This is a genomic window from Achromobacter sp. ES-001 (assembly GCF_019448355.1).
Classification (GTDB): Bacteria; Pseudomonadota; Gammaproteobacteria; order Burkholderiales; family Burkholderiaceae_B; genus Achromobacter; species Achromobacter spanius_B.
On record NZ_CP079940.1, the window covers coordinates 4237559 to 4348734 of the forward strand.

Annotated in this window: 108 protein-coding genes and 4 tRNA genes (2 of these 112 running past the window's edge); 60 read left to right on the forward strand and 52 right to left on the reverse strand. The window is 65.5% G+C overall.

The window, feature by feature from the left end; genetic code table 11:
- On the forward strand, positions 1–519 hold the 3' end of the coding sequence (locus KYT87_RS18980; protein WP_219990585.1) for an AMP-binding protein. Its footprint begins 1179 nt before the window's first position; the window shows 519 of its 1698 coding nt (coding positions 1180–1698); the start codon falls outside the window, past its left edge; its stop codon occupies positions 517–519.
- Between the two features lie 192 nt (positions 520–711).
- Here KYT87_RS18980 and KYT87_RS18985 read toward each other — a convergent pair whose 3' ends face one another.
- Together KYT87_RS18985 and KYT87_RS18990 are read right to left on the reverse strand one after the other, a co-directional pair.
- Positions 712–2280, reverse strand: coding sequence for a sulfatase-like hydrolase/transferase (locus KYT87_RS18985; protein WP_219990586.1), 1569 nt, complete (start codon positions 2278–2280; stop codon positions 712–714).
- A 9-nt stretch (positions 2281–2289) separates the two neighbouring features.
- Entirely contained in the window at positions 2290–3264 is a 975-nt protein-coding gene (locus KYT87_RS18990; RefSeq protein WP_046804135.1) for a Bug family tripartite tricarboxylate transporter substrate binding protein, read from the reverse strand.
- Positions 3265–3444: 180 nt separating this feature from the next.
- On the opposite strand from KYT87_RS18990, the gene KYT87_RS18995 reads away from it, so the two are divergent.
- The 6 genes from KYT87_RS18995 to KYT87_RS19020 all read left to right on the forward strand — a co-directional run bounded on the left by KYT87_RS18995 (position 3445) and on the right by KYT87_RS19020 (position 10858).
- Positions 3445–3969, forward strand: a complete 525-nt coding sequence (locus tag KYT87_RS18995) for a MarR family winged helix-turn-helix transcriptional regulator (RefSeq protein WP_219990587.1) — start codon at positions 3445–3447, stop codon at positions 3967–3969.
- A 257-nt stretch (positions 3970–4226) separates the two neighbouring features.
- Entirely contained in the window at positions 4227–6365 is a 2139-nt protein-coding gene (locus KYT87_RS19000) for a TonB-dependent siderophore receptor (protein WP_370638720.1), read from the forward strand.
- Positions 6366–6601: 236 nt separating this feature from the next.
- Positions 6602–7591: a 2-keto-3-deoxygluconate permease gene (locus KYT87_RS19005; RefSeq protein ID WP_104144249.1), complete on the forward strand. Its 990-nt coding sequence runs from the start codon at positions 6602–6604 to the stop codon at positions 7589–7591.
- Entirely contained in the window at positions 7588–8805 is a 1218-nt protein-coding gene (dtnK, locus tag KYT87_RS19010; RefSeq protein ID WP_219990588.1) for a D-threonate kinase, read from the forward strand. Before KYT87_RS19005 ends, dtnK begins: the two co-directional genes overlap by 4 nt.
- Positions 8802–9854, forward strand: coding sequence for a 4-hydroxythreonine-4-phosphate dehydrogenase PdxA (pdxA, locus tag KYT87_RS19015; RefSeq protein WP_046804139.1), 1053 nt, complete (start codon positions 8802–8804; stop codon positions 9852–9854). The genes dtnK and pdxA overlap by 4 nt, the downstream gene beginning before the upstream one ends.
- Before the next feature lie 5 nt (positions 9855–9859).
- Positions 9860–10858, forward strand: a complete 999-nt coding sequence (locus KYT87_RS19020) for a GntR family transcriptional regulator (RefSeq protein WP_219990589.1) — start codon at positions 9860–9862, stop codon at positions 10856–10858.
- Between the two features lie 8 nt (positions 10859–10866).
- On the opposite strand, the gene KYT87_RS19025 is transcribed toward KYT87_RS19020, so the two are convergent.
- Positions 10867–11469 carry a TetR/AcrR family transcriptional regulator gene (locus KYT87_RS19025; RefSeq protein WP_046804140.1) on the reverse strand — a complete coding sequence of 201 codons (603 nt, stop codon included), beginning with the start codon at positions 11467–11469 and terminating at the stop codon, positions 10867–10869.
- A gap of 199 nt (positions 11470–11668) precedes the next feature.
- Between KYT87_RS19025 and KYT87_RS19030 the strand changes: the two genes are divergently transcribed.
- From KYT87_RS19030 to KYT87_RS19045, 4 genes are read left to right on the forward strand one after another with little or no spacing between them, the layout of a single operon-like run.
- On the forward strand, positions 11669–13153 hold the full coding sequence (locus KYT87_RS19030; RefSeq protein ID WP_219990590.1) for an efflux transporter outer membrane subunit: 1485 nt from the start codon (positions 11669–11671) through the stop codon (positions 13151–13153).
- Positions 13154–13169: 16 nt separating this feature from the next.
- Entirely contained in the window at positions 13170–14237 is a 1068-nt protein-coding gene (locus KYT87_RS19035; protein ID WP_046804142.1) for an HlyD family secretion protein, read from the forward strand.
- On the forward strand, positions 14237–17056 hold the full coding sequence (gene rbbA, locus KYT87_RS19040) for a ribosome-associated ATPase/putative transporter RbbA (RefSeq protein WP_185975365.1): 2820 nt from the start codon (positions 14237–14239) through the stop codon (positions 17054–17056). Before KYT87_RS19035 ends, rbbA begins: the two co-directional genes overlap by 1 nt.
- Positions 17057–17058: 2 nt before the next feature.
- The gene (locus KYT87_RS19045) at positions 17059–18186 is read left to right on the forward strand and encodes an ABC transporter permease (protein WP_046804143.1); all 1128 of its coding nucleotides are present in this window, start codon (positions 17059–17061) and stop codon (positions 18184–18186) included.
- Positions 18187–18269: 83 nt separating this feature from the next.
- Here the strand turns inward: KYT87_RS19045 and KYT87_RS19050 are convergent, their stop codons facing one another.
- Genes KYT87_RS19050 through KYT87_RS19070 form a run of 5 tightly spaced genes read right to left on the reverse strand, consistent with a single transcriptional unit; the run spans position 18270 to position 23408 of the window.
- The gene (locus KYT87_RS19050; RefSeq protein ID WP_219990591.1) at positions 18270–19916 is read right to left on the reverse strand and encodes a class I adenylate-forming enzyme family protein; all 1647 of its coding nucleotides are present in this window, start codon (positions 19914–19916) and stop codon (positions 18270–18272) included.
- A gap of 10 nt (positions 19917–19926) precedes the next feature.
- Positions 19927–20661 (reverse strand): CoA-transferase subunit beta, encoded by a 735-nt coding sequence (locus KYT87_RS19055; RefSeq protein WP_104144243.1) that lies wholly within the window; start codon positions 20659–20661, stop codon positions 19927–19929.
- On the reverse strand, positions 20654–21487 hold the full coding sequence (locus KYT87_RS19060; protein WP_104144242.1) for a CoA transferase subunit A: 834 nt from the start codon (positions 21485–21487) through the stop codon (positions 20654–20656). Before KYT87_RS19060 ends, KYT87_RS19055 begins: the two co-directional genes overlap by 8 nt.
- 32 nt (positions 21488–21519) lie before the next feature.
- Positions 21520–22242, reverse strand: coding sequence for an enoyl-CoA hydratase/isomerase family protein (locus KYT87_RS19065; protein WP_219990592.1), 723 nt, complete (start codon positions 22240–22242; stop codon positions 21520–21522).
- A complete protein-coding gene (locus KYT87_RS19070; protein ID WP_219990593.1) occupies positions 22239–23408 on the reverse strand; it encodes a CaiB/BaiF CoA-transferase family protein in 1170 nt (389 codons plus the stop codon). The genes KYT87_RS19065 and KYT87_RS19070 overlap by 4 nt, the downstream gene beginning before the upstream one ends.
- Before the next feature lie 312 nt (positions 23409–23720).
- Between KYT87_RS19070 and KYT87_RS19075 the strand changes: the two genes are divergently transcribed.
- Positions 23721–24686 (forward strand): tripartite tricarboxylate transporter substrate binding protein, encoded by a 966-nt coding sequence (locus KYT87_RS19075; RefSeq protein WP_046804149.1) that lies wholly within the window; start codon positions 23721–23723, stop codon positions 24684–24686.
- A complete protein-coding gene (locus KYT87_RS19080) occupies positions 24683–26386 on the forward strand; it encodes an FAD/NAD(P)-binding protein (protein ID WP_255593304.1) in 1704 nt (567 codons plus the stop codon). Before KYT87_RS19075 ends, KYT87_RS19080 begins: the two co-directional genes overlap by 4 nt.
- On the opposite strand, the gene KYT87_RS19085 is transcribed toward KYT87_RS19080, so the two are convergent.
- On the reverse strand, positions 26286–27050 hold the full coding sequence (locus KYT87_RS19085; RefSeq protein ID WP_120156392.1) for an IclR family transcriptional regulator: 765 nt from the start codon (positions 27048–27050) through the stop codon (positions 26286–26288). The two genes, KYT87_RS19080 and KYT87_RS19085, sit on opposite strands and share 101 nt — an antisense overlap.
- A 79-nt stretch (positions 27051–27129) precedes the next feature.
- The gene (locus KYT87_RS19090; protein WP_219990594.1) at positions 27130–27756 is read right to left on the reverse strand and encodes a cysteine dioxygenase; all 627 of its coding nucleotides are present in this window, start codon (positions 27754–27756) and stop codon (positions 27130–27132) included.
- 211 nt (positions 27757–27967) lie between these two features.
- On the opposite strand from KYT87_RS19090, the gene KYT87_RS19095 reads away from it, so the two are divergent.
- The 3 genes from KYT87_RS19095 (at position 27968) to KYT87_RS19105 (ending at position 29963) form a co-directional block, all read left to right on the forward strand.
- On the forward strand, positions 27968–28894 hold the full coding sequence (locus tag KYT87_RS19095) for an NAD-dependent deacylase (protein WP_219990595.1): 927 nt from the start codon (positions 27968–27970) through the stop codon (positions 28892–28894).
- A 121-nt stretch (positions 28895–29015) separates the two neighbouring features.
- Positions 29016–29615: a helix-turn-helix domain-containing protein gene (locus tag KYT87_RS19100; protein ID WP_219990596.1), complete on the forward strand. Its 600-nt coding sequence runs from the start codon at positions 29016–29018 to the stop codon at positions 29613–29615.
- Positions 29616–29711: 96 nt separating this feature from the next.
- Positions 29712–29963, forward strand: coding sequence for a hypothetical protein (locus KYT87_RS19105; protein ID WP_185975366.1), 252 nt, complete (start codon positions 29712–29714; stop codon positions 29961–29963).
- A 49-nt stretch (positions 29964–30012) separates the two neighbouring features.
- Here the strand turns inward: KYT87_RS19105 and KYT87_RS19110 are convergent, their stop codons facing one another.
- Positions 30013–30897, reverse strand: a complete 885-nt coding sequence (locus KYT87_RS19110) for a LysR family transcriptional regulator (protein WP_104144237.1) — start codon at positions 30895–30897, stop codon at positions 30013–30015.
- 145 nt (positions 30898–31042) lie between these two features.
- Between KYT87_RS19110 and KYT87_RS19115 the strand changes: the two genes are divergently transcribed.
- On the forward strand, positions 31043–31639 hold the full coding sequence (locus KYT87_RS19115; protein ID WP_104144236.1) for a short chain dehydrogenase: 597 nt from the start codon (positions 31043–31045) through the stop codon (positions 31637–31639).
- Positions 31640–31822: 183 nt separating this feature from the next.
- Here the strand turns inward: KYT87_RS19115 and KYT87_RS19120 are convergent.
- Positions 31823–31899 (reverse strand) — tRNA-Arg (locus tag KYT87_RS19120).
- A 39-nt stretch (positions 31900–31938) separates the two neighbouring features.
- On the opposite strand from KYT87_RS19120, the gene KYT87_RS19125 reads away from it, so the two are divergent.
- Entirely contained in the window at positions 31939–32412 is a 474-nt protein-coding gene (locus KYT87_RS19125; protein ID WP_219990597.1) for a DUF3079 domain-containing protein, read from the forward strand.
- Positions 32413–32463: 51 nt separating this feature from the next.
- Here the strand turns inward: KYT87_RS19125 and KYT87_RS19130 are convergent.
- Positions 32464–32540 (reverse strand) — tRNA-Arg (locus KYT87_RS19130).
- Between the two features lie 182 nt (positions 32541–32722).
- A tRNA-Arg gene (locus KYT87_RS19135) sits at positions 32723–32799 on the reverse strand.
- Between the two features lie 184 nt (positions 32800–32983).
- Here KYT87_RS19135 and mnmH point away from each other — a divergent pair.
- The gene (mnmH, locus tag KYT87_RS19140) at positions 32984–34042 is read left to right on the forward strand and encodes a tRNA 2-selenouridine(34) synthase MnmH (protein ID WP_219990598.1); all 1059 of its coding nucleotides are present in this window, start codon (positions 32984–32986) and stop codon (positions 34040–34042) included.
- A gap of 141 nt (positions 34043–34183) precedes the next feature.
- On the opposite strand, the gene KYT87_RS19145 is transcribed toward mnmH, so the two are convergent.
- The 6 genes from KYT87_RS19145 to cysS all read right to left on the reverse strand — a co-directional run bounded on the left by KYT87_RS19145 (position 34184) and on the right by cysS (position 40162).
- A tRNA-Ser gene (locus KYT87_RS19145) sits at positions 34184–34276 on the reverse strand.
- A gap of 89 nt (positions 34277–34365) precedes the next feature.
- Positions 34366–35631, reverse strand: coding sequence for an aspartate kinase (locus KYT87_RS19150; RefSeq protein WP_104144234.1), 1266 nt, complete (start codon positions 35629–35631; stop codon positions 34366–34368).
- 145 nt (positions 35632–35776) lie between these two features.
- Positions 35777–36979, reverse strand: coding sequence for a tRNA lysidine(34) synthetase TilS (gene tilS, locus KYT87_RS19155; RefSeq protein ID WP_255593306.1), 1203 nt, complete (start codon positions 36977–36979; stop codon positions 35777–35779).
- Between the two features lie 61 nt (positions 36980–37040).
- Positions 37041–38006, reverse strand: coding sequence for an acetyl-CoA carboxylase carboxyltransferase subunit alpha (locus KYT87_RS19160; protein ID WP_046804158.1), 966 nt, complete (start codon positions 38004–38006; stop codon positions 37041–37043).
- A gap of 36 nt (positions 38007–38042) precedes the next feature.
- A complete protein-coding gene (locus KYT87_RS19165) occupies positions 38043–38687 on the reverse strand; it encodes a DNA-3-methyladenine glycosylase (protein ID WP_104144233.1) in 645 nt (214 codons plus the stop codon).
- 20 nt (positions 38688–38707) lie between these two features.
- Positions 38708–40162 carry a cysteine--tRNA ligase gene (cysS, locus tag KYT87_RS19170; RefSeq protein WP_219990599.1) on the reverse strand — a complete coding sequence of 485 codons (1455 nt, stop codon included), beginning with the start codon at positions 40160–40162 and terminating at the stop codon, positions 38708–38710.
- A gap of 332 nt (positions 40163–40494) precedes the next feature.
- On the opposite strand from cysS, the gene KYT87_RS19175 reads away from it, so the two are divergent.
- The 3 genes from KYT87_RS19175 to KYT87_RS19185 all read left to right on the forward strand — a co-directional run bounded on the left by KYT87_RS19175 (position 40495) and on the right by KYT87_RS19185 (position 42588).
- Positions 40495–41178 carry a tetratricopeptide repeat protein gene (locus KYT87_RS19175; RefSeq protein ID WP_046804161.1) on the forward strand — a complete coding sequence of 228 codons (684 nt, stop codon included), beginning with the start codon at positions 40495–40497 and terminating at the stop codon, positions 41176–41178.
- 134 nt (positions 41179–41312) lie between these two features.
- Positions 41313–41822, forward strand: coding sequence for a peptidylprolyl isomerase (locus tag KYT87_RS19180; RefSeq protein ID WP_006225507.1), 510 nt, complete (start codon positions 41313–41315; stop codon positions 41820–41822).
- Positions 41815–42588 carry a UDP-2,3-diacylglucosamine diphosphatase gene (locus tag KYT87_RS19185; RefSeq protein WP_219990600.1) on the forward strand — a complete coding sequence of 258 codons (774 nt, stop codon included), beginning with the start codon at positions 41815–41817 and terminating at the stop codon, positions 42586–42588. Before KYT87_RS19180 ends, KYT87_RS19185 begins: the two co-directional genes overlap by 8 nt.
- Before the next feature lie 107 nt (positions 42589–42695).
- On the opposite strand, the gene KYT87_RS19190 is transcribed toward KYT87_RS19185, so the two are convergent.
- The 3 genes from KYT87_RS19190 to KYT87_RS19200 form a co-directional block, all read right to left on the reverse strand.
- The gene (locus tag KYT87_RS19190; protein WP_046804164.1) at positions 42696–43559 is read right to left on the reverse strand and encodes an undecaprenyl-diphosphate phosphatase; all 864 of its coding nucleotides are present in this window, start codon (positions 43557–43559) and stop codon (positions 42696–42698) included.
- An 18-nt stretch (positions 43560–43577) separates the two neighbouring features.
- A complete protein-coding gene (locus tag KYT87_RS19195) occupies positions 43578–45164 on the reverse strand; it encodes a TerC family protein (protein ID WP_046804165.1) in 1587 nt (528 codons plus the stop codon).
- 191 nt (positions 45165–45355) lie between these two features.
- Complete coding sequence (locus KYT87_RS19200; RefSeq protein ID WP_046804166.1) at positions 45356–46141, reverse strand: inositol monophosphatase family protein; 786 nt, start codon at positions 46139–46141, stop codon at positions 45356–45358.
- 131 nt (positions 46142–46272) lie between these two features.
- Between KYT87_RS19200 and KYT87_RS19205 the strand changes: the two genes are divergently transcribed.
- Positions 46273–47064: an RNA methyltransferase gene (locus KYT87_RS19205; protein ID WP_120156397.1), complete on the forward strand. Its 792-nt coding sequence runs from the start codon at positions 46273–46275 to the stop codon at positions 47062–47064.
- Positions 47065–47137: 73 nt separating this feature from the next.
- Here the strand turns inward: KYT87_RS19205 and KYT87_RS19210 are convergent, their stop codons facing one another.
- Positions 47138–48127: a tripartite tricarboxylate transporter substrate binding protein gene (locus KYT87_RS19210; RefSeq protein WP_046804168.1), complete on the reverse strand. Its 990-nt coding sequence runs from the start codon at positions 48125–48127 to the stop codon at positions 47138–47140.
- Positions 48128–48287: 160 nt separating this feature from the next.
- Between KYT87_RS19210 and KYT87_RS19215 the strand changes: the two genes are divergently transcribed.
- Positions 48288–49049, forward strand: a complete 762-nt coding sequence (locus KYT87_RS19215; protein ID WP_046804169.1) for an IclR family transcriptional regulator — start codon at positions 48288–48290, stop codon at positions 49047–49049.
- A gap of 102 nt (positions 49050–49151) precedes the next feature.
- Here the strand turns inward: KYT87_RS19215 and KYT87_RS19220 are convergent, their stop codons facing one another.
- The 5 genes from KYT87_RS19220 to KYT87_RS19240 all read right to left on the reverse strand — a co-directional run bounded on the left by KYT87_RS19220 (position 49152) and on the right by KYT87_RS19240 (position 55315).
- A complete protein-coding gene (locus KYT87_RS19220; protein WP_046804170.1) occupies positions 49152–49997 on the reverse strand; it encodes a mechanosensitive ion channel family protein in 846 nt (281 codons plus the stop codon).
- Positions 49998–50105: 108 nt separating this feature from the next.
- Positions 50106–51218, reverse strand: a complete 1113-nt coding sequence (locus KYT87_RS19225; RefSeq protein WP_219992725.1) for a DUF1513 domain-containing protein — start codon at positions 51216–51218, stop codon at positions 50106–50108.
- Positions 51208–52152 carry an imelysin family protein gene (locus KYT87_RS19230; RefSeq protein WP_370638780.1) on the reverse strand — a complete coding sequence of 315 codons (945 nt, stop codon included), beginning with the start codon at positions 52150–52152 and terminating at the stop codon, positions 51208–51210. Before KYT87_RS19230 ends, KYT87_RS19225 begins: the two co-directional genes overlap by 11 nt.
- 350 nt (positions 52153–52502) lie before the next feature.
- Positions 52503–54020 carry a di-heme oxidoredictase family protein gene (locus KYT87_RS19235; RefSeq protein ID WP_219990601.1) on the reverse strand — a complete coding sequence of 506 codons (1518 nt, stop codon included), beginning with the start codon at positions 54018–54020 and terminating at the stop codon, positions 52503–52505.
- Positions 54017–55315 (reverse strand): imelysin family protein, encoded by a 1299-nt coding sequence (locus KYT87_RS19240; protein WP_104144227.1) that lies wholly within the window; start codon positions 55313–55315, stop codon positions 54017–54019. Before KYT87_RS19240 ends, KYT87_RS19235 begins: the two co-directional genes overlap by 4 nt.
- A gap of 210 nt (positions 55316–55525) precedes the next feature.
- Here KYT87_RS19240 and KYT87_RS19245 point away from each other — a divergent pair, with 210 nt between their 5' ends.
- The 10 genes from KYT87_RS19245 (at position 55526) to KYT87_RS19290 (ending at position 64965) form a co-directional block, all read left to right on the forward strand.
- Positions 55526–56452 carry a LysR family transcriptional regulator gene (locus KYT87_RS19245; protein WP_046804208.1) on the forward strand — a complete coding sequence of 309 codons (927 nt, stop codon included), beginning with the start codon at positions 55526–55528 and terminating at the stop codon, positions 56450–56452.
- Between the two features lie 105 nt (positions 56453–56557).
- The gene (locus KYT87_RS19250; RefSeq protein ID WP_046804173.1) at positions 56558–57358 is read left to right on the forward strand and encodes a class II aldolase/adducin family protein; all 801 of its coding nucleotides are present in this window, start codon (positions 56558–56560) and stop codon (positions 57356–57358) included.
- A 130-nt stretch (positions 57359–57488) separates the two neighbouring features.
- Positions 57489–58448 (forward strand): tripartite tricarboxylate transporter substrate binding protein, encoded by a 960-nt coding sequence (locus KYT87_RS19255; RefSeq protein ID WP_219990602.1) that lies wholly within the window; start codon positions 57489–57491, stop codon positions 58446–58448.
- A 117-nt stretch (positions 58449–58565) separates the two neighbouring features.
- Positions 58566–59555, forward strand: coding sequence for an NAD(P)-dependent oxidoreductase (locus KYT87_RS19260; RefSeq protein ID WP_219990603.1), 990 nt, complete (start codon positions 58566–58568; stop codon positions 59553–59555).
- A gap of 240 nt (positions 59556–59795) precedes the next feature.
- Positions 59796–60803, forward strand: a complete 1008-nt coding sequence (locus KYT87_RS19265) for an ABC transporter substrate-binding protein (protein WP_046804176.1) — start codon at positions 59796–59798, stop codon at positions 60801–60803.
- Between the two features lie 90 nt (positions 60804–60893).
- Positions 60894–61688, forward strand: a complete 795-nt coding sequence (locus tag KYT87_RS19270) for an ABC transporter permease (RefSeq protein WP_046804177.1) — start codon at positions 60894–60896, stop codon at positions 61686–61688.
- Positions 61689–62510: an ABC transporter ATP-binding protein gene (locus KYT87_RS19275; RefSeq protein WP_046804178.1), complete on the forward strand. Its 822-nt coding sequence runs from the start codon at positions 61689–61691 to the stop codon at positions 62508–62510. It abuts the gene before it with no gap.
- A 115-nt stretch (positions 62511–62625) separates the two neighbouring features.
- Positions 62626–62808 carry a DUF4089 domain-containing protein gene (locus tag KYT87_RS19280; RefSeq protein WP_046804179.1) on the forward strand — a complete coding sequence of 61 codons (183 nt, stop codon included), beginning with the start codon at positions 62626–62628 and terminating at the stop codon, positions 62806–62808.
- Positions 62805–64193: an AtzE family amidohydrolase gene (locus tag KYT87_RS19285; protein WP_219990604.1), complete on the forward strand. Its 1389-nt coding sequence runs from the start codon at positions 62805–62807 to the stop codon at positions 64191–64193. The genes KYT87_RS19280 and KYT87_RS19285 overlap by 4 nt, the downstream gene beginning before the upstream one ends.
- 64 nt (positions 64194–64257) lie before the next feature.
- Positions 64258–64965 (forward strand): GntR family transcriptional regulator, encoded by a 708-nt coding sequence (locus KYT87_RS19290; RefSeq protein ID WP_104144223.1) that lies wholly within the window; start codon positions 64258–64260, stop codon positions 64963–64965.
- A gap of 13 nt (positions 64966–64978) precedes the next feature.
- Here KYT87_RS19290 and KYT87_RS19295 read toward each other — a convergent pair whose 3' ends face one another.
- The gene (locus tag KYT87_RS19295; RefSeq protein WP_219990605.1) at positions 64979–65521 is read right to left on the reverse strand and encodes an antibiotic biosynthesis monooxygenase; all 543 of its coding nucleotides are present in this window, start codon (positions 65519–65521) and stop codon (positions 64979–64981) included.
- Positions 65522–65720: 199 nt separating this feature from the next.
- Here KYT87_RS19295 and hpxZ point away from each other — a divergent pair, with 199 nt between their 5' ends.
- The 3 genes from hpxZ (at position 65721) to KYT87_RS19310 (ending at position 68085) form a co-directional block, all read left to right on the forward strand.
- Positions 65721–66095: an oxalurate catabolism protein HpxZ gene (gene hpxZ, locus KYT87_RS19300; RefSeq protein ID WP_120156407.1), complete on the forward strand. Its 375-nt coding sequence runs from the start codon at positions 65721–65723 to the stop codon at positions 66093–66095.
- 180 nt (positions 66096–66275) lie between these two features.
- Entirely contained in the window at positions 66276–66830 is a 555-nt protein-coding gene (locus tag KYT87_RS19305; protein WP_046804184.1) for an NADPH-dependent FMN reductase, read from the forward strand.
- Between the two features lie 541 nt (positions 66831–67371).
- On the forward strand, positions 67372–68085 hold the full coding sequence (locus tag KYT87_RS19310; RefSeq protein ID WP_255593309.1) for a DUF6708 domain-containing protein: 714 nt from the start codon (positions 67372–67374) through the stop codon (positions 68083–68085).
- A 652-nt stretch (positions 68086–68737) separates the two neighbouring features.
- On the opposite strand, the gene KYT87_RS19315 is transcribed toward KYT87_RS19310, so the two are convergent.
- Positions 68738–68953, reverse strand: coding sequence for a dodecin (locus tag KYT87_RS19315; RefSeq protein ID WP_050449258.1), 216 nt, complete (start codon positions 68951–68953; stop codon positions 68738–68740).
- Positions 68954–69139: 186 nt separating this feature from the next.
- On the opposite strand from KYT87_RS19315, the gene KYT87_RS19320 reads away from it, so the two are divergent.
- Positions 69140–69661 (forward strand): DUF6496 domain-containing protein, encoded by a 522-nt coding sequence (locus KYT87_RS19320; RefSeq protein ID WP_104145949.1) that lies wholly within the window; start codon positions 69140–69142, stop codon positions 69659–69661.
- A 33-nt stretch (positions 69662–69694) separates the two neighbouring features.
- Here KYT87_RS19320 and KYT87_RS19325 read toward each other — a convergent pair whose 3' ends face one another.
- Positions 69695–70597: a LysR family transcriptional regulator gene (locus KYT87_RS19325; protein WP_219990606.1), complete on the reverse strand. Its 903-nt coding sequence runs from the start codon at positions 70595–70597 to the stop codon at positions 69695–69697.
- A gap of 123 nt (positions 70598–70720) precedes the next feature.
- On the opposite strand from KYT87_RS19325, the gene KYT87_RS19330 reads away from it, so the two are divergent.
- The 3 genes from KYT87_RS19330 (at position 70721) to KYT87_RS19340 (ending at position 73721) form a co-directional block, all read left to right on the forward strand.
- The gene (locus KYT87_RS19330; RefSeq protein WP_046805939.1) at positions 70721–71515 is read left to right on the forward strand and encodes an SDR family NAD(P)-dependent oxidoreductase; all 795 of its coding nucleotides are present in this window, start codon (positions 70721–70723) and stop codon (positions 71513–71515) included.
- A gap of 36 nt (positions 71516–71551) precedes the next feature.
- Positions 71552–72565, forward strand: coding sequence for a zinc-binding alcohol dehydrogenase family protein (locus tag KYT87_RS19335; protein WP_219990607.1), 1014 nt, complete (start codon positions 71552–71554; stop codon positions 72563–72565).
- Between the two features lie 193 nt (positions 72566–72758).
- Complete coding sequence (locus KYT87_RS19340; protein ID WP_104145945.1) at positions 72759–73721, forward strand: tripartite tricarboxylate transporter substrate binding protein; 963 nt, start codon at positions 72759–72761, stop codon at positions 73719–73721.
- A gap of 100 nt (positions 73722–73821) precedes the next feature.
- Here the strand turns inward: KYT87_RS19340 and KYT87_RS19345 are convergent, their stop codons facing one another.
- Entirely contained in the window at positions 73822–74619 is a 798-nt protein-coding gene (locus tag KYT87_RS19345; RefSeq protein ID WP_046805942.1) for a flavin reductase family protein, read from the reverse strand.
- Between the two features lie 11 nt (positions 74620–74630).
- Positions 74631–75695: an LLM class flavin-dependent oxidoreductase gene (locus KYT87_RS19350; RefSeq protein ID WP_104145943.1), complete on the reverse strand. Its 1065-nt coding sequence runs from the start codon at positions 75693–75695 to the stop codon at positions 74631–74633.
- Positions 75696–75803: 108 nt separating this feature from the next.
- On the opposite strand from KYT87_RS19350, the gene KYT87_RS19355 reads away from it, so the two are divergent.
- A complete protein-coding gene (locus tag KYT87_RS19355; protein ID WP_120157569.1) occupies positions 75804–76751 on the forward strand; it encodes a LysR family transcriptional regulator in 948 nt (315 codons plus the stop codon).
- A gap of 99 nt (positions 76752–76850) precedes the next feature.
- Here the strand turns inward: KYT87_RS19355 and KYT87_RS19360 are convergent, their stop codons facing one another.
- Positions 76851–77729, reverse strand: a complete 879-nt coding sequence (locus tag KYT87_RS19360; protein ID WP_219990608.1) for an SMP-30/gluconolactonase/LRE family protein — start codon at positions 77727–77729, stop codon at positions 76851–76853.
- A gap of 277 nt (positions 77730–78006) precedes the next feature.
- On the opposite strand from KYT87_RS19360, the gene KYT87_RS19365 reads away from it, so the two are divergent.
- The 7 genes from KYT87_RS19365 to KYT87_RS19400 are packed head-to-tail and all read left to right on the forward strand — an operon-like array spanning position 78007 to position 86139.
- Positions 78007–78777 (forward strand): enoyl-CoA hydratase/isomerase family protein, encoded by a 771-nt coding sequence (locus tag KYT87_RS19365; protein WP_046805945.1) that lies wholly within the window; start codon positions 78007–78009, stop codon positions 78775–78777.
- Position 78778: 1 nt separating this feature from the next.
- Positions 78779–81097 (forward strand): acetate--CoA ligase family protein, encoded by a 2319-nt coding sequence (locus KYT87_RS19370; protein ID WP_370638721.1) that lies wholly within the window; start codon positions 78779–78781, stop codon positions 81095–81097.
- Positions 81076–82281: an acyl-CoA dehydrogenase family protein gene (locus tag KYT87_RS19375; protein ID WP_219990609.1), complete on the forward strand. Its 1206-nt coding sequence runs from the start codon at positions 81076–81078 to the stop codon at positions 82279–82281. The genes KYT87_RS19370 and KYT87_RS19375 overlap by 22 nt, the downstream gene beginning before the upstream one ends.
- Positions 82278–83222 (forward strand): acyl-CoA dehydrogenase family protein, encoded by a 945-nt coding sequence (locus KYT87_RS19380; protein WP_219990610.1) that lies wholly within the window; start codon positions 82278–82280, stop codon positions 83220–83222. Before KYT87_RS19375 ends, KYT87_RS19380 begins: the two co-directional genes overlap by 4 nt.
- A 9-nt stretch (positions 83223–83231) precedes the next feature.
- Positions 83232–83990, forward strand: a complete 759-nt coding sequence (locus KYT87_RS19385; protein WP_219990611.1) for an SDR family NAD(P)-dependent oxidoreductase — start codon at positions 83232–83234, stop codon at positions 83988–83990.
- On the forward strand, positions 83990–85390 hold the full coding sequence (locus KYT87_RS19395; protein ID WP_255593311.1) for an SDR family NAD(P)-dependent oxidoreductase: 1401 nt from the start codon (positions 83990–83992) through the stop codon (positions 85388–85390). The genes KYT87_RS19385 and KYT87_RS19395 overlap by 1 nt, the downstream gene beginning before the upstream one ends.
- Entirely contained in the window at positions 85378–86139 is a 762-nt protein-coding gene (locus KYT87_RS19400; RefSeq protein WP_219990612.1) for a carboxymuconolactone decarboxylase family protein, read from the forward strand. The genes KYT87_RS19395 and KYT87_RS19400 overlap by 13 nt, the downstream gene beginning before the upstream one ends.
- Before the next feature lie 19 nt (positions 86140–86158).
- Here KYT87_RS19400 and KYT87_RS19405 read toward each other — a convergent pair whose 3' ends face one another.
- Together KYT87_RS19405 and KYT87_RS19410 are read right to left on the reverse strand one after the other, a co-directional pair.
- Entirely contained in the window at positions 86159–86515 is a 357-nt protein-coding gene (locus tag KYT87_RS19405) for a hypothetical protein (protein WP_219990613.1), read from the reverse strand.
- Between the two features lie 68 nt (positions 86516–86583).
- On the reverse strand, positions 86584–87489 hold the full coding sequence (locus KYT87_RS19410) for an aldose 1-epimerase (RefSeq protein ID WP_219992730.1): 906 nt from the start codon (positions 87487–87489) through the stop codon (positions 86584–86586).
- 195 nt (positions 87490–87684) lie between these two features.
- On the opposite strand from KYT87_RS19410, the gene mutS reads away from it, so the two are divergent.
- The 3 genes from mutS to KYT87_RS19425 all read left to right on the forward strand — a co-directional run bounded on the left by mutS (position 87685) and on the right by KYT87_RS19425 (position 91968).
- Complete coding sequence (gene mutS, locus KYT87_RS19415) at positions 87685–90339, forward strand: DNA mismatch repair protein MutS (RefSeq protein WP_255593312.1); 2655 nt, start codon at positions 87685–87687, stop codon at positions 90337–90339.
- Positions 90336–91529, forward strand: a complete 1194-nt coding sequence (locus tag KYT87_RS19420) for a cupin domain-containing protein (protein WP_219990614.1) — start codon at positions 90336–90338, stop codon at positions 91527–91529. The genes mutS and KYT87_RS19420 overlap by 4 nt, the downstream gene beginning before the upstream one ends.
- 217 nt (positions 91530–91746) lie before the next feature.
- A complete protein-coding gene (locus tag KYT87_RS19425) occupies positions 91747–91968 on the forward strand; it encodes an endopeptidase (protein WP_082134552.1) in 222 nt (73 codons plus the stop codon).
- Between the two features lie 251 nt (positions 91969–92219).
- On the opposite strand, the gene bamC is transcribed toward KYT87_RS19425, so the two are convergent.
- From bamC to KYT87_RS19445, 4 genes are all read right to left on the reverse strand, one after another.
- Complete coding sequence (bamC, locus tag KYT87_RS19430) at positions 92220–93344, reverse strand: outer membrane protein assembly factor BamC (protein ID WP_046805955.1); 1125 nt, start codon at positions 93342–93344, stop codon at positions 92220–92222.
- 17 nt (positions 93345–93361) lie between these two features.
- Positions 93362–94267: a 4-hydroxy-tetrahydrodipicolinate synthase gene (dapA, locus tag KYT87_RS19435; RefSeq protein ID WP_046805956.1), complete on the reverse strand. Its 906-nt coding sequence runs from the start codon at positions 94265–94267 to the stop codon at positions 93362–93364.
- 87 nt (positions 94268–94354) lie between these two features.
- A complete protein-coding gene (locus tag KYT87_RS19440) occupies positions 94355–95002 on the reverse strand; it encodes a site-2 protease family protein (RefSeq protein ID WP_046805957.1) in 648 nt (215 codons plus the stop codon).
- A gap of 72 nt (positions 95003–95074) precedes the next feature.
- Positions 95075–95701, reverse strand: a complete 627-nt coding sequence (locus tag KYT87_RS19445; protein ID WP_046805958.1) for an L-threonylcarbamoyladenylate synthase — start codon at positions 95699–95701, stop codon at positions 95075–95077.
- An 86-nt stretch (positions 95702–95787) separates the two neighbouring features.
- On the opposite strand from KYT87_RS19445, the gene KYT87_RS19450 reads away from it, so the two are divergent.
- The 3 genes from KYT87_RS19450 (at position 95788) to KYT87_RS19460 (ending at position 98124) form a co-directional block, all read left to right on the forward strand.
- Positions 95788–96639: a neutral zinc metallopeptidase gene (locus tag KYT87_RS19450; RefSeq protein WP_046805959.1), complete on the forward strand. Its 852-nt coding sequence runs from the start codon at positions 95788–95790 to the stop codon at positions 96637–96639.
- A gap of 187 nt (positions 96640–96826) precedes the next feature.
- Complete coding sequence (locus KYT87_RS19455; RefSeq protein WP_046805960.1) at positions 96827–97363, forward strand: hypothetical protein; 537 nt, start codon at positions 96827–96829, stop codon at positions 97361–97363.
- Positions 97360–98124 (forward strand): hypothetical protein, encoded by a 765-nt coding sequence (locus KYT87_RS19460; protein ID WP_046805961.1) that lies wholly within the window; start codon positions 97360–97362, stop codon positions 98122–98124. Before KYT87_RS19455 ends, KYT87_RS19460 begins: the two co-directional genes overlap by 4 nt.
- On the opposite strand, the gene KYT87_RS19465 is transcribed toward KYT87_RS19460, so the two are convergent.
- From KYT87_RS19465 to KYT87_RS19475, 3 genes are all read right to left on the reverse strand, one after another.
- Entirely contained in the window at positions 98121–98393 is a 273-nt protein-coding gene (locus KYT87_RS19465; protein WP_219990615.1) for a hypothetical protein, read from the reverse strand. The genes KYT87_RS19460 and KYT87_RS19465 overlap by 4 nt on opposite strands.
- Before the next feature lie 230 nt (positions 98394–98623).
- The gene (locus tag KYT87_RS19470; protein ID WP_219990616.1) at positions 98624–99280 is read right to left on the reverse strand and encodes an N-acetyltransferase; all 657 of its coding nucleotides are present in this window, start codon (positions 99278–99280) and stop codon (positions 98624–98626) included.
- Between the two features lie 269 nt (positions 99281–99549).
- A complete protein-coding gene (locus tag KYT87_RS19475; protein WP_219990617.1) occupies positions 99550–100287 on the reverse strand; it encodes a helix-turn-helix transcriptional regulator in 738 nt (245 codons plus the stop codon).
- 87 nt (positions 100288–100374) lie between these two features.
- On the opposite strand from KYT87_RS19475, the gene KYT87_RS19480 reads away from it, so the two are divergent.
- Positions 100375–101670, forward strand: a complete 1296-nt coding sequence (locus tag KYT87_RS19480) for an MFS transporter (RefSeq protein ID WP_219990618.1) — start codon at positions 100375–100377, stop codon at positions 101668–101670.
- Here the strand turns inward: KYT87_RS19480 and KYT87_RS19485 are convergent.
- Together KYT87_RS19485 and KYT87_RS19490 are read right to left on the reverse strand one after the other, a co-directional pair.
- A complete protein-coding gene (locus KYT87_RS19485; protein ID WP_219992731.1) occupies positions 101630–102262 on the reverse strand; it encodes an FMN-binding negative transcriptional regulator in 633 nt (210 codons plus the stop codon). The two genes, KYT87_RS19480 and KYT87_RS19485, sit on opposite strands and share 41 nt — an antisense overlap.
- A 126-nt stretch (positions 102263–102388) precedes the next feature.
- Entirely contained in the window at positions 102389–102583 is a 195-nt protein-coding gene (locus KYT87_RS19490; protein WP_046805965.1) for a hypothetical protein, read from the reverse strand.
- Between the two features lie 554 nt (positions 102584–103137).
- Here KYT87_RS19490 and KYT87_RS19495 point away from each other — a divergent pair.
- The 3 genes from KYT87_RS19495 (at position 103138) to KYT87_RS19505 (ending at position 106267) form a co-directional block, all read left to right on the forward strand.
- A complete protein-coding gene (locus KYT87_RS19495) occupies positions 103138–103305 on the forward strand; it encodes a hypothetical protein (RefSeq protein ID WP_162941244.1) in 168 nt (55 codons plus the stop codon).
- Positions 103306–103468: 163 nt separating this feature from the next.
- Positions 103469–104458, forward strand: a complete 990-nt coding sequence (locus KYT87_RS19500) for a DUF4105 domain-containing protein (protein WP_219990619.1) — start codon at positions 103469–103471, stop codon at positions 104456–104458.
- An 18-nt stretch (positions 104459–104476) separates the two neighbouring features.
- A complete protein-coding gene (locus KYT87_RS19505) occupies positions 104477–106267 on the forward strand; it encodes a hypothetical protein (protein ID WP_219990620.1) in 1791 nt (596 codons plus the stop codon).
- Positions 106268–106285: 18 nt separating this feature from the next.
- Here the strand turns inward: KYT87_RS19505 and KYT87_RS19510 are convergent, their stop codons facing one another.
- From KYT87_RS19510 to KYT87_RS19525, 4 genes are all read right to left on the reverse strand, one after another.
- Positions 106286–106756, reverse strand: coding sequence for a carboxymuconolactone decarboxylase family protein (locus tag KYT87_RS19510; protein ID WP_046805967.1), 471 nt, complete (start codon positions 106754–106756; stop codon positions 106286–106288).
- 223 nt (positions 106757–106979) lie between these two features.
- A complete protein-coding gene (locus tag KYT87_RS19515) occupies positions 106980–107246 on the reverse strand; it encodes a hypothetical protein (RefSeq protein WP_046805968.1) in 267 nt (88 codons plus the stop codon).
- The gene (locus KYT87_RS19520) at positions 107230–107724 is read right to left on the reverse strand and encodes a hypothetical protein (RefSeq protein ID WP_219990621.1); all 495 of its coding nucleotides are present in this window, start codon (positions 107722–107724) and stop codon (positions 107230–107232) included. Before KYT87_RS19520 ends, KYT87_RS19515 begins: the two co-directional genes overlap by 17 nt.
- Entirely contained in the window at positions 107714–108169 is a 456-nt protein-coding gene (locus tag KYT87_RS19525; RefSeq protein WP_046805970.1) for a hypothetical protein, read from the reverse strand. The genes KYT87_RS19520 and KYT87_RS19525 overlap by 11 nt, the downstream gene beginning before the upstream one ends.
- Positions 108170–108297: 128 nt before the next feature.
- Between KYT87_RS19525 and KYT87_RS19530 the strand changes: the two genes are divergently transcribed.
- Positions 108298–109320: a tyrosine-type recombinase/integrase gene (locus tag KYT87_RS19530; RefSeq protein WP_219990622.1), complete on the forward strand. Its 1023-nt coding sequence runs from the start codon at positions 108298–108300 to the stop codon at positions 109318–109320.
- A 3-nt stretch (positions 109321–109323) separates the two neighbouring features.
- Here KYT87_RS19530 and KYT87_RS19535 read toward each other — a convergent pair whose 3' ends face one another.
- On the reverse strand, positions 109324–109680 hold the full coding sequence (locus KYT87_RS19535; RefSeq protein ID WP_219990623.1) for a phage tail protein: 357 nt from the start codon (positions 109678–109680) through the stop codon (positions 109324–109326).
- Positions 109681–109922: 242 nt separating this feature from the next.
- A protein-coding gene (locus tag KYT87_RS19540) for a hypothetical protein (protein WP_219990624.1) crosses the window boundary here: on the reverse strand, positions 109923–111176 show its 3' portion. The gene runs 822 nt beyond the window's last position; the window shows 1254 of its 2076 coding nt (coding positions 823–2076); the start codon falls outside the window, past its right edge — the gene reads right to left on this strand; the stop codon is at positions 109923–109925.

The window sequence follows — 111176 nt, forward strand, 5'->3', positions numbered from 1 at the left end:
GACGGCGAAGAACTGGGCGTGGGCGAACCCGGCGAAATCTGCGTGCGCGGGCCACAGGTCACGCAGGGCTATTGGAATCGCCCCGACGAAACGGCGCTGGTGATGTACCCGGACGGCTTTCTGCGCACGGGCGACATCGGCTACGTCGATGAGGACGGCTACGTGTTCCTGATCGACCGCAAGAAGGACATGATCCTGGTGTCGGGCTTTAACGTGTACCCGAACGAAGTCGAGGACGCCGCCGCGTTGCATCCGGGCGTGCGCGAGGTGGCGGCCGTGGGCGTGCCGGATGAACGGTCGGGCGAAGCGGTCAAGTTGTTCGTGATCCGCAAGGATCCCGGGCTGGACGCCGACACGCTGATTGCGCATTGCCGCACGCAGCTGACCGGCTACAAGGTGCCGCGCTATGTGGAATTTCGCGATGACCTGCCGCGCTCGAATGTGGGCAAGATCCTGCGGCGGGAACTGAAACCCGAGACCGCCGCGCCGACGCAAACGCAAAGCGCGGGGCACGCCTGAGGGGGCACGCCTGAGGGGGCACGCCTGAGGGGGCACGCCTGAGGGGGCACGCCCGATCGCGGCGACCGGGCGGCGCGCGACGGCGCCCCGCCCCTTGGTGCAAGACGCGCCCCGCCCCTTAGTGCGAGACGGCGCCCCGCCCCTTGGTGCAAGACGCCTTCCCGCCGCTTACCGCGCAATGGCGCCCGCCCCTTACCACTGCCCGAAAAACACACCCGCCCGTTTGTGCGCGTTGGTGGCCTTTTCCACGGCCTCGTCGCTCAGGGTGGTGCGGCGCTTGCCGCGCAGCATCCAGTCCAACAGGCGCTGACGCAGTTCCAGGCGGACGGCGGCGTGCTCGCGGCTTGTGCCCAGGTCCTGGAATTCGCCCGGGTCGGCATGCAGGTCGTACAGCTGCTCGGGCTCGTCCAGCCAGTACACATAGCGCCAGCGGTCCGTGCGCACCGACCACGCGCGGGCGTTCTGCGGCGTCTTGCCACGCAGGATGCGCGCGTGTCGAAAGCTGTAGTCAAGTTCAGAAAACACGCACTCGCGCCACGGCGTGGCGGCGTCGCGCCCATGCAGCAGCGTTTGCAGTTCGCGGCCTTCCAGCCGGTGCGCGGGGCCTGGCGTGCCCAGCGCGCGCAGCACGGTCGGCACAAGATCCACGCTTTCCACCATGTCATTCAGCGCCTGCCCGCGCGTGGCGTCGGCGGCCGACGATGGGTCCATCACGATGAACGGCACGCGTTGCACGGTGTCGTAGAACAATTCCTTTTCGCCCAGCCAGTGGTCGCCCAGGAAGTCGCCATGATCGGCGGTGAACACGATCAGCGTGTTCTTCATCAGGCCCGCGCCTTCCATGTAGTCGAACAGTCGGCCCAGGTGGTCGTCCAGCTGCTGGATCAACCCCTGGTACGCGGGCCGCACCACGCGCACGCATTCGTCGGTGGAAAAACTGATGCTTTCTTCTTGCTGGCGATACGCTGCAACGACGGGGTGCGCGTCGCGCAGTTCTTCGCGGTTGCGTTGCACGGGCAGGCACTGGTCGGCGGTGTAGCGCCGGTGGTACGGCGCGGGCGCCATGTAGGGCCAGTGCGGCTTGACGTAGCTTAAGTGCAGCACCCAGGGCTGGCTGCCGCGCCGCTGCATGAAGTCCAGCGCCTGGTCCGTCATGTAGGCGGTTTCGGAATGCGGTTCGGCCACGCGCGCGGGCAGATGCACGTTGCGCATGTGCCAGCCGCTGGCGATCTGGCCGTTGGCATCCACGCCTGAAATGACGAAGTCCGTCCAGGGGTCGGCGCTGTCGTAGCCGTGGCGCCGCAGGTAGGCCGGGTAGCCGCTTTCGTCGCCGGGCGGATGGTGGCCGTCGTAGCGGTCCAGTTCGGTGAAGCCGCCACGCGCCAGCAGCACACCCAGCTCGGAGGCGCCATCGATGCTTAGCCGTTCCATGCCGGCCTTGTCGGGAATGATGTGCGTCTTGCCCGCCAGCGCCAGGTCGCGGCCCTGCCCGGCCAGGTATTCACCCAGCGTGATCTCGTTGACGGACAAGGGCACGCGGTTCCACGTCGCGCCATGCCGCGACGGATAGCGGCCCGTGTAGTAGCTCATGCGCGACGGGCCACACACGCCGGAATTGACGAAGGCGCGGTCAAAGCGCACGCCGCGCCTGGCCAGGGCGTCCAGGTTTGACGTTTGCAGATAGGGATGGCCGTAGCAGCCCAGGTGATCGGCGCGCAGCTGATCCGCCATGATGAACAACACGTTTTGCACGGTACGCATCGCCGCCCCTTATTGCGTGGCCGTGAAGCCGGAGTCGCGCACGACCGGCTCCCATTGCTGGCGGTAGGCGGCCAACGCTTTGGCGGTGTCGGATGCGTCCCGCGACACCGGCTCCAGGAACACGGCGCGCACCGCTTGCTGCATGGCGGGCTCGCGCAGGATGGCGGCAATGTCGGCGCCCAGCCGCTTGACCTTCGCCTCGGGCATCGCGGCCGGCGCGAAGAACGCGTTCCAGCCGTCGGCCGCCAGGTTCACACCGCCTTCGCGAAAGGTGGGCACCTCTTTCAGATCGGCGTCACGCGTTTCACCGGAGGTCGCCAGGATGCGGATCTTGCCGGCGCGATGCTGCGGCAACAAGGTATCCAGCGTGTCGATGCCTTGCGGCAGAATGCCGCCGATCAGTTCCGAGATCAGCGGCGCCGACCCCCGATAGCCAACCACCTCGGGCTCCTGGCCGATTTCACGGCCCAGCATCAATGCAAAGAAATGCGGCAAGCTGCCGGTGGCGGGCACGCCCACGGTGAATTGCTTGGGATTGGCGCGCAGCCACAAACGTAGCGCGGCGACGTCCTGGATGGGCGAGGACGCGGGCACGGCCAGCGCGAACTTATATTCGCTGACCAGGGACACGGGCTTGAAATCGCGCTGGGCGTCGTAGCCGGGCTGGGCGTAGACCAGCGGCGCCACCACCATCACGGCCGGGTTGGCCAGCATCAACACGTTCTGCGTGGCAGGCGCGGCATGCAGGCCTTGGGCCGCGATGCGCCCCCCGGCGCCCGTCTTGTTTTCCACGACGACGGGCACGCCCACGCGGTCTTTCAGGCGGTCGGCCACCAGCCGCGCAATGCGGTCGGAACTTCCGCCGGGCGGGTAGCCCACCACGATGGTCAACGCGCCATCCAGCGGCGCCTGCTGCGCACCGGCCAGCGACGCGGCCCCCGCCAACGCGGCAGCCAAGGCCGCGCCCGTCATCCATTTACGCATGGTGTTCTCCTGTCGACAGTGGCCCGCCGTCGGTTATGTTTCTTTCTGCCTGGCCGTATACCGAAATAAGCAGATTGACTGTAGCAACGGGTCCATTGCTTGATCTAATCCAGGACTTTCCATAACGATATGCAGCGCAACGCGCCGACGCGGCACGCGCTGCGGCAAGGAGGAGACGCCATGCCAACCCGCCCCACCCCCGCACCGCCGCAATTGGCCGACATGCTGATGTATCGGCTGTATCAGGCATGGTCGCAATCGAACCCCGTCTTCGTGCGCCTGTGCGAAGGGCGCTTTGGCATCACGCGACGCGAATGGCGCATCCTGGCCTGCGCCATTGAAGGCGGCATCATGAATTCCGCCGAGCTTGCCGCCGCCGCCAAGCTGGACTTGGCGCGCACGTCGCGCACCTTGGGCGCGCTGTGTGAAAAAGGTTGGTTGCGACGTTTGCACGACAGCGCCGACCGCCGTGTCGTGCGGGTCGAGGCCACGGCCGAGGGGCTGGCGCGATACCAGGCGCTGCTGCCCGAAGTGTCGCGGCTGAATGCACTGCTGGTGCAAGACCTGAGCGATGCCGAGGTGGCGCAGCTGCGCGACTTTCTGGGCCGCATCGAACAGCGCGGCCGGCAGATGGGCCAAGACAATATCGTGGCCGACAAGGCCAGCCGCCGCGAAGGCGGCACGCGGCGCGCGCAGTACGCATGACGCGTCCGGTGTCGCTTGGGGCCAACAGGACGGCGCCTTCTTCTCTTCAATGGCGGGGCCTGCCTGGCGTCCCGCCAAGCCTCTGAAACGCAAGGTATTTATTGCCGGCAGCCAAGCGCCGCCGCCCACCCTTGCAGGTTTTTTTTACATCTGGGATCGCCCATGCGTCTTGGCGCGAGGCCGCAACGCAATTAATAATAGTTATCGTTGCTATTCCTGTATGTAATCAGCGGCCGCAGCGCCGTAGGGGACGACTCTTGAAACGCCATACACTTCGTGCCGCCCGCCTGGCGCGGCCGCAGACGCTATTGCCCGCCGCCGCGCTGGCCGCCGCGCTGGCCGCCTGCCTGGGCGCCACCGCGCAGGCGCAAACCACCAATCCGGCCACCGAAGCCACCACCGTCCTGCCTGCCGTGCAGGTCACCGGCATGGGCGAAACCGCGACCGGCCCCGTGGACGGCTACGTCGCCACGCGCAGCGCCACGGGCACCAAGACCGACACGCCGCTGTCCGAAACGCCGCAGGCCATCACCGTCATTCCGCGGGACCAGATCGTGGACCAGGGCGCGCTGAACGTGCAGGACACCATGAACTACGCCGCGGGCGTGCGGCCCAACGCGTACGGCGTGGACAACCGCGGCGACTATGTGCGCATACGCGGCACCGAGCCCGCGCAATACCTGGACGGGCTGCGCCAGTTCTTCAACTCCAACAACCCGCGCACCGAGGTCTACGGCCTGGAGCGCGTGGAAGTGCTGCGCGGCCCGTCGTCCATGCTGTACGGACAAGGCAGCACCGGGGGCCTGGTCAACCTGGTCAGCAAGCGCCCGCAAGCCGACGCCCAGCGCGAAATCGGCGTGGTGGTGGGCAATCACGGCCGCCGCGAAATCCAGGCCGACCTGACCGGCCCGGTCACGGAAGACGGCCAATGGCTGTATCGCGTGGTGGGCGTGGGGCGCGACAGCGACACCCAGGTGCAACATGCGCCCGACGACCGCCTGATGCTGGCGCCGTCGCTGACCTGGCGACCCAGCGCCGCCACGTCGTTGACCTTGCAGGCGTTGTGGCAGAAGGACAAGGCGGGCACGACGCAATCGTTCCTGCCCTGGAGCGGGTCGGTGCAGGAAAACCCCAACGGCCGCATCCCGACGCGCCGCTTCGTCAGCGAGTCGGGCTTTGACGCCTACGACACCGAGCAATTCAGCGTGGGCTGGCTGTTTGAACACCAGTTCAACGACACGTGGAAATTCCGCCAGAATTTCCGCAACACCGTCAGCCGCGTTGATTACCAATCGCTGTACCCGAACGTGTACGGCGCGCGCCGTGGCGATTCCTATATCGACGCGGAACAGACCACCACCGACCGTTACTTCTACGTCAACAAGCCGCGCATGCGCACGCTGCTGGCCGACCAGAATATCGAGGGCAAGCTGAACTGGGGCCGCACCGAGCACACCGTTATCTTCGGCATGGACTATTCGCACTACCGCGAGACCAGCCAGACGGCCTCCGGCCTGGGCGCGCCGCTGAACCTGTATCACCCCGTCTACGGCAACCGGCCGGAATATGAACTGTCCGACACGCCCAAGCAAAAGCAGCAGCAGCTGGGCTTTTACGCGCAGGACCAGATCAAGTTCGACCAGAACTGGATCTTCCTGGCGGGCATCCGCCGCGACCGCGCCGACAATCGCATCGAAGGCCAAGACAAGGAAACCGACTACGCCACCACCAAGCGCTTCGGCCTGATGTACGCGGCCGACAACGGCTGGTCGCCCTACCTGAGCTACAGCGAATCGTTCACGCCCATTGCCGGGTCCAACTTCTACAACGAACGCTACAAGCCGCTGCGCGGCAAGCAGGTCGAGGCCGGCATCAAATACATGCCCAAGGACGCCGACATCGAGTTCACCGCCGCGGCCTACGACCTGCGCGAAAAGAACCGTCAAACCAATGACCCCGACAACCCCAACAACCAGCTCCAGGCCGGCAAGACGCGCACGCGCGGCGTGGAATTGGAATTGCGAGGCCGCGTCACCAAGAACGTCGACGTGATCGCCAACTACCTCTACACCGATGTCGACCCGCAACTGGAAGCCCTGCCCAAGCACATGGCGTCTTTGTGGGGCAAGTACCGCTTTGCGCTGGCCGGCCAGCCCGGCTTCGCGGTGGGCGCGGGCGTGCGCTACCTGACGGCCTTCCGCGATGGCGGCGCGCCCGAAACGCCCGCCGTCACCTTGTTCGACGCGATGGTCAGCTACGACAACGGCCCGTGGCGCTATGCCTTGAATGTCAACAACATTGCCGACCGCACCTATGAAGTGGTTTGCCTGGACCGTGGCGACTGCTTCTACGGCGCACGCCGCACGGTAATGTTGAGCGGGGCGTACCGCTTCTGACGCAAGGCTCGTCGCAACGCCGGCATTTGCGCTAAACCCTCCAGGACGGGAATCCTGAAAAACCCGAGCCAGCTGCAAAACCTGTACGTACAGGCAGTACGTACAGGTGTACACTAGCGGTTTTTCAACCCCCACTGACAGACGCGTCAACGAACGTCTGCAATCCACCAGAACCGTCCTGGAGACTTACGCAAGTGTCGACCGCTGCCTCTTCCCGTTCGCCTTTTTTTGGCACCATGCAGAAAATCCCTGGTGGATTGATGCTTGTGCCGCTGATCCTGGGTTCCCTGATCGGCACCTTTGCCCCTGATGCGCTGGCCATCGGCGGCTTCACTACCGCCCTCTTCAAGAACAGCGCCCTGCCGCTGATCGCCCTGCTGATCTTCGCGACCGGCACGCAGGTCAACGCCCGCACCGGCGGCCCCATCCTGGCCACGGCCGGCACCATCCTGCTGATGAAGACGCTGGTGCCCGCCACGCTCATCATCATCCTGGGCAGCTACGTCGGCCTGGACGGCGTGCTGGGCGTGTCGATCCTGGCCTTGCTGGCCGCGTTCGACAACAGCAACGGCGGCCTGTGGCTGGCCTACACCGGCCAGTACGGCGATGCGCGCGACCGTGGCGCCTACGTTGCCAGCGCCGTCAATGACGGCCCCTTCTTCAGCCTGCTGTTCCTGGGCGCCTCGGGCCTGGCCGACATTCCCATGATTGCCCTGGTGGCGGCGCTGGTGCCGTTCCTGCTGGGTGTCGTGGTCGGCAACCTGGACCCGAAGTGGCGCGACGTGCTCAAGCCCGTGCCCAACATCGTCATCCCGTTCTTCGCCTTCGCGCTGGGCACCGGCATCAACCTGGGCGCGGTCGTCAGCGGCGGCATCAGCGGCCTGATCCTGGGCCTGATCATCAGCCCGATTACCGGCGGCCTGGTCTACCTGGGCTATCGCTTGATCCTGCGCCGTGGCGGCAAGAGCGGCCTGGGCTTTGCCGCCGGCACCACCGCCGGCAACGCCATCGCCACGCCCGCCGTGGTGGCCGCCGCAGATCCCAACTTCCAGCAATACGTGTCCACTGCCACCGCGCAAGTGGCCGCCTGCGTGCTGATCAGTTCCATCCTGGCTCCGATCCTGGCGTCGTACTTCCTGAAGCGCGCCGGTGAACTGAAGTCCGAGGACGCGGACGCAAGCCGCGCCACGCCGACGTTGGGCGAGGCGCGCGGAGAGGCGCTTTGACCCCCACCATCGCCATCGTTGCCGATGACCTGACCGGCTCGGGCGACACCGCCGTGCAGTTCGTGCGCGCCGGCTGGAGCACGCACCTGTCCATCGGCGGCGCCGAGGAAGCGCTGTCCGGCCCGGCCACGGCCGGCGTCGAAGTGCTGGCGGTCACGACCAACAGCCGCGCCCTGCCCGCCGCCGAGGCCGCCCGCGTCATCGACCAGAACGTGCGCCAGCTGCGCGCGGCCGGCGTGTCGCGCCTGTACAAGAAGGTGGACTCCACCTTGCGCGGCGCCTTCAAGGCCGAGATCGACGCAGCCCGCCTGGCCTGGGGCCCGGACACGGTGGCGGTGATCTGCCCCGCCTTTCCCGCCACCGGCCGCACCGTTGAACAAGGCGTGCTGAGGGTGAACGGCAAGCCCGTCACCGAAACGTCCGCCGCGACGGACCCGGTCACGCCCGTCACCGAAAGCCATATCCCCACGTTGCTGGGTTGCGCCCACGTCGCGGTGCAAGACGGCGAGACGCCGGAAGCGCTGGCCGCGCGCATCCGCGAAGCGGGCCACACCGTGGTGGTGGATGCCGCCACGGACGCCGACCTGGAGCGCCTGGCGCGCGCCATCGGCTTGCTGGGCGAACACGCCCTGCCCGTGGGCGCGGGCGGCCTGGCCGTGCCGCTGGCTCGCGTGTGGGCCGGTGCGGACCAGACGGCGCCCGTCGTCGTCGTGGTCACGTCGCAGCACAGCGCCGCACGCGCGCAAGCCGCTGCACTGAAGGCGTCGGGCGCCGACACCTGGACGCCCTCGCTGCAACAACTGGCCGACGACGCCGCCTGGCAGGCCTGGACGCAGCCGCTGTTGCAAGCGCACGCCAAGGCGCCGGCCGACGCCGGCACCGTGCTGCTGCTGGCGCCCGAAGGGCAGCTGGACGGCCTGCATTCCGAGAAAGTCGCCGAACGGCTGGGCAGCCTGGCGGCGCAATTGATCACGGCATCCCGCGCGGCGGGCGTGGTCGCCACGGGTGGCGACGGCGCGCGCAGCGTGCTGGTGGCGCTGGCCGCGCGCGGCATCGCGCTGGTGGATGAAGTCATGGGCGGCGTGCCTCTTGGCACGCTGACCGGGGGCATGGCCGCGGGCCTGCCCGTGGTGACCAAGGCCGGCGGCTTTGGCACCGAAGACGTACTGGTTCGCGCCGTGCGCGCGATCCGCGACAGGAGATTCAAGCGATGACACAACCTCAATCGAACAAGCTGCCGCTGTTGGCCGTCACCCTGGGCGACGTGGCCGGCATCGGGCCGGAAATCACGGCCAAGATGCTGATGGGCCATGACGAACTGCGCCAAAAGGCCCGCCTGCTGGTGGTGGGCGATGTGGACGTGATGGTCAACGCGGTGCGCGGCCTGGGCGGCGACCCCGCCATCGTGCGCAAGCTGGACCGCGCGGCCGACTGTACCAATGCCCCCGGCACCATCGAAGTGCTGCAAGCCGGCCCGTCGCTGGCCCACGTCAAGCTGGGCGAAATCAGCGCCGACGCGGGCGACGGTTCGGTGCGTTTTGTGACCACGGCCTGCGCCCTGGCGCGCGCCGGCGAAGTCGACGGCATCGTCACCGCGCCGCTGAACAAGGCCGCGATGCACGCCGCCGGCCACAAATGGCCCGGCCACACCGAACTGCTGGCGCACGAGTTCGGCGTCAAGACGTTCTCGCTGGTGCTGTCGGCCGGCGACCTCTACATTTTCCACGCCACCACGCACGTATCGCTGCGCCAGGCCATCGACGACCTGACGCCCACGCGCATGCGCGCCGTGCTGCGTCTGGCGGGCTCGTTCGCCAAGGCGCTGGGCCGTGGCGACCAGCCGGTGGCCGTGTCGGGCCTGAACCCGCACGCCGGTGAAAACGGCATCTTCGGCAGCGAAGACGCCGACATCCTGGCCCCGGCCGTGGCCGAAGCCAACGCGGCCGGCATCCTGGCCGCCGGCCCGATCCCCGCCGACGCCCTGTTCCCGCAAGCCGTTCGCGGCAAGTGGCAGTTCGTGATTGCCTGCTATCACGACCAAGGGCACGCGCCGTTCAAGGCCGTGTATGGCGATGACGGCGTCAACATCACCGTCGGCCTGCCCGTCGTGCGCGTGTCCGTGGACCACGGCACCGCGTTCGACATCGCCGGCAAGGGCATCGCGCGCGAAGACAGCCTGATCCTGGCCGCCGAGCGCGCCGCGCACCTGGCCCCGGGCTGGACGCATGTATGGGAAACTGCGCGGGCACAAACCGGAGGTTGATTTCCATGGCGCCCGCCACGCACGACGCACTGCCCGTTCTTGATCGCTCTGGCGATACCCCGCTGCACGCCCAGGTGGCGGCCTTGCTGCGGGGCTTTATCCGGACGAACAAGCTGGCGGCGGGCGCCGTGCTGCCCAGCGAAGCCGCGCTGTGCGTACGCTTTGGCGTGGCGCGCAGCGTGGTCCGCCAGGCGCTGGCCGCGCTGGCCACCGAAGGCTTGATCCAACGCGAAAGCGGGCGCCCGGCAACGGTTGCCGCGCCGCAGGAACATCGCCGGCTGGTGCAGCGGTCCACCGGGCTGTACGAACAATTCGCGCAGTCCGGCGTGGCCTTGCAGACGCGCGTGCTGGCGTTCGCGCGGGCCGAACCGCCCGCCGACGTGGCGGCGTTTTTTGGCACCACGCAATTACTGATGCTGGAACGCTTGCGTCATGTGGCCGACGCGCCGCTGGCGTATGTGCGTACGTGGCTGCCGGCTGACGCCGTGCCCGGGCTGCGCGCCGATGATCTGGCCGACGCTTCCTTGCATGGCGTGTTGACGCGGCGCTTCGGCCTGCGACCCGGCGCGGGCCGCAACCAGATCCGCGCCGTGGCCGCCGACGCCAGGCTCGCCAAACTGCTGCACACCCAGACCGGCACGCCGCTGCTGATGTTGCAGGGCCAGGGCATGGATCAGCATGATCGTCCCCTGGAGTGGTTCACCACCTGGCATCGCGCCGAGCAGCTGGTGTTCGACGTGGACGTCAGCATGGGCCACGAAAGCGTGCATCCGCGTTTGCAGGATGCGCCGGCGGAAGGGGCTGAGCCGGCCAAACCGGCCCACTCGGCCCACTCGGCCAGCGTGGCGAACCTGGCCGACCCGGCCGAGGCGGCCGACGTCGCCTTCAAGCCCGAGCCCCGGACCCCGCAAGACGCCACATCGCCGCACGATCCCCTGGCGCGTGCGCAGGCGCTGGTTGCCGAGCTTTCGGCCGAGCTGGCCCGGCTGCGCGGCCAGGCCTGACCTTCGCCCTACAGCAACCCGCAAATCAGCGCCACGTGCGCGTCGCGCCGCGCCGCCAGATCGAAGGGCTCGTCCGCGCTTGCCAGGATCGCCATGACGATGGCGTGCACCACCGGCGATAGCAACAGCTCGGGGTGCCGCGCCGCCACGCCCCCTTCACACAAGCCGCGCTCACGCGCCAAGGCCAGCAAGCTGACGATATCGGCCAGATGGGCGTCGGCCGTCTCTTGCCGCCAACGCCGCGCCAGATGCGGTACTCGCGCGCTTTCGGCCAGGAGCAGCCGCATGGTGACGATCATGGCCGGGTTGGCCAGGCTGGCGTAAAGATGGTCCACCAGGCGTTCCGCCAATTGCCGGACCGACGCCGAGGCCTCGACGATGGCGCGCGCGTCCAGGCGGGCCGGGGTCAGGTGACGTTCCAGCAGCGCGCGAAAGACCTGTTCCTTGCTGGAAAAATGGGCGTACAGGCCGCCCTTGGACAAACCGGCCCGCAGCGCGATGTCTTCCATGCGCGCCCCCTCGTAACCCGCCGCCGAGAATTCCTGTAGCGCGGCATCCAGAATCTGCCCCGTCCGCACCGTGGGAGGCAGACGCTGGCGTTGCGTACGCATTCGTGGCTCCTTGCGAAATGACGCGCGGCGTAGACGTCGCACGCCGTCCTGCGGCCTTATTAAAAACCGACCAGTCAGTCGCTAGCTTGATGTCGATCAAGGATTCGCCGCTACGCGCCGGGCAAAATAGACTCCGTGAAGACGCCACGGTTACCGCCGTTGGACGTAAGGCTTCCATTGACGCGATGGAGAACGACACATGACTCGCCGTCCGGTTTCGGCATGGAACGCTGCCCGCCTGGCGCCGGCCGCCCTGGCCGTGCTGCTGGCGCAGGGTTGCGTGTCCATGGCCCCGCCCTACCAACGCCCCGCCCTGCCAGTGGCCGCCACCTGGGCCACCCCACCATCCAATGAACCGAATGCAGAGTTGAACGCCGCCCACGTGGGCTGGCGCAGCTATTTTTCGGACCCGGTTCTGCAAGGCCTGATCGACGAAGCGCTGGCCAACAACCGCGACCTGCGCCAGGCCCTGCTGCGCGTGGAAGAAGCGCGCGCGCTGTACGGCATCCAGCGGTCGGACCAGTTTCCGACCTTGGGCGTGCAGGCCACGGGCACCCGTTCGCGCACGCCGGCGGACCTGAACCTGACGGGTCGGCCCGTGGTGGCCAACCAGTACCAGGCCGGTGTCGGCATGGCCACCTGGGAGCTGGATTTCTGGGGTCGCGTGCGCAGCCTGAAAGACGCCGCGCTGGAAAACTACCTGGCGTCCGATGCCGCCGCGCGGGCCGTCACCTTGTCCCTGATTGCGCAGGTGGCGGACAGCTACCTGTCGCTACGTGAACTGGACGAACGGCTGGCGCTCACCCGCCAGACCATCGCCTCGCGCGAAGAATCCCTGCGCATCTTCCGCCGCCGCTACGAAGTCGGCGCCATCGCCAAGCTGGACCTGACCCAGGTGGAAACGCTGTGGCAGCAGGCCCGCGCGCTGGGCGCCGAACTGGAACAGGCGCGCGCCACGCAGGCGCACGCGCTGGAACTGCTGGTGGGCAAGCCGCTGAACCTGCCGCTGCCTCGCACCGGCCTGAACGATGCGGCCGTGATGCGCGACCTGCCGGCCGGGCTGCCGTCCGACCTCTTGACGCAGCGCCCCGACATTGTCGCGGCCGAACATCAGCTGCGGGCGGCCAACGCCAATATCGGCGCGGCGCGCGCCGCCTTCTTTCCCCGCATTACGTTGACCGGCGCCTTCGGCAGCGCCAGCGCCGAACTGAACGGCCTGTTCGGCGGCGGCAGTGGCGCCTGGACCTTTACGCCCAGCCTGGACCTGCCGATCTTTGACGCCGGCCGGCGCAGCGCCAACCTGGACCTGGCCGAGATACGCCGCGACCAGGCCGTCGCGAACTACGAACAAACCGTCCAGAGCGCGTTCAGGGACGTGTCCGACGCGTTGGCCGCGCGCCGCTGGCTGGCCGAACAGGTGCAGGTGTTGCGCGCCACCGTGGCCGCGCAAAGCGAACGCGCCAGGCTCGCCAAGCTGCGCTACGACCATGGCGCGTCGCCCTACCTGGAAGTGCTGGACGCGCAGCGCGACCTGCTGGCCGCGCAGCAGGCGCTGGCGCAGACGCGCCGCGCCCTGCTATCGGCGCGCGTCGGCCTGTACGCCGCGCTGGGAGGCGGCACGCAGGCGGGCGTGTCGGCAGCCGGCCCTGACGGCGCGGCAACTCAAGCGCCCGCCCCGCAATAACAACAGGACAAAAACCATGAAGCTGCCCACCCGAAAACTGATACCCGTCGTGCTCGTGTTGGCCGTGGCCGTTGCCGCGTACACCGGCTGGCGCATGCTGGCCGACAACGGCCCGGGAGAAGGCTTCATCAGCGGCAACGGGCGTATCGAAGCCACGGAGATCGACGTCGCCACCAAGCTGGCCGGCCGCGTACAAGAGGTGCTGGTGGCCGAAGGAGACTTCGTCACCGCGGGCCAGGCGTTGGCGCGCATGCAGATCGATACGCTCAATGCCCAGCGCGAGGAAGCCCGTGCCCAGCATCAGCAAGCCATCAACAACGCCGCCAGCGCCAGCGCGCAGATCGCCCAGCGCGAAAGCGACAAGCTGGCCGCCGAAGCCGTGGTGGTGCAACGCGAAAGCGAGCTGGACGCGGCCCGCCGACGCTTGGCCCGATCGGAAACCTTGTCCAAGGAAGGCGCCTCGTCCATCCAGGAACTGGACGACGACCGGGCCCGCGTCCGCAGCGCCCAGGCGGCGGTGAATGCCGCGCGCGCGCAAGTGAACGCCGCCCAGGCTGCCATCCAGGCAGCGCGCGCGGCGCAGGTGGGCGCGCAGTCGGCAGTGAACGCGGCGCTGGCCACCATCGCGCGTATCGACGCCGACATCACCGACAGCGAACTGCGCGCGCCGCGCGCCGGCCGCGTCCAGTACCTGGTGGCCCAACCCGGCGAAGTACTGGGCGCTGGCGGCAAGGTGCTGAACATGGTGGACCTGGCCGACGTCTACATGACGTTCTTCCTGCCGGAGCGGGCGGCCGGCCGCGTGGCCTTGGGCCAGGACGTGCGCATCATTCTGGACGCCGCGCCGCAATACGTCATACCGGCCAAGGTATCGTTCGTGGCCAGCACCGCGCAGTTCACGCCTAAAACCGTGGAGACGGCCTCCGAGCGGCAAAAGCTGATGTTCCGCGTCAAGGCGCAGATCGATCCCAAACTGCTGCAACAGCATTTGCAGCAGGTCAAGACCGGCGTGCCCGGTGTTGCCTGGCTGAAGCTGGACGCTGATGCCGCGTGGCCCGCCAACCTGGAAGTCAAGGTGCCCTGATGGACACGCCCACGACGGCCCCCGCCGCCGAGCCCACCCGCGCGGTGGTCACGCTGGCGGACGTGAGCCTGCGCTACGGCAAGACCCTTGCACTGGACGCCATCACGCTGGACATTCCCGCCGGCCGCATGGTGGGCCTGATCGGCCCGGACGGCGTGGGCAAGTCCAGCCTGCTGGCGCTTATCGCCGGCTCGCGCGCCGTTCAGACCGGCACGGTGAACGTGCTGGGTGGCGACATGGCCAGCAAGCGTCATCGCGACGCCGTCTGCCCCCGCATCGCCTACATGCCACAGGGCCTGGGCAAGAACCTGTACCCAACGCTGTCGGTGGAAGAGAACCTGCAATTTTTTGCGCGCTTGTTCGGCCATGGCGAAGCCGAGCGCCGCCGCCGTATCGACAGCCTGACGCGCAGCACCGGCCTGGCCGCGTTCCTGTCGCGGCCGGCCGGCAAGCTGTCGGGCGGCATGAAGCAAAAGCTGGGCCTGTGCTGCGCGCTGATCCACGACCCCGACCTGCTGATCCTGGACGAACCGACGACCGGCGTCGACCCGCTGGCGCGCGCGCAGTTCTGGGACCTGATCAACGACATCCGCCGCGAACGCCGCGGCATGAGCGTCATCGTGGCAACCGCCTACATGGACGAGGCGCAGCGTTTTGACTGGCTTATCGCCATGGACGAAGGCCGCGTGCTGGCGACCGGCACGCCCGCCCAGCTGCAACAACGCACCGGCGCCGACTCGCTGGAGGCCGCCTTCATTGCCCTGTTGCCCGAAGCCAAGCGGCGCGGCCACAAGCCCGTGCAGATCACGCCACTGGCGCTGGACGACAACGCCCCCATCGCCATCGAGGCGCGCGACCTGACCATGCGCTTCGGCGATTTTGTGGCTGTGGACCATGTGAACTTTCGCATCCGCCAAGGCGAGATCTTTGGGTTCCTGGGATCGAACGGCTGCGGCAAATCCACCACCATGAAGATGCTGACGGGCCTGTTGCCGGCCAGCGAAGGCCAGGCCTGGCTGTTCGGCACCGAGGTCGACCCGCGCAACATCGATACGCGGCGCCGGGTCGGCTATATGTCGCAAGCGTTCTCGTTATACGGGGAACTGACCGTGCGCCAGAACCTGGTGCTGCACGCCCGGCTGTTCCATGTGCCCGAAGCCGATATCCCCGCCCGCGTGAACGAAATGGTGGCGCGCTTCGACCTGACCGACGTGCTGGATGCGTTGCCCGAGAAGCTGCCGATGGGCGTGCGCCAGCGCCTGTCTCTGGCGGTGGCCATGGTGCACAAACCCGAGCTGCTGATTCTGGACGAGCCGACCTCGGGCGTGGACCCCGTGGCCCGCGACAATTTCTGGCGCCTTCTGATTTCGCTGGCGCGCGAGGACCGGGTCACGATCTTTATTTCCACCCACTTCATGAACGAGGCCCAGCGCTGCGATCGGATGTCGCTGATGCACGCAGGCAAGGTGCTGGTCAGTGCCTCGCCCGCCGACATCATCCGGATGCGCGGCGCCAAGACGCTGGAAGAGGCCTTCATCGCCTATCTGATCGACGCCGGTGCGGGCACGCGGCCCGCCCCGCCAGCCACCCCGCCAGCCACCGACACACCGGCGCCCGCCGGCCCGGCGCAAGACATGAGTGCATCGCCGGAAAGCACCACCACGCATCCCCAAACGCGCCCTGCCACGCAGCGTGGCTTCAACCTGCAACGGATGATCAGCTACCTGTGGCGCGAGACGCTGGAACTGCGCCGCGACCCGGTGCGCGCCACACTGGCCCTGGCCGGCTCGCTGCTGCTGATGTTCGTCATCGGCTTTGGCATCAGCCTGGACGTGGAAGACCTGCGCTATGGCGTCATGGACCGCGACCAGACCAGCCTGAGCCAGAACTACGCCTTGAACCTGTCGGGCTCGCGCTACTTCATCGAGCAGCCGCCCATTGCCAGCTACCAGGACATGGATGCCCGCATGCGCAGCGGCGAGCTGTCCCTGGCCATCGAGATCCCGCAGGGCTTCGCCCGCGATGTCGAACGCGGGCGCAACGCGCAGATCGGCGTCTGGATCGATGGCGCCATGCCGCAACGCGCCGAGACCATACGGGGATACGTGCAGGGCATGCACCAGGGCTGGCTGCAACAACAGGCGCGCGAACGGCTGGGCAGCGCGGCCGCGCCGCAGATCAGCATCGAAACGCGCTTTCGCTACAACCCGGACGTGCGCAGCCTTCCGGCCATGGTGCCGGCCGTGATCCCGCTGTTGCTGCTGATGATGCCGGCCATGCTGACGGCGCTGGCCGTCGTGCGCGAGAAAGAACTGGGGTCGATCATCAACCTGTACGTCACGCCGGTCACACGGCTGGAGTTCCTGCTGGGCAAGCAGCTGCCTTACGTGGCGCTGGCGATGCTTAACTTTCTGCTCATGACGCTGCTGGCGGTAACCGTCTTCGGCGTGCCCATCACCGGCAGTTTCACGACCTTGCTGGCCGCCGCGCTGATCTACAACGTGGTGGCGACCGCCATCGGCTTGCTGGCCTCGACTTTCACGCGCAGCCAGATCGCGGCGCTGTTCTTCACCATGATCGGCACGCTGGTGCCGGCGGTGCAGTTTGCCGGGCTGCTCAATCCGGTGTCGTCGCTGGAAGGCATGGGCCGTTTGATCGGGCAGGTCTATCCGGCCACCCACATGCTGACCATCAGCCGTGGCGTGTTCAGCAAAGGGCTGGACTTTGCCAGCTTGCAGGGCTCGTTCTGGCCGCTGCTGCTGGCGATACCCGTGATCCTGGGCGCGTCGGTGCTGCTACTGAAAAAGCAGGAGGCCTGACCATGCCGCGACATGTCGCCAATATCTACCGGCTGGGCGTGAAAGAGCTGTGGAGCCTGGCGCGCGATCCCATGATGCTGGTGCTGATCTTCATCTCGTTCACCCTGATGATCTACACGGCGGCAACCGCGGTGCCGGAATCGCTGCACAACGCGGCCATCGCCGTGGTCGATGAAGACGTCTCGCCGCTGTCCTCGCGCATCACGTCGGCGTTCTATCCCCCGCATTTCACGCCGCCGCGGATGGTCACGGCGGCCCAGGCCGACGCCGGCATGGACGACGGGCGCTACACGTTTTCGGTGAACATCCCGCCAAATTTCCAGCGCGACGTACTGGCCGGCAAGCCCGCGCAGATCCAGCTGAACGTGGATGCCACGCGGATGAGCCAGGCCTTCACCGGCAGCAACTACATCCAGCAGATCGTCAGCGACGAAATCAACGAATTTGTCAGGCGCTACCGCAAGCCCACCGAACTGCCGGTAGAGCTGGCGGTGCGGATGCGCTTTAACCCCAACCTGACGCAAGCCTGGTTCGGCAGCCTGATGGAGATCATCAACAACGTCACGATGCTGTCCATCATCCTGACCGGCGCGGCCCTCATCCGCGAGCGCGAACATGGCACGATCGAACACCTGCTGGTCATGCCGGTGACGCCGACGGAAATCATGGTGGCCAAAGTCTGGTCCATGGGGCTGGTGGTGCTGGTGGCCGCCGGCCTGTCGCTGACGTTTGTGGTGCGGGGGCTGCTGCACGTACCGATCGAAGGGTCCGTGGCGCTGTTCCTGACGGGCGTGGCGCTGCACCTGTTTGCCACCACATCCATGGGCATCTTCATGGCGACGCTGGCGCGTAGCATGCCGCAGTTCGGGATGCTGCTGGTGCTGGTGCTGCTGCCGTTGCAGATGCTGTCGGGCGGCACAACGCCGCGCGAAAGCATGCCGCAGTTGGTTCAGGACATCATGCTGGCCGCACCCACCACGCATTTCGTGGAGCTGGGCCAGGCCATCCTGTATCGCGGCGCGGGGCTAAGCGTGGTCTGGCAGCCCTTTCTGGCGTTGGCGCTGATCGGCAGTGTGTTGTTTGCCTTTTCGTTGAAGCGCTTTCGCAAGACGCTCAGCCAGATGGCGTGACGCCTTGCGCCCCGGGATCTTGCGGGCAGCCCGGTGGATGCGCCACTGGGCCGCTTGGGGTCAACGTGCTTGCAGCAGAGGGATCACGCGTGCTCGGGCTTGCGTGACACCATGCCGGCCAGCGCCTTGCGGTCGACCTTGCCCACGGCGTTTTCCGGCAGCCGCTCGACCCAGAACACGTCGCGCGGCACGTAGATCCGCCCCAGCCGAGACTGCACTTCCGCTTGCAGCGCGGCGGCTTCCTGCGCGCCCGCCGTGGCATCGGCCTGGGGTTGCGCGAAGATCACCGGCACTTCGCCCAGGTCATCGTCCGGCGCGCCCACGACGCAGCACGCGGCAACAAAGGGCAGCCCGGTCACCACGCCTTCAATCAGGGCGGGCGAAATGTTTTCGCCGCCACGAATGATGACGTCTTTGATGCGGCCCGTGATGCTGAGGTAGCCCGCGTCGTCGAAGCGCCCCAGGTCGCCCGTGCGCAACAGCGCCGGCGGGCCATCGTTGCCGTTGTCCACGCCCAGGTAGCCCAGCATCAGGCTGTCGCCCGCGATGCAGATTTCGCCTTCGCCGCCGGGCGCGGCTTCGGCGCCGTCCGGCAATCGCAGCGTGACGCTTTGGCCGGCCAGCACGGTGCCGACCGAGCCCACGCGGCGGGCGTCGGGCGGGTTCATCGTGGACGTGCAGGTGGCCTCTGACAGCCCGTAGGACACCACCAGCGGGCAGCCCAGGAATGCTTCGATGCGCCGATGCAGCGCTTCGGTGATCGGCGCCGATCCGCAGCGCGCAAAGCGCAGGCCGGCCAGGCTGGCGGCATCGAACTCCAGTTCCAGCATGCGCGCGTACATCGTGGGCACGCCCGTGATGATCGTAGGCCGGAACGTACGCAGCAAGCCCGGCATGTCGTCGGCGCGAAAGCGGCCGGCCAACGCCACGCTGGCGCCCGCCAGTAACGGCGCGAAGATCTGGTTGTTCAAGGCGTTGGTGTGATGCAGCGGCATCACGTGCAGCAAGCGGTCGTCAGGCGTCAGGCCGGTATGCGCCAACACGCCGCGCGCATTGTTGGCCAAGCCCCGATGGCTGAGCAACACGCCCTTGGGGTTGCCGGTGCTGCCGGAGGTGAACAGCAACAGGCCGGGCGCATCGGCCAAGATCTGGTCGGCGCATCCGAGCGCCGACGCGTAGTCCGGACGCGCGGGATGTGCCGGGCGCGCCAGGTCGGCCACAGTTGCCGGGTCCGGCACGTCCGCCACAGTTGCCCCGCCCGCCATGTTCGCCGCGTTCGCCATGTTCGCCATGTTCGCCACGTCGGCCACGCTCGCCGCGCTTGCCACGCTTGCCGCCTCCAGCACCCGCGCCGGAGCCAGGCCGCTGGCCGCCGCCGTCGCGGCATTGGGCTTGTCGTGCAGCAGCCAGGTCAGGCCCACCGCCGCGACGCGGCGCGCCGTTTCCTCGGCCGACAAGCGGGGTTCCAACGGGCAGGGGCATGCCCCCGCCGCCATCACGCCCAGTAGGGTCAGCACCTGCTCCAGCGACCGCTCCATGGCGATGGCGACATAGCTGCCCGGCGCCACGCCCGCCGCGCGGATGCCATCCGCGATGCGCGCCACGCGCTGGTGCAGCTCGGCATACGTCACAGTCGTGTCAGCCGTGAAGATGGCGGCGCGCGATGCCCACTCCGGCTGGCGCCAGGCACGCGCAAACGCCGCGACCAGCGTCGGTTCGGCAAGAGTCATGGCGGCCTCCCTAGCGCAGCGCAACGGCGGCGTCGCGTTCAAACTGGCCGTCGGCGTCCAGTTCGCGCAGCGCGCGAGCCTCTTGCTCGGTCGGCGGTTCAGTCGGCGCCGCGCCGCTCGCATCGAACTCAAAGCCGGTGCGCTCGCGCACTTCCGACAGGCTGGATTCCGGATGCCAGGATTGCAGCGCCAGGCGCCCGTCGCGCTTGATGAACACCGCGATGGGCGTCACCACCCCATGAAAGCCGCCCCACGATGTCATGAAGTCCAGCTTGGGCACGAAGGTGCGCCGCGAATGCTCCGTGCGCCAGGTGCAGGCGCGCTTGGCCGTGGGCAGCATCACCGCGCCCCCGCCGCCGCCCGGCAAGCGCACCTTGGGCGCGTGCCAGTCGCCGATGCAGGAGTTATTGGCGCAGCCCGCGCCGTCAATCTGGGCCGCGCCCAGGAAGGTCAGGTCCATGCGGCCGCGCGTGCACAGGTCGTAGAAATCTTCGTTCGAGAAGATCGACGCGGTGTGTTCGGCCAACACCGGGTCGGAGCTTGAAATGGGAATGTGCGAGGGGCGCGGGTTCACGCCGCCCGCCACGTTGATGTAGACGAAGTCCCAGTCATAGGCGCGCTTGGCCAGCAGGCACGCCAGCATCGGCATGGTGGAATTGACGCCGCTGAAGGTGATTTCATCTGGCCGGATGAAGCGCGCCAGGTTCGTCACGATGTAGGAAAAGCCCGACCACTGTTCAGCCATGATTGCCCCCTTGTGCTTCGGGCGCGGCGGCCAGATGCGCTTGTAGATCGCTGTTCTTGTCCATGTAGGCTTCCACCGCCGGATAGTCGATGGCGTAGTCGGGCCAGCACGACCCGGGCCACGCACTGCCCGGCGCCACGGCGTAGGCCTGCACCATGAAGTACGGCACCAGCGTGGATTCGGGTTGCGCTTCGAACACGGCGCTGTCGACCCGCTTTTCCGCCACCACCAGCACGCTGCCCGCCGCGCGCGACATGATGCGGTCCCAATGCGCGGTGCCGTGCACGCGCACATTGCCCAGCGCGTCCACCTCGGACGCCTGGATCACCGCGAAGTCGGGGCGAATCGCCGGCACCACATACGTTTTCTGATCGCTGCCATAAGGGTCGTCCAGGCAGGCCCAGCCGTTCAGTTCCGGCAGGCCGCTGCCATGCAGGCCGCCGCAGGGTTGAAACGGCACGCCGAACGCCGCCGCCCGAAGGCCCGCCGTGAGGCTGGCGCAAGCGTGTTCCTCCAGTTCGATCTGGCGCTGTTCCACCGCGCGCCGATACCAGGGCGCCAGGCCGAAATTGCCTTCCATGGCGACGATGCCCGCGCGCACGCGGCGCAGCACGCCGGCGCGGCACAGAATGTCCACGTCATACCCGGGCGATTGCTTGACCAGTTCCAGGTCGCGCTTGCCTTGCCGGATCAGTTCGCGCACGAACGCGAACGGGCCGCGATGCAGAAAGCTGCCGCCCAGCGCGATCGACGCGCCATTGGGCACCAGCGCGGCCAGCTCGGCCACCGTGCACTGCTTGTTCTTTTGGTTGAATCCCGAAGCCATCGTCTTCCTCTCCCTTGCAGGTTCCTGTGCCCTTAGCGCGCTTGCAGGTAAGCCGCCACGCGGTCCTTCAAGCCGGGCGCCGCCGCAGAACGCACCAGGCGCGCCAGGTCGGCGTCGGGCGTTTCCTGGGACAGCGCGGCATACAGCTGAATGCGGCTGGCGTCGGTCAGCGCGACCGCCGTTTCCGCCGCCTGCTGTTCAATGTCGGCCCATTCCTGGGCAACGGCCAGGCGCGTCGCAAAGCCATCGCGCAGCGCTTCTTCGGCGTTGAACGTGGCCGCCTGTTCCAACACGGTGCGGGCGCGTTCGGCGCCCACCAGCGCGGCAAAGCGGCGCGTGCCCAGCACCAGTCCGAACTTCAGGCCCGGCATACGGAAGGTGGCGTCGGGCGCGCTGATGCGCCACTTGCACGCGCCGAACAGGTCCACGCCCGCGCCAAAGTTGCGGCCGTGCGCCAGCGCCACCGTCAGGCACGGTGACGCGGCCAGGCGTTGCAGCAAGGTCTCGATGCGCACGAAGCGCAGCAGCAGGTCGCCTTCGCTTTGCGTCTGCCAGTCGCCAAAGTCAAAGCCGGCGCTGAAGTTCTTGCCTTCGCCCTTGAACACGATCAGCTTGGCGCCCTGCGCCTCGGCCTCGTCCAGCGCGGCGATCAGCGCGTCCACCAGCTCGGCGGACAGCGCATTCATTTTTTCAGCGCGCGTCAGCGTCAGCACATGGCGCGCGCCCTGCTTGTCGATACGCAACACGCCGCTCATGCCGGCACCCCTTTCCCGGCCGCACGCAACGCGCCCAGCACTTCGTCGTTGTGCTCGCCCAGCGCGGGCGGACGCAGGCGCAGCGCCGTGGTCTGACCATCAAAGCGCACGGGCAGGCCGAAGGTTCGCGTGTGCACGCCGTTGGGCAATTCCACGGGCTGCACCCAGCCCATGTGTTCCACCTGCGGGTCGGCCAGCACTTCGGAATAGGTGTTGATGGGCGCGCACGGCACGCCCGCCGCGCGAAAACGCGTCAACCAGGTCTGTGCGTCTTCGGTGGCGAAGATGGCTTCCAGGATTTCGCGCAGGTCCGTCTGGTGGCGGGCGCGCGCGCTGGTGTCGGTAAAGCGCGGGTCAGCCAGCAGGTCGTCGCGGCCCACGGTGGCGCATACGCTTTTCCACAAGGCCTGGTTGCCGGCCGCCATGCCGAAGTAACCGCCCTTGCAACGAAACGCCTGATACGGTGCGTTGCGCGGATGGGCCGAGCCCAGCTTCACGGGGTCTTTACCGCTGCCGAAAAATTCCGACGTCTGCAACGCGGCGATGCCCAACGTGGCGCCCAGCATCGGCACATCGATATGCGTGCCCTGCCCGCTGGCCTGCGCCGCGCGCAACGCCGACGCAATCGCAAACGCGCCGTACAGCCCGGCCGAAAAGTCGGCTACCGGCACGCCGCATTTCACGGGTTCGCCGCCGGCTTCGCCCGTCACGCTCATGATGCCGCTCATGGCCTGGATGGTCAGGTCGAACCCCCCTTCTTGCGAGCGCGGCCCCGATTGGCCGTAGGCCGAGATCGAGCAATACACCAGCTTGGGATTAGCCTTGCGCAACTGCGCATAACCCAGCCCCAGGCGGTCCATCACGCCGGGCCGGTTGTTTTCGATCAGCACGTCAACGGTCTGCGCCAGTTCGCGCGCCAGTGCCAGGTCGGCGGGGTCTTTCAGGTTCAGCGTCACCGACTTTTTATTGCGGTTCAGCGACGCGAAGTTCTCGCTATAGCCGTTGGAAATGGGCGGCCAGCTGCGCAGCGTGTCGCCACCCTCCGGGTTTTCAACCTTGATGACGTCGGCGCCCATATCCGCCAACAACATGCCGCAGAAGGGTCCCGCCGCGACGTTGCAAATTTCAAGCACGGTGATGCCGGCCAGTGCCGAACTGGGTGTCATGTCTGACCTCTCATTATGAAAATCCAATATTTGGGATGCAAAAAATAATATAAGAGCGCAGCTTTCGTCGATGGCATCATGCCTGTCGCCCGATACCAAGCGCCAGGTTTCCGCATGTTTCCTAGTGCAATCCCTAGGTGCTGCGCTTAATTGTTGACCAGCATATCACCGTGTGGAATTCTACGTAAACCATCTTTTGGAATACGAGTCCTATATTTTAGGATTTATAAAAACGAGTCGCAGCGGTGCCGGGCACGGTCGACACGGGCCGGTACACGTCTGACGGTTTGATCACACCAAGGAGAGACATTCATGAAGCAGACATGGCGCATTGCCCTGGCGGGCGCGGTACTTGCCCTGGCGGCCGCCCCGGCCCCAGCCCAAACCTGGCCGGCCAAACCGGTACGCATGGTCGTGCCCTTTCCGCCGGGCGGCGCCACCGATGCCGCGGCCCGCATCTATGCGCAGCACCTGGGAGACTTCCTGGGACAAGGCGTGGTGGTTGAAAACAAGGCGGGCGCGGGCGGTGAGATCGGCGCGGAATACGTCGCCAAGTCCGCCCCCGACGGCTACACGCTGCTGATGGGCGCCGTGGGCAGCCATGCCATCCACGCGGCCATGCCCGACAAGCCGGGCTACGACTTCGCCACCGCCTTCGTCGGCGTTTCCATGGCCACCAGCATGCCGATGGCCGTTGCCGTCAACAGCAAGGTGCCCGCCAACAACGTGCAGGAGCTGATCGCGCTGGCCAAGAGCAAGCCGGGCACCATCACGTTTGGCTCGGCCGGCCCCGGCACCTCGCAGCACATGGCCGGCGAGCTGTTCCAGGTGGTGACGGGCACGCGCTTGATGCATGTGCCGTATCGCGGCAGCGGCCCTGCCATTACCGACTTGCTGGGCGGCCAGATCGACATGGTTATCGAAACCCTGCCCGCCCTGCTGCCCCAGGTGGCCAGCGGCAAGATCCGCCTGCTGGGCGTGACCACCGCCAAGCGCGCCACCGCGCTGCCCGACTTGCCCACGTTGATGGAACAAGGCGTGAAGGATTATTCCGTGGCAACCGCCTACGCCTTGCTGGCGCCCGCCGGCACGCCGCCCGACGTGGTGGACAAGCTGTCGGCCGGCATGCAGAAAGCCGCCGCGATGCCTTCGGTGCAGCAGGCCGCGTTGAAGCTGGGCGCCGATGCGGTGGCCACATCGCCCGCCGACACCAGCCGTGTGCTGAAGCAGGAAGTGGCGCGCTGGGGCGACGTGGTGCGCATGTCGGCCGCCAAATGAGCGACGGTCACGTGAAGCCAGGCGCGGCAGAGATGGGCCTGGGCGGTGATACGCGGCTGCCGGTCGACGTCGCCATCGTGGGCGGCGGCTCGGTCGCCGTTAGCTTCCTGTATCAGTTGCTGTTGTCATGGCAAGCGCAAGGCGTGCCGTGCCCGCTGGCGGCGTCGCTGACCGTGGCGCTATTCGAACCGCAAGCGGAGCCCGGCCCGGGCGGCGCCTATCAGGAAGACCTGCCCAGCAATCTGTTGAACATCCCCGCAGGCAATATGTCGGCGCGGGCGGATCATCGCCTGGACTTTGTCGAGTGGCTGCGCGCGCAGGACCCCGCCTGGTTGCGTGGATATGGCGTGACCGATATTCAGCCCTCCGACTTTCTTCCCCGTCCGCTGTTCGGCGCCTATCTGCGCGCGGTCTACGCGCGCTGTCGGGACCTTGCGCCCGCACTGGGCATCGCGCTGGCTCATGTACCCTGCCGCGTGCGGCGCGTGTTGCCGCTGGCGGACGGCACGGTGTACGTCGAGCCCGACGGCGCGCCCCCGTGCGTGGCCCGTTATGCAGTCCTGTGCAATGGCAACTTGCCGTCGCAAGCCTTCCCCGCGCTGCACGACGCGCCGGGCTATTTCAACAGCCCCTATCCCGTCGCTGACCTGGCGGCCCGGATCGCACCCGATGCGTCCGTTTGCATCATCGGCACCAGCCTAAGCGCGGTGGACGCGGTGGCGGCCTTGCAGCAAGCAGGCCATCGCGGCCCGCTGTTGTGCGTGTCGCGCAATGGCTGGTTGCCATCGGTGCGCAGCCCGCACAACCAGCCCCCGACGGTGCTGCGCCACCTTAGCCGTGAAGGCGCCGTGGCGCTTGCCATGCGGCACGGCGGCGCCTTATCGCTAGAGGTCATTGCGCAGGCTTTGCAAGATGAAGTGCGGGCCATGGGCGGCGCGTTGGACGCCGACGAGATCTTCGGCCTGGCCGCCGACGCGGCGCGCGCCCTGGACGACGAGATACGCCGGTCGTCGCAAGCCGCGCGCCCCTGGCAGGCCGTGGCCGCCGCCACCAACGCAGCGGTAGACGAAATCTGGCGCCTGCTGCCCGACGCGGAACGCCACCGCTTTCAATCGCGCTGGCGCGCGCTGTGGATGGCACGCCGCGCCACCTTTCCCATGCGCAACGCCTTGAAGCTGCAAGCGCTGTTCAAGACGGGTCAGTTGCAAGTGCGCGCGGGCTTCGTGGACAGCCGCCATGACGCAGGCACCGGTCAGTTCCATACCCGGCGAAGCACGCCGGACGGCAACGCCGAGCATCGCAGCGACGCTCTCATCAACGCCACCAGTTTTTCGGTGGACGTGGCGCGCACCGACGATGCGCTGGTAGCCGGCTTGATACGCGACGGCCACGCGGTGTCGGACCCGTTTGGCGGACTGGCGCTGGACTTCGACACGGGCTGCGTCAGGAACGCGCAGGGTGCGGTGTGGGAACAGGTGTCGGTATTGGGCAGCCTTGCCGGCGGCACGTATTTCTGGACCACGTCCATGGATGTGAATGCGCGGCTGGCGCGCGACCAGGCCATGCGCATCGCCGCGGCGCTGTCGCCGCGCACGGATGCTACTGATCCAGATAACCTCGCCGGTAGCCCATCCCTTGCGAAATGGACTGCGCACAGGCCGACACATCCGGCGCCAGCTGCTTCATCCTGGCCGCGCTAAGGCGGTCAAGCGGGCCGGAGATGCCCACCGCCGCCACCGCCTGGTCCAGGCTGTTGAACAGGGTCACGGCCAGGCCGCCCACGCCCTCGCGCCATTCGCCGCGATTCACGGCATAGCCGGCGCGCGCGATCTTGCGCAGTTCGTCTTTCAGCAGGGGCATGGAAACAATGGTCGACGGCGTATGGCGCACCAATTGCTCGGCATAGCGCTCGACATAGCCTTCGGGCTGATAGGCCAGCAGCGCCTTGCCCGTGGCCACCGCATAGGCGGGCGCGCGGCCGCCCACCATGGAATATGCGCGTATCGGTTGCGGGCTGTCGATCTTGTCCACGTAGACCACATCGAATCCGTCCAGCACCGACAAATGCACCGTCTCGCCCGTCTGGTCCGCCAGCGTGCGCATGAACGGCGCGGCCAGCTTGCGTACATCCAGCTGGGCAAGCTGGCGCGCGGCCAATTCAAACAGGCGCACCGCGCCACGGTAGCCACCGCCGTCATCGTCCTTGATGACGTAGCCGGCGTGGATCAACGTTTGCAGCGTGCGATGCGTGTTGCTGCGCGTGAGCCCGACCCGCGCGGCCAGGGCATCGATGGTGCGCGGCGGATTGTCCACGTCGGTCACCGCTTCCAATACCATCAGGCCCTTGAGCAGCGTCTTGTCCATCTTTGTATTTCCTAATATTTAGGACGCGAACATAGCACGGGCAGCGGCCGCCGGACAACGTGCGTCACACGCGCCACGCTCAGGCTTTCAACCCCGGGATGGTGGCGCGCACGGCGGCAGACCGGTCCCAAAGGTTCGGCAGGTTGGCCGAGGAATAGCCGGACACGAAAGGCTTGGGCTGCCCCGTCTGAGGATCGTAGACATGGCGCGACACCGCGCCGATGTTGCCGCCGTACAGGTGCACGCTGATCGACACCTGGTCCGCGAAGGCGTTCGACACGCGGTGGATGTCGCCCTGGGCGGGGTCCAGCCGTTCGATGTCGCCGGGCCGCAGGGTGGTGGGTTCGCCGGCGGTTTCGATGCTGCCGTCTGCGTGGCGCACGTAGCGTTGGTTGATTTCAGCGCCACGCAGCATGCCCACATAGCCCCACACTTCATGGTCGTGCACGGGCGTGGACTGGCCCGGGCCCCACACGAAGCTGACCAGCGAAAAACGTTCCAAGGGGTCGCAGTGCAGCAGATATTGCTGGTAATACTGCGGATGCGGGGCGGTACAGGCCTCGGGCAGCCAGTCATCGTGGCGCACCAGATCGGCAAACGCCTCCTGCAGGGCGGGCGTTTGCGCCAGGGAGTCGGCGCCGGCCAGGCGGGTGGCAGTGGCGATAAAGCGGCGAAGCCGGTCCAGACCGGCGGCGGATTCGGGCATTGCGGGTCTCCAGTGCGGGAGGGGAAATCCCAGATGAGAAAAGCAGTATCCATCATTCGGGATGCTTGCGCACGCGCGCATTACGGGTACACATTACGGGTGCACATCGCCGGGGCACATCGCGGGTCCCATCTCGGGTGCACATCGCAGCGCGAGCTTGACAGGCAGGCGCCCCCGCGCGCAGCGTATCGAACTGTCCTGAAGGTTTGAAATGAAAAATACGCATCACGATATTCCGTCTGCCCTGATCGAGGCATTGCGCAACGCGCAGCGCGTCGTTGTATTCACGGGGGCCGGCGTGTCGGCGGAAAGCGGCATCGCGACGTTTCGCGATGCGTTGACCGGATTGTGGTCGCGCTTTGACGCGCAGGCGCTTGCCACGCCGCAAGCGTTTCGCGAGCATCCCGACATCGTGTGGGGCTGGTACGAGTGGCGCCGGGCGCAAGTGCTGCGCGCCGCGCCAAACGCCGCGCACTACGCCATCGCCGCGCTGCAACGCCACGTGCCCGCGCTGACGATCGTCACGCAGAACGTGGACGACCTGCACGAGCGCGCGGGGGCCACCAAAGTGGTGCATCTGCACGGCAGCCTGCACGCCCCACGCTGCTCGGCATGCGGCGCCCCCCACGTTGTCGACGACGGCCCGGCAACGGTTAGCTCGGAAATCGAAACGCACGCCGAGGCCCATGCTGAGACCCATGCTGAGACCCGCGCTGGCAGCAATGCCGACACCTACGCCGACACCCACGCCGACACCCACGCCGCCAGCAACGCCGACGAAGGACGCCGCATTCACCCGCCTGCCTGCACACAGTGCGGCGCCCCCGTGCGGCCCGGCGTGGTGTGGTTTGGCGAGAGCTTGCCGTCGGACGCCTGGTGCACGGCGTTGCACGCCGCGCAGCAATGCGACCTGCTGTTCAGTATCGGCACGTCGGCGCTGGTGTATCCCGCCGCCGAACTGCCGCAGCGCGCACTGGCCGCCGGCGCCACGGTCGTGCAGGTCAATCCCAACGCCACACCGCTGGACGCGCATGCGCACTGCAATCTGCATGGCGCCGCCGCCGACATCATGCCGCGCGTGCTGGCGGCCGCCTTCGATCAACGCGATGAAGGGTTAAAGGGCGATCAGGCACCGTGAACATTTGTGAAGATCTTTACGTCGAAGATCGAGTAGAAACGAACTAGCCACAACAGCCGAGGGGAAACCCCAAATCTCACCGTTTTGTCACCGGGCTACAGTGGCAAAAGTGGCTTTGACCGTGGAGATCATCATCCCATTTTCCTGGAGACTTCCCGACGTATTCGTGCGTTCATCCGACGGCGCATTGCATCGTGTGGTGCGCCACGCCACGACCACGGAAACCATTGCCAAACTTGAGAGCGTTCCCAGCAATTACCACCTGGATTGCGAGTGCATGCTCGATAACGGCGAGGCAATCTCCTGGATCGGCAATGATCAGTATCGGCAAATCAACGGCGGCGCTATATTCACCGCAGAACCCGATGTCACAACGCCTCGTGGCGAACCCCGCAAAAGCGGCGCCGCCAAACGCAACGTGCTCGACCCCAGCCCGGCAGGCCCGCACCACAGACTGGCCGTCGGACACAACCCCCTACCACTAGCTGTCGTCAACTTAAAAACCGGCAACGATTGGAGTCTGATACGCGCGTGGCGCGAGCACCTCAATATCACTACCGCTGATATGGCTGCCCGCCTTGGCGTTGATCATTCCATATACATTGAACTGGAACGGCCACGGCCACGCCCACGGCAGATCGTGCTGGACCGCATCTCCGAGGCGCTGGGCGTGTCACCCGACCAGCTTGATGATTCTTTGTTTGGAGGCCGCCTTCGGTAGTGCCGCAAACGCGCCACACGCGCACGCGTCGCTACACGCAGAAGCGTCCACAAGGCTTTGCCGCCGCAACACCGACGGCCCCTGGAGGTACTGAGTATGCTCGGCACCGCAAGACGATTGACCGATGTGCTTGTCACATCTCCCGACGGCACCCTGTATCGCATCGAACGCTTCGTTGCGGACCTGGAGGCATATTCCGCGCTGGGTACCTCGCGCTTCGATCCCAAGACGCACTGCATCTGCCGCACAAGTTCCGGCGAGCAGGTCACGTGGCTGGGGGGCCAGGCGTATCGGATGATCAAGAACGGGATTTCGTTGACCGCGGTGGACAGGCGACGAGGCCGGTAAGAGGCCGGCAAGACGCTGACAACAGGCGCCTTGCCTTGGGCGCCGGCCACTATCGTGTGTAGCGTTCGACCAGAAAGTCCACAAAGGTGGTCAGCTTGGGCAACGCCTGCCTGTCCTTCTGGTACAGCAGCGTAATGGGCCGCGCGGCGGGCCAATACGGTTGCAGGATCGGCACCAGCCGGCCGGCGTGCATATCTTCGCGCAACAACAGCTCTGGCTGCAACACCACGCCAAAGCCCGCCAGCGCGGCCTGACGCAGCGCCTGCCCGTTGTTCGACACGAAGCGGCCGGTGGGGTAGCCGGCCTGGCTGCCGTCGTCCCCCGACAGCTGCCAGCCCGTGCGGCGGCTCCAGTACGAAAAATCCAGGCATTGATGCTGCATCAGGTCGTCAGGCGTGGTGGGCGTGCCATAGCGTTCAAGGTACGCGGGCGCGGCGCAGATCACCATTTGGTAGCGGCCGATTGTGCGCGCGATCAATCCGGAATCGGCCGGCTCGCCGATACGTACGGCCACGTCGTAGCGGGCGGCCACAATGTCTTCCACCATGTCGCTGAGCACCAGCTCGACGCTCACGTCGGGATAGACGGACAGATAGTCGGCAATGGCCGGCGTCAACGCCAGCGAACCGAAGGTCACCGTGGACGTAATGCGCAGATGCCCGCGCGGCGTCAGCCGCAAGGCCTCGGCGCCCTGCTCCGCGTCGCGGATGTCTTCCAGAATGGTCTTGCTGCGCGCGTAATAGGCTTGGCCCGCTTCGGTCAGGCTTTGTCGGCGCGTGGTGCGGTTCAACAGGCGCAGGCCCAATCGCGATTCCAGCGCCTTGACGTGCTTGGCCGCCATGGCCGCCGACATCTCGTGCCGCGCCGCCGCCGCGGTCAGGCTGCCCAACTCAACGACCGCCACGAAGACTTCCATGCTGAGCAAGCGATCCATGAATTACGCACCCGGAGTGTGAAGTGTTTGCACCATGTGCGGATTTTTCCACGGATAGCGAAAAGCGAGAATGCCTCTATGCACTGGCGCGGCGCCAGCGCTTCGCAAATGCTAACCAAACAACGGGCACGGCCCGGAGGCTTCCATGAAAATAATCCTGATCGGCGCAACCGGCACCATCGGCCGCGCGGTTGCCGAAGAACTCGGCCAACGCCACGACATCATCGCCGTGGGCAACACCAGCGGCCAGTACCAAGTGGACATCACGCGCAGCGACAGCATCCGCAACCTGTTCGAACGCGTGGGCAAGGTCGACGCCATTGTCTCGACCACCGGCGCGATGCACTTCGGCCCGCTGGCCGAGATGACGGCCGAACAGTTCAAGATCGGGCTGCACAACAAGCTGCTGGGTCAGGTGGATGTAGCGCTGATCGGGCAACACTACCTGAACGCGGGCGGGTCCATCACGCTGACCAGCGGCATCGTCAGTGACGAACCGATCCGGTACGGCGCGAACGCATCGGCGGTGAACTCGGCCATCGACGGCTTCGTGCGCGGCGCGGCGGTAGAGCTGCAAGGGTTGCGCATCAACGCGGTCAGCCCGACGGTGTTGCAGGAATCCATGCAGGCCTACGGGCCGTATTTTCCGGGCTTTGAAGCGGCGCCCGCATCGCGGGTGGCCCTGGCCTATCGCCGCAGCGTGGAAGGCGCGCAGACGGGCCGGGTGATACGGGTATGGTGATGCGGGTCCGGTGATGCGGGTCTGACGATACGGGTCTGACGATCCGCCCCGGACAAAACAAAAGCGGCTTGATGGATGACCATCAAGCCGCTTCGTTTTCTTGCAAGGCCTACGCGCTGTTGCGCTTTGGCGGAACCGCGATTGCGTTGCTTACCGCATTGCCATCACGTGTTCGATATAAGTTGGTGCGCCCGGCAGGATTCGAACCTACGACCCCCTGGTTCGTAGCCAGGTACTCTATCCAGCTGAGCTACGGGCGCCCCGAAAGAGGCGTGTTTATAACATGGAAAAACCACATCGTGCAAATCGGTGCGGGAAAATGCACTGGGTATCTGGCACGGCTGCGCCCTTGTCGGCTTCATCCCCTTTGCTTCATCACCTTTGCTTCATCACGTTTGCTTCATCACGTTTGCTTCATGCCCTGGGCTTCATCATCGTTTGCTTCAAGTCAAGGAACGCGGTGCGGGCCGCGCAGTACGCTGAAATTTCAGCCGCCAGCCACGGCAGGCCGCGAGCATCTGCGCGACAGCGATTCCCTGATGAGGCACAGCATGGCCAAGAAATTTCCGATGCATCCCAAGCGCCCCGAACGGGTTTGCTGGGGCTGCGATCAATACTGCGCATCCGACGCCATGAAATGCGGCAACGGTTCCGACCGCACGATGCACCCGGCCGAACTGCTGGGCGACGATTGGGCAAGCGTTGGGAACTGGGGCTTTGAAGACGAAAGCAAAGAAGCGTCCGCGCAAAACAAAAAGGCCTTCGATCAATGATCAAAGGCCTTTCCATTTTCTTTGTTCGGCGTTTCAGTGTGACGTGAAACTTGGTGCGCCCGGCAGGATTCGAACCTACGACCCCCTGGTTCGTAGCCAGGTACTCTATCCAGCTGAGCTACGGGCGCTCCGACAAAGAGGCAAAATTATATCAGAACAATTTCACCATTTTTACTGCTTTTGCTTTTTTTTCTAAGTTTTTTTGAGTTTTTTTTTGAAGTTTTTTTCGCAAGTTCTTTTGCCGAATTTCGCGAAACGAATCCGCTACGTTCTACAAACCACCCTACAAAAAAAACCACTCTAGAAAACTTGGTGCGCCCGGCAGGATTCGAACCTACGACCCCCTGGTTCGTAGCCAGGTACTCTATCCAGCTGAGCTACGGGCGCGTCAAAAAGCAAGCCTTGAATAATAGCGTTGTTTCAGAAAACGTGCAAGTCGGGGCGTTGGAATATCGCATGGCGGCGCGGGTCGGATACGGCAGCCATTGCCATCGCAATCGTGAACCCACGCCGCCAGAAAGCACTATCCTAGTGGCCGCTTCCATTGCCCCCTTATCTCTTGGCCGTCATCGTGAAACACCTGCTGGTAAGTCTGGACAAGCTGCACGACTTCGATGAAATCATCGACGTACGCTCGCCGCTTGAATACGCCGACGATCACATCCCGGGCGCCATCAACGCGCCCGTGCTCAGTAATGAAGAACGCGTACAGGTCGGCACGCTGTACCGCCAGGCGTCGCCGTTCGAAGCGTCCCGACTGGGCGCCGCGCTGGTCGCCCGCAACATCGCCCAGCATCTGGAAACGCGCTTCGCCGACCGGCCGCAAGGCTGGCGCCCGCTGATCTATTGCTGGCGCGGCGGCAAGCGGTCCGGCTCCATGACGCTGATGTTCAACATGATCGGCTGGCGCGCGCGGCAGCTGGACGGCGGCTATAAAAGCTATCGCAGTGCCACGCTGCAAGCGCTGGCGACCTTGCCCCCGGCCTTGCACTGCGTGGTGCTGGTCGGCCCCACCGGCAGCGGCAAGACGCGCTTGCTGAACGCGCTGGCGCAAGCCGGCGCGCAGACGCTGGACCTGGAACAACTGGCCTCGCACCGGGGCTCGTTGCTGGGCGCCCTGCCCGGCGTGGCGCAGCCTTCGCAAAAGCACTTCGACACGCTGCTTGCCGCACGCCTTCGCGCGCTGGACGCATCACAACCCATGTTCGTTGAAGCCGAGAGCCGCAAGATAGGCGCCGTCGAGTTGCCGCCCGCCTTGCTGCAAGCCATGCATGAAGGCGTATGCGTCAACGTGGCGTCCACGCGCGAAGACCGCGCCGCGTTCCTTCAACAGGACTACGCGCAGCTATTCGACAACCCGGAATGGTTGAAAGCCCAGCTGCAACGCATGCTGGGCCTGCATAGCCGCGAAGTGATCCAGGGCTGGCAGCAGATGGTGGACGACGGCCGCCGCATCGATCTGGCGCGCGAGCTCATCGACCGCCATTACGACCCCGCCTACGCCCGCAGCAGCCACGCGCAATACCAGCGCCTGTCGCAAGCGTTGCCGATGCCGTTCAGGCCGAACGATGCGGATGTCGTGGAGCAGGCGCACGGTTTGCTATCCGCGCTGGAATGCAAAACGCGCTGATGAAAAAAACGCTGATGAAAAAAGCGCTGCCGACGAATACCCCGACGAACAACACGCGCCAATGAAAAAAACCCGCAATCGATTTCGCGATTGCGGGTTTTTTAATTCAGCGCTGGTTGTTTAGCACCAGCGCCGAAGATCTGGCGGAGACGGTGGGATTCGAACCCACGATGCAGTTTTTAGCCACATACTCCCTTAGCAGGGGAGCCCCTTCAGCCTCTCGGGCACGTCTCCGAAAAGAGAACGAGATTCTAGCACGAATTTTTTGATGCTTGCCCGCAAACGGGGCCATCAATCAAAAAAAACGTGCCGATCCGCTGCCTTTATTCCTTGGCGGCGGGCGCCTGGTCCAGGCCAAAGGCCTTGTGCAGCGCGCGCACGCCCAATTCCATGTACTTGTCGTCGATGATGACCGACGTCTTGATTTCGCTGGTGCTGATCATCTGGATGTTGATGCCTTCTTGCGAAAGCGTCTGGAACATCAGGCTGGCCACGCCCACGTGCGAACGCATGCCGATGCCGACGATGGAGACCTTGGCGACCTTCTCGTCGGTGGACAGTTCACGCGCGCCCACGGCGGGGATGACTTCGCGCTTGAGCAGGTCGACGGCACGCGCGAATTCGTTGCGATTCACGGTGAACGAGAAGTCGGTCGTGCCAGCCACGGACTGGTTCTGCACGATCATGTCGACATCGATGTTGGCGGCAGCGACCGGGCCCAGGATGGAGAAAGCGATACCCGGTTTGTCGGGCACCGCCAACAAGGTGATTTTGGCTTCGTCGCGGCTGAAGGCGATGCCGGAGACAACGGCGGCTTCCATTTTTTCGTCTTCCTCAAAAGTAATCAGCGTGCCCGAGACCATTTCTTCGTCGAGCGGAATGAGCGGGTCGGTCAGCGAGGACAGGACCCGGACCGGAACACGGTATTTGCCGGCGAATTCCACCGAGCGGATTTGCAGCACCTTGGAGCCCAGCGAGGCCATTTCCAGCATTTCCTCGAAGGAAACGACGGCCATACGGCGCGCTTCGGGCACCACGCGCGGATCGGTCGTGTAGACGCCGTCCACGTCGGTGTAGATCAGGCATTCGTCGGCCTTGATGGCGGCGGCCACGGCCACGGCCGAGGTATCCGAACCACCACGGCCCAGCGTCGTGATGTGGCCTTCGGGGTCGATGCCCTGGAAGCCGGTCACGATCACCACGCGGCCTGCGTCGAGGTCGCCGCGGATGCGGGCGTCGTCGATCGAGCTGATGCGCGCCTTGGTGAAGGACGAATCCGTGCGCACGGGCACTTGCCAACCCGCATAGCTGCGCGCCGGCACGCCTTCGGCCTGCAACGCAATGGCCAGCAAACCGCTGCTGGCCTGCTCGCCGGTGGCGGCGATCATATCGAGTTCGCGGCTATCGGGCTGCGGCGAAATTTCGCGCGCCAGACCCAGCAGGCGATTCGTTTCGCCCGCCATTGCCGACGGCACTACAACAACCTGGTGGCCGGCGGCGTGCCACTTCGCGACGCGACGCGCCACGTTCCGAATGCGCTCGACCGAGCCCATCGAAGTACCGCCATATTTATGAACGATCAGGGACATCTCGTACTCTGGCTGGAAACCCGCCGCAAAGTGGTGACGGGCAAAACCATATATTCTAGCGCGGCGGTAAAAATTTGCTCAGTTTGAGGAAATTTATGTTCATTGCGCGGCTATTTTTCCGTGGATTCTTTCCAGAAGCCGGGATTTATTCCTGCGCTTCGATCCACACGCGCCCTCGATGGCAGCGCACGACGTGGCCGGGTTGCCGCACCCGCAGTTGCCGGTCATGCCCCAGGCTGTGCAGTTCACGTAGTTGGCGCAGCAGGTCGCGCAGGCGCGCGTCCGTGGGCATGCGCGCACCGTTTTGTTGCAACCAGAAGCGCAGCACCTGCGACTGGCGCGGCGGGGACAATTCGCGCCACGCCTTCAGTGAAAAGCTGGCGCCGTCGGGGCCGGGGTCCAGACGGGCAAAATCTTCGCGCGCGACTTCATCCAGGATCTGCGCCGCTTCGGCCATGTGCGTGGCATGCCGCGCGACGATGGCACGCCAGCCGGGCCAGCGCTTGTCCAGCACGGGCGCCAGCAGTTCGCGCACGGCGGCGCGGGTGTAGCGGGGATCGGCGTTGGTGGGGTCTTGTACGGGTTGCCAGCCGCACGCTTGCCGCACGGCGTCGGCGGCCAGCAGGATCGTCGCGCGGTCCTGCGCAAGCCAGGGGCGCACATAGGCGATGCCGTCGCGTTGCGAGACCGGCGACATCGCGGCCATGCCCAGCAGGCCGGTGCCGCGCAGCAGCCGCAGCAAAACGGTTTCCGCCTGATCGTTGCGGTGATGCGCCAGCAATACGTGGGTCGCGCCTTCTGCCTGTGCCAGCCGCGCCAGCGCGTCATAGCGGGCATCGCGCGCGGCGGCCTCGATGCCCTTGCCCGCCGCTTGCTCGACCTGCACGCGCGCTTCCTGCACCGGCAGGCCCAGCAATGCGCCCAGCGCATGGACTTGCCTGCCCCATTCATCGGCCGCGTCCTGCAAGCCGTGATGCACGTGCAATAGCGACAGGCCGATGCCAAGATCATGCGCAACGGCCGCCGCGTGCACGGCGAGCATGGCCGAGTCGGCGCCCCCGCTCAACGCGACAGCAAGCCGGGCGGGACGGGCGGGCAACGCGTGCAAGGCGTCTCGCAACGCCACCGTCAGCGCCGGCGATGTCGGCAGCGCAACCGTTGACGCCGATCGCCCTGCGGCCAACACCGACGCCGTGGCGGGCAACACCGTCTGCCCGGCTGTCGACACCGAAGACGCAGCGGATGGCGCCGCCCCCTTTTCCGTCGACACTGACGGCGCTGCGGACGCGCAATGCGACACGCCCGACTCGGCCTGGTCGGGCGTGTCGGGCGTGGGGTGCGCGTTCATGATTTGGAGCGCGGGCAGCGCGGCCGTGGCGCCGGCGTACCAGCCGGCGCCTTTGCCAGGGCTACGCGCGCACTTCCGTATAAGCGCCGTAGGACAGCAGGCGTTGCACACGCTGCTCTACGAGCTGTTCGGGCGTCATGCCTTGCAGTTGGCGCAGGGCGTCGGCCAGAGCGCGGCGCAGCAAGCGCGCCATGACGCGCGGGTCGCGATGGGCGCCGCCCACGGGTTCGTTGACGACGCGGTCAACCAGACCCAGGTCTTTCAGGCGCGGCGCGATGATGGCCAGGGCTTCGGCGGCATCGGGCGCCTTGTCGGCGCTGCGCCACAGGATCGACGCGCAACCTTCAGGCGAAATCACGGCGTAGGTGGCGTATTGCAGCATCAGCACGGCATTGCCCACGGCAATGGCCAGCGCGCCGCCGGAACCGCCTTCGCCGATGATCGTGCAGATCACGGGCACTTTCAGTTCGGCCATGGCGTACAGGTTGTGGCCGATGGCTTCGGACTGGCCGCGTTCTTCGGCGCCGATGCCCGGGTATGCGCCGGGGGTGTCCACGAAGGTGAACACGGGAACGCCGAACTTTTCAGCCAGGCGCATCAGGCGCAGGGCCTTGCGATAGCCTTCCGGACGCGGCATGCCGAAGTTGCGGGCGGCGCGTTCTTTGGTGTCGCGGCCCTTTTGATGGCCGATGACCATGCAGGGCGTGCCATTGAAGCGCGCCAGGCCGCCGATGATGGACTGGTCGTCGGCGTACATGCGGTCGCCGTGCAGTTCATGGAAGTCGGTGAACATTTCGCGCACGTAGTCCAGCGTGTAGGGACGCTGGGGGTGGCGGGCGACAAGCGCCGTCTGCCACGGCGTGAGCTTGGCGTAGATCTCCTTGGCCAAGGTCTGGCTTTTTTGCTGAAGACGCCCGATCTCGTCGGAGATGTCTACCGCAGAATCGGCCTGCACATAGCGCAGCTGCTCGATCTTGTTTTCAAGTTCGGCCAGCGGCTGTTCAAATTCCAGAAATGTATTGCGCATGTAGTGTGGTTCCGTAGATGGGCTGCCTGGTGTGCATCAGTATTGAACCGGTGTCGGTTCCAGACTGCGCCATAGATACCAGGTCGCCACGGTACGCCAGGGCTGCCACGCCAGCGAGACTTCGCGAGCCTCGAAGCGCGAGACAGGCTCGCCACTGAAATAGTGAAGCGAGATTGCCTTGAGCAACCCTGGATCATCCAGCGGCAGGACGTCAGGCCGCTGTAGATTGAAAATCAAAAACATCTCCGCCGTCCAGCGCCCAATGCCCCGGATGGCGACCAATTCAGAAATAACCGCTTCGTCGTCCATGGCCGCCCACTTTTCAGGGTGGACCCGGCGTTCGCCGAAGTGCACGGCAAGGTCCAGCACGTACTCGGCCTTGCGCTGGGACAAGCCGGCGCGGCGCAAGCCATCGACGCCTACGCGCAGTACGGCCACGGGCGTGGGGCGCTTGCCGACGGCTTCGATGAATTTGGTCCAGGCGGCGTCGGCCGCCTTGGTGGACACCTGCTGCCCGATGATGGCGCGCGCCAGCGTCACGAACGGCGTGCCGCGCGACGTGAGCCACACTTCGGGATGCTGCGGGATGACTTTTTTCAGGATGCGGTCGCGCCGCATCAGATGGGCGACGGCCGCTTCCCAATAGTCGGGCTTGGGAATGTCGAGATCGGCGGTGGACATATCAGGCGTATCCACTGGGCTCAGGCCCGCCGCCATTGCGTCAAGCCACCCGGCTTGTCGTCAAGTTCGATACCGGCCTCGCGCAGTTCGGCGCGGATGCGGTCGGCCTCGGCGAAGTCACGGGCGGCCTTGGCGGCGGCGCGCGCATCGATCAGCGACTGGATGGCGGCCGCGTCCAGCGTGGCGCGCGGGCCCTGCTCGATAGCGGCGGCCGAATAGCGCGTGGGCGACTGGAAGTACGTTGCCGGGTCCTGCTGCAACAACCCCAACATCGACGCCAGCGCCTTCAACTGGCCGGCGCTGCGCGCGTTTTTGTCGCGGTTGGCCTCGGTGGCCAGTTCAAACAGGGCCGCCACGGCGCCCGAGCTGTTGAAGTCATCGTCCATGGCCGCCTTGAAGGCCTGGGCCTCCGGCTCGTTCCAGTCGATGCCCTGGTCGTCGGCCGGCACGTTCTGCAAGGCCTGGTACAGGCGGTCCAGTGCGTTTTGCGCGTCGATCAGGTTGTCGGGGGTGTAGTTCTGCGAGCTGCGATAGTGGTTGCGCACAATGAAGAAGCGCACCATTTCGGCTTCGCGCGGGTTGACGCGGTAGTCGGCGTCGTCCGCCGCCGGGTCGCCCAACGCCACGGTCTGGCGGATGGTGCGGAAGTTGCCCAACGATTTGGACATCTTGTCAGAATCCACCATCAGCGGGCCGCAGTGCATCCAGATGTTGGCCAGCGTGCCACCGAACGCGCCTTCGGTCTGCGCGATTTCGTTTTCGTGATGCGGGAATTTCAGGTCGGGACCGCCGCCGTGGATATCCAGCGGCAGGCCCAGCAAGGATTGGCTCATGGCCGAGCATTCGATGTGCCAGCCGGGGCGGCCCATGCCGTAGGGCGATTCCCATTTGGTGTCGGCGGGTTCGTCGGCCTTGGCCGACTTCCACAGCACGAAGTCCAGCGGGTCGCGCTTGGCCGAGCCCACCGCCACGCGTTCGCCGGCGCGCAGGTCGTCCAGCGTCTTGCCGGACAGCTTGCCGTAACCGGCAAAGCCACGCACGGCGTAGTTCACGTCGCCGTCGTCGGCCTGGTAGGCCAGGCCGTTCTGCTCCAGCTTGCCGATGATGTCCAGCATGTCGCCCACGTATTGCGTGGCGCGCGGCTCGCGGTCGGGCGATTGAACACCCAGCGCGCGCTCGTCGGCATGCATGGCGGCAATATAGAACTCGGTCACCTCGCCGATACGGCGGCCGGTTTCCACGGCGCGACGGATGATCTTGTCATCGATGTCGGTGATATTGCGCACGTAGTTCACGGCCAGACCGCTGGCGCGCAGCCAACGCTGCACGACGTCAAACGACACCAGCATGCGGGCATGGCCCAGATGGCAGAAGTCGTACACGGTCATGCCACACACGTACATGCGCACCTGACCAGCCTGGGCCGGTTTGAACGGTTCTTTGGTACGCGATAACGTGTTGTAGATTTGCAGCATGGCGCTTATGTATTGGTCTGATTGCTTTCCGCGGCGAAATCGGAAAAAGTTGCTGGGGCGGAACGATACTGCCGGTATCACCGGTATCACCGGTATCACCGGCATCACCGATACCCCCGGTACCGCCGATACCCTCGATACCCCCCGGTACCGCTGATACCCCCGGTACCGTGCGTCCTGCCGGGGGGCTCCAGCTCGACATCTCTGTTCCAGCTCAAGCTCTTGCCGAAACAAAAACGCAACCGGGGCTAAAATGGCGGTCGTCAAGTATAGCAAGCGGCCCGGTCGCACGCGTAAGTGCTGCCCGGCCACGACTTTTAACGGATACCCACGTGACTATCAAGCCGCGTTTTTGTGTCGCCCTGCTCGCGCTGGCCTTTGCCGGCGCGCCGGCCGGTAGCGCCCTTGCCCAGTCGATGGCCGGCGGCGGCGGGGCCAGCCCCAACGCCACGCGCACCACCCTGGACCCCATCCCCCCCGAAGGCGGCTGGGACAGTCTGGCCAAACTGCTGGAAGCGGCCAAGCCCGGTGTCGACACGCGCTTGACGCCGTCGCCCTCACAGATCACCAACCGCATCGAAATGCTGCTGAACCGCGGCGATAACGAAGAAGCGTTGGCGATGATCGAAAAGCGCGAGGCCGAAATCAAGGACCAACGCGGCACCGATGTGCAGTTGATGTTCCAGCACGCGCGCGCACTGGCCGCCCTGAACCGCACGGGCGAAGCCATCGACATCTACACCGACATGACCACGCGTTTCCCCGAGTTGCCGGAACCTTGGAACAACCTGGCCGCTCTATATGCCAGCCGCGGTGAACTTGAAAAAGCGCAAGACGCCCTCCAAATGGCACTACGCGCTGACCCCGGCTACGCCGCCGCCCGAGCCAACCTGGGCGATCTGCAACTTCTACAGGCCCTGCGCACTTACAAGAAGGCCGCCAGCGATGGCGTGCCCGGCATGCAGGAGAAGGCCCGTGAAGTCGAAACCATGCTGAAGGATAAACAAGGCAAATGATGTCCCGTTACTCACCCTTCCACCTGCTGCGCCTGACGGCGTGCTCGTTCGCGCTGGCCGCATTTGCCCCAGCGCTTGTCAGCGCCGCCCCAGCGGCCTCCTCCACCACCACTACTTCTGAAGGCACAAAAGCCATGAGCACCAACCCGCGCGTCAAGCTTGTTACGAACCAAGGCGATATGGTCATCACCCTGGATGCCGCCAAGGCGCCCAAGACCGTCGAGAATTTCCTGACCTACGTCAAGGAAGGCTTCTACAACGGCACGGTGTTTCACCGCGTGATCGACGGTTTCATGATCCAGGGCGGCGGCTTCGAACCCGGCATGAAGCAAAAGCAAACGCATGCCCCGATCGAAAACGAAGCCAACAACGGTTTGAAGAACGACAAGTACACCCTGGCGATGGCCCGCACCAGCGACCCGCACTCGGCCACCGCGCAGTTCTTCATCAACGTGTCCAACAATGATTTCCTGAACTTCACGTCGCCCACGCCGAACGGCTGGGGCTACGCTGTGTTCGGCACCATCACCGAAGGCACCGACGTGGTCGAAAAGATCAAGGGAGTGAAGACCGGCAACAAGGGCTTCCACCAGAACGTGCCCAACGAAGACGTGATCATCGAGAAGGCCGAGATTCTTGAATAAGATTGCCCTGCCCGGCCCGATCTGGCTGGCGTCCGACCTGCACTTGGGGCCGGCCACGCCGGCCACCTCCGAGGCATTCCTGGCGTTTCTGGAGGCCGCGCGGCAGGAAGCTGCCGCGTTGCTGCTGCCGGGCGACATCTTTGACGCCTGGATCGGCGATGACGTGATCCGCGCCGCACCGCCGTGGCTTGCCACGGTGCTGACGGCGCTGCGCGACACCAGCGCACGCATTCCGGTATGGCTGGGGCGCGGCAACCGCGACTTCCTCATCGGGGAAGAATTGGCGACGGCGGTGGGCGCCAAGCTCTTGCCCGAGCCCGCCCTGCTGCAAACGGATGCCGGCCCGGTGCTGCTGACGCACGGCGACGAGTTCTGTACGGACGACGCCGCGTATCAGCAGTTCCGCAAGATGGTCCGCAATCCGCAGTGGCAGGCCGAGTTCCTGGCCAAGACCATCCCCGAGCGCCTGGCGATGGCGCAGCAGGCTCGCGGCGAAAGCCAGGCAGCCAACCAGACGAAGTCCATGGAAATCATGGACGTCAATGCCGCCGCCATCGAGGCGATCTTCCGCGACAGCGGCGTGCCCGTACTGGTCCATGGCCACACGCATCGCCCGGCGCGTCACGTGCTGGACGTGGACGGCAAGAAGCGTGAACGCTGGGTGCTGCCCGACTGGGATTGCGACCACGTGTCGCCCCCGCGCGGTGGCTGGCTGATCATCGATAGCGATGGGCTGACGTTCTACGACCTGGAAACGGAATCGTAAGAGTAAGACTCAGGACAAAGCCGAACGCTGTGCAACGCCGGCAACGGCCGCACCATGAAAATGGCCTCGCAACCGCGAGGCCATTTTTTATGCGCGATTGAAAGGGACTAGCGCGTGAAGATCCACGCGGCGACCACCGCGCCGAACACGATGCGATACCAGGCAAACACGCGGTACGTATGGTTGGCCACAAAGCGCAGCACCGCGCGCACCACCACCATCGCGCTCAGGAACGCCGCGATGAAGCCCACGGCGATGCCGGACAGGTCGTGCTGGGTCAGCAGGCCGAAGTTCTTGTACATATCGAAAACGGCCGCGCCCAGCATCGTCGGCATGGCCAGGAAGAACGAGAACTCCGTGGCCGTCTTGCGCTGGATGCCGGCGATCATGCCGCCGATGATGGTGGCGCCCGACCGCGACGTGCCCGGGATCATGGCAAAGCACTGCGCCACGCCCACGCCCAGCGCCTGCTTCCAGGTGATCTGTTCCAGCGTGTGCGCCGATGCCCGCTCGTCGGACGCCGTGTCGTCGGCGGCGCCCGGCGCGTCGCCCGGCGTGTGATGCGTTCGGCGTTCCACGTACAGCATGATCAGGCCGCCCACCACCAGCGTCACCACCACCACGCCGGGGTGATAGAACACCGACTTGATGGTCTTGATGAAGATGGCGCCGATGACCGCGGCGGGCAGAAACGCGATGATCAGGTTGCGGGTGAAGGCCACCTCGCTGGCCACGCCGGTCAAGGTGCCCCGGATCAGCTGCATCAGCCGCGCGCGGAACACCCACATCACCGCCAGGATCGAGCCCAGCTGGATGACCACTTCGAACACCTTGCCATCGCCGGACTGAAAGTTGATCCAGTCGCCCACCAGGATCAGGTGGCCGGTGCTGGACACGGGGATGAACTCGGTCAGGCCTTCAAGAATGCCAAGAATGAAGGCCTTGATCAGATAGAGCGCGTTGTCAGTCACGATAGGTAGGGGTTCCGGTTAATCGTTGGCCAGCGGGGCTTCGTCCGACAGCATTTCCTGTGGCCGCTTTTCAACGCGCACCAGCGCGATCCGGCGGCCGTCCATTTCCAGCACCTCGAAGCGGAAGCGCTGGTGATGGGCTTCGTGTTCGCAGACATCGCCGGGCTTGGGCAGGTGGCCAAAGCGTGACAGCAGGTAGCCTGCAAGGGTGGAAAAGTCTTGGGCCTCGTCGACCAGCCCTTCGGTTTCCAGCACCTGTTCGACGTGGTGCAGGTCGGCCGCGCCGTCGATCTTCCAGGTGTTGTCGCCGTCGGCCACGATGTCGGGCAGTTCGTCTTCGTCGGGGAATTCACCGGCGATGGCCTCGAACACGTCGATGGGGGTAACCAGCCCTTCGATGGCGCCGAATTCATCGGCCACCAGCACCAGCTGCCCGCGCGAACGCTTCAGCGTGTCCATCAACCGCAGGATGCCGATCGACTCGTGCACGATGATGGGATCGCGCAGCCGGTTGCGGCGCACGCGGCCTTCGGTGATCAGGTCGGCGACCAGGTCCTTGGCCCGCGCGATGCCCAGCACTTCGTCCAGCGACCCCCGGCACACCGGGAAAAAGCTGTGCGGCGCCTCGGTCAACTGGCGGCGGATCAGTTCCGGGTCGTCGTCGATATTGACCCAGGACACATCCGTGCGCGGCGTCATGATCGACCGGATGGAACGTTCGGCCAGCGTCAGCACGCCGCTGACCATGTTGCGTTCTTCCACGCCGAACGCCGGGATGGCCGGGCCGTCGGCATTGGGCAGGTCGGCTTCGTCGCTGGTGGGCGGGCGCTTGCCCAGCATGCGCAGCACGGCCGACGCGGTACGTTCGCGCATCGGGCGGCGGGCGTCCAGCTTGAGCAGGTTACGGCGCGCCACCTGGTTCAGCGCTTCGATGGCTACCGAGAAACCAATGGCCGCGTACAGGTAGCCCTTGGGCACCTTGAAGCCAAAGGCTTCGGCCAGCAGCGAAAAGCCGATCATCAGCAAGAAGCCCAGGCACAGGACCACCACGGTCGGGTGCGCGTTGACGAACCGCGTCAGCGGCTTGGAGGCCAGCAGCATGATGCCGATGGCAATGACCACGGCGATCATCATGATGGCAAGGTGATCCACCATGCCCACGGCGGTGATGACCGAGTCCAGCGAGAACACCGCGTCCAGCACCACGATCTGCGTAACGATCACCCAGAAGCTGGCGTACACGCGCGGCCCGGAGGACCCCGCGTGCTGGCCGCCTTCCAGGCGCTCGTGCAGTTCCATCGTGCCTTTGAATAGCAGGAACAGGCCGCCCACCATCAGGATCAGGTCGCGCCCCGAAGGCGACACCGGACCGACTGTGAACAAAGGGGTGGTCAAGGTGACCAGCCACGACATGACGGACAGAAGGCCAAGCCGCATGATCAGGGCCAGGCTCAACCCCATGATGCGCGCGCGGTCGCGTTGCGCAGGGGGCAGCTTGTCCGCCAGGATGGCGATGAAAATCAGGTTATCAATGCCCAGGACGATCTCAAGGACGACCAGGGTAAGCAAGCCGACCCACGCTGCGGGGTCTAGCAGCCACTCCATCAGGAGCTCCAGAAGTTACACGACCGGTAATCGTACATGGAAAATTCGTGACATGCCGGTGACACACGGCCCTCCGTTTGCCTGATGGCCAATGGTTTTCAGCCATGTGCATGGCTTGTGTTCGCCGTGCGAGGGCCATAAAAAAACCGGCCCGAAGGCCGGTCTGTCGCAGGCCGCATCGGCCCGCGCGATCAGGCGGCGGACGGCGGGTTCAGCGACGTCAGCAACTGCGTGAAGATCTTGGGCGTGGCGGCCAGGACGTTGCCGCTGTCCATCCAGCCTTGTTCGCCGTCGAAATCGGCGATCAGGCCACCGGCTTCCAGCACCATCAGGCTGCCGGCGGCCAGATCCCAGGGCTTCAGGCCCACGCCGCAGAAACCGTCCAGGCGGCCGCTGGCCACGTAGGCCAGGTCCAGCACGGTGGAACCCATGCGGCGCACGCCCGTAACGCTTTCGGCCATATGGCGGAAACGCTGCGAACCCTGTTCGGGATCGCCGGCGTTGGGCCAGTGCGCGCCCAACAGGGCTTCGTGGTAGCGGGTGCGGCCCGAGACGCGCACGCGGCGGTCGTTCAGGAAGGTGCCGCTGCCACGGCTGGCCGTGAACAGTTCATTGCGCGAGGGGTCATAGATGACCGCTTGCGTGACTTGGCCGCGCTGGGTCAGCGCGATCGACACGGCGTAGTTGGGCAGGCCGTGGATGAAGTTGGTGGTGCCGTCCAGGGGATCGATGATCCATTGGAATTCAGCCTGGTCGGGACCTTGCAGCCCGAATTCCTCGCCCAGCACGGCATGGTCCGGGTAAGCGGCATGCAGTGTCTCGACGATGGACTCCTCGGCGGCGCGATCGACTTCCGTGACATAATCGCGCGGCCCCTTGCGAGCCACGCTGAGTCGTTCCAAATCCATGCTGGCACGGTTGATAATGGTGCCGGCACGCCGGGCCGCCTTGATGGCGATGTTGAGCATCGGGTGCATAAAATTCCGTACGTATGCGGTGGGTTCGCGTGATGATAGGCCACTTGCCGCCCCCCCCGAATCGTCGTCGCCCCAACGGGGAAATCGACCGAAAAAACCAGGAAGGCGTGAAGCCAAACGCGCCATTTTAAATGACTCAAGCATTTTCACGTGTTCGCTTCATTATGGTGAACCCCAGCCACCCCGGAAACGTGGGTTCGGCGGCCCGCGCCATCAAGACAATGGGCTTCTCCGAATTGGTCTTGGTAGAGCCTAAATTTCCAGATGTAACCAGCCAGCCCGAAGCCGTGGCTCTGGCCAGCGGCGCGCTGGACGTGCTGGAAAACGCGCGCATCTATCCGTCGCTGGAAGAAGCGCTGGCGCCCGTGACCATGGCGTTTGCCTTGACCGCGCGGGTGCGCGACCTGGGGCCTCCGCCCTGCGACATCCGCCAGGCGGCCGACCTGGCCCGCGCGCATCTGGCCGGTACCGCCGAAGGCGTGGCCGCCGTGGTGCTGGGCACCGAACGCGCCGGGCTGACCAACGCGCAGATCGCGCTGTGCCATCGCATTTGCCACATTCCCGCCAACCCGGAATACAGCTCGCTGAACGTGGCCCAGGCCTTGCAACTGGCCGCCTGGGAGCTGCGCTACGCCCTGCTGGTGGAACAAGGCGCGGCGCTGTTGCCCGCGTCGACCGCGCAAGAGCCGTCGCGCGGCGCCGAGCCCGCTTCGGGCGAGGCCGTGCAGGCGTTCCTGGCGCATTGGGAAGAAGCGCTGATCGGCGTCCAGTTCCTGGACCCGGCGCACCCGAAGAAGTTGATGCCGCGCATGCGCCATCTGTTTTCGCGGCCGGCGTTGACGCGCGACGAAGTGGACATGATGCGCGGCGTCTGCACCGCCATGCTGGCCACCGCGCGGCGCAACGGCGGCGCAAAAAAATAGGGACGGGCGCAAGGCCCATCCCTTTGGGATCACATCCCCGGCAGCAACTGGTGCTGGCCGGGGTGTCCCGCTATCAGTCCACCTTGGCGCCCGAGGCCTTGACCACCGGGGCCCAGCCTTCGACTTCCGACTTGATGAACGCGCCGAATTCAGCCGGCGTGGTCTTCACGCCCACGGCGCCGAGCTTTTCATAGCTGGTCTGCACGGAAGGCTTGTCCAGCGCTTTCTGCATGGCGGCGTTCAGCGTGTTGATCACTTCCGGCGGCGTGCCCGCCGGGGCCAGCAGGCCGAACCAGGACGACACGTCAAAATCGGTAAAGCCCGATTCCTTCATGGTGGGCAGGTCCGGCGCGCTCTTGGAGCGGTCGCTGGTGGTGACGGCCAGGGCGCGCAGCTTGCCCGATTGGGCGTGCGGCCATGCCGACGGCATGTTGTCGAACATGAATTGCACCTGGCCGCCGATCAGGTCGGTCATGGCCGGCGCGCTGCCCTTGTAGGGCACGTGCAGCACGTCAATGCCCGCCTTCATCTTGAACAGCTCGCCCGCCATGTGGATGGAGGTGCCGCTGCCCGACGAGGCAAAAGCCAGCTTGCCCGGGTTCTTCTTGGCGTAATCGACCAGTTCCTTGACCGACTTGACCGGCACTTCCGGGTTCACGACCAGAATGTTGGGCACTTTGGCGCCCAGGGCGACCGGGGCGAAGTCCTTGGTCAGATCGAACGTGACGTTCTTGTACAGCGTCTGGTTGATGGCGCTGGTGACGGCCACGAACAGCAGCGTGTAGCCATCCGGGGCGGCGCGCTGCACCTGGTCGGTGGCGATGTTGCTGCCGGCGCCCGGCTTGTTTTCAACCACGAACGACTGGCCCAGGGCCTCGGTCAGTTCCTTGGCCATGATGCGGGCGATCACGTCGGTGGTACCACCGGCGGAAAATCCGACCACGATGCGGACGGGTTTGTCAGGGTATGCGGCATGGGCGGAACCCATTGCGAACGCGCTTGCGGCGGTAGCCAGAAGGGTGGCGGCAAAACGCCGCAGGCCAGGCTTTTGACCTGTAGTCATAGTGTCTCCGTGCAGGTACTGTCCATTAGATGGACGATTCGAATTATTTGATGACGCATTTTGAGCTATACACGACGGTTGCATCAAGGTAGAGTCCACGCTACGGACAATGGTTTTCCCTTGACCGTTCCGCAATAACCCTAAGTTTTCAGAGATTTGCATGCAAGACAGTGATGCCGCGGCCGCAGGCCCACGTACGTTGCGGCGCGGACTTGCCGTGCTGGCCGCCCTGCGCGACCAAGGGCCCGACGGCCTCAGCGTGACCGATATCGCCCGCTTGACGGGCATACAGCGCCCCACCATCTACCGCCTGTTGGCCGCCCTGCTGGACGCCGGCTTGGTGCTGCCCGTGACGGGCACCAAGAAATATCGCGCCCAGCTGGCCGTGGACCCCGACACCCGCTCGCGCGATCCGCGCGTGCGTCAGCTGCTGCCCGTGCTGCGCCGCCTGGCGGACCGCACGGGCGACGCCGTGTTCCTGGTGGTGCGCGACGATGATGATTCCATCAGCCTGCATCGCGAGATCGGCAGCTATCCGGTGCAGATCCTGGCCACCTACGCCGGCAAGCGCCAGCCGCTGGGCGTGGGCTCAGGCGGCATGGCGCTGCTGGCCGCGCTGCCGGACGACATCGCACGCGGCATCGTCGACCGCAATTCGGGTCGGCTGGACGAATACGGCGGCATGACGCCGCAGGAAATGTACCGGCTGATCGACAACACCCGCGCGCGCGGCTATTCCGTGGTGGGCAACCATGCGGTACGTGGCGCGCTGGGCGTGGGCTGCGCGCTGCTGGATTCGCACGGCTCGCCGCTGCTGGCCGTCAGTGTCACGGCCATCATCGACCGCATGCCGGCCCAGCGTCAGCGCGAGATCGCGGGCTGGATCAAATCGGAACTGGCGCGGCTGGCGATGCAGGCTTGATGGCGAACCAGAGGGTGGACCAGATGGCGGACGCCTTCTTGGCCGCATGAAACAACGGGCGCCCGAAGGCGCCCGTTTGCATGCTCGACAAGCTGGCGACCATCAGGTGGCCGCGTCAGCCTTGCCGGCAGTCTTGGGGTTCTGGATTTCGCGCAGCGGAATCGGCGGCTGAAAGCCGGCCGCTTCCAGCGAGGTGCGGATTTCCTGGTACAGGCCCCAGCGCAGATCCCAATACTTGCTGGATTCCGCCCACACGCGCACGTTCACGATGACGCCGCTTTCCTTGTACTCAAACACCTTGATCTGCGGCTCCGGATCCATCAGCGCATCCGGGCGCGCGGCGACGATTTCCTTGAGCTTGTTCATCACCTGATCCAGGTCGTCGCCATAGCGCACCGGCACCGGGATATCGAGGCGGCGCGTTTTGTTGCGGCTGTAGTTGGTGATGGTGGCGTTCCAGACGGTGCTGTTGGGCAGCGTCAGGTGGATGCCGTCGCCTTGCACCAGCCGCGTCAGGAACAAGCCCACTTCGGCCACCGTGCCGTCAGCGCCGGAGCTCAGGGCGATGTATTCGCCCGCGCGGATGGGGCGCAAGATCAGCAGCATGATGCCGGCCGCGATGTTTTGCAGCGTGCCTTGCAGCGCCAGGCCCACAGCCAGACCGGCGGCGCCCAACACGGCGATCAAGCTGGCCGTCTGCACGCCAAACCGCGCCAGCACGGCGATGACGGTAAAGATGCGCACGGCCCACACGACCGTGCTGTAGAACATCGGCACGATGGTCGGGTCGATCTTGCTGGATCGCGTTGCCGCACGTCGCACCCAACTGCCCAGCAGCGACGACACCCACCAGCCGATGATCAGGATCAGCAGGGCCACCGACAGATTGATGCCCATATCAACCAGCCTGGGGGCCCAGGCGTGGAATTCGTTCAAGGCGTCTTCCATGGAATTTTCCACAAAAAATAACAACCGAAAACTGTATCAGATGACGCCGACGCAAAGGGGCGCGGCGCGGGCTTGCTATGTCAAGCTTTGTAAGTGCCGTGCGCAGTGTCAGGCTTTGACGACGCGGAAGTGGTTGTCCCAGGACAGCTCGCGCGAAGGCGGCAGCACCGGTGCCTGGTAACCCGTGGCATCGGCACGCAGCATGGCGCCCAGGCCGCTGCTGATCAGAAACCCGGTTTCGGGCGCGGGCGCCACGCCGCACCCGTCGGCCAATGGCGTCGTGCCCAGGCAGCGGCCGCTGGCCGCGTCCCAATACATCACCTGCCCGCCCACCGGGCTGGACGTGGCGATGACGCCGCCCGCCGCATCCACCGTGACCGACCCGACGTAGTTGCGCATATTGCGCAGCGTCTCGGCCGGCCCCTCGAACAGTTCCAGCTGCGCGCCGCGCCGATGCCGCCCGACCAGCGCGGGCCGATCCGATGCCGGCCCCATGTACTGGCAGCCGAACCACACGCAGCCGTCGGCCGCCAGCGCCAGATGCCGGATCGACAAGCGATGCAGCGTGGGCGGCAACTCCACCTTTTCAAGCAACCGGCCACTGGCCGCGTCGATATAGGCCAGCGATGGCCGCATCGTGTCCAGGTTCAGTTCCAGCTTGCCGTAATCGGGATGCGTCAGGATGCCGCCGTTGGCGACGCACAGCGTCTTGCCGTCCGGCATCAATACGACTTCGTGCGGACCGATTCCGGCCGAATCGAATTCGCCGATTCGGCGCCACGCGCCGCCCGGCGAGGCATCGTAGATGCCCAGTACACCGCGCCCGCCGTCGAAGTCGTTTTCCGTGGCGGCCAACAGGCGCCCGCCATCAATAAACGCGCCATGTCCGAAAAAATGGCGTTCGTCCGGCACAGGCAAGGCCTGCGGCTGGCCCTTGTCACGCAACGAAAACGCCACGGCAAAAAAGCCCGGCTGGCGGCCGAACACCACCGCGCGCTGGCGCACGGCGTCGATGGCAAAGCTATGGCCGCGCGCGGGCATCGGCACCACCAGACGGTCGTGCCCGGCCTCGTCCAGCAACACGGCTTCGTCGCGGCCGCCGCGCTTGCGTGCGCTGAGATACAGCGCGCCGCCATCGGCGGGCAGCACCGCCCGCGCGGCGGTGGGCGACAAGCCCAGCGCCGTGGCCAGCATCAGGAAGCGGCGGCGGTCAATCACCATCAAGCGCATTGAACCCGATGGTGACACCCAGCGCCGGGGCCAGATCCTGGTCGACGATGGCCTTGGCGTTCTGGATGGTCAGCGAGGCCAACAGCAACAAGCGGCGCCCTTCTTCGTCTTGCAGCGCGGCGTCCAGCGGGGCGGGCACGGCTTGCAAGGTCTGGGCGGCGGACTGCAATTCGCCGCGCACGGACACATCCATCCACTCGCTGCCGGCGGGCAAGGCATAGGCGCCCGCCTGATAGAACGCCCTCAAGCCATCCAGATTCGCCGCCAGCAAGCGCGTGGACATGCCGCTGCGCCAGAACGCGGCGCGCTTGGGCCGCGCGGCGTCGGGAGACTCGCCCAACACCGGCAGGATCTTCACGTCGCGGGCAAACTGCAAACCGGTCGACAAGGCCTTCATGGCTTCGGCGGCAATTTCCTGGGGGTCGCGGTACAGGTCGTTGCCGGCTTGCGGCTTGGCGAACTGGCGGCCGAACTCGCCTTGCGGGCTCCAGGCCTGGGCCACATCGCGCGATATCGTCGTAACGTTGGCGGCCACCGCGCGGGCATAGCCGCAGGCGTAGGCAAAGGTCGGCGCGCCGGTCTGCTTGAGCAGCGCGGGGTCGCCGTACAGCACGTATTCCAGCGCGGGCAGTCCCTGCACCGCCACGCTGCGGCCGGCCAGCGCGCCGGGCGCGAGCAAGGCGGCGTCTTGCGCGGCGATCAACTGCTGCACCTGGCGCGGCATGACGCCGCGCGTGTCGGGCCAGAACGCCAGCCGTTCAAAGCGGTTGGCTTGCACCAGCGGGCCAAAACGCAGAATCTCGACGCCGGACCACGCCAGCGCCAACTGTGTATAGGCGTCGGCCACGCGCGTGGCACCGGCGGCATCCGGCTTGGCGCACCAGCCGCCCAGCGCGCCATCCAGCGCGGCGGCGGCATCCACCATCTTGCTGACGGCCGGGCGGGCATAGTCGCGTGCCAGCCGCTCGCCCAGGTCCGGGGAAAGTTGCGCCTGCACGGCCAGCGGCACGGCCAGCAGCGCGGCCGCCAGGGTGGCCTTCGATGCCAAGGATTTCAATGCAAAGGCGTTCAGCGCGGTGGGCTTCAATGCAGGGGGCTTCAATGCAGGGGCCTTCAAAGCGGCGACCTTCACTGCGAGAGTGTTCAGCGCCGTGACCTTCAGCGCGGTGGGCTTCAATGCGGTGGACTTCCATGCGGCGCTCTTCGTCACCGGAGCATTCCACGCAATCGCCCTGCCCCGCGCAGCCTTAACCCCCGCTTGCGTCATAGATGCCATCACAACGACTCCAGGAAACGAATCAGATCAGCGCGTTCGTCCGGCGTCATCGCCACGACGCGATCGCGCGCGGGTTTGCCCGCGCCGCCATGCCACAGCACCGCTTCCAGCAGCGTCCGGGCGCGCCCGTCGTGCAGCCACGTCGCCGTGGGATTCACGGTCTTGGTCAGGCCGATGCCCCACAGCGGCGGCGTGCGCCACTCGCGGCCGGTGGCCTGGCCGTCGGACACGCCATCGGCCAGGTCATCGCCCATGTCGTGCACCAGCATGTCGGTGTACGGCCAGATCAGTTGAAACCGGTGTTCCGGCTGCTTGGCGTTGCGGCTGGTCACGTACTTGGGCACGTGACACGCCACGCAGTTGGCTTCGTAGAACAGCTTCTTGCCGGCCAGCACGCGCGCGTCGTCGGCGTCGCGGCGCTGCGGCACCGCCAGGTTGGTGGAATAGATGGTCACGAAGTCCATCAGTTTTGCCGGCACCTCTTCCGGACCAAAGCGCGGCTGCGCGCCATGCGGCATATCCAGGCACTGCTTCTGCGCGGGCGTGCAGTCGCCCGAATGCTTCGGGAACAGCGGCGTGGACAAACCCATGTCGTTGGAGAACGCGGCGGCGCTCTGCTGTTCAACGGTGGGCTGGCCCGCCTTCAGATTGAAGCGGCCCAGCACGCGCTTGCCGCTGCGCGCGTCGGTCACCCAATTCGGCTTGCCCACGATGCCGTCGCGCTTGTCCGCGCCCACGTTGGCCAGGATGTCGGCTTCGTGTATGGATTCCAGCAAGCCCAACCCGATCATGGGCGGCGCCAGGCGCGGCGAAATCTGCGTGTCGGCGCGCAGGGGGCCATAACCCGGGTTTTCGATGCGATACGTGGGCTTCATCAACGTGGCCGTCTCGCCGCCGTTCAATGCCACCGCGATGGGCGCGTATTCGATTTCCATGCGGCCTTCGGCCGGCAGCCCCGCCACCGCGAAATTCTGCAATTGCACGCCGTAGACGGGTTCGGGCAACTCGGCCAATTCGCCCGGCGCCAGCGTCGGATGACCACGGTCGGGGCCGCGCGGCACCGCAAGGCGCAACAGCAGCGCCACGGCGTCGGTGCGTTCCAGGGGGTCGAAGCCTGGCACGGTGCCACGCCCGTCCTTCGTGTGACAGGCCTGGCACGAGCGCGCGTTAAACAGCGGCCCCAGGCCGTCGGAGGCCTGCGTCGATGCCGGCGCCGACACCCAGTCCTTGCGGAACAGGCCGTTGCCCACCTGAAATTCCTGGCGGCCCTCGAAGCTCATGTTGGCCGAGGGCTGGGAAAAGATATCGGCGTTGATCAGTTTATTGGTGGTCGCCGCCCCGGCCTGCATGGTCTCGAAGGTTTCAACCTTGGAGAAATCGCGCGTGGGCGCGGTGATGGCGGTGACGCGTTTTTGGTCTTCGGGCGTTAAGTCGTCACGCCCGGCAGTAACTTCGGTGGCAGCGGCGGCGCCGGCGCAGGCCGACGCCGCCAGTACGGCGGCTAGAACGAGTTTCACTTGAATACGGCGTCAGGTTTATCCAGGCTGTCGGAACCTTCGATGGCTACCTTGCCAAGCTCAAGCAACGTGATCACGCGTTCCAGGCTGCGGGTCTGGTCCACCAGGCCGTCGATGGCGGCCTGCACCACGGCGTTGCCTTCCTTATTGCCGTCCGCAATCATCTGGTCATAGGTTTCGACCGTTTCGGCGCGCGTCTTCATGGCCTGCATGGCCGCCACGGTGGCGTCCAGCTTGGCGCGCACTTCGGCGTCCAGCTTGGGATCGCGCGCCTTGACCAGCTCAGACAGGCTGGCGCCCGTGACCTGCTTGCCGTCGATGCGGGTGTAGGTGCCCAGGTAGACGTTACGGATACCGATCTGGTCGTAGTAGTGCGAATTGTGGGTGTTGTCCGAGAAGCAATCGTGCTCTTCTTCGGGGTCGTGCAGCATCAGGCCCAGCTTCATGCGTTCGCCGGCCAATTCGCCGTACGACAAGCTGCCCAGGCCCGTCAGCATGGCGATCAGGCCCGCCTTGGGATCTTCTTCCACGGCCTTGCGCGCCGCGCCGTCCTTCTTCCAGTTGCCGACCATTTCTTCCAGGTCGGTCACCAGCAGGTCGGTCACGGCCTTCAGGAATTGCACGCGGCGTTCGCAGTGGCCGCCCGTGCATTGCTTGGTGTCGAAGTCGGTATGCGGGCGGTTGCCCGAATGGCGTTCTTGCGGCGTGCCCTTGCGGTCCGCCGGCGCCGGGCCGGTGCCGTTCAGGTCCTGGCCCCACAGCAGGAATTCGATGGCGTGATAGCCGGTGGCCACGTTGGCTTCGTTGCCGTCGGCTTCGTGCAGCACTTCGGACAACAGCTGCGGCGTGATCTTGCTGACGTCCACCGTCTTGCCGCCGACCGAAATCTTTGAATTGGCGATGACGTTGACGGCGTAGTAGGCGTTTTCGTCGTTGTCGGTGCCGTACGAGGCATCCACATAGTCGATCAGGCCTTCGTCCAGCGGCCAGGCATTCACGCGGCCTTCCCAGTCATCGACGATGGGGTTGCCGAAGCGATACGCCTCGGTCTGCTGGTAGGGCACGCGCGCGGCCAGCCAAGCTTCGCGGGCGGCCTTCAGCGTGTCGGGGCTGGGCTTGGCGATCAGCGCGTTGATGGCAGAGCGCAGCGTCTTGGCGGCGGCCAGCGAATCTTCATAGCCCGCCAGCGCCAGATCCGAATAGGTGGCGACGACAGCACGGGGTTCCGCCGCCGCGTGGGCCGTTCCCCCGAATACCGCTGCGGCCAACACCGCCCCCAACAACAACTTGCGCATCGACTTTCTCCCGTGACTCGAACGGTGTCCGCCCCCGCGGCGGGCCGTTCCGACTTCAATTTTGTGGATGCGAGTGTAAACAATTTTCGTTTGATGTTCAGCGCCAAGTCAGATACCTGACATTTTTTTGAACGACATCCGCGCAAAAAAATGCGCGCCACCAAAGCGTGCCGCTACTATCCCGCTATTACCGTCCCCGTTTTGAAGACCATGGAACTGCGTCAACTCCGCTACTTCGTGCGCGTGGCCGAACTTGGCAGCATCGGCCGGGCAGCGCGCGATCTGGGCGTGGTGGCCTCGGCGCTAAGCCAGCAGATCAGCCGACTGGAAAGCGAATTGGCGACGCGCTTGCTGATGCGCACGCACACCGGCGTGGTGCCCACCGCCGCCGGCACCGCGTTTCTGCGCCAGGCCCGGCTGACACTGCGGCACGCAGAACACGCCGTGGCCGCCGCGCGCGAGGCCCGGCTGTCGGGCATGGTCAGCGTGGGCTTTGCGCCCACCACGGCGTCCATGTTGGCCCGGCCGTTCTACGCGGCCATGGCCGAACGCTATCCCAACGTGCGGCTGCATCTGGTCGAAGGCTTGTCCGGCAACCTGGGCGACCAGCTGAACAACCGGCGCCTGGATCTGGCGGTGCTGTTCCAGAATGACAGCAGCCAGGGCCGCAGCGCCATCCCGGTGCTGGACGAAAAATTGTTCCTGCTGGCCCAGCGCGGCGTGTTCGCCTTGCCCGACGGCGAACCCGCCACCATCGACCAGTTGGCGGGCCTGCCCCTGGCCGTGACCAGCAAGGCCCATGGCCTGCGCGCCTGGGTAGAAGCCGCCTTCGAACGCGTCGGCATCGAGCCCTGGGTGGCGGTGGAAGTGGACGGGCTGACGACCTTGATGGACCTGGTGCAGGCCAACCCCATCGCCACCATCCAGCCGGGCGCCGCCGTGGCGCGGGCCGAGGCCGGGCTGCTGAACATGCACCCCATCGACGACCCCTTCCTGTACCGCCGCAACGCCGTCTACTGCATCAACGACGAAGAACTGTCACCCGCCGCGCTGGCCGCGCGCGTGGTGCTGGTGGACGTGATGCGTGCGCAGGTGCGCCACGGCGGCTGGCCCGGCGCCACCCTTCTGGATTCGTGATGCCCCCATGCCGGGCGCAGGGCTAGGCCGCGCCAGGTCACACGCATACATTGCATTGGTGAACGCCGTGGCATGGTGCCGCGGCAACGGACCTCTGCAAAGCTGATGACCACTGACTCCCGACGCCCGGGCACGCTTCCCATTGCTTCCATGCGGCCGCACTGTTCCGACCAGGAATGGCAGGCCCGTGTCGATCTGGCCGCCTGTTACCGACTGGTCGAGCTTTACGGCATGGCCGACATGATGGCCAACCACATCTCGGCCCGCGTGCCTGGCGAAGACAACGCGTTCCTCATCAACCCCTACGGGATGATGTACGAAGAGATCACGGCGTCCAGCCTGATCAAGGTGGACCTGGACGGCACCATCCTGGCCAAGCCGGACTTTGGCGACATGCACTACGGCATCAACAAGGCCGGCTACGTGATCCACAGCGCGGTGCACGCCGCGCGCCATGACGTGGACTGCGTGATCCACACGCACAGCTGGGCGTCGATGGCTGTGGCCTCGCTGGACTGCGGGCTGCTGCCGTTGACGCAGACGGCCATGCGCTTTTTGAAGATTGGCTATCACGACTACCAGGGCGTGGTGCTGGACCTGCAAGAGCAGCAATCCCTGTTGCAGGACCTGGGTCAGGGCGAAGCGCTGATCCTGCGCAACCATGGCGCGCTGACGGTGGGCCGCACGGTGGGCGAGGCCTTTAACTGGATGCATCGGCTGGAGCTGGCCTGCCGCTCCCAATTGGCGGCCATGGCCACGGGCTCGCCGCTGCGCCAGGTCAGCCCCGCCGTGCTGGAAGAAACCTGGAACAACTATCAGCCCGGCACGCGTCGCCCTTACGGCGTCATGGAATGGCCGGCCCTGCTGCGCAAGCTGGACCGCATCGACCCCGGCTTTCGGGATTGACCCCGGCGTCCTGAGCGACGACGGATTCCTGCATTGGAGTCCTGCATTCGATCTTGCATTTCAATGGCGCCGGCCGACGTGGCGGCACGGCGCCGACCTATCCAAACGACAACCACGGACGGAGACAACGATGAATACTGCCCGAGCCCTGCTCGCCGCCGCAGCGGCGGCCTGCGCCTGTACCGCGCCGCCCGCCATGGCCGCCGACTACCCCGACAAGCCTGTGAAAGTGATCGTGGCGTTCACCGCCGGCGGCACCACCGACACGTTGACGCGCAGCATGTCCAACGCGCTGTCCAAGAAGCTGGAGCAACCGTTCGTGGTGGAAAACAAACCGGGCGCGGGCGGCAACATCGGTACCGAGTTCGTCGTGCGCGCCGCGCCCGACGGGCACACGCTGATCGTCAATTCCGTGGGCCCCATCGCGGTGAATGCGTCGCTGGCCAAACTGTCGTTCGACCCCTTGACCGACCTGGTGCCGATGGTGCAGATCGCCACCGTGCCCAACGTGCTGGTCGTGCCGCCGTCCTCGCCCGCCAAGGACATCAAGAGCTTTCTGGCTTACGTCAAAAAGGCGCAGCACTTGAACTACAGCTCTACCGGCGTGGGCACGTCGTCGCACTTGTCCAGCTATATGTTGATGGACCAACTGGGGGTGCAGGCCACGCACGTGCCGTACAAGGGCGCCGACGCGGTCAACGACCTGCTGGCCGGACGCATCGACTTCATGTTCGCCACCATTCCGTCGGTGATCGGGCAGATACGCGCGGGCAAGCTGCGCCCGCTGGCCGTCAGCACGCTGCAACGGTCGGCGACCCTGCCCGAGTTGCCCACTATTGCCGAGTCCGGCTATCCGGGCTTTGATGCCGGCTCATGGTTTGGCTTCTTCGGCCCGAAAGGCACGCCGCCCGAGGTGGTCGCCGTGATCAACCGCGAAGTCAACGCCGCCCTGCCCTCGCTGAAGGCGCAGATGCTGCATGAAGGCGCCGAGCCCGTGGGTGGCACGCCCGCGCAGTTCTCCACGTTCATCCGCGCGGAACACGACAAGTGGGCCGCGCTGGTGCGCAAGTTCCAACCGGCCGCCAACTAAGCAGCACACCTAAGCAGCACGCCTAAGCAGCTACATCCCCAAAGCAGCCGCCCTTGGCACTCGCCTCTTAGCACTCGCCCCCCAGCAGCCGCCCACTGCGTCACCACCGAGCCATCCATGCCGCACGACGAGATCCGCATCCTTTGTTCGCCCGCCGAGGCGGGCGCGCTGCGCCAGGCGCTTGCCAGCGTTGATGCACCGCGCATCGCGCTCTGCCACCCGCAGCCCGGCGAGCCGTGCCCCGCGCACGTCGCGTTTATTTCGCGCGACATCACCGGCGCGTCCACCAAGTTCCAGATCACGCCCGACACGGCGCGTTACTACGACGCGCTGCTGTCCGCCCCTGAGCTGCAATGGGTCCATGTGCACTCGGCCGGCGCGGACCGCGACATCTATCAGCAACTGCACGCGCGCGGCGTCGCCATCACCACGTCACAAGGCGCGACCGACGCCGTGGTTGCGCAAACCGCCATCGCCGGCGTGCTGGCCTTGGCGCGCCGCCTGCCCCTGCTGGCCGCCGATCAGCGCGAACGCGCGTGGCGGCCTCTGTTGGGCGATCGCACGCCACGCGATCTGGCTGGGCAACACGCCGTGGTGGTGGGCTGGGGCGGCATCGGCCAACGCATTGGCGCGCTGCTGGGCGCGCTGGGGCTGACGCTGTCGGTGGTGCGCCATTCCGCCACGCCCGTGCCACAAGCGCGCCACACCGTCACCTATGCCGACCTGCGCAGCCTGCTGCCACCGGCCGACTGGCTGGTGCTGGCCTGCCCGTTGACGCCGGCCACGCGTGGGCTGATCGACCAGCAGGCGTTGGCCGCCCTGCCCGCGCACGCGTCGGTCGTCAACGTGGCGCGCGGCCACGTCATTGATGAAGCGGCCTTGATCGACGCCTTGTCGGCGCGTCGACTGGGCGGCGCGTTCCTGGACGTGTTCCAGCAAGAACCGCTGCCGCCGGAGTCCCCGCTATGGGGTTTGGACAACGTCATCGTGACGCCGCACAGCGCGGGTTTCTCGAACGGCAATCGCGCACGCGTGCGCAGCCTGTTTGTAGACAACCTGCGCCGGTGGGCGCGCGCAGAACCGCTGGCCAACCGTGTGGTGGGCTGACGCCGCCGCATCCGCCAGCCTGCCGACGCCCCGCCCGGCGTTCGAACTGTCCCCTTCAGTGGTGCGTCATGCACCAAAATGGTTCATGCGTGGCACCAGCGCGAGGCTGCCGCGCGCGCCGCCCAGGGCTAACCCCACCCCGGCAAACCTGGCACGGGTTTTGCTTGATGACTGGTATGCAAGCTTGTCTACAAGGCAAGCGTCGCAACACCTTTCACAGCAAGCCCTCCAGGAGCCTTCATGATCAACCGCAATGCGCCTTTCGCCTTCAACGCCACCCGCCGCCGCCTGATCCAGGGCGCTGCCCTGGGCGCCGCGACGCTGGCCGCGCCCGCGCTGGTGCGCGCCCAGTCGGGCCCGGTGATCCGCATCGGTTTCTGGCCGGTGGCCGCCGGCCTGCCGTTCTACGCGGCCGTCGAAAAAGGCTACTTCAAGGAAGCGGGCCTGAACGTCGAGCCGCTGAAGTTCGCGGGCGCGCAGCAGGTCATGGAAGCCATGCTGGCCGGTCGCGCGGACGGTAGCGCCAACGGCACCGGCTCGGCCAACCTGGCCATCGGCGAAATCGCCTCGCCCGGCTTGTTCAAGATTTTTGCGTCCAACCCCAGCAACGCCAAGAACGTGCTGGATGAGTTCATCGTCGCGAAAGATAGTCCCATCAAATCCATAGCAGACCTCAAGGGGAAAAAGGTCGGATCTGGACCCGGCATCCAGAACGCCACGCTGGCCAAAGCAGTACTGGAGCGCGCCGGCGCAACCGGAGCAACCGTGGTCGAGTTGGCAATCAGCCAGCACGTGGCCGCGGTTGCCGCCGGCCAGTTGGATGCGTGCTACACGCTGGAACCCACGGGCACGGTGGGCCGCTTGAACGGCACCACGCGCGTGCTGGAAACGGGCGTGATCGCCAAGTACGTGTTGGGCGATCCGATGGCGCCGTGGTTTGGCGGGTCGGCCTCGCTGACCACCGCGTTCCTGAAAAAGCATCCGGAAGAAAGCAAGAAATTCATCGCGGCCTACGCGCGCGGCATCGAACTGATCCGCACCAAGCCGGCCGAGGCGCGCCCCTTCATGAAGGGCTACACCGCCATCGAAGGCCCCATGACCGAAGAAGTGCCGCTGGCCGCCTACACGCTCTACAACGAGTTCACGCCCAGCGACATCCAGTACTTCCAGAAGTTCTTCGACCTGTTCACCGAGAAGGGCATCTTCGCGCAAAAGGTCGACGTGTCGACCATGCTTTACAAGGGCTGACCCATGACAGCCACGACCGCGACTTCCGCAACCTCAACCGTGCCCGCAAGCGCGACCACGACCGCGACCGCGACAAAGGCACCGACCGCCATGACCGCCCCCTCCGCCCCCACCAGGCAGCCGCCGCGCAAGTTCAACGGCGCACGCTTTCTGCCGCTGATCGGCCCCCTGGCGCTTTTCGTGATCTGGGACCTGGTGGTGCGACTGCAACTGGTCAGCCCCGTGCTGCTGCCCACGCCCAGCGCCACCATCGTGGCCTTGGTCAAGGGGCTGGCCGGCGGGCCGCTGCTGTGGGACTTCCTGTCGTCGCTGAACCGCACGCTGCAAGCCTTCGTGATCGCCGGCGTCATCGGCGTGCCGCTGGGCGTGCTGCTGGGCAGCAATGAAAAGGCGTATCGCAGCGTGGAGTTCCTGGTGGACTTCTTTCGGTCGACGCCGTCGTCCGCGCTGATCCCGCTGTTCCTGATGATCTTTGGCGTCACCGACATGAACAAGATCGCCATCGCCGCGTTCGCCGCCGTGCTGGTGATTCTGTTCAACAGTGCCTATGGCGTCATCAACGCACGCAAGCAGCGCGTGATGGCGGCCCGCGTGATGGGCGCATCGCGCTGGCAGATCTTCAAGGACGTGCTGATCTGGGAAAGCCTGCAACCCACGTTCGTCGGCCTGCGCAGCGGCGTGTCGATGGCGCTGGTGATCGTGATCGTGGCGGAAATGTTCATCGGGTCCGACAGCGGCCTGGGCAATCGCATCATCAACGCGCAGCAGGTGCTGAACGTGCGCGAGATGTACGCGGCCATCCTGGCGGCCGGCGCGTTGGGCTATGTGCTGAACATTATTTTTCTTGTGCTGGAAAAGCGCGTGGTCCATTGGAGCGGCCGATAAATGTCCACCGTCATCAACCCCATCATCGCCCCTGCCCCCGCCGCCGCGCCGTTCGCGCCCGGCCCCTTGGGCACGCACATCACCATCCGTGGCCTGACCAAGTACTTCGCGGGCTGGCCGCTGTACGAAGACTTCAACCTGGACATCCCCAAGGGCAAGATCGTGTCGGTCTTCGGCCCCAACGGCTGCGGCAAGTCCACGCTGATCAACATGATCGCGGGCCTCATTCCCATCGACTCAGGCGAGATCCTGTTCGACGGAAAGTCCCTGGCGCAAACCAAGATCGGCTACGTGTTCCAGAACTACCGCGAAGCCATGTTCCCGTGGCTGCGCACCATTGACAACATTGCCTACCCGCTGCGTCTGGAAGGCCGCAGCAAGGCCGAAGTGGATGCGCGCGTGGAAGAGCTGGTCGCCTCGTTCGACGTCAAGTTCGACCTCAAGCGCTACCCGTATGAACTCAGTGGCGGGCAGCAGCAGACGGCGTCCATCATGCGCGCGCTGGCCCCCGGACCCGAGGTGCTGTTTCTTGACGAACCCTTCTCCGCGCTGGACTTCGAGATGACGCTGTTCATCCGCGAAAAGCTGCAAGAAGTGTTTCTGCAAACGGGCACCACGATGTTGCTGGTGTCGCACGATCTGGAAGAAGCCGTGTACCTGGCTGACCAGGTGCTGCTGCTGACCAAGCGCCCCACCCGCGTGGCCGAGATCCTGGACTACACGGATGCCCGCCCGCGCACGGTGGATACGCTGTCCGAGCCCAGCTTTATTCAGATGAAGAAACTGAGCCTGGAGATTTTCCAGCGCGAGGTGCGCCGGTAGACCGGTAGGCCGGTAGGCCGGTCACCACCGCGACTGCCCGGGCAGATCCTCAGGCAAGCACCATCAGGCAAACCTCTTCAGGCAAACCCCCAACGCGTCTATCGGAGCATCCGCCATGACCCAGGAAACCATCGACCACTATGTGCGCAGCGCCTTGGCGCTGTCAGGCTACGCCTTGCGCGAGGCCGCCACGGCCGAAGTCGTGCAACAGTTCTCGCGCATTCATGACATTGCGGCCAGCTTCGTCGACGAGCCCCTGCCCGTTGAACTGGAATCCGCATCGGTGTTCCGTCCGTGAGCGGCCCCGCCATCGACATCGCCCGCCAGGTCGCCAGCGGTGAACGCAGCGCCCTGGCGGTGTTGGACGCCACCTTGGCCCGCGTGCGCGAACGCGACCCCGCGTACAACTGCTTTACCGCCGTGACCGAAGCCCGCGCGCGCCAGGAAGCCGCCGCCATCGACGCACGCCGCGCGCGTGGCGAAGCATTGCCGCCGCTGGCAGGCGTGCCCTACGCCGTCAAAAACCTGTTCGACATCGCTGATGAAGTGACCTTGGCAGGCGGTCGCGTCAACGCCGCCAATCCGCCCGCCGCGCAAGACGGGCGACTGGTCGCGCGGATGCGGGACGCCGGCGCGGTCCTGATCGGCGCCTTGAACATGGACGAACACGCCTACGGCTTCACCACCGAAAACACGCATTACGGCCCTTGCCGCAACCCGCACGACACCAGCCGCATCGCAGGCGGGTCCTCGGGCGGCAGCGCGGCCGCCGTAGCGGGCGGGCTGGTGCCGCTGACCCTGGGGTCGGACACCAACGGATCCATCCGCGTGCCGGCCTCGCTGTGCGGCGTCTTCGGCTTGAAACCCACCTATGGCCGCCTGCCGCGCACGGGGTCGTTTCCGTTTGTCGGCAGCCTGGACCACCTGGGCCCCTTTGCCGCCAGCGCCAGCGACCTGGCCGCCGCCTACGATGCGTTGCAAGGCCCGGACCCGGACGACGCCGCCTGCGCCCAGCATGCCGTAGACCCCGTGTTGCCCACGCTAGCCTCGGGCGCGCGCACATTGCGCGTGGCCGTGCTGGGCGGCTACTTCGCCGACTGGGCCGGCCCACAAGCCCGCCGCGCCGTCGAGATCGCCGCGCGCGCGCTGGACGCCACCGCCATCGTCGACATGCCCGGCGCCACGCAAGCGCGCGCCGCGGCCTTCATCATCACGGCGGCCGAAGGCGGCGCGCTGCATCGGCGCAAGCTGGTCACGCATTACGACTACTACGAACCCTATTCGCGCGACCGCCTGGTCGCCGGCAGCCTGGTGCCCGCCGCGTGGGTGCAGCAGGCGCAACGCATCCGCCACCGCGTCTACCGCGAGGCCATGGCGCTGTTCGACCAGTACGACGTGCTGATCGCGCCCGCCACGCCCGTGGCCGCCACGCCCATCGGCACCGACTGGCTGACGCTGGCCGGCAAGGAACTGCCCGCGCGAGCCAGCATGGGGCTGCTGACGCAACCCATCTCATGTATCGGCCTGCCCGTCTGCACCGCGCCCACCTGGCCCGAGACCGAACACGACGGCCACTTGCCACTGGGCGTGCAATTGATCGGCGCGCCTTGGCGCGAAGCCGATTGCCTGGCCGCCGCCTACGCGCTGGAACAAGCCGGCGCGGCGCGCGTGCGCCCGGTCTGAGCTTTCTTTTCATCGCCTTCCGCCACCGTCCGACCGTCCCACCACTCGACATCCAAGGCCCGCTATGGAATCCGCATTCGCCGCCATCGACATGCCCCGCACCCTGGCCGACACGGCCTACGGTGCATTGAAACGGGACATCCTGGATTTCCGGCTGGCCCCGGGCGATCGCTTTACCGAAACCGAAATCGCGGACCGGCTGCAAGTGAGCCGCACGCCGGTGCGCGAAGCGCTGTTCCGGCTGGAGCGTGAAGGCTATCTGGAGGTTCGGCAACGCAACGGCTGGCTGGTCAAGCCGTTGGACTTCAATACGCTGGACCACTTCTACGAACTGCGCAGCGTGCTGGAAACCGCCGCGGTCCATGCCCTGTGTTTGCCGGCCCAGGGCCCCGATCCGCTGCGCGCGCTGCAATCATTGGCCGACACCTGGCTGGTCGCGCCAAGCGACCGGTCCAGCGACGGCGAATGGCTGGCCGACCTGGACGAACGCTTTCATATCGACTTGGTGGCGGCTGCCGGCAACCCGGAGATTGCACGCGTGCATCGCGCGGCCACCGAGCGCATCCGCATCGTGCGTCGCCTGGACTTCACGCTGCAAGACCGCATCGACAACACTTATGAAGAACACGGCGCCATCCTGCGCGCCGTGCTGGCCCGCGACGGCGCCGCCGCTGCACAGCTGCTGCAAGCGCATATCCGCGACAGCCAAAGCGCGGTGCGAAAGATCACGCTGCACCGCTTGTATTCCACCCGTCCCGCCAAGGCGGCGTGACGGGTGCTCGGCATCACCCCGCCCGCAGCCACCGTTGCAGCACCCGAGAAATCACCGGTATGCAGATGAACACCATAATCGGCGTCAATATCACGCTTGTGATCAAGACGCGCCAGAACACCGGCAGCACGCTCAAATGCTCGCTGACCAGAATCGAGAACACCAGCAGCACCGGAAAGTATGCCAGCCAGATGCTCACCGCTTGCTTCCAGCGCGGCGGCGCGCTGGCGGCCTTCGGCGCAAACCAGCCGTCCGTGCCTTTGACGCGGTGTTCATGGCTGGCCCGCACCAGGTTCGCCCCGCGTTCCAGCCACATGCGGCGCGGCAAGGATTTTTCCCACCGCAACAGGCTCGCCTCGTCGGTGAAGCGCAGCACGATCTGGTACTGATCGCCCCCTTCAGGCGGTTGCAGCACTCCCGATCCCAAAAATCCAGGAAACCCCGCCGCCAGGATTTCGCCCTGGCGCATCCAGGACAGAAAATCGCTATAGCGTTCGGGCGCGATATGGCGCGTGACCAGCATGGTGACCGGGGCGGAAACAGCGGAACTGGACATGACGGAACTCCTGGGCAACGGTGTAGCTTGTTATGCAGTGTTAACCCTAGCAATCCCCGTGCCAGCCTTGCGGTGCAGCATTCCCCTGGCGTGAACGACATCAACGCGTTACGCGCCGAAACTTGCGCACCGCAACACACACCATATTGGTGATTACCCCTACACAACGCACCATGCCGGTGCATGCGGAGAAACAGAGATGGACATCAATTTGCCGGACGTCGTGGCCGAGGTCACCGCCGCTTTCGAGCGCTACGAAACCGCGCTGGTGACCAACGACGTACAGGAACTGGACACGCTGTTCTGGAACAGCCCCCACACCTTGCGCTACGGCGCCGGCGAAAATCTGTACGGCTATGAGGCCATCCGCGAATTCCGCGCCGGACGCTCGCCGCAAGGCCTGGCACGGCGCGTCCTGCGCACCGCCATCACCACGTATGGCACCGACTTCGCCACCACCAACATCGAATTCCAACGCGAGGGCAGCGACCGCATCGGCCGCCAAAGCCAGACCTGGATGCGCACGCCCGCAGGGTGGCGCGTGGTGTCGGCGCATGTCAGCCTGATGGTGTGACCCGTTGAAGGGCGACGCGCGGCCGCGGCGCTGTCACCGACATGGCGCGCGCGGCCAAGCCGCTGGCCTGCTCTGCCGCAGGACAGCGGGGCTCGCATTAAGACATAACGCGACAATGATTGAGCGCGTCGCCAAGCAGGTCTACACTGGCTTTTCCCTTTCCCGTTGGAGCATTTGCCCATGAGCACCTACAAAATTGCAGTTTTCGTCGGCAGCCTGCGTGCCGCCTCGATCAATTTGCGATTGGCTCGTGCGCTGGAAAAGCTGGTTCCCGCAGACTTCAAGTTCGACTACGTCAGCCTGGGCGACATCCCGCTGTACAACCAGGACAACGAAAACAATCTGCCCGCCCCCGCCGCCAAGCTCAAGCAACAGATCGCCGACGCGCAAGGCCTGCTTTTCGTGTCGCCCGAGCACAACCGCTCGCTGCCCGCCGCGTTGAAAAACGCCATCGACTGGGGCTCCCGCCCTTGGGGCCAGAACTCCTGGCCGGGCAAGGCCGCCGGCATCGTCGGCGCATCGCCCAGCGCCGCCGGCACGGCGATGATGCAGCAGCACTTGCGCAACATCCTGGCCGCCGAAGGCGCCATCGCGCTGACCACGCCGGAAGTGTTCCTGCAATATTCCGACGGCCTGATCGACGACCAATACACGATCACCAACGAAGGCACCCGCAAGTTCCTGCAAGGCTGGGTCGACCGCTACGTGGACTGGGTCAAGAAACTGAACACCTGATTGCCGCCGCAGCCGGCAGGGCCACGCCCACCGGCGCCGATCGCCCGATCTACCTCCGGGCGATCAAGCCCCCTGACACGTCGGGGGGCTTTTTTTTGCGCCGCGTTTGTGGGGGCTGGCGCCGGGGCATGACTAGATGAGCCAGATTTGACCCGATCGAGCCAAATCTGGCCCGCTATAAGTCGTTGATAAGACGCAGGTTATTTTTAATCGAGTCAAATCTGGCTCGATTTCTCGTGAAAAGCGGGCGTTTTCCGGGCATGGCACGCACCGCATGCCACTACAAGTCCGCCAATTTCGCCGCAAGCCATTGATATCGCGCGTCTATTTTCAAGATTCGGTTTCATGGCACGGATGTTGCATTGCTCCGATGCGGCCAGGCTGCGGCGTGTTCGCGTCGAGCGCCGTCTCGCCCCCCTTCGGTCCTGAACGAGACCGCGGCGCTGGCCGCCCTCCCTTTTTCAGAACCGGAATTATGGCAAACCAAAGACCTTTACTGGATAGACCATATCGGGGGTGGCAACGCGATTTAGCCGCCCCCATGGACGGCGAGCGCGCTGAAGTCCAGCCCCATCATGCCCCTACACTCAACGCGCTCAACGACGCCTATCTGGAGATTTCCCGTCGCTCCACAAAAATGCGCGGGCTATTAATGTTCTTCGCCATCTTTCCAATCTGCTTCACCTTAGCTGTGCTGGCTATGGCGTGTAGCAGCTGGGAGCACGGCATCGTCTTCTCGTTGCAAATCCTGGCACCGGGCATCATGACCGGCGCCATGGCATACCACTGCATACGCATAGACACCGCCATCCCGCGCGACGAGCCGGTTCGTTTTAACCGTTTACGCCGAACCGTATACGTGTACAGCTTTGAACACGTCTGGTGGAATCCATTCGCGAAATGGCAGGTCACCACGAAATCCTATGATTGGACCGACCTGCGTGCCGAAGTCTGGCGGCAACGGGGGGCCACCGGGCAAGGCGGCTTGATGATTTCGTGGGGCGTATCCGTGGCCGTCGTCAAGCCCGGTACAAACCAAGTCATCGACCGGTTTCCCTTAAGCGTCTACCAGGACGAAGGCAGTTCCTGGGATTACGTGCGCGCCTACATGCAGTACGGGGTCGACGCCGTGCCACCCGTACGAGAATTCAACGACCCTAACGAAGTGCCGTCCCACAACCTGGCGCTTCGTCTGGCGCCGAAGGTCGAATGGCCGGCTGCGATGGATGTGGAATCGCGGACGGGTCCGGCCTGACCGGGGGGTTTGCGACACGCAGCACCGCCCGCACCCTCGACGCCATAAATACTTATCCCCGCCATCTGTGGAGAAGGCTGAGGACAGTATTGGGGCACAGTCAAAATCCCCTGCCCCGCCAAGCACTTGCGTGTGCTGATCAAACAATGCGCAATCGTCCTTTTGGATGAGTTTGGGCGAAGTTATCCCCGAAAGTGCTGTATGTCTGCACAGCGGTCATCAAGGCGGGAGCCGATTGTGGGTCTTGTCCCAGCATTCTGTGGAAAAGCATGAGGACAGTTTGAGGGCAGGTGCAAAAAGCGTATGCAGATCAATAACCTGCATGGCGTGGTCAATAAAGGCTCAATGGGGGACTGGATGGCACCGAGTTGTCCCCGGCAAATGTGGATAAGGCTGAGGACAGTATGCGGGTAGTCTCGAAAAAGGCTTACAGGCCAAGCACTTGAGAGCAGCGGGCAATAAACGCCCAGCCGCTGCCCAGCCGGCGCGACGCGGGTCGTGTCGCGTGCCGCGCCGCAAAACGTGGGGATAAAAGAAAAGGCTTGTCCCCATGGAATGTGGACAAGCCTATGAACAGTCGGATAACAAGCCCAAAAACTCCTTGTCCGACAAGCACTTGCAGGCGCTGGTCAAAGAACGACCAGCGCGCGGATTACTCGTCTCCTTCGAGACGCATGCCGATTTTCAAACCGACCTGCCAATGGGCCACCTTGCCGTCCTTGATATGGCCGCGCACTTCAGTGACTTCAAACCAGTCCAGATTGCGTAAGGTTTCGGATGCGCGCTCGATCGCTTTGGCGATCGCGTCATCGGTTGAGGTGGTGGAAGATCCCACCAGTTCGATTTGCTTGTAGACATGATTCGACATAGCTCGTCTCCGCTAAGGGGGTGAGTCGTGAATCGACGGTCTGTGGCCCGTGTTCCGGCGCTTACGACCGGCAATCCATTCGAACACACAGGATAACGCCGCGGCGCTATCGTGGTGTTACGAGTTCCGTCGCGTGGTCTCGACTGGCGACGGAGCCCGCTCCCGCAACCCAGCAAGGAGATCACCATGCCTGAACGGAAAACCCTGGAACGCGCGAAGAAAGACAAGCGAGAAGGCAAGGCCGCATCCACGCAGGCCGGAGAATTCGTCCGCGAGGAAATCGAGCACGTGCGCGAAGGCAAGCACGGTGTACGTTCCACCAAGCAAGCCATTGCCATCGGACTGTCGAAAGCGCGTCGCGCGGGCGTGAAGGCCACGCCGTCGAAGAAGGCCAGTGCGGCGACCAAGCATCGGGCGAAAAAGGATACCGAGGCCGCGCACGACGGGCATGCCAAGTCGTCCACGCGTTCTCACGCAACGACCAAGGCGTTGAAGAAGGAAAGCACTAAGCCCGCGTCGCGTTCGGCCTTGTCGCATCACGCCAGCAAGTCGGCGGGCCGCCGCACAGCCGCCGACCGCTCGGCAGCAGCGAAGAAGGCCGCCGCAACCAAGGGCGCGGCCGGCCGTTCCGCCGCCGCGAAGAAGGCGGCGCAGACTCGGGCCAGGAACAAGGCCGCATCGGGGTCGCACCACCGCGCGGCGCATTAGGCCTGCTGCCCCGCCGCCGCAACCCGCGTCGCGCTACCCCGCGTCGAACTGCCGAAAGCGCTCTTGCAGAAACTCGCGCAGGCGCTTGACGGCGGGGGACAGCAACATCCGGTGCACGCAGAGCAGGTATAGCGGTGAGGGTTCGGTGGCGTAGTCGGGCAGCAGCGCCACCAAACGCCCGGCGCGCAAATCGCGCAACACGTCGTAGCGCGATTTGTACGCCACGCCCTTGCCCGCCAGCGCCCAGCGGCGCACCAGATCGCCGTCGTCGCCCACCCGGTCACCCTTGATGGGTACCGTCATGGCGCTGCCTTCGTGTTCGAACGCCCAGCGGTCGTGCAGCGTTTCGCCCAGCACGAACGACAGGCAGTTGTGCTCGCGCAGGTCTTCGGGTTTCTGGGGCACGCCGTGCCGCGCCAGATAGGCGGGTGACGCGCAGACGACGCGGCTGTTTTGTTCGGCCAGCGGCAGCGCCACCAAGGCGGAATCGCTGGGCTTGCCGTAGCGGATGGCGATGTCCACGGGCTGGCGGTACAGGTCGGCCAAGCGGTCGCTGATGCGCACTTGGAAGCTTACGCGCGGATGCTGGGTCTGGAAATCATCCAGCCAGGGCAGCAGCACGTGGCGGCCCAGGTCGGACGGAATGGAGACGGACAGCGTGCCGGATATCGCCGTCTTGTCGCGCGCCATCGCGTTCTTGCCCGCCTCCAGCGTGGCGATGGCCGACCGCGCGTATTCCAGATAGCGCTCGCCGTCCGCCGTCAGCCGCAGGCTGCGCGTGGACCGCACGAACAGGCGCGCCTCCAACGTCTGCTCCAGCCGTTTCAGCGCCGCGCTGGCCACGGCGGGCGACACGTCCAGTTCGCGCGCGGCGCCGGAAAAGCTGCCGTGATCGGCCGACGCCACAAAGATCCGCAGGTCTTCAAACCGCACCATGGTCGACTCATTTTCAAAAAATTATTGAAACTGAGTGCGATGCTAGCCGGTTTTTCATGCCTGTGAACTGGGTAATCATGGTTTCGTTTTCAAGCCTGTCCTGATCTCTACTGGAGCTGACACATGAACATCGAACTGAATGGCAAAAAGGCGCTGGTCACCGGGTCATCCGGCGGCATCGGCCTGGCGATTGCGTTGGGCCTGGCCGAAGCCGGCGCCCAAGTGGTGCTGCACGGCCGCAGCGCCGACAAGCTGGCCCAGGCGGCGGCCGCGATTGCACAGAAATTTCCCGCCGCCAAGGTCACGACCGTGCAGGCCGACCTGGCCACCGCCGATGGCGCCGCGTCCATCGTGGCGGCCCACCCCGACGTGGACATCCTGGTGAACAACGCCGGCTTCTTCGCCCCCAAGTCGTTCACCGAAATCACGGACGACGACTGGCAGCACATGCTGGACACCAACGTCATGAGCGGCATCCGGCTATCGCGCTACTACCTGCCCCGCATGATCGCGGCCAACTGGGGCCGCATTGTGTTCATCTCCAGCGAATCGGCGGTGCAGATTCCGGCGGAAATGATCCATTACGGCGTTAGCAAGACGGCGATGCTGGCCGTGTCCCGGGGCCTGGCCGAGCTGACCGCCGGCACGGGCGTCACCGTGAATGCCGTGCTGCCCGGCCCGACGCGCTCGGAAGGCGTGTCCGACTTCTTCGCCGAAATGGCCAAGGAACAAGGCGTGTCGCAAGACGAGATGGAACGCGACTTCATCGCCCAGCACCGCCCCACGTCCCTGCTGCGCCGGCTGGCGACCGTGGATGAAGTGGCCAACATGGTCGTCTACGCGTGCTCCACCCAGGCCAGTGCCACCAACGGCGCCGCGCTGCGCGTGGACGGCGGCGTGGTCCGCTCCATCCTTTGATCTCACCCCATCACAACGAAAACCCGAGCCACCGATATGAAAGCCATTGCCTACTTCAAGAACCTGCCGGCCGACCAGACTGACGCCCTGCAAGACATCACCATCGACGAGCCCACCCCCGGCGACCACGACCTGCTGGTGGACGTGCACGCCATTTCGGTGAACCCGGTCGACGTGAAGATCCGCGCCAACCGCGCGCCCAAGGACGGCAAGCCCGAGATCATCGGCTGGGACGCCGCCGGCGTCGTGCGCGCCGTGGGCGCGAAGGTCAGCCTGTTCAAGCCGGGCGACCGTGTCTGGTACGCCGGCGCCATCAATCGCCCCGGCGCCAACAGTGAACGCCATGTGGTGGACGAACGCATCGTCGGCCACATGCCCAAGAGCCTGGACTTTGCACAGGCCGCGGCGTTGCCCTTGACCACCATCACCGCCTGGGAACTGCTGTTTGACCGGCTGCGCGTGCTGGACAACGCCGCCCCAAGCCAGGGCAGCCTGCTGGTGGTGGGCGCGGCGGGCGGGGTCGGGTCCATCCTGGTACAGCTGGCGCGGCAACTGACGGGGCTGACCGTGATCGGCACCGCGTCGCGGCCCGAGACGCAGGCCTGGGTGCGCGAACTGGGTGCGCATCACGTCATCGACCACAGCAAGCCGCTGGCGCAAGAGCTCAAGCGCATCGGCGTGCCACAGGTCAGCCACATCGCCGGCCTGACCCATAGCGACAAGCACTTTGCCCAGCTGGCCGAAGCCATCGCCCCGCAAGGCAAGATTGCGCTGATCGACGACCCCAGCGCCATCGACGTGCGGTTGCTGAAGGGCAAATCGGCGTCGCTGCATTGGGAGTTCATGTTTGCGCGTTCGCTGCACAACACGCCCGACATGATCGCGCAGCACGAATTGCTGAACCAGGCGGCCCGGCTGATCGACGACGGCACGCTGCGCACGACGCTAGGCGAGCACTACGGCAAGATCAACGCTGAGAACCTGCGCCGCGCCCATGCCTTCATCGAAAGCGGCAAGGCGCAGGGCAAGGTCGTCCTGGAAGGTTTCTGACGCCCTTCGCAGAACTGTTCTGCGCAAAGATGGGGTAATCGGGAAGTCCGATAAAAATTATCATCGACTCCTGTGACAACCCAAGGCGGGCGGCCCAGCGCCGCCCGCCGCCCCTGTCGCCACGCTGACAATACGCTGACCCGGCCCACAGAAGGCACGGACATGCACGGCGGCGGGATCAAGGAGAGAGACAATGTTCAAGCTCACGCGCCGCGGCTTCCTCGCGGCCGGCACCCTCATGATGCTTGCGCGGCCGTTGCGCGCCGCCCCCAAGCCCGTGACCCTGATCGTGCCCTACGCGCCCGGCGGCCCCAACGACAACTTCGCCCGGCTGCTGGCCGAAGGCATGAGCGCGCAGTTGGGCGTGCCGTTCATTGTTGAAAACAAGCCCGGCGCCAACGGCATCATCGGCGCCGCGCAAGTCGCGCGCGCCCCCGCCGACGGCAACACGCTGCTGATGGGTGGCTCGGGCCCGGTGTCGCTGAACGTCTTGCTGCGTCCCAACCTGCAATACCGGTTCGACAGCTTCGCGTCCGTGGCGATGATGTTCGATGGGCCGTTGACCATCACCGTGCCCGCCACGATGGGCGTCAATTCCATTGCCGAGCTGGTCGCCTACGCCAAGAAGGAAAACCGCGCGCTGACCTATGGCTCGCTGGGTCCGGGCAGCGTCACCGACTTGTACGGCTTGATCCTGGCCAAGACGCTGGGCATCCCGCTGACCGCCGTGCCCTACAAGAGCACACCGACCAGCTTGATCGACCTGATCACCGGCCGCAACGACCTGTCTTACATGACGCCCATCGCGCTGGCCGATCACCAGAAGGCGGGCGCGGTGAAGATCCTGGCGCTGACGACGGATCAGCGCGACCCCGGCCTGCCCGATGTGCCGTCGGTGGTTGAGCTGGGCTATCCGCAGTTAAAGGCCAGCTACTGGACCGCGCTGCACGCGCCCAAGGGCACGCCCGCCGATTTGATCCAGGCGTATTCCGCCGCGGCGATCAAGACGGTTCAAGCCGAGAGTTTTCGCCAAATGTTGGTGGCGAACGGGCAGACCGAAAAGGCCGGCGGCCCGCAAGCGCTGGACGCGCAGTTGGAAGCCGACCGCCAATACTGGGGTCGCGTCATCCAGGAAAACCATATCGTGCTGGATTGATCAGAGGCTTGCCGCCGCGTAGCCGGCGGCAACTTGCGTTTCAACAGCAGCAAAAAATGCCCGCCGACATGGCGGGCATTTTCCTGGACGCGGCCCTTGCCTATTGAAGCCGGACGGGCGCGATGCGATGCGTGGCGGATTTGAAGTTGATAACGGGCTGCGCTTCGCGGCACGTCGTCTTGCGGATTTTGCCCACGATCAGATCATGCGTGCCCAGCACTTCGGTGCAGACGATATCGCATTCGATGCTGGCCAGCGCATCGGGCAGCACCGGCGTGCCCTGCTCATTCATCACCCAGCCGCCTTGCGCAAAGCGCGCCATGCCTTGCGGCTGGCCCAAAAACGCCTGCATGACGGCCTCGTGTCCTTCACCCAGCACATTGGCCACAAAGCGGCCGTGGCGCAGCAAGGGCTCGCGCGCGGACGAGGTCTGCTGAACGAAGAAGCCGACCATCGGCGGGTCGGCCGAGATCGAGGTCAGGCTGGACACGATCATGCCGGCCACTTGATCGCCCTGCCCCGTGGTGACCGCGCTGATGCCGGCGGGCAGCGAACGCATCGCCGCCTTGAAGTCGTCAACCGACACCACCTGGTCATGCTCGTTGACCACCATGTGCGCGCGGATGTCGCCGCGTTCGTCGACCCATCCGTGCCGGGCCGCGTAGTCGACCATGGCGGAAAAATCCGCTTCCCATTTCGGGTCGCCCGCATGCTGCGACAAAAAACGCAGCACCGATGGCGACAGCCGCACATGGCGCTCGTCTTCGCGTCGCCCGACGCGGGCGATGGCGTGTTCCAGGCGGTCACGCGGCTGCGGATCGGCCAGCACGTCCAGCCGCCGGAAGTCCGACGGATGCCGCAGCGTGATCGCCCCCGCGTTGCTCAGATAGATCTGCATCTTGCACTCCTTCAGGCCACGGCCGTCGTGCTGCCGACTTCCTTGCGGATGGCCGGAATGATCTTGTCGCCCCACAGCTCGATCTGCTTGAGCATCGTCTTCTGATCGAAGTCGCCCAGCTGCGTCTGCAACGCAATGTGCTTGGGCCGCAGGATGCTGATCTCTTCCAGCATTTTGTCGATCACTTCATTGACCGAGCCCACCGGCAGGTTCTTGCGCAGCTGCTCGAACGTGGGATCGTTTTCAGACGGCACTTCCTTGACCATGTAGCCATCGTCGCTTTGCGCGCGGCGGAATTTCAAGCTTTCGGAAATGCGGCGTTGAAAGCGCGCGCAGTCCAGGTACGCGTCGATCTCGGCCTTGTTGTCCGACGCGTAGCCACAGCGCAGAAAGCCGAACTTCACATCGCGGTCCAGGTCGCGACCGTTGTCCTCGGCCACTTTTTCCAGCCTGCCGCGCAGCTCGGAAATGGCCTCGTTGCCCTTGAGCAGCGCCGTGACGAACAGGTTATGGTTTTCGCGCACGCCACGGCCCAGCGTGACCGGGTTGCCGGACGTGATCCACAGCGGCGGCATCGGGTCCTGCAAGCAGCGAACGGCGATCGAGCTGGGCGGTATCTTCAGGAATTGCCCGTCGTGTTCAAAGATTTTCTGCGTCAGGCCCTTGGGAATCACGTCCAGGAATTCGTTGAAGATCGCGCCCGAATCCGCGATCTGCACGCCGAAGCGTTCGAACTCGAATTCCTGATAGCCCGAGCCCACGCCCAGGTCCAGGCGGCCATTGGAAACGGTGTCCACAAAACCCACTTCGGCCAGGAAGCGCGCGGGGTGATACAGCGGCAGAATGCACACCGCCGTGCCCAGGCGTATGCGCTGCGTCTTGGCCGCCGCGTGCGCCACCGTCATCAGCGGCGAGGGCGACAAGGAGTAGTTGTTGAAGTGGTGCTCGGCGTACCAGGCCGCATCGAAACCGGCCTGCTCCGCCACCACGGTTTGCTCGATGGAGTTGTTGATGACTTGCTTTGAGGACTGGTGGTAACCTCGCTGCTGCGCCAGAATGAACACGCCGAATTCCATAATGTCTCCTCATTGATTGCTTGACGTTCTGAGGAAATTCTAGAGGCCGGCAGTCATCGGGGAAATACAGGAAATGCGGCGTTCTGTGCTGCGTAAAGTGGAGGAATGATGGACAGGCTGCGCGCGATGGAGCTCTTTCTGTCGATCTCCAAGACCGAGAGTTTTTCTGAAACGGCTCGGCAGTTCGGGGTGTCGGCAACGTCGGTATCCCGCATGATCACCGAGTTCGAAAACGAGTTGAACGTAAAGCTGCTGCTGCGTTCGACCCGGCAGGTCGTGCTGACCGAAGCCGGCCAGGAATATGCGCAACAGCTTGAGTCCATTCTGTGGAACATCAACGAGGCGCATCGCAACATCACCGAAATCCGCGCCGCGCCCAAGGGCATCCTGCGGGTGCATTCGCGCATGATGTTCGGCCTGGGCGTGCTGCCGCCGCTGGTGGCCGCGTTTCGCCAGCAGTACCCCGACATTCATATTGAACTGGTGCTGTCCGAAACCAAGGCAGACCTGCGGCGCAACAACTTCGATATCGATTTCCGCATTTCTCCCCCCGTTGAAGCGGGCTTAAAGCGGCGCATCCTGTTCAAGAGCGAACGTTTTCTGGTGGCCTCGCCCGCCTACCTGGCCAAGCACGCCGCGCCCGCCCGGCCCGCCGATATCGCGCAGCACGATTGCCTGGCCTACCTGCTGCCCGGCGATCAATATTGCTGGCGCTTCAAGCAGGATGAAGCGATTGAGGAAGTGCTGATCAAGCCGCGCCACGTGACCAACAACGGCGTCGCGCTGCTGGAACTGGCGCTGCTGGGTGAGGGCATTGCGCTGTTGGATGACTACACCGTGCACAACGATATTTCGCGCGGCACGCTGGTGCGTTTATTCCCTGATTATCACGTCACCAATACGACCTTCGAAGAAGGCATGTACGCCACCATCCTGGACACCGCGATGATCCCCGTGAAGATCCGGCTGTTCCTGGATTTCGTGGCCTCGCATGTGTCGGGTTCGGCGCTGCGGTTCACGGCGTACAACAAGACGGCCGCCGCCGAAAGCCCCTGATAAGGGGCGATGCATCAAGGGCGTTGCATCAAGTGCGTTGCATTATGGCCGAAGCATCAAGGCCGAATGCATCAAGGCCGAAGCATCAAGGCCGAAGCATCAAGGCCGAATGCGGCATTGCCCGCGCGGCGCGCCCACGACGCCCGCGCCCCGAACGCGCAGCAAGGCTCCATCCAGCGGCCCCGTGGCTGTCAGCCGGCCGCTGTCGCTGATGGTCGTGACGAAGATATCCGACAAATCCGGGCCACCGAAACATAGCGATGCCGGATGCGCCACCGGCAGGTCGATGCGGCGATCCAGCTTGCCCGCCGCATCGAACCGCGCAATGGCCGCCGCGTGCACCAACGCAGTCCACAAGCCGCCCTCGCGATCAAAGCAGCAGCCGTCCGGGGCCGAACCGAGCGCATCGGTATCGATGAATACCTGCGGGGACAACAACCGGCCCGCTTCCTCCATGCGATAGCGAAACCCCTTGCGTTGCGCGCTATCGCACACATGAAAATGCCTGCCGTCCGGATGCATGACCGGGCCGTTCACCACGCCCAGCCCTTGCGCGATGCGGCTGACCCGGCCGCCCGTATCCACGCGGTACAAACCGCCCAGCGCCGCTTCGCCCTCTTGCCGATGAACATGCATGGTGCCGGCCACGAAGCTGCCATCAGGCAGCGGCGCGCCATCGTTCAGCCGCAGGTTGGGGTGGCTGTCGTCAATGCGCCCCAGCGTGCGCGTAGCGCCGTCGTTCAGGCTGACCAGCGCAAAGGTTTCTTTCAACGCCACGATGATGCTGGCGCCGCCGTTCAGCGCAAACGAGCCCACCGGGGCGGGCAAGCGCCATTCACGCGTCGCACCGTTTTCCGGATCGATCCTCAGCAACTGCCCGCTGCGGCAATCCAGCATCCACAAGCAATTTTCGGCCGCATCCCACACCGGGCACTCGCCCAGCGCTGCGCGAACCGTGCCGATACGCTCGATCTGCATGTGCCGACCGCCCCTGTTCTGCTCGTCCGGCGGACGAATTCCCAAACCATGGTATCGGCTTGCGCGGCGCGGGAATATGCCGTTTTCGTGCAGAACACAACCAACATTTTTGGCCTGAATCCTGCGCAATACCCGTCCATATAATCCAAAAAAAACCGGCCACCCCGCGCTGAAAACGGGGCAAGACCGGTCCATCGGACTCATGGAGACACGTCATGCAGCATGCCATCGGCGCCCTGCGCGCCCTCGCTTTTTCCCCAATCAACAAGGTGCCCGCATGAGCGATGCCACCGTCACGTTGGAAGTCAACGAAGGGGTTGCGCTGGTCACGCTGAACAGCCCGCCCGTCAATGCGCTGAACCGCGCCATGCGCCGCCGCATCGTCGCCATCTTCGACGAAATATCCGAGCGCGACGACATACGTTGCGCCGTGCTGACAGGCCAGGGAAAAGTGTTCTGCGCCGGGGCGGATTTGAAAGACCGACCCAACGCCGACATCGCCGGCGACTTTCTGGAGCACAACCGCATCACCCGCGAAACCGGCAACGCCATCAAGGAATGCGCCAAGCCGGTGATTGCCGCGGTGAACGGCGCGGCGCTGGGTGCGGGGTTGGGGCTGATGGCCGCGTGCGACATCATGTACGCGTCCGACAACGCCACCTTCGGCATGCCGGAGATCAACGTGGGCCTGGCGGGCGGCGCGTCCATGTTGCGCACGCTGGTGGGCCGGTCAACCTTGCGCCGCATGTTCTTCACCGGCCAGCGCCTGAGCGCGCACGACCTGTTGCGCCGCAACGTGCTGGAAGACGTGCTGCCGCCCGACCAGTTGCTGCCCACGGCGCTGGCGCTGGCGCATGAAATTGCGTCCAAGGCACCGCTGGCCGTCTTGTATGCCAAGCGCGCCGCCAACATGGTGGACCTGATGCCGCAGCGCGACGCCTACCGTTTCGAGCAGGACTTCACGATGGCGCTGGCCAAGACGGAAGACGCCCGCGAGGCGCGCATGGCGTTCCTGGAAAAGCGCCAGCCGCAATTCAAGGGCCGCTGACATGGCGCGGATCGCACAAGCGCACAGCCCGCAGCAACATCGCCCCCAGCAACATCGCCCCCAGCGCGCGGGCGCCGGGCTGATGCCGTTTTTCAAGGCGGGCAGCATCGCCGTCGTGGGCGCGTCGGACGACGTCACCAAGATCGGCGGGCGCCCCGTGCAGATGCTGATTAAACACGGCTATGCCGGCGCCGTGTATCCCATCAACCCAAAGGGCGGTGTCATCCAGGGCTTGCCCGCCTACGCCTCGGTGCGCGACACGCCTTGCGCTCCTGAGCTGGCCATCCTGGCCGTGCCCGCCGCCGCCACGCCCGCCGCGTTGCGCGACTGCGCGGCGCGCGGCACCAAGGCCGCCATCGTGCTGTCGGCCGGCTTCACGGAAGCAGGCCCTGCTGGCGCCGCACTGCAAGCTGAGCTGGTCGCCATTGCCCGGGAATACGGCATGCGCGTGCTGGGGCCGAACTGCCTGGGCGCGGTCAACGTGGCCGACCGCCTGATCGGCTCGTTCTCGATCGCGCTGGAAGAACACATGCCGCCGGCCGGGCACGCGGGCATCGTGTCGCAGTCGGGCAACGTGGGTAGCCACACCATGCAAAGCGTGGCGCGGCGCGGCATGGGCGTCAGCCGCTTCATGGCGACCGGCAACGAAGCCGACGTGGACGTGGCCGACGGCATCGCGGCGCTGGCCGACGACCCTGATACGCACATCATCCTGTGCTGCATGGAGACGTGCCGCGATGCCGACAAGCTAATCAGCGCGCTGCGCCTGGCGCGCCAGCGCGGCAAACCCGTCATCGTGTTGAAGATCGGCTCCACTGAAAAGGGCCAGCAGGCAGCCGCGTCACACACCGGCGCGCTGACCGGGTCCGATGCCGTCATCGACGCTGTGTTCCGCCGCCACGGCGTGCTGCGCGTGCGCTCGGTGGAAGCGTTGATCGACGTCGGCCACGCGGCGTCGATGCTGATGCCGAACCGCTTGCCACGCAACGACGCGGTGACGCTGGTGGCGGCCTCGGGCGGCTTCGGCATCATGATGGCCGACGCCATGAGCGAGGCCGGGATGACGCTGCCCGCGTTGGCGCCGCTGACGCAACAGCGCATCCACGACGCCGTGCCCACCGCCAGCACCGGCAATCCGGTCGACGCGTCGGCGCAGATGTCGAGCCGGCCCGACATCCTGGGAAAGATGTTGACCGCCTTGCTGGAAGATCCTTCCGACAGTTCGCTGGTGTTGTTCATGTCGCTGTCGCTGTACAACACGCGGCTGCGCGGCATCTACCTGGAAGCGCTGGCGCAGGTTCGCATCAGCCATCCGCAGCGCCTGCTGATGATCATCAGCCAAGGGCCGGCGGACGCCATCGAACAGATCAATGCGCTGGGCATACCCGTGTTCGCCAGCATTGATGCCGCGGCCACGGGCTTGGCGGGGCTGGCACGGCTGGGGCAGTTGCGCGCGAGGGGTGGCGCTGACCGTGCGGCTGGAGCGGGCTACACGGCGGCAACACCGCTTGCAGAGCCCGACGGCGCGTCGATTGCCGTCATCGGCAATGCGCCCCCAGCCCCTTCCCCCATCGACCCCGTCGTCTTCAAGAATGAATTCCACGCCAAGCAGGCGCTGGGCCAAGCCGGCATCGATGTGCCGCGCGAAGTGATCGCCATCGATGCCGACGCGGCCGTGCGCGCCGCCGACAGCATCGGCTACCCCGTCGTGCTGAAAATCGCGTCAGAGGATGTGGCGCACAAGACCGAGGCGGGCGGTGTGGCGTTGGATGTGGCCGACGCCCAGGCCGTGCGCGAGGCTCATGCCCGCATTCTTGCCAATGTGGCGCGCCACGCGCCCGGCGCCCGCATCGACGGCGTGCTGGTGGTGCCGATGCTGCGCGGCGGCACGGAAATGATCGCGGGCGTGTCGCAAGACCCGGTCTTCGGGCCGATTGTCATGGTGGGCATGGGTGGCATCTATGCCGAAGTGCTGAACGACGTGGCGGTACAGACCGCGCCCGTCACCGAAGACGAAGCGCTGGCGATGATCCGGTCATTAAAGATGTTCCCGATCCTGGACGGCGCGCGTGGGCGGCCCAGGGCCGACGTGGAAGCCGCAGCACGCAGCGTGGCGCGCTTGTCGGAATTTGCCTACCGCCATCGCGATGACATCGCCGATATCGACATGAACCCCATTCTGGTAAGGCCCGAGGGCCAGGGCGTGGTGGTGCTGGACGCGCTGATGATTCCGCGCGCCACGCGTGCCTCTACACCCGCAGCCGGGCCCGCAGCCGAGCCCGCACAGCAAGGACAAGCATGCAATTCGAACAACAGGTAATCGTTCCCGACCCTGCCTCGGGCGTCGAGGTCTACCGGCAACACGCGCGCAATTGGCTGCGCGCGAATTTGCCGGACTTCATGCGGGCGGACAGCCTGGACTGGCGCGCCCCCACGCTGGCCGAAAGTAGCGCCTGGGAAGCGGCCATGCATCAGGCCGGCCTGGCCGGCATGACCTGGCCCAAGATCTATGGCGGCCACGGCCTGACGCTGCGCGAACATCTGGCGGTGAACAAGGAAATCGGCGCGCTGCCGATGCCGGAAAGCGTCAGCTCCATCGGCAAGGAACTGGCCGGCCCCATCATCATGGCCGTCGGCGACGATGCGCAGAAGCAGGCCTTCCTGCCGGAAATCCTGACGATGCGGCAATTCTGGTGCCAGGGTTTTTCCGAACCGGACGCCGGGTCGGACCTGGCGCGCTTGCGCACCAAGGCGGTCGCGGAAGGCGGGCATTGGCGCATCAACGGCCAGAAAATCTGGACCAGCGGCGCGGCCAAGGCGCACTACTGCCTGCTGCTGACGCGCACCGGCACCGTGGCCGACAAGCACCGTGGGCTGCTGATGTTTGCCGTGCCGATGGACACCCCGGGCATCCGCGTGGTGCCGATCAAGTCGATCGACGGCAAGGAGTCGTTTGCCGAGGTGTTCTTCGACGATGTGGTGGTGCCCGATAGCGCGCGTCTGGGCGCGCCGGATGAAGGCTGGAACGCCGCCATCCGCGTGCTGTCCATCGAACGCGCCACCAATCGCATGTACCGGCCGTGGCGCTTTGAATGCGAACTGCGGCAGTTGATCGCGGCGTGCAAATCCGACGCGCGTCTTGCGCCATCGTTGGACGACGGCTATGTGCGACAACGCGTGGGCGAAGTGGTGGCGCAGGTCGATGGCTTGAAGGGGCTGGTCGAACTGACCGTGGAACGCATGTTGCGCGGCGAATCCATCGGCGCGCGCGGATCGCTGACGAAGCTGTATTGGTCCGAATGCCATCAGGCTTTTGCCGGGCTGGCGCTATCGCTGCTGTCGCAGGTGGGGCCGCATTCCAGCCCCCTGGCGCGGCGCGCACACAAGGCCTTTACCAACGCGTACCTGTTCGCGCGCGCTGAAACGATCTACGCGGGCACCACTGAAGTGCAGCTGGATGTGATCGCGCAGCGCGTCATGAACCTGCCCAAGGATTTGACATGAGTAGCGAAGAACTGCGTCCCGAAGAGTTCGCGCAAGCCGCCGACGCCGCCATCACCGATGCGCTGTCGCGCGCGGACGCGCATGAGATGGCCGCCGTGCTGGCGCAGGCCGGGCTGTGCGGCGTGATGGCGGACGAGGCCGACGGCGGGCTGGGCCTGGACCTGGCATTTGCCTTGCCGATTGCGCACGCGGCGGGCCGGCTGCAACTGCCCTTGCCGCTGGCCGAACAGATGTTGCTGTCCAAGGCGCTGGCGGGCACCCCGCACGCCGCTGTGCTGGTGGCCGGCGAGCGGCTGGCGGGCATCGCGTGGCAAGGCAGCGTGCAACAAGGTAGCGCGCGCGTGGATCATGGCCCGGCCGACTGGGTGCTGGTGGCCGATGGCGACGGCGCGGCGCTGCTGGACGTGCGCGATGCCGCGCAAGAACCCCAAGCGGAACTGGACCCCGACCACCCCCAGATCTGGCTGACGCTGGCCGGCGCACCCGTGCTGGCGCGGCTTGACGCGCAGGCCTGGCGCGCGCTGGAAGCGTCCGCGCAACTGCTGCTAGCCGAGTTCGCCAACGGCGCGGCCGAGGGGGCATTGCAAGCCACCGCGGGCTACTTGGCGACCCGCGTGCAATTCGGCCGTCCGCTGTCGGCCAAGCAGGCCGTGCGCCATCTGCTGGCACGCATGCGCTTGCTGCAAGACGTGTCCAGCGCCGCGATCCGCCGCGCGATGCACACCGATGAATTCGGTGCGCCGCGCGACACCCGGCCCGCGTTGGCGAGCGCCGTCGCCAACGCCGCTTTCGTCATTGAAAAATCCATCCACCTGCACGGCGGCATGGGTTTTACCTGGGAGTTGCCCTTGCACCCCGCGCTGCGCGCGGTGCGCAAGCTGGACGCGGCATTCAGCGGCGTGTCACGCGCCGTGGGCCGCGATTTCATTGAATCGGTGTAGGAAGAAACCATGCAACAAGATCTGGCTGGGCGCGTGGCGCTCGTCACCGGCGCAGGCGCCGGCATCGGCCGCGCCACCGCCCGCGTGCTGGCGGCGCGCGGCGCCATCGTGGGCATCAACGACTTGAAACAGGAACTGGTGGACGCGGCCGTCGCCGACATTACCGCCCATGGCGGCAAGGCGTTTGCGGTGGTGCAGAACGTGGCATCGCGCGAAGGTATCGCACAGGCCGTGCGGCAGGCGGCCGAATACGGTTCGCGCTTTGACATCCTGGTCAACAACGCGGCGTGGGTGCGCTACCAAAGCGCGGCCGAGATCCAGGCCGACACGATGGACCGCATGCTGGACATCGGCTTCAAGGCGGTGATCTGGGGCATCCAGGCCGCCGCCGAGGCGATGGACCCGGAACGCGGCGGCGCCATCGTCAACGTGGCGTCCACCGCCGCCCTGAAATCCGCGCCGGCGTCGATGGTGTATTCGGGCATCAAGGCGGGTGTGCTCGGCATTACCCGGGCGGCGGCGGCCGAGCTGGGCGGGCGCGGCATCCGCGTCAATGCGGTCTGCCCATCGGCGGTGCCGACGGAAGGCACGCAGCGCAACCGCAACGCCGAACGCGACGCGCGCCGCATCGCCAGCACGCCGCTGGGGCGGCTGGGTACGGTGGAAGACGTGGCCAGCGGCATCGCGTTCCTGGCCAGCGACGAAGCGCGCTTCATCACGGCGCAGGCGCTGGTGGTGGACGGCGGCATCACGTTCACCACGCTTTGATGGATACGGTTCTGTTGACCGGCGCGGCCAGCGGCATCGGCCGCGCCACGGCCTGGCATCTGGCCCGACTAGGCCACCGCTGCGTGCTGGTGGACCGCAATGCAAAGGCGCTGGAGGAATTGCTGGCGCAGTTGCACGCGGCGAAGAAGGCGAATGTGGACGCCGATGCCGATGCCGATGCCGACCGCATCGCCGCCCCAATCGCAAGGCCCTCGCGCACCGGAGCCACGGACCGGCCCGCGCCGCAGTCCCAGGCGCCCGCCACCGTCCACGTCGAACATCTTGCCCGCGTCGTCGACCTGACGGACCCCGAACAGATCCTGGCGCTGGCCGACGGCATGCCGACGCTGAACGCCATCATCAACAACGCGGGGATGACGGACGCCAGCAACCTGCCCATCGTCGAACAACATGACCGCGACTGGCAGCGCTTGCTGGACCTGAACCTGCATGCGCCGCCCCGGCTGCTGCGCGCGCTACAGGGGCGCTTGGCGCCGCACGCCCGTATCGTCAACGTGGCGTCGGGCGCGGGGCTGCATGCCATTCCGCTGCGCGGCGCGTACAGCCCAAGCAAAGCCGGCCTGATCGCACAGACGCAAGCGCTGGCGCGCGCGCGGCCCGACCTGGGCGTCAGCGTCTTGTGTCCCGGCTTCGTGCAAACGGAATTGGTTGACGGGCTGATCGCAAGCGGCCGCCTGGACCCGGTGCGCGCAGTGGCGAAGATTCCGCTGGGGCGCCTGGCCAAGCCCGAAGAACTGGCCTGCGCGCTGGCGTTTCTGGCCAGCCGGGACGCCGCGAGCTTAAGCGGCAGCCGCCTGTCCGTAGACGGCGGGTCGTCTGTCTTTGGCGGCAGCCAAGCCTATGCCCCCAACGCCATCCCCGCCGTGCCCTGCGACACGCCTTTGTCGTTAACCGTGCACGGCGGCTGGCCCGGGCTGGGCAGCACGGATACGCGCGACGGCTACGCTGCCATCATCGACACGTCTGTGCTGCACAGCTCGCCTGGCGGGCGGCTGGCGGCCACCTTGGCGGCCGCGCAGCGCCATGGCGGCGGCAGTGGGCCGGGCAGCCTGACGCTGCTGCTGCCGCGCGCCGTGCAGGCGGATTTCCAAATGGACTCCCAGGCGCATTTCCAGCCGGATTTCCAAATGGACTCCGAAACGAACTCCCAAGCGGACTCCCATACGAACTCTCCTACGGCCTGGGAACACGCGGGCGACGACGCGGCCGCGCGCATGCTGATCGCCACGCTGGCCTGTGAATGGGGGCCGCGCGCGCGCCGCATCAACGCCGTCGAAGTGGACGCCGCCAACCCGGACCCCGCGCTGAACCCCCTGCTTCGTTTCGTCGCGGGCGCCGAAGCTCAATACCTGACAGGGCAAACGCTATGCACACGCTGAACGATCCCGCCGCGATCAAAGCCCGATTCATCGCCGCGCGCGGCTACTGGCGGCCGTGGACCGAGGCGCTGTTGCATGCCAACCCCGCGTTCTTGTCGACCTATGCCGAGTACGCGGGCTATCCAGCGCGCACCGGGCCATTGACGCCGCGCATGGTCGAGCTGATCTACGTGGCGCTGGACACGTCCCCCACGCACCTGTACGAAGCGGGTTTGACGACGCACCTGAAGCTGGCCCTTGCGGCGGGCGCCAGCGAGGCGGACGTCTTTGACGTGCTGCACCTGGTGACGTTGCAAGGCCTGGGCGCCGTGCTGCAAGCGGCGGACGTGCTGGACGAGGCCGCCCCGTCGGCGGCCCTGCCGCCGGATGATCCGCTTGCCGCCCGCATCCAGGCGCTATGGCCCGATCAGGCGGCCAGCCTGTTGCGACTGGCGGCGCAGGACCCGGGTTATGTGGCCGTGCTGCTGGATTTTGTGGAAGGCGGCGCGCCGGCAGGCGGCCTTAGCCATGCCGAACGCTTGTTGGTGCGCATTGCGCTGCACGCCGCGTTCACGGAGGGCAACCGCGGCGCATTGCAGGCGCTGATTCCGCATGCGCTGACGCAAGGCGTGACGCGCGCGGAGATACTGCAAGTCATTCAACTGGGCGCCCACCTTGCCGTGCATGGCGCGTCATTGGGCGCCACGGTGTACACGAAGGTGGTTGCCGATAACAGGAACGGGCCCGGCAAGGCCGACGCAAGGGCTTGACCGGATCCTGCTGCCTGGCTCAGGCCTGCCCTTCCCGCTTGGCGCGGGCATGCGGATCGTTGATTTCCGTTTCCAGTTCGGCAATCAGCCAATCGAACCAGCCCTTCTCGGTGCGGGCATACACCACGGCGGCGGGCGTCTTGCCGTCGCGCCAACCGGGTTGATGGGTGTCCATCCACGACGCCAGGCTCTTGTGCGGCGCCAGCAGCCCCGACAACCAGCTCCACAGATAGTCCGGCACGTTACGGCGAAAGCCCTTTGCGCTGGCATACAGCGTGGGCTCCAGCGGCAGGCTGCCTGAACGGGCCAGCTTGGCCTGCACCCGGCGCAGCGTTTCGGCCGCCGCCTGCAATTGTTCGGTGCTGAGCTTTTTCACGTAGGAGACTCCTGGATTGGGGTTGGCGGATTATCGCCGGAGGAAGCTGGCGTTTCCAAGCGCGGCGTTCAGCGTTGGCCGCGAGGCGGCGTCAGCGCCATCAGCGCCGTGGCCGCAAAGCGCGCCCCCGGTTCCAGCACCTGCATCCCCGTGCGGGTTTCACCGGCCGCCGCCAGGTTGAACGCGTCGGCCACATTGGTGACGGGTTCCACGCACAGAAATTGCGATCCCGGCGCGGTGTAGACCACGACATGGGCAAAGGCCGGGTCCGCGTGCAACGCCAGTTCGTGCCCGTCCGCCCAGTGCAGCGTGGCGCGCCCCTCCCATTGCGACAGATAGGTATCGCAACCTTCGGCCGACCAGCGCAACTCGCGCACATGCTTGACCCGGCTGCCCGTGGGCAACCCGTCGGCATCGGCCGGCCACACGCGCCGCGCGTTCAGTGTCACGCGTTCGGCGGTGAAGTACGGGTGGATGCCCAGGCCGCAAGGCATGGCGGAATCGCCCTGGTTGATGACGCTGAGCGACAGGCGCAAGCCGCGCGCGTCCAGCCGGTAGCGCTGAACGCATTCGAACGGCCAGGGCCAGCCCAACACGCCCGCCGGCTGGGCCAGCACCAGGTCGATGCTGTCGGCCGTGTGATTGCGCACCTGCCAGGGCTGAAACAGGCCCGCGCCGTGGATGGCTTGCGGCCGGCCGGGCACGGATTGCAGCGCGTGGCGCGCGCCGTTGAACGTGAACACGCCGTTGCGGATGCGATTGGAATACGGCACCAGCGGGTATGAGCCTGCGCGGGGCCACTTGCCGGCCGCCCATTCGGTGGCGGTCAGCGGCACGATCCAGTCGTGCGAGCCCGTGGACAAGCGGGTCAGCCGCCCGCCACCACCCGGCGCGAACTCGGCCTGATGCGCCCCGCTGGAGATCGTCACGCGTTCGGCCGCGTTAATGGGGTCAGGAAATGGCGGGTCGGGCAAAGCGGGATCGGGTAAGGCGGGATCGGGTAAGGCGGGGTCGGGAAAGGCGGGGTCGGGAAAGGGCAAGTCCGGCATCTGGTGCTCCAGCGGCCAACACAAGACCGCATCGTGCGATTGTGCCGTCGGCGGCCGGGCGCGGCAAATCCATCCTGCTTGCCCCCGCACGCGCCCGCTCGCCCCGATACAATCACGGGCATGAATTCCGCAACACAACTCACCGCCGCCGAGGCCCACGCGGGCCACACCCCCATGATGCAGCAATACCTCCGCCTGAAAGCGGAGGCCGGCCCCTTGCTGCTCTTCTACCGCATGGGCGACTTCTATGAGATGTTCTACGAAGACGCCGAGCGCGGCGCGCGCCTGCTCAACCTCACGCTGACCAAGCGGGGGTCGTCCAACGGCACGCCGATTCCCATGGCGGGCCTGCCCGTACACGCCATGGAGCAATACCTGGCGCGGCTGGTGGCCATGGGCGAATCCATTGCCATCTGCGAACAGATCGGCGACCCGGCCGCCTCCAAGGGCCCCGTCGAACGCCGCATCGTGCGCATCGTCACGCCCGGCACACTCACCGATGACGCGTTGCTGCCCGCCAAGGCGGATCGCGCGCTGGCGGCCGTGTTCGTGTCCGGCAACGCCCGCGCGCCGCGCGCCGGCTTGGCGTGGTTGAACCTGGCCAGCGGCGAATTCCGCGTCACCGAATGCGCGCCCGCGCAGCTGGAATCCGAACTGCACCGCATAGCGCCCGCCGAGATCGTCTGCGCCGACAGCGCCGCGTTCGACTTTCCTTTCGACGGCGCGCGCTCGCGCGTGCCGGACTGGCATTTCGAAAACGATGGCGCGCGCGCGCATCTGCTGGCGCACTTCAAGACCGACACCCTGGCGGGCTTCGACATCGAAGACATGCCCGCGGGCATCTGCGCCGCCGGCGCCCTGCTGCGCTATGCGGCACGCACGCAATCGCAGGCGCTGGCCCACGTGCAAAGCCTGTCCGCCGAACGGCCGGGCCAGTACGTGCTGCTGGACCCGGTGACCCGCCGCAACCTGGAACTGACCCAAACGCTGTCCGGCGAAGACGCCCCCACGCTGTTCTCGCTGCTGGACGGCTGCCGCACGCCGATGGGCAGCCGGCTGCTGCGCCGCTGGCTGCATCACCCCTTGCGTGAAAACGATCAGGCGCTGGCGCGCCAGCAGGCCATTTCGGCGCTGCTGGCGGGCCGCATGGATGTTGAGCAGACCTTCGGGTCCGCCAGTGTGCTGGAATCGCTGCGCGCCGCGCTGAATGCGTTTCCCGACATCGAGCGCATCGCGGCGCGCCTGGCGCTGCGCTCGGTACGCCCCCGCGAACTGGCCAGCCTGCGCGATGCGCTGCAATCGCTGCCCGCGCTGCGCGACCTGGTCGAACCCATGGCAGCGTCGCCGCGCCTGGGCGAACTGATCTCGCACCTGTCCGTGGACCCCGCCCTGGCCGCTTTGCTGGTGCGCGCCATTGCGCCGGAACCGGCTGTCGCCATCCGCGACGGCGGCGTGCTGGCCGCCGGGTTTGATGCCGAACTTGACGAGCTGCGCGGCCTGGCCGCCGACGGCGGCGATTTTCTGCTGCAACTGGAAGCGCGCGAACGCGAACGCACCGGCATCAGCAACCTGCGCGTGGAATTCAACCGCGTGCACGGCTTCTATATTGAAGTGACCAAGGGCCAGACCGCCAAGGTGCCCGAAGACTACCGCCGCCGCCAGACGCTGAAAAACGCCGAACGCTACATCACGCCCGAACTTAAAACGTGGGAAGACAAGGTGCTGTCCGCGCAAGACCGTTCGCTGGCGCGCGAAAAGTGGCTGTTCGAGCAATTGCTGGACGTGCTGGCCGAACACGTGCGGCCGTTGTCGGACTGCGCCGGCGCGCTGGCCGAGCTGGATTCCTTGTCCGCCCTGGCCGAGCACGCGCGCCGCCACGACTGGATCGCGCCCGAGCTGTCCGAGAACGCCGACATCGACATCGACGCCGGCCGCCACCCCGTGGTTGAACACGCCATTGAACGCTTCACACCCAACGGTTGCCGGCTGGACCCGGCGCGTCGCATGTTGCTGATCACCGGCCCGAACATGGGCGGTAAGTCGACGTACATGCGACAGGTGGCGCTGATTGTGCTGTTGGCGCGCATTGGCAGTTTCGTGCCGGCCGCGCGCGCGCGCATCGGCAAGATCGATCGCATCTTCACCCGCATCGGCGCGGCCGACGACCTGGCGGGCGGGCGCTCGACCTTCATGATGGAAATGACCGAGGCCGCCGCCATCCTGTCGGCCAGCACGCCCAACAGCCTGGTGCTGATGGACGAGATCGGTCGCGGCACGTCCACCTATGACGGCCTGGCGTTGGCGTGGGCCATTGCCTGCCGCCTGCTGGCGCACAACCGCGCACTGACCCTGTTCGCCACCCACTACTTTGAACTGACGCGCCTGCCGGCGGAACAACCGGCATCGGCCAACGTGCACCTGGCCGCCGCCGAATCCGCGGCCGGCATCGTGTTCCTGCACGAAGTGCGCGAAGGCCCCGCCAGCCGCAGCTACGGTATCCAGGTGGCGCAACGCGCGGGGGTGCCGGCCGCGGTCATCCGCCAGGCCACGCGCGAACTGGAACGGCTGGAGGCGCAAGGCGCACCGACGCCGCAACTGGGCCTGTTTTCAGCGGCGGCGGACGCCGACGCGCACGCCTACGCCCAGGCTGATCGCGACGACGCCATCGAGGCGCTGGACGCACTACGCGAAGAACTTGCCACGATCGACCCCGACAGCCTCACCCCGCGCGAAGCGCTGGACGCCCTCTACCGCCTGAAGAAGCACCTTCAATGAACCTTGACCAACCCCTGCCGCTGTTAGGCGACCAAAGCCCGAACGACTTCATGCGCCGCTACTGGCAGCGCAAGCCGCTGCTGATTCGTCAGGCCATCCCGGGCTTTCAACCGCCGCTGACCATCGCCGCCATCAAGAAGCTGGCGCGACGCGACGATGTGGAATCGCGCCTGATCTGGCGCGAAAACGGCGAATGGCAAATGGAAAACGGCCCCTTTGCGCGCCTGCCCAAAGACAATGAGGGCGACTGGACGCTGCTGGTGCAAAGCGTGGACCTGCTCAGCGACGCCGCATCCGAACTGATGGGCTTGTTCCGCTTCATTCCGGACGCCCGCCTGGACGACGTGATGATCAGCATCGCCAGCCATGGCGGCGGCGTGGGCCCGCACTTCGACAGCTACGACGTCTTCCTGCTGCAAGCGGCGGGCGAACGCGAATGGCGCTATGGCCGGCAAAAAGACCTGTCCCTGGAACCCGGCCTGCCGCTGAAGATCCTCAGCAACTTCCAGCCCGAGGAAAAGGCCGTGCTGGCGCCGGGCGACATGCTGTACCTGCCGCCCCAGGCCGCGCATGACGGCGTTGCCATGGGCGATGGCTGCATGACGATCTCGATCGGCTTTCGCGCGCCTACGCAGGCCATCCTGGCGCGCGGGCTGCTTGAAGCCGCCGCCGACCAGGTCATGGCGCGCGTGGGCTTGCTGGGCGGCCCTTATGGTGAACCCGCCCTGCCCGGCCCGAAGCTGTCCGCCGTCTACCGCGACCCGGGCCAACCCGCCGTCGACACCCCGGCTGCGCTGCCGGATGCGCTGGTGGCGGCCACGCTGGAAACCGTGGAAAAACTGCGTTTTGACGACGCGCTGGCCTCGCGCTTTCTGGGTTGCTGGCTGACCGAACCGCACAACCAAAGCGTCTTCGACGCGCCCGAAGACGTGCAGGTGGATCTGGAAGAAGACTGGCCCGCCTCCGGTCGCCTGGTGCTGGACCGCCGCAGCCGCATGCTGTATCGCGGCAAGCAGCTTTTCATCAACGGCGAAACCGCCATGACGCCCGCCGATGCCGCGCTGCGTACGCTGGCCGACGCTCGTAGCCTGGACTGCGCCGACTCCGCCTGCGCAAAGCTGTCGGAAGAGGCCCGTTCGTGCCTGGCCGATTGGCTGGACTCCGGGTGGATTCATTACGTGGCGGCGTAGTATCCGGACACGCCCACGTATCGGATTCGGACAGAACGCAATCAGATCCATGCGTGGGGACACATAAGGAAAGAGATAACACCAAGCTGAAAGGTTTGTTGCCGTTGGGATGCGACCTTTTTAACTTTCACACGCGCTGCGGCGTCAGCTTCCTGTAGCCTGACTTCTGGTTTCCCCTAAGGGGGTTTCAAGAGTCGTCATCTACAGGAGTCCAAAAATGATGAGCAAAACCTTGATTATTGCTTCGGTGCTGGCCGTTGCGCTCAGCGCTTGCAACAAGAAGGAAGATGCCCCGGCGGCGCCCGCGACCACCCCTGGCGCCAGCACGCCGGCCCCCTCGACCACGCCTCCGGCCACGTCGCCGGCCCCGACTTCGCCTGGCACCACGCCTGGCGGCGGTTCGAATACCCCGGGCGGCTCGACCACCCCGGCGTCTTAATAAAACAGAGACGAACCCCCGCTCTGAAGACGCAAAAAAGCCCCGGCAAGAAGTTGCCGGGGCTTTTTTGCGTCTGGGCGCGATGCAGGGTGGGAAGAGCCAGCCGTGCACAGCGACGATGCCCTGCCGATCAATGGCATCGGCTGATCCCGTCCGCCCCCAACCAAGGCGGTGCGGCAAAGAAAAGGCCCCCATCCGGGGGCCTTGGGCATTGCCGGCCGGCGCGCATGGCACCGGCCGATATCGCCTGATTACATCTTGTCCTTCAGCACGCTCAGCAGGCGCTGGGCGGTAGCGCTGCTGTCGCGCGCACCGTTGGCGTCCAGCACCGTCACCGTGGTCTGGTCGCCCGTGGCGGCCAGGTGGATGCGGAACTGCGGCGCTCCGGCCTTCTTGTCGCCCGAGAACATGCGGCTGAAGAAGCCCGGCTGCTCGTTCTTTTCGCCGGTGTCGGTATCGACGTAGCGCACGAAGTAGTCGCCCGTGGAGCGGTCGCGGTCGTCGACGGCAAAGCCGCCGCCGTCCAGGGCCACGCCGACACGGCGCCAAGCGCGGTCGAACGATTCAGCCACCAGCAACGAGGCGCCTTGGGAACGGACGTCTTCCTGCACGGCCGGCTTTTGCGGCGAGGCTTCGGCCTGCTGCACCAGCTTGCGGGCGTTGTCCACGTCGGAACCCAGGTAGACCATCATGCGCGCCAGCATGGCGGCGTTCAGGCCCGGGTCTTCCTTGCCGTTCTGCCACTGCACCTGGCCGCCGTCGGAACCGACGCGCTTTTCAAGCATCTGGCGATGGCTGACGTAGACCTCGGTGTGGCCGTTCACGCGTTCGACGCGGGTACGGAATTTTTCACGTTCGCCGCTATCCCAGGCCGATTCCAGCACGGCGCCCAATGCCTGGCGCAACCAGCTTTCCGGAATCTTGGCGCGGTTTTCCGCCCAGTCGGTTTCGATCAGGCCGGCCGACGGGTTGTTGCTGGCCACGGTGAAGCCGTTTTCGGTCCAGAAGTCGACCAGACGCGGAAAGACGTCTTCCGGCGCGCGATCAACGACGAGCCAGCGCAGGTCGCCGTCGCGTTCGACACGCATGTCCTGGCGGCCGGGCAACACGTTGCTGGTCTTGGGCGCGGTGGCTTGCGCCTGGCCCTGCTGCTGAAACTGCGAGTACGTCGTCGAGCCCGAAGCGGGCGCGCGATAACGCGGGTCGCTGTTGGCCTGAGTCAGATCCGGCGGGATGCTCAGAGGCTCTCCACGCTGGGTGACGGCGCTCTTGTAGTTGACGGATTCTTCATTGCCCAGGAATTGATTGACCTCGCTGCAGCCGGCCAATAACACCAGAGACATCAATGCCGACAAACCGGCATGACGTTTGTTCATACGTATCCTCACGATATTTAGAGCAGACCCGTTTCCTGGAGCGCGCGACGCACGACTTCGTGGTTCTGCGTACCCAGTTCAACCAGCGGAAGCCGGTAGCCCAGTGCGCTGCGGCCCATTTCGGCCAGCGCCCACTTGACGGGGATGGGATTGGCTTCAACAAACAAAGCCTTGTTCAGACGCGCCAGATAGGCATTAAGTTCACGCACCTTGGGCACGTCGCCCGCCAATGCGGCGGCACAGAGGTCGCGCATGAGCTTGGGCGCCACGTTGGCGGTCACGGAGATATTGCCGCGCGCGCCCAGCAGGATCAGGGCGGCGGCAGTGGGGTCGTCGCCGCTGAAAACCTGGAACGTGTCCGGCGCTTCACGCAGCAGCAGGCCGCCGCGCGCGATGTCGCCGGTGGCGTCCTTGATGCCGATGATGCCGGGCACCTGCGCCAGGCGCAGGACCGTTTCATTGGTCATGTCGGCCACGGTGCGGCCGGGCACGTTGTACAGGATGGTCGGCAGGTCGACGGCTTCCGCGATCGCGCGGAAGTGACGGTACAAGCCCTCTTGCGAGGGCTTGTTGTAGTAAGGAACGACCGACAGGCCGGCCTGCGCGCCCACGGCCTTGGCGTGGTTGGTCAGGTGGATGGCTTCGTCGGTGGAGTTGGCGCCCACGCCGGCGATGACCGGGATGCGGCCCGCGGCATGTTCCACCGCTACGCGAATCAGCTCCGCGTGTTCTTCCATGGAAACCGTGGGCGACTCCCCGGTGGTGCCCACCACCACGAGTGCGTCGGTTCCTTCCTGGACGTGCCAGTCGATCAATGACCGGTAGGCAGCGTAGTCCAGGCTGCCGTCGGGCTGCATGGGAGTGACCAGGGCCACCAAGCTGCCCTGGAAATTAACGCCTGCGGCGGATGCAGGGGATGCCATAAATGTAGGGCTCCAACGCCCCGCGGCAGGATGCCCCAGGGCCAGAATCAAAGAAACCGCTGAGTTTAACGGATATTGGATGAAATCCTACAGAAACCACTGGACGATAGTCGTTCCAAGTTCATACACCGGGCGCATCAAAAGCCACAGCACATCCGTGACCAGCAGGACGATCACGATGACCAGCCCATACGGCTCTATTTTTGAGTATTGCCAGGCCAGACGGTTCGGCAGCAGGCTGAACAGGATACGTCCCCCATCCAGCGGCAGGATGGGCAGCAGGTTCAGCGCCATCAGCACCAGGTTGATGTTCACGCCCGCCACGCCCATCTGGAACCAGAACGATTCCTGCATGCCGGATTCCAGCATCAGCCGCAGCGAAAAGGCCCACAAAATCGCCATGAAAAGGTTGGCGGCGGGACCGGCCAGCGCCACCCAGAGCATGTCGCGCTTGGGGCGGCGCAGACGCCCGAAATCCACCGGCACGGGCTTGGCCCAGCCGAACAACATGCCGGGGCTGCCCAGCAGTTTGGACGCCAGAAGAATTGCCATCGGCACCAGCAGCGTGCCGATCGGATCGATGTGCCGGGCGGGATTCAGGCTGACACGGCCGGCTTCATAGGCCGTGGGGTCGCCGAACATGCGAGCCACGTAGCCGTGCGCGGCCTCGTGCAGCGTGATGGCGAAAATGACCGGTATCGCGTAGACCGCAATGGTTTGGATGATGTCGTTCATGGCGAACCGGATTGTAGATGAGCCGCGTGCCGGCGGGGGCCGGCACGCAAGGGCAAAACAGTAAAAGGGGAATCAGGCAAGGCCAAGCGTGGCCGGGTCGCCGCGGCCCACGCGCACCACGACGGGATCGTCGCTGGTGAGGTCAATGACGGTGGTGGGGGACTGCGCGCACGCGCCGGCGTCGATGATGGCGGCCAGCTGATGGTCGTAGCGTTCGCGAATGGCCTCGGCGTCGTTCAGGGCCTCGGTTTCGTCCTTGGGGATCAACGTGGTGGACAACAGCGGCGCGCCGACTTGCTCGAGCAGGCCAAGCATCACGGCGTGATCGGGCACGCGTATGCCGATCGTCTTGCGCGACGGATGCGAGACGCGTCGCGGCACTTCCTTGGTGGCTTCCAGAATGAAGGTCCACGGACCCGGCGTGGCGGCCTTCAGCAAGCGATATTGCTTGTTGTCGACGCGCGCGAAATGGCCGATTTCAGCCAGGTCGCGGCACAGCAAAGTCAGGTGATGTCTTTCGTCCAGACCGCGTAGCCGGCGCAAGCCGTCCGCGGCGTCCTTGTCGTCCAGCCGTGCGACAACGGCGTAGCTGGAATCGGTGGGTACGGCCACAAGGCCCCCATCGTTCAGCCATTGGGCTGCCTGCTTGAGCAGGCGAGGTTGAGGATTCGCAGGATGAATAGATAAATACAGAGCCATGGGTTTATCCTAACACTCTTGAATGCCGCCCAGTAAAGCGCGGCGATGCAAAATGGCGGGAACGCCGACCCGCCCGGAGAAACAGTATGCGCCTCGATGACTCGCGCGAAAGCGACAATGTGGAAGACCGACGTGCCAGCGGTCCCCGTATCGGCGGTCGTGGAACCATCGGCATCGGTACGATAGTACTTGCCTTGGTGGCCATGTATTTTGGCGTCGACCCCAGCGTCGTCCTGCAAATGGCCGAAGGCCCGGCCACCACGCAAGAAGCCCCCGCGACCAAGCCTCCCGTCAACGACCCGCAAGCGCGCTTCGTGGCCAAGGTGCTTGGCGAAACCGAAGACACCTGGGCCGCCGTCTTCCAAAAGGATTTGAACCGCCAATACGTCGCGCCCAAGCTGGTGCTGTTTCGCGGCGCAACGCCCACGGCGTGCGGCACGGGCCAATCGGCGATGGGCCCCTTCTACTGCCCCGGCGACAGCAAGGTGTATATCGACCTGGCGTTCTTCGATGAACTGCAAAACCGCTTCAAGGCCCCAGGCGATTTCGCGCAAGCCTATGTGATCGCGCACGAAGTCGGCCACCACGTGCAGCACCTGCTGGGCATTTCGGATCAGGTCGACCAGCTGCGCCGGCGCAACCCCTCGCAGGCCAACGCCTTGTCGGTGCGCATGGAGTTGCAAGCCGACTGCTTTGCCGGCTTGTGGGCGCAGCGGGCCAACGCGGCACGCAACATCCTGGAAGGCGGCGACGTCGAAGAGGCGCTGGGCGCGGCCACCGCCATCGGCGACGACCGCTTGCAAAAGCAGGCGCAAGGCTATGCCGTGCCCGACTCCTTCACCCATGGCTCGTCGGCCCAGCGTGTGCGCTGGTTCAAGCGCGGCCTGGAAAGCGGCAGCATCAAGCAGTGCGACACCTTCGGGGCCAGCGCGCTGTAGCCAGGCGCTGAAACCGGGCATCGCGCCCGGCACGCAAGCTGTATATCCATACAGCTTGCGGGTTTGCACTGACTCCATCTTGTAAGATTACGCCCCCTCGCCCTGTTTGCACGCACGCATTGCCTGCGCCGCGACGCAAGCGGCAGAGCGCATTGGTAGCGCAATTCAAAGACCCTAGATTCGTTTTATGGCCAACAAGTTCGAACCGTTAATTACCGTTGATGAGGTGCAAGAGATTCTTGCCGAACCCAAGGAAACCGTAAAACCGATCTCCTGGATCCCCAAGCCCGCGGCCAACAACATCCAGTGGATGGAGTTCGCAAGCCCATGCAAGGTCAAGGGCGACGCGCGCGATGACGTGATCTTTCGCGTGACCTATCGCGGCGCGCGTACCGTCGTGCACGGCCAAGCCACGATCTTCCTCACTGAAGCGTTTTGCGCCAGCCTGTTCGTCGGCCCGCATCGCGTGTTCGGCGTCGATACCGATGACTCGTTCCATACTAGCCTGGTCGGCGAAGGCCGCCCGCATTTTCGCAAGCCGCTTGCGGACCGCAGCCACGAACATATCTGGGTGGACGAAGGCGAAGGCTATGCCGAGCCCATCGTGCCTGCCCTGCACACCATCGGCGCGCTGATGCAGTATTTCCTGCCGCGGGCGAACCTCACGCTAGTCGGCGGTTTTGCGCATCCCCTTAAAGGCCGCCAAATCGAACTGATCCTATGAGCAATTTTCTGGAAGCCTCCGGCTGGACCGTCCTGCCGGCCGGTGAACACGCCATACGCGCCGTTGCCCCCATGACGTTGGGGCTGGATGGCCAGCACGCCGCCTTCTTCATCGCGCACCCGGACGACGCCACGTTCTACCTGACCGACGCCTGTGAGACCTCGATGCACGCGTCCAGCTACGGCATCGAAATCGGCCCCAAGCGCATCGACATGCTGAATGAAACGCCCGGCGTCAGCCTGGCGCATTTCGACCGCGACGGCGCCATTGTGGCGACCGGCCCGAACGAGCAATTGCAGGAAGCGTTGTGGGACGCGGTGAAGCTGGCGATGGCGCTGTCGTTCCAATGCGCCAAGTGGATGCCCCGCTTCAGCCAGTTGCGCTTTCGTGCCCAGGTGGGCCGCGCGCTGGCCGAGGGCGTGGGCGTGAATCGCATGGTCAAGGGCGCGCGCGCCAAGGGCAGCAGCGGCCACACCGCCGACTTCGCTTTCGCCGTGCGTGCGGCCGGCAGCACGGCGCTGACCTACATCGAGCCGATTGCACTGAAGGCCGGCAAGAAAATGGACTGGACGCAGGTCTATCAAACCCACGGAAAGATGTCGGACGTAAAGATGGCTGACGCGCGCAATTCGCGCATGGTCATCCTGGAAGACGGCGCCACGGCCGAAGAGTTCAAGAAGGCCGTGACCATCCTGGAGCAGTCCGCAACGGTGCAGACGCTGGCCAAGACGCGCGATTGGCGGGAAGTCTTTTCCGGCTAGGACGGCATGTTCGTCAGGCCGTCGACGATTTCGCGGCCATGCGTAATGGCCGCGTGCACGGCTTCGCGGGGGCTATAGACGAATCCGCCGTCCGCAAAGCGCGGAACCGGGTATTCGTCGCCACCTTCAAGCACGGCGCCGGCCTGAACCACCATGACCGATGCAATGAATACGGGGCCGCTTTGCAACGCTGGAATGGCAGCGTCCTCGCCCCGGGACACCTTGGCCGTGAGCCGGTATCCCTTGTAGATCAAATTGTTCTGATGCACTTTCGGATGCCCTCGTTCTGCGAATCAGCATACCCCGGCATTGATGACAGTCCGGATATGTTTTGTAACCTCGGCAGCCAATAGAAACATTGTTGCAGAGCAATAATTGCGTCCCCGTTTCTGCGGCAGCGGTCGAAGAATCGACGGGATCGGCGCAACGGCAAGCGGGGCGCGGGTTTTGAAAGGGCGGCGCTTTTGCGTCCCGCCCCCCGGCAAAGCCATTACGGGGATTACCCTAGGTCGTGTTGCGAAATCGCCTCTTTGGCCGAAATCATGCCCGTCAGCCGCATGTATTCCGGCAGCGCGCAGCCGCGTCCCAGCAGGATCATGCGGGTGTGCAAGTCTTCCTGCACGCGCTGCGAAACGGCCTTGCCCAGATAGCTAAGCTGCTTTTTGCGCAGGTCTACAAACCCCAGCTCGTAGTCCCGCGCCAGCCCCATCCACAGGCGATGCGCCCCCACCGACTGGCGGGCGCCGCTGATGATGCACAGGCCGGCATCCAGCGCCCAGCGGTACACGGCGGTGGCCAGACCCATTCCCTGATACGCCGGCGCGTACTTTGAATGCGGCGCGCGCACGTAGGGGTCGGCCCGCTTGCCCACTTCGATCAGCCGGTTGAAGACGGTATAGCCGGCCACGCGGTCGCGCCGCGTATCCACCACGTACACGTAGTACTCGCCATCCGCTTCGCGATAACGCAGCACCAGGCCGGGAATGTCGGTATGCACCTCCGGCAACGCGTACAGGCGGTCCGACGGCCGCTGCATCCGTTGATGAATGGCGTCCAGTTCGTTCTGGACTTCCTGGGGAGCGTGATTGACGTCGATGCGTAGCTCTGAGATCAAGCGGGCGGGAAAGCAGATTGCGCGCAGCGCCAGGGTAGGCAAGGCCACCTCCTGAAAAACGTTGATAAGACTAATGGGAAAAAAAGGTCGGGGGAATGATGTTCAACACGGCTTGAAGACGGGGTGCTTCACACACCGAGCCCCGTCCACGGCCGACGAAAAAAAAGCCGCATTCGCGGCGGGAATGGCTGTGTTCAAAGCACCACCTTCGAGCGGTGCGAATCGAGGGGGACGTGCGCGATGCAAGCGATGGACGGCGCGGGAATGAAGATGTCAAAGACATCGCCGCTGACCGCGCCATTGCCTTCCGATCAAGCCGCCGCATGCGCGTCCCCCTGCATCAGGCCGTCGTCCGCATACGCGTCCGGCATGCCGAAGAACGCCGGAAATTGCCGCGCGCCCTTGCGCGTGACAGACAGCGCGCGCGAGTCCAGATCCTTGGTGATCCAGCCGCGCTGCATCAGGGCGTCCAGCAGCGCCGCGCCCAGCGCGCCGCCCAGGTGCGATCGACGCTCGCTCCAGTCCAGGCAAGCGCAGGCGAAACGCCGGCGGCGCTGGCGTGCCTGGGCAACGTCAACGCCAATCTGCGCCATCGACGCTTCGCCCAGCGGCGTCAGCATGTAATCGCGGCCGTCCTGGGCCAGCCATTGGCGGGCCACCATGGCGTCATGGACGCGCACGGCAAGCGTGCCCGCCATGTGGTCGTAGCAGGTGCGCGCGTCACGCAGCGCGGTCGGCGTGTTGGGCTTGAACGGCACGCGGTCGGCGCCGGCCACCACCAGCAGGGCCTCAAGCGCGTGCCCCACTTCTCCGTTGGCCAGCCGATAGTAGCGATGCTTGCCCTGCACGGCCATGTCGACCAGGCCCTGTTCACGCAGGCGCTGGAAATGGCTGCTGGCGGTGGATGCGCCGATATCCGCGGCGGCGGCCAGTTCGGTGGCGGTACGCGCGCGCCCATCCAGCAACAGGCACAGCATGCGGGCGCGGGCGGGGTCGGCAATGGCGCCGGCCACCGCGGAAAGATTGATGTCGGCGAACTTGGATTCCATGATTCGCTGTGGACCAAAGTGTTGTGTGCAAGGCGTAAGCATACTGCGCCCTATCGCAACATGACATCCTGACAAATCAGAAAAGCCATGCCCAAGTCTTCTTCGTTCTTCGGTTGGAAAGTGCTTGCCGCCACCTTTGTGCTGGCCGTCTTCGGGTGGGGCGTTGGCTTTTACGGGCCGCCCGTGTTCCTGCACGCCGTGGTGCAACGCACCGGCTGGAGCGTGGCGCTGGTGTCCGGCGCCGTCACGCTGCACTTTCTTAGCGGCACGATCGTGGTCGCCAACCTGCCACGCCTGTACCGCCGCGTCGGCGTGGCGCGGGCCACGTTCGGCGGCGCGGTGCTGCTGGCCTTGGGGGTGACCGGGTGGTCGCTGGCCGTATCGCCATGGCAGTTGTATGGGGCGGCGGTGCTTAGCGGCATGGGCTGGGTGGCGCTGGGCGCGGCCGCGGTCAATGCGCTGATCGCGCCGTGGTTCGTGCGGCGGCGCCCGTCCGCGCTGGGCATGGCCTATAACGGCGCCAGCGTGGGCGGCATTGTGTTTTCACCGCTGTGGGTGTTTTTGATCGCGCAAGCCGGTTTTGCGCAAGCCGCGTTGTGGGTGGGCGTGGCCATGGTCGCGGTCATCGGGGGCTTGTCGCACAAGGTGTTCGCGGTAACCCCACAGCAGCTGGGCCAACTGCCGGACGGCGATAGCGCGGATGCACCCGCGCCGGCGGCGTCCACCGCGTTACCGCGCGTATCGCGCCTGTGGCACGACCGCGCTTTTCTGACGCTTGCCGGGGGTATGGCGTTGGGCCTGTTCGCCCAGATAGGGCTGATCGCGCACCTGCTGTCGTTGCTGGCGCCCTTGCTGGGCGCGCAGACGGCCGGTGCGGCGATGGGGCTGGCCACGGTGGCCGCCATCGCCGGGCGCATGCTGGTTGGCGCGCTGATGCCGGCCGGCACCGACCGACGCAAGGTGGCCTGCGCGGCCTATGCCGTGCAAATCTGCGGATCGCTGACGCTGATGCTGGCGGCCGACCATATGTGGGCGGTGTGGCTGGGCGTCATTCTGTTCGGGTCGGGCATCGGCAATGCCACGTCGTTGCCGCCGCTGATCGCGCAAACGGAATTCGCCCGCGAAGACAGCCAGCGCGTGGTGCCGCTGATCGTCGCGCTGTCGCAAGGCGCCTATGCCTTCGCACCCGCGCTGTTCGGCTTGCTGCGCGCCGTGCTCGACGCAAGCGGACACGCCATGGTCGGCTTCCTGGCGGCGGCGGCCCTGTTGCAGGCGGCGGCCATCGCGTGCTTTGCGGCCGGAAGCGGCCATGCGGCGGCGCGAATCGCGCCGCCCGCCACGATCAGGCCGGTGGCCCCCGGCGCGCCACCAGCGCAGCCATGACGGTGTCGCCGGCCTCGTTCACCAGCCCTTCCGCCACGCCTTCGCGGTCGGCGGGCGTCCGGTTCTGGCTGACTTTCCATTTGCCCTCGATGCGCGATATTGGGATCTCGATCCCGATGATGGCGCGCATCTGCGCCGCAATGAAATCCGCCGGCGCCTGGTCCACGCTCCAGGGCTGGGCGCGCGCCTTTTCCTGGCTGGCGGTCAGCGCGTCCAGCTGCGCGCGCAACCAGGCGGGATCATCCTGGATAACCGGCGTGCCCCACACATGCACCGCCACGAAATTCCACGTGGGCACCACCTTGTGCGTCTGCGCCTTGGTGGCGTACCAGGACGGCGTGATGTAGGCCTGCGCGCCATGAAACGCAATCAAGCATTCCTGCCCCGCCGCCAGGTGCGCAAGCTGCGGGTTGGCACGCGCCACGTGCAGGCGCAGCACGCCATGGTCCCCTTCGGGATAGAGCAGACAGGGGATGTGGTTGGCCATCAAGCCCCCCTCGCCGCTGGTCATGACGACGCCCAACGGGTGGGCGCGGATAAAGTCGTGCTGGACGGCAAGGTCGTCTTCGCGAAAAGCGGATGGCAGGTACATGGTGGGCCAGGCGTAGTCAGGGAAAAACACAACATAACGCCATCGTGGCCCCATGCACAGGTCCATCGCTTCACTGTTTTATAGAGCCACTTCGGCGCTCCCCCGGCAGGGTGCACGCGGACAGCCTTATCGTCGGACACGCTCATAAGCTTGGTTCATGCGTTCCCGCGCCTGCGTTTCGCGCGCGTAAGCGCGGTCGTAGCTTTCCAGGCACCCGGGCGTGGGGCTGGGCCACTTGATGGCGGCGATGGCTGCGGTGAGTTCGTCGCGGGCGCGTTGCCATTCCCGGACAGCGGCGTACCAATCCTTGGCGGTGTCCATAGTTGTCTCCCTATGTGCACGCTTTCCATCGTAGCGCCGCACACGCGGGGGGCCGCGCACTTTCGCGATTAAAAAAGGATGAGCACCAACCCCTGACAGGGTTAACCCGTCGAATCTGTGGCGGCCAGCCATCAGATCGCGGGGCCGCGCAAGTTGCGTAAAATCCCGCAGCCCGGATGGAGCGCATAAACGCATCTTCGTCTTGCGCGATGCGAGCCCGTGGCGACAAGCCCGACAACGACCGATTCAACTTCGCACGCGCCGCGCCCGTTGCATCAGCTCAACGGAACGACGCTTTGAACCGGAACGCGTAGCGTTTCCAAACAGGATGCGTTGGCCGGCATTGCGCGATCAGCCTTGGGCACGCCGCATGCAGAGGCGTCTGGTCTCGTTGCCGACAACTTGTCGCAAACGGGGAACATCGCCGACGCCAACGCGGTCCAAACCCAAAATTTTTACTTAAAAATCACGATGTGATGAATATTGACGTCAACCCTCACTTACTCACAGCCACGGCTAATGCTACTGTTCCGCCTGTGCAAGGAGTACATGCAATGGATCAGAAAACGAAGCCCTGGGCCTTTCCCAAGCCTCATCCGGAAAACACCCCACGCGGTGAGCGCAACAAACAGGAGTTCGATGCTCCTGCCGAAGTCAAGAAACCCGCGCCTAAACCGCGCGCCAAAAAAGAACCGCCGGCCGCAAGCCGGGCGCGTTCATGATGTTGCCGACCAGGACGCGCGCCGCTGTTGCAGCGTTGCCCGTCCCGGATCGGCCCCGCCGCCGCCCGTTGCCATGACGGGCCCGCGCCGACCTCCCCGGCGCAATTGACGGCTTAAATCAAGCCCGGCCATACTCTGGCGGCCTCGACCGCCTAGAGATCCTATGACCGCTTTCATTTTGCTTGGCATCACCATCACGCTGGTCGCCGCCTGGGGCGGCTTGGCGCTGTGGATACGCGCGCCATTGCCCCGCGCGGCAAGGGGCTTGCTGACGCTGGCCTGGCTGGTGTTGGCGTTCGCGGCCCTGGCCGCGTTGGCCTGGCCCACGTGGCGCCCCGCGGGCTATGGCTTTGCGCTGGCCACGCTGGCGCTGGGGCTATGGTGGGCACGCCTGCGCGCGTCGAACGACCGGCCGTGGATGCCAGAAGTCTCACGGCAAACCCTGGGGCAGGTGGATGGCAACGTCGTCACGCTGCAAAACGTGCGCAACTTCGACTGGCGCAGCCGCACCGACTTCACCCCCAGATGGGAAACCCGCCGCTACGCGCTTGACGAGCTTGAGTCGGTGGACGTTGCGCTGTCGTACTGGGGCCGCCCCGCCATCGCCCACGCCTTGGTGTCGTTCGGATTCGGGCAGGATCGCTACGTGGTGTTCTCGGTGGAAATCCGCCGCAAGGAAGGCGATCAATTTTCCGAGATCGGCGGCTTTTTCAAGCAATACGAATTAAGCCTGATCGCCTCGACCGAAGAAGACAGCTTGCGCGTGCGCACCAACGTGCGGGGCGAAGACAGCTACCTGTACCGCATCCACATGCCGCTGGACAATGCGCGTTCGTTATTCCTGGCGTATGTGGACAGCGCGAACCGGCTGCGCGACACGCCCCGCTTCTATCACACCGTGACGGGCAACTGCACCACCATCGTGTTCCAGATGGCGCGGCGCATCGTGCCCGGACTGCCGCTGGACTATCGCCAGCTGGCATCGGGATATCTGCCTGAATACTTCTTTGACCTGAACGTGCTGCAAGGCGCGGACAGCGCCGCGCAATACCGCGAACGGGGTCGCTACACCGATCGGGCTCGCGCCCACGGGGATGCCCCCGGGTTCTCTCAAGCGATCCGGCAAGGCGTGCCGAGCATCGATCCTTCGTAGCTTTTGCACACGCGCACCATGACAACATCAACGGCCCCGGCGCTACGCGGCAGCGGCAAGATCAACGGTGTGTTTTTCAACGCGGCGGGCGATGTGGCGGCCGTGGCGTCCACGTTTGCCCTGCTGGCCCACCCTCGCGCGCGCGCCGCCTATGGCGGGCGCACCTTGCGCTATCGGGTAGCGTTGTACCGCCGCGATTCGCTCGTTCCCTTCGCCGCCTTTGATGACCTGCACTATCCCGTCAACGAAGTGGCGTTCCACCCTGCCGGCACAACCGTGGCCATTGGCGGCGGCAGCTACGACGGCGGCTATTTGTTTGAAGGCGAACTCATCGTCTGGGACTGGCGCGAAACGCACGGCGTTCAGCTGTACAACCAGGTTCCCGAAGTGGTGCGATGCCATTACAACGCGGCGGGCGACCAGATCGAAGCATGGGTGCGGCCGTGGGACGACGGCGATGACACCTGCGATGCCTTCGACGCCTTGTTCCGCGTGCAAGCGCCAGCGCCTTGCTCCGGTTCGCAAGCGCTGAACCTACACATGGATGCAGCCTCCAGCGTCCCCGCCGAGCTGCGCGCACAAGCCTTGCGCGCCCCAGATATCCAGGAGCTGGAAGCGCGCTTGCAAGCATGGTTCGGCGTAGCCAGGTGGACACACCGGGGTGCCATCCTGGATGTGGCCTGGCTGGATCACGACCGCTACGCCGCCGTGCACCAGGGCTGCCAGCTAGAGGTCTACCACCGCAACGGCGACCGCCTGGCCACCCACACCGGCGCGGGCCACGGCGTCGAGATCATCACATCCGGCAAGCAGGTATTGGTGCACGTGGTCGAGAGCGGCCCGGCTGGCCAAATCGTGGGAAGACAGGACGCGCGGCTGTACACGTACACCGGCGCCGGTGCTGACGCCAACGCCACCGCCAGCACCGGCACCATCGCCAACGCCAACACCAATGCCGGCCTGCCACTGACGCGCGCCTATGACGGCGAATTCACGTTTTCCGCCACGCAACAAGGCCGGATCCTGGGCCGCCAAAACCGCGTCACGGCGCACCCCGGGCAGGCGCGCGATGTGCTGCTGGAGCTGGCGACCGGCGTCGAGCATCGCCCAGACCTTGGCCACTACGACTGCTTCAACCACTACCTGCGCATCCGCCACGCGCCCTATCTGTTCCTGCTGCAAGGCACGCCCGCCAGCTCGCACGAACGCAAAACCCTGTGCGTGGTGCAACCCGATGGCGCCGTGCGCCGGCTATGGCCGGTTTTAAAAGCCAGCAACGATGCCGCCAGCCACGCCATGGAACTGTGCGGCGCCTACGTCGACGATGCACTGGGCCCCGGCCTTGTCATCGGCGGCAAGCACTATTCGCCCAACGTGCGCGCGCCCTACGCCGGCTTTATCTACCGCAAGCCCTTGGACCGGGATCGCGAACTATGGCGGCGCCCCATCCCCGCATCGCCCAGCGCCATCGTGCACATGCCCGCCTTAAACCTGATCGCGGCCGCCTTTCTTGACGGCTCGCTGCAATTGATCGACGCGCAAACCGGCGTGCTGCGGCGCTATGCCCGCGTGCGGGTCGATGGTTTGCCAACGCTGATCTTCGCCATGGACGCCGACGCGCAATCGCTGGTTGTCGGCACGGTGGATGGCACGATAAAAGTGTTGGAAGCGGGCCAATTAGGTGGCGCGCCGGCTGATGCGGCCCAAGCCAAACGCCAAGCTTCCGATCAAGCCGGGTTCGATAGCGGCGCGGACGCAGATGCGAACGGCTATGCGCTGGGCACGGCTTCCGTCATCAATCTGGACTGACGGCAGATCGCGCCCCCTTCATTCCGCCGCCCGCTCAGCCGCCTTCGTGGCAGCCGGCGTGGCCCTGAACGAGACGCCCAGACGGTTGAAGGCATTCATCAGCCCGATGGCATAGGTCAAGTCCGCCAATTCCTTGTCGCTGAACTCGGCGGCGGCCGCGGCATAGGCCTCATCTGGCACACCGGTATCAGCCACGCGCGTCACGCTTTCCGCCCACGCAAACGCCGCGCGTTCCTGTCGCGTAAACACCGCGCCCGCTTCATGCCACACCGGCACTAGCACCAGCTTGTCCACGGTCACGCCCTGCTTGATCAGGTCGCGCGAATGCATGTCGATGCAATAGGCGCATCCGTTGATCTGCGACACCCGCAAAAACACCAGATCAATCAAGGTTTTCGGCAGGCCGCAGTGCTGAAGATAAACATATACCGCGCCAAAAGCCTTGTACCCGTCGGGCGAAGCTTTGGCATAGTCAAGGCGAGCATTCATGATGGCATCCTGGTAAAGACATTTCAGAACCGCTATCGTGCGCCCACTTGGCCCAGCCGGACAGAGCCATGACGCGCAATATGGACTAGGTCATGATGGCGCCCCGCCACACAGCTGGCGCCAGACGGCATTGCCATCCCGGATCTGCCGCCGGACGGAAGCCGGCGTGGCATCCACCTGCGCCGCCGTATCAAAGTAGACGGGCCGCGCGTGCTCGCAATATTCAACGCCCACCCGGGCGGGCGCCACGCACCCAGTCACGCTTAAGCTCATCAGCAATGGCAGCATCGTCCATCCCAGCCGTTTGATGTTGCACATCCCTTACCTCCTGCCGAGCCTGGTCGGCCTGCCGATTGATTTGCGTGTCCCGCCCCTGGCGTTCAGCGCGCGCGCCCACGCTGCGCCCTCGCAGATAGGCCAGCAGCACCACGGCGCTTGCGGCCAACGCGGCCACCGCCAAGGTCTTGAACCGTTCAAGCCACGCGAACATGCCGTCCCCCGATAGCGCCCATGGCTTGGGCATACAGCGCGGGCCAGGTGTGCGGATGCGGTTTGCCGGGGCGCCAGGTGCGCAGGTACAAGGCCCAGGCGCTGTCGGCGTCGCCCACGTCAGGCAAACGATGCGGGTCGGTCCACAAGAGCAGACGCGCAAAGCCGGCGGCAAGCACGTCGTCGGCTTCCAGGGCGGTGTAGACGGCGCCCGCGGTGGCCGCCACGTCGCGTTCGGCGCAGAGCCGGCGGGCAGGTCCGTAAGTGACAGCATGCGTCAACACGCCTCGCACGCCACCGCCTAGCTCGAACTGCCAGAAGCCACGGGCCGGTCCACCGACTTGGCGACGATGCAGAAAGCGGCTTTCCTGCAAGCCGATGGCCAGCAAGAGAACGCGGGCCTGCGGCGTGTCCATCGCGGGCGGAAGCAGCGTCAAGGCGGGCAACACAGTCTTTTGCAACACAGCATCAAGATCCACGATCTTTGCCCCCTTGGCGCGGCATCCCCAAAATCTTGGCGCGCGCCTCGGCCAGCCAGTCCAGCACGCCCTTCTTGCGCATGCTGGCCAGCCACCGCATATAGGCGCCCAACACCCACCACGCCGGCAGGCCCGCAAGCAGCATGCTGGGACCCAGCACGTAGAACTTTGCAAGCAAGGCGTCGTCGGTGCCCGCGCCATGATGGGCAAGCCAGGTCATGGCCTCCATCAAGGCGGGCTTCCACGCAATGACAGCCGCAGCCAGCGCAGGCCCGAAAAGAAAGGAGCAGGCCACGGTGGATACCGTCCGCACGGTGAATTCCCTGACCGTGCGCGGCGGCATAAGCAGTAAGCCGAGCATGGCTGCGATGGCGGCGGGAATGCCATACGCCATCGCGACCTTTAAGGCGGCAAGCCCGCCTAAGCTGGTAGAACCGGGTTCCATGATGGGGGTGCTCCTGAAAAGCGTGTGCAGGATGGCCTCCTGTAGGGACGGAAAAAATGCCCGCGAGCGGGCGTAGTAAAGGACAAAGCGCAAAGATCGGATGTGAGTTCAAATCGGGCCTTTTGCCCATGAAACCCTGGTCCCGCCGTCAACCCCGCCGCAAGCCCACCCCCGCCCTGGCCGACGCGCTTACGCGTTATCTGGCCGAGGTCTCGATTACCAAGAAGGGGCAGGCCGCAGAGCAATCCATCGCCCGTATCTGGCGCGGCACGCGCTTGGCGATCCGGCCGGTCGACCGGATCCGCAGCTCGGATTTGACCGAGTTGCGAGACGAATGGCTCAAGGACAGGGCGCCCGCCACCGTCGTCCGGCGCTTGGCGTTTCTGTCGCACGTCTACACCGTGATCCGAAAAGATTGGGGTTTCGATCAGTTGGCCAATCCGGTCCAGTTGGTGCGACGGCCGGCGGTTGACGACGCGCGCGACCGCCGCCTGTTCGAGCGCATCACCTTGCGCGGGGTCTCGAACGACGACTGTCCCGCCAAGGAACTGGAATGGATCATCCGCGCCTCGCGGTCGATAGAGCTACCCACCATCCTCATCGTGGCCAAAGAGACTGGCATGCGTCGGTCCGAGGTCGTCGGCATCCTGCGCGAACACCTGGATCTTATGCATGGGGTGGTACACCTGCCGCATACAAAAAACGGGCGCGCGCGTAACGTTCCGCTGACACCGCGCGCGCGTGAAGCGTTGCGGCGGTGGGTCACGGGCAAACCTTTGCGGGGCCGGATTTTCAGTATGCAGCCCGCTTCCGTCACGCGCGCCTTCATTCGGGCTCGCAGGCGCGCTCGCTTGCGCTATGAAGATCTGTGCCGCCAACATGGACGCAGGCCGAACAGCGCCTATTTCCGCGACCTGCGGTTTCATGACCTGCGGCACGAGGGGACATCGCAGCTTGCCACGGTGTTCCAGATCCATGAACTGGCCAAGGTCAACGGCAACGTGGACACGCGGATGCTGCTGCGCTACTACCACCCACACGGCCGCGAGCTGGCCCAAAAGCTGACGCGCAGCCCATTGGGGCGCCGCCAACTGGAAGAGATGCGCCTGGAACGCGATATCGATTCGCAGGCCATGCCGCTGGCCGCGTAAAGGCTACGCGCTTTCAGACGCCTGCTCGGCCGGTTTCGGGGGAGCGACCGACGTCAGCCAAGCCGGCAGCTTTCCCCATCCCGGGTAGCTCACCTTGCCGCCGGCGCCTTCATACTCGGCACCGATTGAATACGAGGTGCCCGTCTCCACCACCCATAACGGCGTGGTGCGATGATCCTCGACCATGACCCACGCGTTCCCTACGCGTCGAGGCCGCTTCCCGGCAGGCGGTTCCGGTGGCGCGTCCACATATGCGCCATAGGCGATATTGAACACACCGGGCGTAAGCGCCAGCTCGTTGGCAACAGACTTGTACAGGTACAGGCCATCATCGTCAGTCTGAAAGACTTCCTTTTGCATATCGGTTTTCCTTAGAAATGAAATTTGCACTGCAAATGCAAGAGGCATCGGTTCGTTCCAAGCACAGGCGTTTGCAGCGCACAGTCATCAGCTCTCCGCACGGTCCATTGCTGTTGGTGCGGGCGGCCTGGTTGACGTTGCGAGTTCGGCGGCGACGGGCGGGTGGGGTTTGACAACCACCGCGGGTGGGGCAGAAACCCGCCCCGTGAACACCGCCTACCACCCCCGAATTCACGCGTAATTTAGCCATGGATGCGCGGGTGGTAAGCGGTGTTTATCGGCCGGGATTCGACGCCGCCAGCAGCTGAAGTTTGGTCTCCCGATGTGATGACGTAGCGAGAGTCGGAGCCGTTGGCGTTGAAGGCCAGTACGTTATTTCCGTCGTTGAGGACTGGCATTTGTGATCCCGACACGCCGCCGGATCGCTGCACCAATGTCGCGTGGGCGTGCGATTTGTTGGAGTCAACTTGGCGGCTGGCCATTGCCCTTGCATTTGCAGTGTCAGCGTCAGTTCCGGTAAACCGGCGGAACATGTCGCGCAAATCCGGGACGCGGAACGTGGTGGCGTCGATGTTGACGAAGTAGTGGCCGCCCCTGCGCGCTTCCCAAGTGGCCTGGGTGAGAACCAGGCCGTTTTCCTGCGCGTACCCCCACAACGCGGCGTAAGCGGACTTCTGGAGGATGCCGCCCACCGCGTCCACCTCGTTCGGCAACGGGGCCACGGTGTGGCCGTCCAGCGGTCGGCCGCAAAGCGGGGAGCGGTAACCGGTATAGAAACTGGTCGAGACCCAAATCCACACTTCGGCGACTTCGGCGACCAGAACCGGGCCGATGTTGGTCGTTGGCAAGTTCGCCAGCGACACCGCCGGGATGCGGGTGTCCAGCGCGGCCTGCAAGCCGTTCACTCGCGGGATATCCGATCGGCCGAAAGCCAGATTGCCGCCTTCCGCAACTTGAGACACGGTCTCAAACGCCGTCACCGGCTCGACCTTCCAACCCACGCCCCAACCAGCCACCGACGCGCCGGAGGTGTTGTATTTGGCTTGCACTTCCGACACGGTCACGCTTGCGTATGACCAGGACTTGGTTGTGTCGCCGATCCAGATGCATGGAAGGCCCGCCGCGTCCGAACCGAACCGGACAGGCAGATCGGAAGCCGCGCTGCCCGCCAGCACCGTCGCGCCGCAGCGTGCCCACGCCTTCGTTGTTTGCACGTAGCCATGGATCAACAACGACACCGGCGGCACGCCGTCCAGGTACTCGAAGACGTCCACCCGCAAACGCAGCATCGTGTTCGCGCCGACCGCCGCGGCGGGCAACGTGATTTTCATCGCGCCAACCACGGTTCCGGTGTGCGTGGAATAACCCCCACCATCCGGCAGCAGGACATGCGCGGTGCGTCCCGACGCGGTATTCGTTCCGTACTGGGCGCCGATCGCCGCGCCCGTGCCCAGCACCAAGGGCCCGCTGATATCGCCGCCCGTCTTGGGCAGCGC

What these genes read in the sequence shown, in the direction of transcription:
- KYT87_RS18985 (WP_219990586.1), bottom strand. Translation starts at nt 2,280, where the DNA reads ATGCGTACCGTGCAAAACGTGTTGTTCATCATGGCGGATCAGCTGCGC.
- KYT87_RS18990 (WP_046804135.1), bottom strand. Translation starts at nt 3,264, where the DNA reads ATGCGTAAATGGATGACGGGCGCGGCCTTGGCTGCCGCGTTGGCGGGG.
- KYT87_RS18995 (WP_219990587.1), top strand. Translation starts at nt 3,445, where the DNA reads ATGCCAACCCGCCCCACCCCCGCACCGCCGCAATTGGCCGACATGCTG.
- KYT87_RS19005 (WP_104144249.1), top strand. Translation starts at nt 6,602, where the DNA reads ATGCAGAAAATCCCTGGTGGATTGATGCTTGTGCCGCTGATCCTGGGT.
- pdxA (WP_046804139.1), top strand. Translation starts at nt 8,802, where the DNA reads ATGACACAACCTCAATCGAACAAGCTGCCGCTGTTGGCCGTCACCCTG.
- KYT87_RS19020 (WP_219990589.1), top strand. Translation starts at nt 9,860, where the DNA reads ATGGCGCCCGCCACGCACGACGCACTGCCCGTTCTTGATCGCTCTGGC.
- KYT87_RS19025 (WP_046804140.1), bottom strand. Translation starts at nt 11,469, where the DNA reads ATGCGTACGCAACGCCAGCGTCTGCCTCCCACGGTGCGGACGGGGCAG.
- KYT87_RS19030 (WP_219990590.1), top strand. Translation starts at nt 11,669, where the DNA reads ATGACTCGCCGTCCGGTTTCGGCATGGAACGCTGCCCGCCTGGCGCCG.
- KYT87_RS19035 (WP_046804142.1), top strand. Translation starts at nt 13,170, where the DNA reads ATGAAGCTGCCCACCCGAAAACTGATACCCGTCGTGCTCGTGTTGGCC.
- rbbA (WP_185975365.1), top strand. Translation starts at nt 14,237, where the DNA reads ATGGACACGCCCACGACGGCCCCCGCCGCCGAGCCCACCCGCGCGGTG.
- KYT87_RS19045 (WP_046804143.1), top strand. Translation starts at nt 17,059, where the DNA reads ATGCCGCGACATGTCGCCAATATCTACCGGCTGGGCGTGAAAGAGCTG.
- KYT87_RS19050 (WP_219990591.1), bottom strand. Translation starts at nt 19,916, where the DNA reads ATGACTCTTGCCGAACCGACGCTGGTCGCGGCGTTTGCGCGTGCCTGG.
- KYT87_RS19055 (WP_104144243.1), bottom strand. Translation starts at nt 20,661, where the DNA reads ATGGCTGAACAGTGGTCGGGCTTTTCCTACATCGTGACGAACCTGGCG.
- KYT87_RS19060 (WP_104144242.1), bottom strand. Translation starts at nt 21,487, where the DNA reads ATGGCTTCGGGATTCAACCAAAAGAACAAGCAGTGCACGGTGGCCGAG.
- KYT87_RS19065 (WP_219990592.1), bottom strand. Translation starts at nt 22,242, where the DNA reads ATGAGCGGCGTGTTGCGTATCGACAAGCAGGGCGCGCGCCATGTGCTG.
- KYT87_RS19070 (WP_219990593.1), bottom strand. Translation starts at nt 23,408, where the DNA reads ATGACACCCAGTTCGGCACTGGCCGGCATCACCGTGCTTGAAATTTGC.
- KYT87_RS19075 (WP_046804149.1), top strand. Translation starts at nt 23,721, where the DNA reads ATGAAGCAGACATGGCGCATTGCCCTGGCGGGCGCGGTACTTGCCCTG.
- KYT87_RS19080 (WP_255593304.1), top strand. Translation starts at nt 24,683, where the DNA reads ATGAGCGACGGTCACGTGAAGCCAGGCGCGGCAGAGATGGGCCTGGGC.
- KYT87_RS19085 (WP_120156392.1), bottom strand. Translation starts at nt 27,050, where the DNA reads ATGGACAAGACGCTGCTCAAGGGCCTGATGGTATTGGAAGCGGTGACC.
- KYT87_RS19090 (WP_219990594.1), bottom strand. Translation starts at nt 27,756, where the DNA reads ATGCCCGAATCCGCCGCCGGTCTGGACCGGCTTCGCCGCTTTATCGCC.
- KYT87_RS19095 (WP_219990595.1), top strand. Translation starts at nt 27,968, where the DNA reads ATGAAAAATACGCATCACGATATTCCGTCTGCCCTGATCGAGGCATTG.
- KYT87_RS19105 (WP_185975366.1), top strand. Translation starts at nt 29,712, where the DNA reads ATGCTCGGCACCGCAAGACGATTGACCGATGTGCTTGTCACATCTCCC.
- KYT87_RS19110 (WP_104144237.1), bottom strand. Translation starts at nt 30,897, where the DNA reads ATGGATCGCTTGCTCAGCATGGAAGTCTTCGTGGCGGTCGTTGAGTTG.
- KYT87_RS19115 (WP_104144236.1), top strand. Translation starts at nt 31,043, where the DNA reads ATGAAAATAATCCTGATCGGCGCAACCGGCACCATCGGCCGCGCGGTT.
- KYT87_RS19150 (WP_104144234.1), bottom strand. Translation starts at nt 35,631, where the DNA reads ATGTCCCTGATCGTTCATAAATATGGCGGTACTTCGATGGGCTCGGTC.
- tilS (WP_255593306.1), bottom strand. Translation starts at nt 36,979, where the DNA reads ATGAACGCGCACCCCACGCCCGACACGCCCGACCAGGCCGAGTCGGGC.
- KYT87_RS19160 (WP_046804158.1), bottom strand. Translation starts at nt 38,006, where the DNA reads ATGCGCAATACATTTCTGGAATTTGAACAGCCGCTGGCCGAACTTGAA.
- KYT87_RS19165 (WP_104144233.1), bottom strand. Translation starts at nt 38,687, where the DNA reads ATGTCCACCGCCGATCTCGACATTCCCAAGCCCGACTATTGGGAAGCG.
- cysS (WP_219990599.1), bottom strand. Translation starts at nt 40,162, where the DNA reads ATGCTGCAAATCTACAACACGTTATCGCGTACCAAAGAACCGTTCAAA.
- KYT87_RS19180 (WP_006225507.1), top strand. Translation starts at nt 41,313, where the DNA reads ATGAGCACCAACCCGCGCGTCAAGCTTGTTACGAACCAAGGCGATATG.
- KYT87_RS19195 (WP_046804165.1), bottom strand. Translation starts at nt 45,164, where the DNA reads ATGGAGTGGCTGCTAGACCCCGCAGCGTGGGTCGGCTTGCTTACCCTG.
- KYT87_RS19200 (WP_046804166.1), bottom strand. Translation starts at nt 46,141, where the DNA reads ATGCACCCGATGCTCAACATCGCCATCAAGGCGGCCCGGCGTGCCGGC.
- KYT87_RS19205 (WP_120156397.1), top strand. Translation starts at nt 46,273, where the DNA reads ATGACTCAAGCATTTTCACGTGTTCGCTTCATTATGGTGAACCCCAGC.
- KYT87_RS19210 (WP_046804168.1), bottom strand. Translation starts at nt 48,127, where the DNA reads ATGACTACAGGTCAAAAGCCTGGCCTGCGGCGTTTTGCCGCCACCCTT.
- KYT87_RS19215 (WP_046804169.1), top strand. Translation starts at nt 48,288, where the DNA reads ATGCAAGACAGTGATGCCGCGGCCGCAGGCCCACGTACGTTGCGGCGC.
- KYT87_RS19220 (WP_046804170.1), bottom strand. Translation starts at nt 49,997, where the DNA reads ATGGAAGACGCCTTGAACGAATTCCACGCCTGGGCCCCCAGGCTGGTT.
- KYT87_RS19225 (WP_219992725.1), bottom strand. Translation starts at nt 51,218, where the DNA reads ATGGTGATTGACCGCCGCCGCTTCCTGATGCTGGCCACGGCGCTGGGC.
- KYT87_RS19230 (WP_370638780.1), bottom strand. Translation starts at nt 52,152, where the DNA reads ATGGTGGATGCCGCCGCCGCGCTGGATGGCGCGCTGGGCGGCTGGTGC.
- KYT87_RS19240 (WP_104144227.1), bottom strand. Translation starts at nt 55,315, where the DNA reads ATGCGCAAGTTGTTGTTGGGGGCGGTGTTGGCCGCAGCGGTATTCGGG.
- KYT87_RS19245 (WP_046804208.1), top strand. Translation starts at nt 55,526, where the DNA reads ATGGAACTGCGTCAACTCCGCTACTTCGTGCGCGTGGCCGAACTTGGC.
- KYT87_RS19250 (WP_046804173.1), top strand. Translation starts at nt 56,558, where the DNA reads ATGACCACTGACTCCCGACGCCCGGGCACGCTTCCCATTGCTTCCATG.
- KYT87_RS19255 (WP_219990602.1), top strand. Translation starts at nt 57,489, where the DNA reads ATGAATACTGCCCGAGCCCTGCTCGCCGCCGCAGCGGCGGCCTGCGCC.
- KYT87_RS19260 (WP_219990603.1), top strand. Translation starts at nt 58,566, where the DNA reads ATGCCGCACGACGAGATCCGCATCCTTTGTTCGCCCGCCGAGGCGGGC.
- KYT87_RS19265 (WP_046804176.1), top strand. Translation starts at nt 59,796, where the DNA reads ATGATCAACCGCAATGCGCCTTTCGCCTTCAACGCCACCCGCCGCCGC.
- KYT87_RS19270 (WP_046804177.1), top strand. Translation starts at nt 60,894, where the DNA reads ATGACCGCCCCCTCCGCCCCCACCAGGCAGCCGCCGCGCAAGTTCAAC.
- KYT87_RS19275 (WP_046804178.1), top strand. Translation starts at nt 61,689, where the DNA reads ATGTCCACCGTCATCAACCCCATCATCGCCCCTGCCCCCGCCGCCGCG.
- KYT87_RS19280 (WP_046804179.1), top strand. Translation starts at nt 62,626, where the DNA reads ATGACCCAGGAAACCATCGACCACTATGTGCGCAGCGCCTTGGCGCTG.
- KYT87_RS19290 (WP_104144223.1), top strand. Translation starts at nt 64,258, where the DNA reads ATGGAATCCGCATTCGCCGCCATCGACATGCCCCGCACCCTGGCCGAC.
- KYT87_RS19295 (WP_219990605.1), bottom strand. Translation starts at nt 65,521, where the DNA reads ATGTCCAGTTCCGCTGTTTCCGCCCCGGTCACCATGCTGGTCACGCGC.
- hpxZ (WP_120156407.1), top strand. Translation starts at nt 65,721, where the DNA reads ATGGACATCAATTTGCCGGACGTCGTGGCCGAGGTCACCGCCGCTTTC.
- KYT87_RS19305 (WP_046804184.1), top strand. Translation starts at nt 66,276, where the DNA reads ATGAGCACCTACAAAATTGCAGTTTTCGTCGGCAGCCTGCGTGCCGCC.
- KYT87_RS19310 (WP_255593309.1), top strand. Translation starts at nt 67,372, where the DNA reads ATGGACGGCGAGCGCGCTGAAGTCCAGCCCCATCATGCCCCTACACTC.
- KYT87_RS19315 (WP_050449258.1), bottom strand. Translation starts at nt 68,953, where the DNA reads ATGTCGAATCATGTCTACAAGCAAATCGAACTGGTGGGATCTTCCACC.
- KYT87_RS19320 (WP_104145949.1), top strand. Translation starts at nt 69,140, where the DNA reads ATGCCTGAACGGAAAACCCTGGAACGCGCGAAGAAAGACAAGCGAGAA.
- KYT87_RS19325 (WP_219990606.1), bottom strand. Translation starts at nt 70,597, where the DNA reads ATGGTGCGGTTTGAAGACCTGCGGATCTTTGTGGCGTCGGCCGATCAC.
- KYT87_RS19330 (WP_046805939.1), top strand. Translation starts at nt 70,721, where the DNA reads ATGAACATCGAACTGAATGGCAAAAAGGCGCTGGTCACCGGGTCATCC.
- KYT87_RS19335 (WP_219990607.1), top strand. Translation starts at nt 71,552, where the DNA reads ATGAAAGCCATTGCCTACTTCAAGAACCTGCCGGCCGACCAGACTGAC.
- KYT87_RS19340 (WP_104145945.1), top strand. Translation starts at nt 72,759, where the DNA reads ATGTTCAAGCTCACGCGCCGCGGCTTCCTCGCGGCCGGCACCCTCATG.
- KYT87_RS19345 (WP_046805942.1), bottom strand. Translation starts at nt 74,619, where the DNA reads ATGCAGATCTATCTGAGCAACGCGGGGGCGATCACGCTGCGGCATCCG.
- KYT87_RS19350 (WP_104145943.1), bottom strand. Translation starts at nt 75,695, where the DNA reads ATGGAATTCGGCGTGTTCATTCTGGCGCAGCAGCGAGGTTACCACCAG.
- KYT87_RS19355 (WP_120157569.1), top strand. Translation starts at nt 75,804, where the DNA reads ATGGACAGGCTGCGCGCGATGGAGCTCTTTCTGTCGATCTCCAAGACC.
- KYT87_RS19360 (WP_219990608.1), bottom strand. Translation starts at nt 77,729, where the DNA reads ATGCAGATCGAGCGTATCGGCACGGTTCGCGCAGCGCTGGGCGAGTGC.
- KYT87_RS19365 (WP_046805945.1), top strand. Translation starts at nt 78,007, where the DNA reads ATGAGCGATGCCACCGTCACGTTGGAAGTCAACGAAGGGGTTGCGCTG.
- KYT87_RS19370 (WP_370638721.1), top strand. Translation starts at nt 78,779, where the DNA reads ATGGCGCGGATCGCACAAGCGCACAGCCCGCAGCAACATCGCCCCCAG.
- KYT87_RS19375 (WP_219990609.1), top strand. Translation starts at nt 81,076, where the DNA reads ATGCAATTCGAACAACAGGTAATCGTTCCCGACCCTGCCTCGGGCGTC.
- KYT87_RS19380 (WP_219990610.1), top strand. Translation starts at nt 82,278, where the DNA reads ATGAGTAGCGAAGAACTGCGTCCCGAAGAGTTCGCGCAAGCCGCCGAC.
- KYT87_RS19385 (WP_219990611.1), top strand. Translation starts at nt 83,232, where the DNA reads ATGCAACAAGATCTGGCTGGGCGCGTGGCGCTCGTCACCGGCGCAGGC.
- KYT87_RS19395 (WP_255593311.1), top strand. Translation starts at nt 83,990, where the DNA reads ATGGATACGGTTCTGTTGACCGGCGCGGCCAGCGGCATCGGCCGCGCC.
- KYT87_RS19400 (WP_219990612.1), top strand. Translation starts at nt 85,378, where the DNA reads ATGCACACGCTGAACGATCCCGCCGCGATCAAAGCCCGATTCATCGCC.
- mutS (WP_255593312.1), top strand. Translation starts at nt 87,685, where the DNA reads ATGAATTCCGCAACACAACTCACCGCCGCCGAGGCCCACGCGGGCCAC.
- KYT87_RS19420 (WP_219990614.1), top strand. Translation starts at nt 90,336, where the DNA reads ATGAACCTTGACCAACCCCTGCCGCTGTTAGGCGACCAAAGCCCGAAC.
- KYT87_RS19425 (WP_082134552.1), top strand. Translation starts at nt 91,747, where the DNA reads ATGATGAGCAAAACCTTGATTATTGCTTCGGTGCTGGCCGTTGCGCTC.
- bamC (WP_046805955.1), bottom strand. Translation starts at nt 93,344, where the DNA reads ATGAACAAACGTCATGCCGGTTTGTCGGCATTGATGTCTCTGGTGTTA.
- dapA (WP_046805956.1), bottom strand. Translation starts at nt 94,267, where the DNA reads ATGGCATCCCCTGCATCCGCCGCAGGCGTTAATTTCCAGGGCAGCTTG.
- KYT87_RS19440 (WP_046805957.1), bottom strand. Translation starts at nt 95,002, where the DNA reads ATGAACGACATCATCCAAACCATTGCGGTCTACGCGATACCGGTCATT.
- KYT87_RS19445 (WP_046805958.1), bottom strand. Translation starts at nt 95,701, where the DNA reads ATGGCTCTGTATTTATCTATTCATCCTGCGAATCCTCAACCTCGCCTG.
- KYT87_RS19450 (WP_046805959.1), top strand. Translation starts at nt 95,788, where the DNA reads ATGCGCCTCGATGACTCGCGCGAAAGCGACAATGTGGAAGACCGACGT.
- KYT87_RS19455 (WP_046805960.1), top strand. Translation starts at nt 96,827, where the DNA reads ATGGCCAACAAGTTCGAACCGTTAATTACCGTTGATGAGGTGCAAGAG.
- KYT87_RS19460 (WP_046805961.1), top strand. Translation starts at nt 97,360, where the DNA reads ATGAGCAATTTTCTGGAAGCCTCCGGCTGGACCGTCCTGCCGGCCGGT.
- KYT87_RS19475 (WP_219990617.1), bottom strand. Translation starts at nt 100,287, where the DNA reads ATGGAATCCAAGTTCGCCGACATCAATCTTTCCGCGGTGGCCGGCGCC.
- KYT87_RS19480 (WP_219990618.1), top strand. Translation starts at nt 100,375, where the DNA reads ATGCCCAAGTCTTCTTCGTTCTTCGGTTGGAAAGTGCTTGCCGCCACC.
- KYT87_RS19485 (WP_219992731.1), bottom strand. Translation starts at nt 102,262, where the DNA reads ATGTACCTGCCATCCGCTTTTCGCGAAGACGACCTTGCCGTCCAGCAC.
- KYT87_RS19490 (WP_046805965.1), bottom strand. Translation starts at nt 102,583, where the DNA reads ATGGACACCGCCAAGGATTGGTACGCCGCTGTCCGGGAATGGCAACGC.
- KYT87_RS19495 (WP_162941244.1), top strand. Translation starts at nt 103,138, where the DNA reads ATGGATCAGAAAACGAAGCCCTGGGCCTTTCCCAAGCCTCATCCGGAA.
- KYT87_RS19500 (WP_219990619.1), top strand. Translation starts at nt 103,469, where the DNA reads ATGACCGCTTTCATTTTGCTTGGCATCACCATCACGCTGGTCGCCGCC.
- KYT87_RS19505 (WP_219990620.1), top strand. Translation starts at nt 104,477, where the DNA reads ATGACAACATCAACGGCCCCGGCGCTACGCGGCAGCGGCAAGATCAAC.
- KYT87_RS19510 (WP_046805967.1), bottom strand. Translation starts at nt 106,756, where the DNA reads ATGAATGCTCGCCTTGACTATGCCAAAGCTTCGCCCGACGGGTACAAG.
- KYT87_RS19515 (WP_046805968.1), bottom strand. Translation starts at nt 107,246, where the DNA reads ATGTTCGCGTGGCTTGAACGGTTCAAGACCTTGGCGGTGGCCGCGTTG.
- KYT87_RS19525 (WP_046805970.1), bottom strand. Translation starts at nt 108,169, where the DNA reads ATGGAACCCGGTTCTACCAGCTTAGGCGGGCTTGCCGCCTTAAAGGTC.
- KYT87_RS19530 (WP_219990622.1), top strand. Translation starts at nt 108,298, where the DNA reads ATGAAACCCTGGTCCCGCCGTCAACCCCGCCGCAAGCCCACCCCCGCC.
- KYT87_RS19535 (WP_219990623.1), bottom strand. Translation starts at nt 109,680, where the DNA reads ATGCAAAAGGAAGTCTTTCAGACTGACGATGATGGCCTGTACCTGTAC.